The following is a 115,343-nucleotide window of genomic DNA, read 5'->3' on the forward strand; positions in this document are numbered from 1 at the left end:
CGGCCTGCGGCACGCCGCGCGCGCCGTAGCCGTGCTCCGGCGGGATCGAGAGCATCAGGCGCGAGCCGACGTTCTGGCCGACCATGCCCTTGTCCCAGCCCCCGATGACCGCGCCGACGCCGATCGGGAAGTCGATGGTGGTGCCGCGGTCGTAGGAGTTGTCGAAGACGTGGCCGCCCCAGGTCTGGCCCAGGTAGTTCACCACGATGGTGCGCCCGGACTCGACGACCGGACCGTTGCCCTCGGAGAGCACCTGGACCTGCAGGCCGGCGGGTGCGTCACCCTCGGGGAAGGTCAGCTCCGGCTTGTCGCCGAAGGCGCCGGAAGCGGTAGGAAGCGTGGTCACGAGGATTACCTCTCGGTCGGGAGGACGCCGGGCGTTCCCGGCGTCGGTACGCCTCCACCCTATGCGGCGGCGACGGCTGCCCGCGAAGCGACGGCGGCCTGGCGCAAGGCCTCCAGGGCGGCGACGACCGGCGGCGTGTGCGCGACGGCGTCCTGCACCACCGCGTGGATCGAGCGCACCGGCGTGGGCCGGACCACGGGTACGGCGACCGTGCCGGGCGGCAGCTGCACGGCACCCAGCTCCGGCAGCACCGTCATGCCGATCCCGGCGTCCACGAAGGCCAGCGCCGTCGGGTAGTCGTGCGCCTCGACGTGGAACGTGGGGCTGAACCCCGCGGCCGTGCACGCCTCCAGGAGGTTGCGGCGGCACCATCCGCGTGCGAAGTCGTTGTCCACCCAGGACTCGTCGGCGAGCTCGGCCAGCTCGATCTCGTCCCGGTCCGCGAACCGGTGCCCGCGCGGCAGCACCACGACGTAGGGGTCGTCGAGCAGGTGGTGCGCGGTGAAGCCGCTGCCCGGGTCGAACCCGCGCCGCGCCACGGCCACCTGGACGTCGGCCCGGTCCTCGGCCTGGTCGGGGATGTGCTCGGCGAGCTCCAGGTCGAGCCGGACACCGGGGAACTCCGTGGTGAGCACGCGCACCACGTCCGGCAGCCAGGCCGAGCCCACCGACGCGAAGTACGCGACCGACAGCGAACCGGTCCGGCCGGCGCGCAGGTCGGCGATCATCGACTCGGCCTCGCCGAGGCGTTCGAGCACGCCGTCGGCCTGCGCGGCCAGGGCGTGCCCCGCCGCGGTGGGCCGGATGCCGCGGCCGTGCCGGGCCAGCAGCTTCAGCCCGGTCTCGCGCTGGAGCGCCGAGACGTGCTGGCTGACGGCGGACGGCGTGTAGCCGAGGTTGGCGGCCGCCGCGCCGATCGAACCCGAGGCGACGACGGACCGGAAGACGCGGAGCCGGTGGACATCGAGCATGGCACCCACCATACAGCGCCACTGAATCCAGATGAAGGAAGAATCGCTGGTGCTTCACAGTGCTCCCGGGCGACGATCGGTCCATGACGCACACGACGGCCCCGGACGTCCCGGCCGAAACCCGCCAGACGCAGCCCGCCGGACCGGGCAGGGTTGCGGACGTGACCACCACCCTCGAGCCCGTGACCGGTGCCGCCGCACCGGCCACCCGCCGCTTCCTCGTGCCGGTGGCCGCGGCCGTGACCGTCGTGCTCTGGGGCTCGGCGTTCATCGGCATCCGCGCGGCGGGCTTCGACTACTCGCCGGGTGCCCTGACGCTCGGCCGCGTGCTCGTGGGCACCGCCGCCCTGACCGTCATGGCGGGCCTGGCGGGCAAGCTCCGGCTGCCGCGCGGGCGCACGCTGATCGGCGTCGTCGTCTGGGGCGTGCTCTGGTTCGGGCTCTACAACCTGGCGCTCAACGCCGCCGAGCGCACGCTCGACGCCGGGACCGCGTCCCTGCTGGTGGGCCTCGCCCCGATCCTCATCGCGGTGTTCGCGGGACTGGCCCTCGGCGAGGGCTTCCCCGCCCGGCTCCTGGCCGGCATCGGCATCGCCTTCGCGGGCGTCGCGGGCATCGCGCTCGCCACGTCCAGCGGGGCCTCGGACGGCGTCAGCGTCGCCCTGGGCCTCGCCGCCGCCCTCGTCTACGCGGGCAGCACCATCCTGCAGAAGCGCCTGCTCCCCCGCGTCGACTCCCTGACCATGACCTGGCTCGGCTGCCTCGCGGGCACCGTCGCCAGCCTGCCCTTCGCCCCCGTGCTGCTGGAGGAGCTCGCCGTGGCCCCGGCGTCGGCCACGCTGAGCGTGCTCTACCTGGGCGTCTTCCCCACCGCCGTTGCCTTCGCCACCTGGGGCTACGCCCTCACGCGGACGACGGCGGGCCGCCTGGCCGCCGCCACCTACGCCGCCGCGCCGCTCGCCGTGCTCATGTCGTGGGCGCTGCTGGGCGAGGTGCCGACACCGGTGGCGCTCGTCGGCGGCGCGCTGTGCCTGACCGGCGTGCTGGTGGCGACCCTGCGCCTGCGCTGACGCCTGTGGTGCACCGATTTACCACGTAGGATTGCGCTCGAGATGAGCGCCCGATGACCACACCGACGACACCCCGCAAGCCGCGCGGCAGCGGCCGCCCGACCATCAGCGACGTGGCGGCCCTCGCCGGGGTGTCGCCGGGCGCCGTGTCGAAGGTCTTCAACGGCACGGGCCGCATCTCGGAGGCCACGGCGGAGCGCATCCGCGAGGCGGCCCGCAAGCTGAGCTGGCGGCCGAACGCGGCGGCGATCGCGCTGCGCACGGCCCGCGCGCAGGCCATCGGCCTGGTGCTGAGCAGCGACACGAAGGTGCCGGGCGTCGGCGCCGGCAACATGGACTTCATCTCGGGCATCGAGTCGGTGCTCAGCCCCCGCGAGTACGGGCTGCTGCTGAACATCTTCATCTCGGGGCAGCACGACGAGAACCACTTCTACCGCACGCTCGCCGAGCGGCAGCGGATGGACGGGATCATCCTCACCAACTCGATGGTCGGGGACACGCGGCCGGAGCTGATGTCCCGGCTGGGGCTGCCGGCGGTGCTGGTGGGCGCGCCGTGGAAGCCGGGCGCCATCGAGTACGTCGACGCCGACCCGCCGGGAGCCGGCATCGCCGAGACCGTGGACCACCTGGTGGGCCTGGGCCACGAGCGCATCGCGTTCGTGAGCGGCCCGAAGGACTTCGTGCTGCCGGTACTGCGCCGCGAGGCCTTCGTGCAGCGGCTCGCCGACCACGGCCGGCAGCCGCACAGCGTGATCGCGGTCGAGTACTCCCCCGCCCGCGCCGCGGAGGAGACCACCGCGCTCCTGGCGGGCGCGAACCCGCCCACCGCGATCCTGTACGGCACCGACACCATGGCGATCGCCGGCATGCGCACCATCCAGGCCGCCGGGCTGCGCGTGCCCGACGACATCTCCGTGGTCGGCTTCGAGGGCCTCACGCTCGGCGAGTGGGTCGACCCGCCGCTGACCACCGTCCAGCGCTTCGCCTTCCAGCGCGGACGGGCGGCGGCCGCCAAGCTGCTGACCCTGCTGGGCGAGACGGTCGAGGAGCCGGTCCCCCTCGAACGCCCGGCCCTCGTGGTCCGCGGCTCGACGGCGCCCCCGCCCTGACGGTCACCAGGTGACGCGGACCGCCGCCAGCTCCTCCACCGGGGGCAGCCCGACCTCCAGGCGACGGCCCGCGACAGCGGGGGCCGCGGCGGCCCAGCCCGCTCCCGTGAGCACCCGCACCTCGACCGGACCGTCCGGCACCACACCGCCCGGCACCACACCGCCCGCGAGCGCCCCCACCCGGTCGAGGTCGAGCACCACCCGCACGTCGCCCAGGGGCGAGATCCTGCGGCGCTGGCCGCGCATCATCATCGGGTCGGTCAGGTTGGCGGCGAGCACCGTGAACGAGCGGTCGCCGGCCCAGGTCGCGACGTCGAGCACGCCCTCGCCGCGGACGGCGGCCGCGCCGTCGCCCAGCGTGTGCCGCACGGCGTTGCCCAGCAGGGTCAGGTGGTCGCCCTGGAGCGCCTGCCAGTACAGCTCGGCGACGTTGAAGCCGATCACGTCGACGCGTCCGGCGCCGAGCGGCGCGCTGAACACGGCGGGCTCGGTCGCCTCCGCGCGGGGGTAGACCTCCTCCATGGGCAGGTCGGGGTGGTCGGGCACGTAGCGCCAGGCCACCGCGGCGCCGTCGGGCAGCGGGCCGAACCGCACGAGGCGGGTGCCGCCGACGATGCGCCGCGCGTCCCCGAACCCGTCCTGGAGCGCGCCGCCGGGCTCGCGCTGCACGTAGTTGTTGCGCACCACGCCGGTGCGCCGGTCGGCGACCGCCACCCCGAGCAGCTCGGTGACGAGGGGGCCGCGCCCGGTGACGTCGGGCCCGCCACCCGTCAGCAGCACGGATCCTCCGGCCTCGGCGAACGCCCGCAGGGCCGCGGCGGCCTCGGGCGGGACCGAGGCGACCTCCGGTACGACGACGAGCCGCACCCCGGGCCGGGCCAGCGCCGTCAGCGACCCGGGACCCACGTACTCGAACGGCACGCCGAGCTCGACGAGCGCCTGGTAGACGCCGGACGCGGCGTCCCGCACGGGCCGCGCGGCGGTGTGCGCGTCGGCGTCCCACACGAGGGTCTCGGCCACGGGCCGCTCGTCCCCGCGGACGTCGGCCACCGCCCGGTGCAGGCCGAAGGCACGCTCGACGGCGGGGATCCAGCGCGGGTCGTGGATCCGGGCGGCGAACTTGGTGAACCAGGGGAACGCCCCGTGCACGAACCCGTCGACGATCCAGCCCGTGGTCTCGACGGCGGCGTTGACCGAGTCCTTCCACCGGAAGTCGTGCGACTCCGGCCCCACCGAGGTGATGAGGCCGACGGGCTTGCCGGGGTGGAGCGCGCGGACCCGCTTGGCGTCGCGCCCGGCGGCCCACAGGGCCTCGCCGTCGCCGCGGGCCTGGTGGTCCACGAGCAGGAACGGCACGGAGCGCGCGACGCGCGGCTCCAGGTCGGCCGCGGTGAACGATCCGAGGTTGGGCACGAAGCGCACGGCGGGCGCGACGTCCTGCACGGCGCGGTCCCAGTGGGCCACGAGCTCGCTGAGCCGGGACCGGCGCCACGCGCGCCAGGTCGTCCACGCCTCGCCGTCGGCGGGGTCGGCCGCCCGGGGCAGCGGACGCCCGGTCGCGGCCCGGTACTCGCGGGCGGTCGCCTCGGAGTATCCGGGGCCGTGCCCCTGCCAGCGGTTGGCGAACAGCGCGTCGACGTCGTAGTCCCGCGCGATCTCGCGCAGCACCTCCGTGGTGAGCTCCCAGCTGTACCCGCCGAACGCGTCGGTGAGGTAGATGCCCGGCATCGCCCAGTGCTCCTGCGGCTCACCGTCCTCGGTGCGGGCCACCCAGTCGGGGCGCTGGTCCACGACGTCCTGGTGCACGGCGTGCGGGTCCACCCGGGCCATGACGGCCATGCCGCGGGACCGGGCGAGGTCGACGACCTCACCGAGCAGGTCCCGGTCGCCCAGGTACACGCTGCGGTGGTGCAGTCCGACCTTGCTCGGGTAGTACGCCACGTAGCCGCCGGCGCTGATGCACACCGCGGTCGACGCCGTCCGCTCCATGACGTCGGCCCAGGCGTCCAGGTCGAAGTCGAGCGGGTCGTTCTCCACGAAGGTGAGCTGGGTCCAGCGGTGCTCGCCGTCCAGCCGGGTGCGGGTTGCCGTCATTTGATTCCCGTCGTCGCGATGCCCTTGATGATGTAGCGCTGAGCGAAGACGAAGAACAGGACGATCGGCACCAGGGAGACCAGCGACATCGCGAACATCGTGCCGATGCCGCTCGTCGTCTCGGTGTCGACCAGCGACTTCAGCGCCACCGGGACCGTGTACAGCTCGGTCCGGGTGAGGTACAGCAGCGGGCCGAAGTAGTCGTTCCACGTCCAGATGAAGGTGAAGATGGTGGTGGTGATGAGCGCGGGCTGCATCAGCGGCAGGATCACCGACCAGAAGATGCGGAAGGGTCCGGCGCCGTCGATCATCGCCGCCTGGTCCAGCTCGCGCGGCAGCGACCGGATGAACTGCACCATGAGAAAGATGAACACCGCGTCGGTGGCCAGGAACTTGGGCAGCAGCAGCGGGATGTAGGTGTTGATCCAGCCCAGCTCGGCGAACAGGATGTACTGCGGGATCACGAGCACGTGGAACGGCAGCATGATCGTCATGAGCGTCAGCGCCAGGTAGACCTTGTTCATCCGGAAGTTGAGCCGCGCCAGGGCGTAGGCCGTGAGCGAGCACGAGAACAGGTTGCCGAGCACCGACCCCACGCCGATCAGCAGCGAGTTGCCCAGGAACAGCGTGAACGGGGAGCCGAGCGCGTCCCAGCCGTCCACGTAGTTGTCGAGCGTGATGTCGGTGGGCACGATCCCGGTCTGCGACAGGATCAGGTTGCTCGGCTTGAACGAGCTCACGACCATCCACAGCAGCGGGTAGATCATGAGCAGCACGAACACGAGGAGCACCCCGTGCCGCACCAGCCGGCTCGCGGTCGAGGTACGAACAGTGGCTGCCATCATTCGTCTCCGTAGTAGACCCAGCGCCGCGACACGAGGAAGTTCGCGGCGGTGGCGGCGGCGATGACCAGGAGCAGCACCCACGCCATCGCGGACGCGTACCCCATGTCGAAGTTCACGAAGCCGCGCTGGTAGATGTAGAGGGTGTAGAAGAGCGTCGAGTCGAGCGGCCCGCCGCTGCCGCCGCTGACCACGTGGGCCTGCGTGAACGCCTGGAAGGCGCTGATCATCTGCAGGATCAGGTTGAGGAAGATGATGGGCGTGAGCAGCGGGATGGTGATCGACCAGAACCGGCGCAGCCGCCCGGCGCCGTCGATCATCGACGCCTCGTACAGCTCCTCCGGGATCTGCCGCAGCCCCGCCAGGAAGATCACCATCGGGGAGCCGAACGTCCAGACGTTGAGCACCACGAGGGTGGACAGCGCCAGCGACGGGTCCTGCAGCCACGAGCCCAGCTCCAGGCCGAACCAGCCAAGGACGTGGTTGACCAGCCCGTTCTCCCCGAAGATCTGCCGCCAGAGGATCGCGATGGCGACGCTGCCGCCCAGCAGCGACGGCAGGTAGAACGCGCTGCGGTACAGCGACAGCCCGCGCAGCCCCTTGTCGAGCACGACCGCGAGGAACAGCGCGAACCCGAGCTGCAGCGGCACCGACACCAGCACGTAGACGAGCGTCACGCGCACGGCGGCCCAGAACCGCTCGTCGCCCGCCATCCGCACGAAGTTGTCGAGGCCGATGAACTGCGGCGCGCTGAGCAGGTCGTAGTCGGTGAACGCGAGCACCGCCGACGCGACGAGCGGGCCGGCCGTCACGGCGACCATGCCGATCATCCACGGCAGCAGGAAGACGTGCGCCACCAGCCCCTGCCCCCGGCTCGGCCCGGCGGACCGGGTCGTGCGCGGGGGCGGCTTCCCCGGGCCGCCGGGCGCCTGGCGGCGCCCGGCGGTCTTCTGCGCGAGAGCCATCATGCGCCCGCGATCTCGCCCTCGACGGCCTCGACGAAGGCCGCCGCGGCGTCGGGCACCGACTTCTGCCCGAGCGTCACTTCCTCGAGCTCCCGGATCATGAGGTCGCGCCAGCTCCCGGACCCGGCCGGCGCCTCGTACCGCGGCCGCTGCTCCGTGCCGGCGATCTCGCGGGTGACGGTGATGACCTTCTGCTCGTCGGGCGACGCGTCGGGCTCGTACGCGTCCAGCAGGCTCGCGTTCGGCGGCGCCCCGGCGGACAGGCCGACCAGGCCGAGCAGCTCGGGCGAGTTGAGGTTGAAGCTCATGAGCGCCGCGGCCGACTCGACGCGGTCGTCCGGCACGCCGGAGTACATCGCGAACCGGCTGTAGTAGGTGAAGTGGTAGCCCGCCGCGGCGTCCTCGGCGGCGGGCACGTCACGCTGGTCGAACGTGTAGTCGGGGAAGGCCTGGGCGTCGTCGACGATGTGGTTGGAGTTGGCGAACGTGAGCAGCACCTTGTCGCCCACCTGCGCCCAGGACGGCTCGATGCCGTCCTGCTGGCTCACGGTCGTGGTCGCGCCGGCCAGCCGCAGCTTCTCCCACCAGTCGATCCAGGCGGCGACGCCGTCCACGCTCGCGCCCAGCCTGCCGTCCTCGGTCCACAGGTCCTCGCCGCGCTGGCGCAGGAACGACTCGAACGGCATGTCGTGGTACGGCCCGTAGGTGGTGCCGACCCGCCCGCTCCCGTTCTCCTTGGTGTAGTCGACGAGCAGCTCGGCGAGGCCGTCCCAGCTGAGCTGCTCGGGCAGCGTGACGCCGTCCTCCTCGAGGAACGTGGCGTTGTAGCGCACCACGGGGCTGAAGACCGACTTGGGCAGCGTGTTCAGCTCGCCGCCGAGCCGGAAGCTCTCGATCTGGTCGGCGCCGAACGCGCTCAGGTCGAGCCCGTCGATGCCCTCCAGGTCGCGGTACAGCCCGGCGTCGCGGTAGGTGAGCACCGCGGGCGACGGGATCCAGAAGACGTCGGGCACGTCGCGCGCCGCCATCTGGGTGGTCATGCGCTCCTGGTAGGCGTCGTAGTCGCCGAACTCCGGGGCCACCTTGATGTCGGGGTTCGCCGCGGTGAACGCGTCCAGCCCCTCCAGGTAGGCCCGCTGCCGGTCGGCGCCGCCCCACCAGGCGAACCGGACCGAGCCGTCGCGGCCGCCGGAGCCGGACGGCCCGCAGCCGGCGAGCGTCATGGCGGCGAGGGAGAGCGCCCCCACGCCGGTCCAGGTCAGGAACGACCGTCGAGTGAGATCTGCCATGGTGTCCTTCTTTCGGTACGTCGTTGTACAGGGGGTGCACGTGCGGTGGGGACCGCCTCAGGGCAGGCGGGCCACGTCGACGACGTTGCGCAGCGGCCGCCGCGCGAGCCATCGGTCGAGGTTGTCGAGGAAGATCGCCGTGCCGCGGTCGGCGGTCGACGGCGTCGTCGCCCCGTTGTGCGGGGTGACGATCGTGTTCGGGAGGTCCCAGAGGGGCGAGTCGGCGGGCAGCGGCTCGGTGGCGTGCGCGTCCAGCCCCGCCCCGGCGATCACGCCGTCGCGGACGGCAGTCACCAGGTCGGTCTCGCGCACGATGCCGCCGCGCGAGACGACCACGAGGTGGCCGTGCGGGCCGAGCGCGCGCAGCGTGTCCAGGTCGATCGCGCCGGTGGTCTGGTCGGTGAGCGGCGCGGCGACGACCAGGAAGTCGCTCACGGAGGCCAGCTCGTCCACGGCGTCCGGGGGCAGCATCCGGTCCACGGGGTCGTCGGGTCCCGCGGGCCGGCGGCGCAGCCCGACCACGCGCATGCCGAACGCCCGGGCCCGTACCGCGAGCTCACGGCCCACGTTCCCGTAGCCGTAGACGCCGACCGTGCGGCCGTGCAGCTCGTCGTGCGTGAACCGGTCCCAGCGGTGCTCGCGCTGCGCCTGCGCCCAGCGCGGCGCCCGCCGGCCCAGCATCATCATGAGCAGCAGCGCCTGCTCGGCCAGCGGGATCGCGCCGTTCCCGGCCGACGACGTTACGGTCACCGCGCCCGGTTCCGTGGCCCGACGGCGCAGCGCCGGGCCCACGTCGCCCTCCACGCCCGCTGCCCACGAGTGCACCCAGGCCAGGTGCGGCATGCGGGCGACCTCCTCGTCGGTGAGGCGCCCGGTGGCCACGGTCGCCGCGGCGAGCGCGCCGGCGTCGTCCGCCGGGGCGACGACGACGTCGGGGTGCGCCGCACGCACCGCCTCCACGACCCGGTCGGTCTGGCCGCCGCGGACCACGATCACGTCACCCACGTCGGCCTCCCTCGTCCTCGACCGTCCCGGTCACGCCGTCCTCGACCACCACGACCTCGAACCCGGTCACGGTAGCCAGCCGCACGAGCAGGTCGTCGCCGTCGTCCAGGACCGTGGCGGTGCCCGCGAGCGCCCGGGCCGCGCGCCCGGCCCGGCCGGCCACGCGCAACGTCACGTGGTGCACCGGGAGGGCGGGGCCGTAGCCGTTGCCGCGCTGCCCGGAGTGGTTGAGCAAATGCACGACGAGCCCGGCGGCGGAGCGGCCGACGACCACCTCGAGCTGTTCGGGGCCGTCCAGGGTGACGGCCGGCCGCCCGCCGTCCGCGAGGCGTTCGGCGACGAGGTCCACCGCGACGTCCCGCAGCGCCGTCAGGCGCGTGTCCCGGTAGGCGGTACCGACCACCCACGGGAGCTGGACGACGGTGCCGGCGCCGTGCGCGCGCACGCCACAGACGTGCTGGTCGCCGGGCACGTGGCCGTACGCCTTCTCGGGCGGCCCGTAGGGTGCGGCCTCGACGAGGCGGTACCGCGGCTCCGTGCCGTCGCGCCAGGTCAGCCGGTGGTGGCGCCCGTGCCGGGGCACGAGCCGCGTCCCCTCGACGTGGTCGGCGTCGTCGTCGAGCTGCAGGTAGCTGGACCTGAGCCCGGCCGGCTCGGCGTCCACGGTGGTCACCCGCTGCCCGGGGAACCAGTCGAGCACGGTGCCGTCGGGGCGCAGGCCGCTGCGCCCGGTGGCCACCAGCGAGCCACCGGCCCGGACGAACCGGTCGAGGGCCTCGGCGGCACCCGGGGGCAGCGACGGCAGGTCGGGCAGCAAGACCACGCGGAACCGGTCGGCCGCGAGGTCCGCGAGCGCGCCGGCCGGCACGACGTCGAACGGCACGTGCCGCTCGACCAGGGCGGTGAACAGGCCCCGGTGCTCCGGCACGCCGGTACCGAACCGGCCGTCGTCGTCGAGCGGGTCGGGGCGGACCAGGGCCACCTCGGCCGCCGGGGCGAGCCCGGTGTAGACGTCCCTGTGGTCCCGGTGGAACCGGGTGACGGCGGCCGCCGCGGCGAGGCCGTCGTAGGCGATCCCGCCGGTGGGTCCCATGATGTAGGTGGACGGGTTGGCCCCGCGCGAGACGGCCTGGGTGAGGTACTGGCCGAGCATCTCGGGCTGCTCGGCGGCGTACCGGTACGGCATGTCCCAGAAGGCGACGGCGTTGACGAGCACGGGCTTGCCGGGCCGCGCGGACCGCAGGGCGCTGACGGACTCGCCCGTGGCGTACGGCCACAGCGTGCGCCCGATCGCGTTGTTCGCCTCGTGGAAGAGCACGTCGGCGGCGGTGCCGAGGATGAGCCCGGCGTCGGGCCGGCGCGCGGCGATGTGGGCGCGCACCCGCGCGGTCAGCGCGTCGATGGTGGCGGCGGCGTAGCCGCGCCACTCGCGGTAGTGCTCGTCGCCGGCGCGCTCGGGCAGGCGGTCCAGCCCGGTGTGCTCGCGGAACCCCTCCTGGCAGGCGGCGCAGTGGCAGACGCCGTGCACCCGCCCGGCGTAGTCGACCTCGTTGAAGCCGAACCAGTTGAAGAAGAAGCCGTCGACCTCGTACCGGTCGAGCACCTCGTCGAGCACGTCGAAGATCCGGTGCTGGTAGTAGCCGGCCCGCGGGCAGACGCTGACCAGGCCCTCGAACTCCTGGCGTGCCCCGGTGGGTGAGACGTAGAGCCACTCCGGGTGGGCGTCCGCGATCGCGGGGGCCACCTTGGAGAAGTCCATCCGGGCCAGCAGCCGCACGCCGCGGCGGCCGGCCGCGGCGAGGGCGTCGCCGACCAGGTCGCCGCCCGGCCGCCCGGCGAGGTGCGGGTTGCGGGTCTGGAAGTCCAGGTCCGTGGGGTAGTGGGAGAGGATGCCGCCCACGTTGAGCAGCCAGACGCCCGCGCCGTGCTCCTGGACGGCGTCGAGCGTGCGCTCGACGTCGAGGCCCGCGTCGATCTCGCGCAGGTTGGTCTGGAAGACGCCGAACGGCTCGTCCCACCAGCCGGGGCGCGCCTGCTGCCCGGTGGTCACGGGCGTGGTGGTCAGGCTCATCGCGGTCCCCCGCTCTGCTCTGGTGCGGACCCCGAGCCGTTGAGCTCCCGCGCGAGCGCCACGAGCGCGGAGTGGTCGAGCCCGCCGTCGCCCCGCTGCACGAGCGCCTGGACGAGCGTGCCGACCATGCCGGTCACCGGGAGCACCGCGCCCCGCGCCCGGGCGGCGCCCTGGACGATGCCGAGGTCCTTGTGGTGCAGGTCGAGCCGGAAGCCGGGGGCGAAGTCGCCCGTCAGCACGGCGGCGGCCTTGCGGTCGATGACGGTGCTGCCGCCCAGGCCGCGCGCGATGACCGAGAGGGCGGTGGCGACGTCGGCGTCGTGCGCCTCCAGGAACACGACCGCCTCGGCGAGCGCCTGCAGGTGCGTGGCGACGACGAGCTGGTTGGCGGCCTTGACCACCTGGCCGCTGCCCGCGTCGCCGACCCGCACCACGGTGGTGCCCAGGGCGCCCAGCAGCTCCCGCCAGCGCTCGACGACGGCTTCGGGGCCGCCGACCATGACCGACAGCGTGCCTTCCCGGGCGCCGGCCTCACCGCCGGAGACGGGGGCGTCGAGCACGTCGTGGCCCGCGGCGGTGAACCGCTCGGCGACCTCCCGGGCGGCCCCCGGTTCGATGGTGCTCATGTCGATGTAGGCGGCGCCGGCGCCGAGGTGCTCCAGCACGCCGTCCGGGCCGAGCGCGACGGCCCGGACGTCGGGGGTGTCGGGCAGCATGGTGATCACGACGTCGGCGCCCCGCACCGCCTCGGCGAGCCCGCCGACGACGGGGACCCCCAGCTCCGCGGCCCGCTCCCGGCCCGCCGCCCCGCGGCTGAACGCCCGTACCTCGTGACCGGCGCGGACGAGGTTCGCGGCCATCGGCCGCCCCATCACGCCCAGCCCGACAAAGCCCACGACTGCCATCCGACCGAACCCCTTCGTTCGATGATCCATCGATTGATCACTGCAGCACTACCAGCGAATCAGCACTGGCATGACGAAGGGTATTTCGATATACCTGGCCCGGTCAATGCCGAGGATCGGAGTCCGTGATGCCGAAGTTCGCCGCCAACGTGTCCCTGCTGTTCAGCGACGTGCCGCTGCTCGACCGGTTCGCCGCCGCCCGCGCCGCCGGGTTCGAGGCGGTGGAGTGCTGGTGGCCGTTCGCCGGCCCCGACCCCGGCGCCGACCAGGTCACGGCCTTCGTGGCCGCCCTGGACGCCGCGGACGTGCGGCTCACCGGCCTCAACCTCTTCGCCGGGGACATGCCGGGCGGCGAGCGCGGCATCGTGTCCCACCCGGACCGGGCCGACGAGCTGCGCCGCAACCTCTCCGTGGTGCGCACGATCGTCCAGACCACGGGGTGCGACCGCGTCAACGCGCTGTACGGGCACCGCCTGCCGGGCGTCCCGGCACACGTGCAGGACGACGCGGCCGCGCACGCCCTGCGCCTGGCGGCGGACACGCTCGCGCCGGCGGGCGCCACGGTGCTGGTCGAACCGCTGACCCGCGGGGAGAACGGCGACTACCCGCTGCTCACGCTCGCCGACGCCCAGGCCGTGGCGGACCGGGCCGGCGCCGGGGTCGCCGTGCTCTTCGACGCCTACCACCTGCACAACAACGGCGCCGACGTGGTGGCCGACATCGCGCGGCACGGCGCCGACGTCGGCCACGTCCAGGTCGCCGACGCGCCCGGCCGCGGCGAGCCGGGGACGGGCACCATCGACTACCCGGCGTTCTTCCGGGCCCTGGACGCCTCCGGGTACACGGGCTGGGTCGGCTGCGAGTACCGCCCGTCGTCGCCGGACCACCTGGCCTGGCTCGCCGCCTGAACACACCTCGTCGAGTGCTGGGTATTCGCCCTCTCGAACCGGTTCGAGAGGGCGAGTACCCAGCACTCAACCGTCTGTGGCGGCCAGGGCGGCGGCCTTCGCCGTGAGGACCGCGCGCTCCCGCGTGCTGCGGCACAGCTCGGCCGCGCGCAGGTACTCGCCGCGGGCCTCCGCGGCCCGGCCGAGCCGGGCCAGCATCTCGCCGCGCACGCCCGGCAGCAGGTGCGACCCGGCGAGCTCGCCCCGGGCGACCAGGTCGTCCACGACCCGCAGCCCCAGCTCCGGCCCGCGGGCCATGGCCACGGCGACGGCCCGGTTCAGGTCCACCACGGGCGACGGCGCCACCCGGCCCAGCGCCTCGTAGAGCACCACGACGCGCTCCCAGTCCGTCTCCGGCACCGAGCGCGCCACCGCGTGGCACTCGGCGATCGCGGCCTGCAGCGCGTACGGCCCCATGCCCGCGGGGCCGACGGCGCGGCGCAGCGCCGCCCGGCCCCGCACGATCGCGGCTCGGTCCCAGCGGCGCCGGTCCTGGTCCTCGAGCAGGATCGGCTCCCCCGACGGACCCGTGCGGGCCGGGAACCGGGCGGCGGTCAGCTCCAGCAGCGCGAGCAGCCCGAACGTCTCCGGCTCGGGGGCGAGCCGGCTGAGCACACGCGCCAGGCGCACCGCCTCGCGCGCCAGGTCGTGCCGGATCCACTCGTCGCCCGACGTCGCCGACGAGCCCTCCGTGAAGATCACGTACAGCACGCCGCGCACCGACGAGAGCCGGGTGGCCCGGTCGGCGCCGCCCGGCACCTCGAACGGCACCTGCGCCGCGGCGATCGTCTTCTTGGCGCGCGTGATCCGCGCCTGGACCGTGGCGACCGGCACCAGGAAGGCGCGCGCGATCTCGTCGGTCGTCAGGCCGCCCACGACGCGCAGGGTGAGCGCGATGCGCGCCTCCCGGGACAGCACGGGGTGGCAGGCGACGAACATGAGGGCGAGCACGTCGTCGTCGATCCGGTCCGGTTCGAGCAACGCCGGTTCGGAACCCGGGTCACCTGCGAGAACACCCGGCCCGGACGCCGTCGGGCCGCCCGTGACGACCCCGCCCTCGGCGAGGCCGTGCGCGAGCGCCGCGTACCGCTCGTCGCGGCCGGCCCGGCGCCGGTAGGCGTCGATCGCCCGGCGCCTGGCCGTGGCGACGAGCCAGGCCGCCGGGTCGCGCGGCGTCCCGTCGCGCGGCCAGGCGACGAGGGCAGCGGCGAGCGCCTCCTGGGCCACGTCCTCGGCGAGCTCGAAGTCGCGGGTGTAGCGGGTCAGCGCGCCCACGATGCGCGCGGACTCGATGCGCCAGACGGCCTCCACGGCCCGCCGGGCGGCGTCGTCAGCGCTGGCCCGTGGACTCACGCCACTCCCGCTCCTTCTGGATGTACTCGTTGTCCTGCGGGAACTGGTCCATCTCGGTCACCTTGCGGATCTCCGCCTTGCTGCCCGGCCCCGTGAGCGGGGCGCGCTTCGCCCACTCGACCGCCTCCTCCTTCGAGGCGACCTCCAGGATCCAGAAGCCGTTGAACAGCTCCTTGGTCTCGCCGTACGGGCCGTCGGTGACCACGGGCGTCTCGGAGGAGTAGTCGACGACGACGGAGTCCGCCGCGTCCTCGAGCCCCTCGCCCGCCACCAGCACCCCGGCCTGGATCATCTCCTGGTTGAAGCGGCCCATCTCGTTGATGATCTTCTCGAAGTCCATCTCCTGGTAGGCCGTCACGGTCTCGTCGGTCGCGCGCATGATCAGCATGTACTTCGGCATGTTTCCGTCTCCTGGTCTCCTGTGCAGCGGTCCCTGGTCGGGACCCTCTCACTCACAGGTCGAACGGGAAACCGCACGATCGACACGAGCCGAAAACTCGTTCCGGGAATGCACATCGAGGGGCATCGCGCGTCACACCGGCACGGCTTGCCACACGCGCGGGGCGTGCGGAACCCTTGAGTCTCATGACGCTCGAATCGATTGAGTCGCCAGGGGCCGAGGCCGACGCCCCTGCGACAACCGGCACACCCGCTCGGCGCCGGAAGACGCCGAAGCCCGCGAACCCGGGCCCGGTCAGACACACGACGAGCGACAGCGCCTCCCCGCGCACGTGGGACGGCCGCAGCAAGTTCCCGCACATCGGCGAGTACGGGTTCCTGTCGGACTGCGAGACCAACGCGCTGATCGCGCCGTCGGGCAGCGTGGAGTGGATGTGCATCCCGCGCCCCGACTCGCCGAGCATCTTCGCCAAGATCCTGGACCGGGGAGCCGGCCACTTCCGCGTGGGTCCCCACGGCGTCAGCGTGCCCGTGGCACGTCGCTACCTGCCCGGCACGCTCATCCTCGAGACCACGTGGCAGACCCCGACGGGCTGGCTCGTGGTGCGGGACGCCATGCTGATGGGTCCGTGGCACGACCTCGAGTCGCGTTCGGGGACGCACCGCCGCACCCCGACCGACGACGACGCCGAGCACATCCTGATGCGCACCATCAAGTGCGTGTCGGGCACTGTGGACCTGGAGGTCGTCTGCGAGCCGCGCCCCGACTACGCGCGCCAGGACGTCGAGTGGCAGTACGAGAACAGCGGCTACTCCGCGGTGGTCGCGGACACGGGCGACTCCAACCCGGACCTGCACCTGCGCTCGAGCCTGCGGTTCGGGCTGGACGGCGGCAAGCGCGTGACCGCGCGCACCCGGATGACGGAGGGCGCCACGCACTTCGTCGCGATGTCCTGGGGCTCGCAGAGCGCGCCCACCACGTACGCGGGCGCGCTGGACGCGATGTGGCGCACGGAGCGGTTCTGGCGGGACTGGATCACGCAGGGCCAGTTCCCCGACCACCCGTGGCGGTCCTACCTGCAGCGCTCGGCGCTCACGCTCAAGGGCCTGACCTACTCCCCCACGGGCGCGCTCATCGCGGCCGCGACCACGTCGCTGCCGGAGACGCCCGGTGGCGAGCGCAACTGGGACTACCGCTACGCGTGGATACGCGACTCGACGTTCGCGCTGTGGGGCCTGTACACGCTCGGTCTGGAGCGCGAGGCGAACGACTTCTTCGCGTTCATCCAGGACGTGTGCCAGGACAACAAGCAGCTGCAGATCATGTACGGCGTGGGCGGCGAGGAGCGGCTGGAGGAGTTCGAGCTGCCGCACCTGTCCGGGTACGAGGGGGCGCAGCCCGTCCGCGTCGGCAACGCCGCCTACGACCAGAGCCAGCACGACGTCTGGGGTGCCGTGCTGGACTCCGTGTGGCTCCACGCCAAGTCGCGTGACCAGCTCCCGGAGTCGCTGTGGCCCATCCTCAAGCGGCAGGTCGAGGAGGCCATGAAGCACTGGCACAAGCCGGACCGGGGCATCTGGGAGGTGCGCGGCGAGCCGCAGCACTTCACCAGCTCCAAGCTCATGTGCTGGGTGGCCATGGACCGCGGCGCCAAGCTCGCGCGGATCTACGACGAGCTGGACTACGCCCAGGCGTGGCAGAAGGTCGCGGACGAGATCGCCGAGGACATCTGCACCAAGGGCGTGGACGAGCGCGGCGTCTTCACGCAGCGCTACGGCGACCCGGCCCTGGACGCGTCGCTGCTGCTCGTGCCGCTGCTGCGGTTCCTGCCGCCGGACGACGAGCGGGTGCGCAACACCGTGCTCGCCATCGCGGACGAGCTGACCGAGGACGGCCTCGTGCTGCGCTACCGCACGGACGAGACCGACGACGGCCTGCGCGGCGAGGAGGGGTCGTTCACCATCTGCTCGTTCTGGCTGGTGTCGGCCCTGGTCGAGATCGGCGAGGTCGAGCGGGCTCGCGCGCTGTGCGAGCGCCTGCTCGGCTACGCGTCCTCGCTCGACCTGTACGCGGAGGAGATCGAGCCGGGCAGCGGCAGGCACCTGGGCAACTTCCCGCAGGCGTTCACGCACCTCGCCCTCATCAACGCGGTCATGCACGTCATCAAGGCGGAGACGGGCGAGGCGGAGAAGGGCTACTTCGGAGCCCCCCGCCAGCCCTGACGCCACCCTCCCGCCCCGCTGAGTGCGGGACTTTCGCCCCTCTGGCACGCAGAAGAGGGCGAAGGTCCCGCACTCAGCGTCTGGGGGGTTGTAGGTTCTGGCTAATGGGCGTAGCTTTGTGGCTATGGACAGTTACCTGCAGCGGCCCGAGGGCCGCATCGCCTATTCCGACACCGGGTCCGGGCCCCTCGTGGTCGCCGTGCCCGGCATGGGGGTCCCGCGCTCCACGTACGACGACGTGGTCCCGGCGCTGGTCGCCGCCGGGCACCGCGTCGTCGTCGCCGACCTGCGCGGTCACGGGGACTCCGACACCACCTTCCGCACCCACGGCGACGACGCCACCGGCGCCGACCTCCTGGCGCTCGTCGAGCACCTCGACGCCGGTCCCGCCGTCATCATGGGGAACTCGATGGGCGCGTCCGCGGCGGCCTGGGCCGCGGCCGAGCGACCCGACCTGGTGCGCGGCCTGGTCCTGCTCAGCCCGCTGCTGCGCGACCCGGCGTCGCCCCTGATGCAACGCCTCATGCCGGTGCTCTTCCGCGTGCTCCTCGCGCGTCCCTGGGGCGCCGCGTTCTGGGCGTCGTACTACTCGTCCATCAGCAAGGGCCGCCGCTCCCCGCAGCACGCCGAGCACGTCGCCGCGATCCGCGACTCGATGCGCGAGCCCGGGCACCTGCGGTCCTTCCGGGACCTGGCGATCGCGCTCGACCACTCCGTCGTCGAGGAGCGGCTGCCGGCCGTGCAGGCACCGGCCCTCGTCGTGGTCGGCGCGCTCGACCCCGACTATCCCGACCCCGCCGCGGAGCTGGCCTGGATGACCGAGGCGATCGACGCCCGCGGCGTGCTGATCCCCGACGTCGGGCACTACCCGCAGCGCCAGGCGCCGGACGACGTGGTGCGCGAGGTGCTCGAGTTCCTCGCGGGGCTCCCGGCAGGCGCCGCGCCGGCCGCCGACGGCGGTCCCCGTGCCTAGGGCGGGGCTGTCGCACGACGCCGTGGTGCGCCTGGCGGTCGAGGTCGTGGACGAGGGCGGGGCGAGCGGGTTCGCCGACCTCACGCTCGCGAAGGTCGCGGCCAAGGCCGGGGTCGCCGCCCCGAGCCTCTACAAGCACGTGGGATCGCTCGCCGACCTGCGCCGCGACGTCGCCGTCCTCGCCGTCCGCGACCTGACCGCCGCGGGCACCGCCGCGACGGTGGGGCGCGCGGGGGCGGACGCCCTCCGCGCCCTGGCGGAGGCCTGGCGCCGGTACGCCGTCGAGCACCCCGGCCGGTACGCCGCCACGCAGATCGGCCCCGACCCGGACGACCCGGCGGACGCCGTCGCCCGGGAGGTGGCCGCGGAGAGCGTCCAGGTGGTCGTGTCGATGCTCCGCGGGTTCGGGCTGCCGGACGACCGGGTGATCGACGCCGTGCGCGCCGTCCGCTCCAGCGTGCACGGCTTCGTGCAGCTCGAGCTGGGCGGCGGGTTCCGGATGCGGGAGGACGTCGACCGCAGCTTCGGGGTGCTGCTCGACATGGTGGTCGCGGGGGTCGCCGCGCTGGCCGAGCCCGCCGCCGCCGGGAGCCCGCGATGAGCGTGACCCGCTGGACCTCCGCCGCCTTCGTCGCGGCCGGCCTGTCGTTCCTGATGTTCCCGCTGCTGCGGCCGTGGCCCGACGAGACCGTGCTCACCGCGGACCTCGCCACGGCGTTCGCCTCGGACCGCTGGGTCGTGGCCCACCTCGCCGGGATCCTGGGTCTGGGCCTGCTGGCACCGGCCCTCCTCGGCCTCCGCACCGTCCTCGCCCGGGACGCAGGTGCGCGCGGCGCACGTGCCGCGACCGGGGCCCTGGTCGCGGCCTGGGCCGGTGCCGGGTTCGCGGCCCTCTACTTCGGGGCCGAGATCTTCGGCCTGCACACCCTCGCGGAGTCGGCGCTGCGCGACGGCGACCTCGGCCCGCTCGCCGACGTCGAGGCGCTGCGCATGCAGCCGTGGGCGGTCGCCCTGTTCGCCGCCGGCCTGCTCCTGCTCGCGGCCGCGGGTGTACTCCTCGCGGTCGCGCTGTGGCAGGCGGGCCACGGCCGGCGGTGGGCGGGCGTCCCGCTCGCGCTGGGCCTGGTGCTGGTGCTCCCCCAGTTCTTCGGCGGGCCGGGCCTGCGGATCGCGCACGGTCTCCTCGTGGCGGCCGGGTGCGTCCTGGTGGCCGCCGTCGTGCACCGCGCCCGCCGTTAGGGTGTCCGGATGGCAGCTGTCAGGCAGGTTCAGATCACGTTCGACTGCGCGGACCCGTGGCGCGTCGCCCGGTTCTGGTGCGAGGTGCTCGGCTACGTGCTCCCGCCCGCACCCGAGGGTTTCAGTACGTGGGAGGAGTACGAGAGCTCCCTCCCGCCCGAGCGGAGAGGTGCCGACGGCGCAGCCGCCGTCGACCCCACCGGCGCCGGGCCCCGGCTCTACTTCCAGAAGGTGCCGGAGGGCAAGGTGGTCAAGAACCGGGTGCACGTCGACGTCCGGGCGGGCACCGGCCTCGTGGGCGCCGAGCGGGTCGCGGTGCTGGAGGCGGAGTGCGCCCGGCTGGTCGCCCTCGGCGGCACCCGGCTGTACCTGCAGGAGGCCGACGAGGAGAACGAGTCGTGCCTCACCATGCAGGACGTCGAGGGCAACGAGTTCTGCCTCGACTGAGCACCCGGTCGAACAGACCCGCGAACGACGAAGGCGTGAGCCCCCACCAGGGGACTCACGCCTTCGTCGTACCGGCCGGTCGTCACCGGCCGACCGAGATCAGTCGCTGCTCTGGAAGATCGCGATCAGACGGAGGAACTCCAGGTACAGCCAGATCAGCGTCACCAGCAGACCGAAGGCCGCCGCCCACGCCATCTTCGCGGGGGCTCCCGCCTCGACCCCGCGCTTGATCGAGTCGAAGTCGACGATCAGCGAGGCCGCGGCCAGGCCGACGGCGACCAGGCCGATGATGATGCCGAGCGTGCCACCACGCATGCCCCAGCCGCTCAGCACACCGGTCCACACCAGGACCAGGTTGATCAGCGAGAACGCCGCGTAGCCGACCATCGCGATGATCAGCCAGCGCGTGAACTTGGGGGTGACCCGCACCCTGCCCGACTTGAACAGGAAGAGCGCGGCAGCGAAGGTCGCGACGGTGGCGAGCGTCGCCTGGAGCACGATGCCGTTGAACTGCGCCTCGTAGAACCGGGAGATGCCGCCGAGGAACATGCCCTGGGCGACCGTGTACAGGATGATCAGCACGGGGCTCGGGTTGCGCTTGAACGCGTTGACCAGGCCCAGCACGAGGCCGGCGATCATGCCGAAGATCCACAGGCCCGGCGCCAGCGTCCACGTCGCCGCGCCCACCACGACCAGGAGGGCGAGCAGCCCGCCGGTCTTGATGATCACGTCGTCATAGGTGAGCCGCTTGGTGTCCGCCGTGGTGGCGGACGGCGACTGGTACATCGCGTCGAGCTGCGAGGCATCCATCGCCTGCTGCCCGGCCGCGCCGTACTGGCCGTACTGGCCGGGCTGCGGCGGGGTGCCGTATGCGGGAGTCTGGTTGGGAAAGGTGGCGGTGCCGCCACGGCGCGCACCGGGAGCACCGGTACGGCGGGGCTCACCGAAGACGTCGCTTCTCGAAAAGACGGGGTTGCTCATCTGCTCCTCCTGGTCTGTCTGACCATCCTAGGGAACGCTGCGCAGGCCTGAAGAGTTCCCAGGTCATACCTTCGGATGAAGAAGGTCCGTCACAGGGATGATCGAGGCCGGAAATGGGTGCGTCGGGCCACTCCGACTCCCTAGTCTCGTAGTGACCGGTCCTGTCGCAACCGACCGGCGTTCGCACGGCCCCCGCCGCCGTGCCAGATGGAAGGGCGAGTGATGATCGAGGCCACAGGCCTGACGAAGAGGTACGGCGCCAAGACCGCCGTCGACGGTGTCACCTTCACGGTGCAACCGGGGCAGGTGACCGGCTTCCTGGGCCCGAACGGCGCCGGCAAGTCGACCACCATGCGCATGATCGTGGGCCTCGACCGGCCCACCGCGGGCAAGGTGACGGTGAACGGCAAGCCGTACGCCGCGCACCGCCGTCCGCTCGCGGAGGTGGGCGCGCTGCTGGACGCGAAGGCCGTGCACACCGGCCGCACCGCGCGCAACCACCTGCTCGCGATGGCGGCGACGCACGGCATCCCGACCACGCGCGTCGACGAGGTGATCGAGCTCACGGGCCTGCGCCCCGTCGCGACCAAGCGCGTGGGCGGCTTCTCGCTCGGCATGGGGCAGCGCCTCGGCATCGCGGCCGCCCTGCTCGGCGACCCCCGCACGCTCATCCTCGACGAGCCGGTCAACGGCCTCGACCCCGAGGGCGTGCTCTGGGTGCGCAACATCGCGAAGTACCTGGCGTCCGAGGGCCGCACGGTCTTCCTGTCCAGCCACCTCATGAGCGAGGTCGCCCTCACGGCCGACCACGTGATCGTGATCGGCCGCGGCCGCATCCTCGCCGACGCCCCGGTCCAGGAGATCGTCGACGGCGCGGAGCGCAAGCTGGTCCGGGTCCGGTCGCCGCAGGCCACCGAGCTCGCCGAGCTGCTCACGGCGAACGACGCCCAGGTCGACGGCGTCGAACCGGGCCTGCTGGAGGTGCGCGGCAGCAGCGCGGCCGCCGTCGGCGAGCTCGCCGCGGCCTCGCGGATCGTGCTGCACGAGCTCACGCCCGTCGCGTCCACGCTCGAGGAGGCGTACATGTCCCTCACCGCGGACTCCGTGGAGTACCACTCCGAGGACATCGCTGCCTCCGGCACGGCGTCCGACCTCGAAGGGAGCAAGGCATGAGCGCGACGGCCACCGCCCCGGCCGGCGGAACGACGTCCGGCCCGTCGACGGGACACACGCAGGTGCGCAACGTGACGTTCGCGCGCGTGCTGCGCTCGGAGTGGATCAAGCTGTGGACGCTGCGGTCGACCTGGTGGACGCTCGCGTCCACCGTGGTGGTCATGATCGGCTTCGCGCTGCTGCTCGCGCTCGTGGTGCAGCTCGCGGGCGACGCGATGGAGGGCGCCTCGCCCGAGGACCAGGCCGCGATGGGCGGCGTCCTCGGCGGGACCACCGTCGTGGCCGCCGGCTACGAGATGGCTGCCCTCGTGGTCGCGGTGCTCGGCGCCCTCATGATCACCGGTGAGTACTCCACCGGCATGATCCGCTCCACGTTCGCCGCCGTGCCGGGCCGGCTTCCCGCGTTCTTCGGCAAGGCGCTGGTGCTGGTCCTGGTCACCGCCGTGCTCACCGCGGTCTCGCTGGCCCTGAGCTGGCTGGTGACCTACCCGATCCTGAACGCCAACGACGCCACGGTCGACTTCGGCGACGGCGACCAGGTGCGCTCGCTGTTCGGCACCGTGCTGTACGTGTCGCTGGTGGCGCTGTTCGCGCTCGGCCTCGGCACGCTGCTGCGGCACACCGCGGGCGCGATCTTCACGGTGGTCGCGATCTTCCTCGTGATCCCGACGATCTTCCAGATCGCCACGTTCGCCGCCGCCCAGCTCGAGTGGGTCGGTACGGTGAACAAGCTGCTCCCGAGCGTGGCGGGCGCGCAGATCACGCCCAACGCGGGCCAGTTCACGGACGTGCTCGACCCGTGGGTCGGCATCGCGGTGCTCGGCGGGTACACGGCGCTCGTGCTGATCGGCGCGGCGGCCCGGCTGAAGGCCCAGGACGCGTAGCGGGCCACTGCCGCGGAGAGGGGTGCTCCCGGAGCGATGTCGCGTTGAGTAGACACGGTCTACTCAACGTGACATCCCCGTGGGGCACCCCTCGTGCGTGCCGCCGGGTCTGCTGGTTCTAGTCGCGCGGGTTCCCAGTCGCGCGGGTTCTCAGTCGCGCGGGCTCTCAGTCGCGCGGGTCCAGCGGGTGCGGCCAGACCACCGGCTCCGGCTGCGGCCCGCGCGTCCGGCCTGGCGGCCGGCTGTCGGGCTCCCGGACCTCCGGCGGGGCCGGCCACTGCTCGGGCTGCCGCTGCCCGTGCTGGGGCTGCTCGTTCTGCCACTGCTCGTTGCGCCACTGCTCGGACTGGCGCTGCCCGTTCTGCCACTGCCCGTGCTGGGGCTGCTCAGGCTGGGGCTGCTCGGGCTGCCGCGGCGCGGACGCCGGCTCGGCCGGCCAGGCGTCCTGGCGGGGGGACTGGTCGTATCGCGCAGGGCGGTGTCGGCCCTGGTCCGGGTAGGCACCTGCCGGATAGCCGCCCTGGTCAAGGAATCCGCCTGGCTGTGGATAGGCGTTCGGCTGTGGATAAGCACTCGGCTGGGGACGTGCGCCGGGCTCCGGGAACGCCGGGGGCCGCCCGGCTCGCACGGGCGATCCCGGTGCCGGTGCCGAGCGCGCACGGACGGGCGGGGCCTGTGCCGGTGTGGGCATGCTGTGCCGTCCGGGGCCGCCTCCGGCACCGGCGTCGGCCGGAGCAGCGGCTCCCACGGGTGACGACACCGGCGTGCGCGGAGGCGGCCAAGGTGCCGGAGGCGCGGCGCCGTCCGGCCGCGCGGCCAGGCCCGGCTGGGCGACCGCGACGCCGCTCGCGCGGCGTTGCGCGGCGGCCTGCCGCCCCACCGTCTGGAATGCCCCCGTGGCGACGCTCGGGAACGCGCCGGTCAGCGGTCGGCGGGTGGTGCGGCCGGCGGCCTCGTCGGCCGCGCGGCGGCGCTCGGCCCGGCCCTCGAAGATCGTGTAGATCACCGGCACCACATACAGGGTGAGCAGCGTCGAGGAGACGAGCCCGCCGATCACGACCAGCGCCAGCGGCTGGGAGATGAACGCGCCGCCGCCCGTGACCCCCACCGCCATCGGGGTGAGCGCGAAGACCGTGGCGAGCGCGGTCATGACGATGGGGCGCAGGCGCTTGCGCGCGCCCTCCCGCACCGCCTCGTCCAGCCCCATGCCGTCCTGCCGGTACTGGTTGATGAGGTCGATGAGCACGATGGCGTTGGAGACGACGATGCCGACCAGCAGGAGCGTGCCGATGAGCGCGGGCACACCGAGCGGCGTCCCCGTGGCCACCAGGGCGATAAGGGCGCCGACCGCCGCGAACGGGACGGACACCAGCAGGATGAAGGGCTGGGCCAGGCTGCGGAACGCGGCGACCATGACGATGAACACCAGGGCGATCGCGGCCAGGAGCGCCAGACCGAGGTCGGCGAACGCCTCCGCCTGGTCGGCCGCGGCCCCACCCACCGTCACCGTGGCGCCGGCCGGCAGGTCGAAAGCGGCGATCTCGGCGTCGACGGCCTCGGTCACGGCGCCCAGGTCGTCGCCGGCCGGGGTCACGGACACCGTGGCGGACCGGTCGCCGTCGATGCGGCTGATCGAGGTCGGGGTCGTGGCCACCTGCACGGTGGCGACGTCCTTCAGACGCACGGGGCCGGTCGCCGTCGGCACGGGGATCTCGCCGATGCCCGCCATGGTGGTCGGCGCCTCGCCGGCCACGAGCGTGACCCCGACGGGCCCCTCGGCCGTGCGGAGCTCGCCCATGTCCTGCGCGCCGGCCATCGCCGCCGACGCGACGCCGGTCACCTGGGTCTCGGTGAGACCGTGCTCGGCCGCGACCTTGCGGTTCACCGTGACCTCGACGATCTCCTGCGCCGCGGACAGGTCGTTGCTCACCTCGACGACGCCGTCGAGCCCGCGCACCGCCTCCTGGAGCCCGGTGGTCGCCTCGCTCAGCGCCGCGTCGTCGCGCGCGCGGACGACGAGGTCGATCGAGGAGGTGCCCACCGAGTCGCCCGCCGACACCGACACCTCCGTGGCGGGCTTCTCGACCAGGTCCGCCACGGCCGCGCGGATGTCTGCGGCGGCGGCGGTGCCGTCCGCGGTGTCGTCGAGGGTGACGGCGAACGACGCCTTGAGGCCGGCGCTCGCACCGCCGAACGCCGCCATCGACATGTCGCCCCCGCCGCCGACGGTGGACTGCACGCTCTCGACGGCCGGCACCTCGGCCAGCGCCGCCTCGACCTTCTTCGCGGCCTCGTCCTGGCCCTGGAGCGATGTCCCGGGCGCGTAGTGCTGGGTGACCGTCACGGTGTCCTGCCCGCTGTCCCCGAGAAAGCTGGTCTCGATCCTCGGGGCGAGCGCCACGGTGCCGGCCAGGATGGCGACCGCCAGGCCGAGCGTCACGGCCGGGCGGGCGAGGGCACCGTCGAGCGTCGGCACGTAGACGCGCTGCCAGATCCCGCGACCTTCCTTCTCCTCCGCCGCCGCGCGGACGGACGCCGACGCGCGGGCCGACCGCTTCGGCGGGCGGATGAACCAGTACGCGAGCACCGGCACGATGGTGAGCGCCACGACCAGCGAGGCCAGCATCGCGATCGACACGGTCAGCGCGAACGGCCGGAAGAGCTCGCCCACCATGCCGCCCACGAAGGCGATGGGCAGGAAGACCGCGACGGTGCAGATCGTCGAGGCCGCGATGGCGCCGCCGACCTCCCGCACCGCGGTGAGCACGGCCTCGGTCCGGTCGGTGCCGTAGGACATGTGCCGCTTGATGTTCTCGATGACGACGATCGCGTCGTCGACCACGCGGCCGATCGAGATGGTGAGCGCGCCCAGCGTCAGGATGTTCAGCGTGTAGCCGCCCGCGTTCATCGCGATGAACGTCACCGCGAGCGACAGCGGGATCGAGATCGCCGACACGAGCGTGGACCGCACCGACATCAGAAACACGAGGATGACCAGGACGGCGAACAGCAGGCCGAGACCGCCCTCGGTAGCGAGCCCGTGGATCGAGTCCTCGACGAACGGCGCCTGGTCGAACACGACCGCCGTCGTCACGCCGCGCTCGGTGAGCGTGTCGGCGACCTCGGGCGCGGCGAGCGCACCCTCCACGGCGTGCGACACGTCGACGGTGTTGGCCTCCGGCGTCTTGGTGACGGCCAGGCCGAGCGACGGCGCGCCGTCCAGCCGGGAGTAGGACGTCGCCTCGACCGGCTTGAGCTCGACCGTCGCCACCTCGCCGACCAGCACCGGGGCAGCCGGCTCCGCCGGGCCGGTGCCGCCGCCCGGGACGACCGGGAGCTGCTTGAGCTGGTCCACCATGTCCACCGGCGTGCCGAGCTGGACGGACCAGGCCCGGCCGCCGTCGGTGATCTCGCCCGCGGGAACGACGACGCCGTTGTCCTGGAGCACGGTCGTCAGGTCCTGGGGCGTGAGCCCGGCCGTGCCGAGCCTGGCCGGGTCGGGCCGGACGCGGACCTCGGTCTCCTGCTGTCCGGTGACGGCGACCGCCCGGACCCCGTCGACGTCCTCCAGCGCCGGGACGACGACGTTCTCCACGGTGTCCGCGAGCGCGTTGGGGTTCTTGTCCCCCGCCACCGCCAGCTGCACCACCGGGACGTCGTCCACGGAGCCTGTCGTGACCTGGGGCGTGACGTCCTGCGGCAGCGTCGCCTGCGCGCCGGTGACGGCGGTCTGCAGGCGCTGGGTCGCGGCCTCCATGTCGGTGCCGTAGACGAACTCGACGGTGGTCAGGGAGACGCCCGTCGACGCCGTGGAGCGCACCGAGGCGACGTCGTCGACGGAGGCGATCGCCTCCTCGATCACGTCGGTGACCTGTTCCTCGACGACCTGGGGCGACGATCCCGGGTAGAGCGCGCTCACGATGCCCGTCGGGAGCTGCAACGACGGGATGAGCTCCTGCTTCAGTCCCGTCATGCTCAGCACGCCGAAGACCGCGATCGCGATGGTCACCAGCGCTACGACGGCTCGGTTCGCGAGGGACAGCCGGGCGAGACGGAACACGAGGACTCCACGGTGCGGACGAGGATCGGGCAGACGGAACGCCGCCGCCGTCGTGCCCGGGGCGGACCAACGGGGTGAAAACGACCGAAGTCCCCAGAGTAGGGCAGCGTCCCGCACCGGCGGCAAGCCCAGGCCCGGCCCCGACCGCGGAGCCGTCCACGGCTCACAGCTCGGACATGGCCTCCTCGGGCGTGTGCTCGGCCTGGCGGGCACGCCGGTTCCAGCGCTGCCAGAGCACACGCTCGCCGATGGGCCTGGCCATGACGTGCGCGGTGGTCAGGAAGACGAGCACGCCCACGAGCAGCACGGCGGACGCGACCCAGAACGGGGATGCCGCGCCGATGTGCTCGGCCAGCAGGCCCGCGACGACCGGCGCCGGTGCCGCGAAGCCCCACCGGACGAGGTTGAACGCCCCGGTCGTGACACGACGGTCGGGGTCGCCGAGCGCGAGCGACAGGTCGGTGAGGTTCGCGTTCGCGATACCCATGAAGACGCCGGCCACGATGGTGACCGCGACGGAGCCGACGGTGCCGACGCCGACAGCCAGCAGGGCGACGCACACGAGCACGCCCGCGACGGCCACCCCGAGCGTCTGCACGAACCCGATGGCGTGCGCGAGCCGGTGGCCGACCCCGAGGATGCCGAGCGCCACGCCGATGCCCCAGGCGGTGAACACCAGGCCGAGGGGCACGACGTCCAGGCCCAGGAACACGGGGACGTAGCCGAGCACGACGAAGAAGACGAAGTTGTAGGTGGCCGTGACCACCGCGAGCGCGAGGAACCCGGGCTTGCGGAACAGCCCGAAGACCTGGCCCAGCCGCAGCGGTGCCGGCTTCTGCTCCGGGTCCTTGAGGCGGGTCACGGACACGAACAGCGCGACCAGCATGAGGAGGCCACAGACGAAGAACGGGACGCGCCAGCTGATGTGTCCGAGCAGGCCGCCGATCAGCGGGCCGACGGCGAAGCCGAGCCCCACGCAGGTCTCGAACAGGCCGACCACCCACTCGCGGTCCCGCGCGAGCGCGACCAGGAGCACCATCGCGGTGGCGAAGAACATGGCGTTGCCGAGGCCCCACACGCCGCGCAGCACGGCGAGCTGGACGATGTCGCCGCTCAGGGCCGCCAGGACGGCGGCGATCGCGACCAGCGTGACGCCGGTGGCGAGGATCTTCTTGTAGCCGAACCGGCCCGTCGCCATGACGGCGGGGATCATACCGATGGCCATGACGGCGATGTAGGCCGTGAACAGGAGCTCGATCTCCCAGGTGGTGGCGCCGATCTCGGCGCCGATGACGGGAAGGATCGGGTCCACGACGGCGATGCCCGCGATCGCGAAGAACGCGGTCAGCGCCGTGGCGTAGATGGCCGTCCTGTTGGGTTCGTTGCGCGTGGTCGCCACGCGGCCTCCTCGTGCTCGGACTTATCTGTATCCCACAGATATCTACCTGTAGGCTACACCCATGTCGAGGACGACGAAAGGGGCCGCGGACGCGGAGCGGCCCGGCGACGACACGCTCTCCCGCGTCGAGCTGCAGCTCGCCCTCCTGCTCCGGCGGGCCGAACGCACCGGAGCGGTCCGAGCCGGCCACACACCGGCACTCGAACGGTCCGGCTACCTGCTGCTCCTCGTGCTCGGCACCGAGGGGCCGCTCGGCATCAACGCGCTGGCGGAGCGCCAGGGGCTCGACGCCTCCACCGTGACCCGGCAGGTGGTGAGCCTCGAGAAGGCCGGCTTCGCGCGACGCGGCCGAGACCCGCAGGACGGGCGGGCGGTGCGTGTGGAGGCCACGGCCGCGGGGCGCCGGCAGCTGGAGTACGAGCGTGTTCGACGCGCCGCGCTCTACGACCAGGTCCTGGCGGACTGGTCGCCGGTCGAGCGCGCCACGCTGGCGAGCCTGCTCGAGCGCCTCAACCAGGACCTCGACGCGTTCCGCCGGGAACCGGAGGGCCGATAAACCCAAAGAACACGTTGCAAAGAACTTCTTGCAAAGGACTGTTGGCATGCGTAGGGTGGGGCACATCGCCCCACCCGTCCGCACCGACGCCCGCACAGGAGAACCGCGATGACCACCTTCACGCCAGCCGTCCGCACCGCCGTCCCGCAGTCCGCGCGTCTCGCCCGTGCCATCGAGACGCCGTCGCGCACCCGCACCCAGCCCGCTCCGGCCCGCCCGGACGATCGGGACGCACGACGCCGCGAGTACGAGCGGGCCGAGCGCCTGCGGGCGCACGAGGAGCGCGTGCGCGACAACCTCGCCGCCCGTCACCCGCTCGCCCTGCGCTGACGGTCCGGGCCTGCCACCGCACAGGAGTGCCGCACATGGGTAACGTCGTGCCCATGGCGACAGCACGCAAGAACTCCCCCGGCCCGGCACAGGAGCCGGAGGGTGCCGCACGGGTGGGAGGGGCCGACCTCCGGGTGGCCCCCGGCACGACCGACGACGGCCGCCCGGGCGAGCTCGGCCCGGCCGCCCTGCGAGCGCTCGCCCACCCCCTCCGGATCCGCATCCTCGACCTGCTGCCGAGCCACGGTCCCCTCACGGCCAGCAAGCTCGGCGAGATCGTCGGCGAGTCCAGCGGCTCGACGAGCTACCACCTGCGGCAGCTCGCCAAGCACGGCCTGGTCCGTGAGGTCGAGGGCAAGGGGACGGCCCGTGAACGCTGGTGGGAGCGCACCCCGGGAGGCTTCAGCATCTCCAGCTCCGGCAAGGACTCCCCCGCGAGCCGCCAGACGGCCGAGGCCGTCAACGCCGAGTTCCTCCGGCTCCGCCACGAGCGGGTGATGGCCTTCCTGCGGGCCGCCCAGCAGACCGACGAGGAGAAGCTGGAGACGCTGCTCGGCGCCACCACGTTCGTCACGGCGAACAAGTGGGCCACGCCCGAGCAGATGGTGGCGCTCGTGCAGGCCTGGGACCGGTTCTCCGCCGAGCATCTCGAGCCGCTCAGCAGCCAGGCGGGCGAGCCCGGCACGCTGCCCGTCGAGGTCCACTTCGACGTGTTCCCCACGGTCGACCCCGAGGGCAACCCGCTCTGACGGTGCCGCGGTCTGCCGTCAGCAGATCTGCGACGGGCAGAGACCACTGTCCCGCGGATGCCCTCCGGACGATGGTGGAGGCATGACCGACACCACTCACGCCCAGCCCTTCGAGGAGCACCTCGCGGCGCGCCTGCTGCACCAGCGCATCGTGCTGATCGGCAGCGAGATCGACGACGCCGTCGCCCACCGCGTGACGTCCCAGCTGCTGCTCCTGGCCTCCGAGGACCCCGCGGCCGACATCAGCCTCTACCTCAACTCCCCCGGCGGACCGGTCGGCGCCGGCCTCGCCGTGTACGACACGCTGCGCCTCCTGCCCAACGCCGTCTCGACCGTCGCGGTCGGCTTCGCCGGGAGCACCGCGCAGCTCCTGCTCGCCGCCGGAACCCGGGGCAAGCGGTACGCGCTGCCGCACGCGCGGATCATGATGCACCAGCCGGCCGGCGGGGTCGGCGGCACCACGAGCGACGTCGTCGTCCAGGCCGAGCACGTCCGGCACGTCAAGGAGGTGGTGACCCGTCTGCAGGCCGAGCACACCGGTCAGTCTGTCGAGACGATCGCGGCCGACTCCGAGCGCGACCGCTGGTTCACCGCCGAGCAGGCGCTCGCCTACGGCATGATCGACCGGGTCGTCGACCGGGTGGACGATGTACGGCCCGGAGGGAAGCGGCGCGCCGGCCTCTGAGACCGGCGCGGCGGCACCGGTGCCGCCGCTTCGTCCCAGGCCGTGCCGGTCCGGCTCAGGCCGCCTGCAGCACGGCCCGACCGCGCCGGCCGACGGCGCCCGTGGAGCTGGCGCCCAGCGGGTGCCGGGACGCCGAGAACCCGGCCGAGCGCCGGGCCGCGGACGACAGGACACGGACCCGGCGGCCCTCCTCCTGCTCGGCGTACGCGATCGCGAGGTCGGCCCACGCCCGCTCGACGAGGTCGACGAGGCGCATCCCGAGCGACTCGCACACGGCCGCGAGCACCTCCGAGGAGGCCTCCTTGCGCCCGCGCTCGACCTCCGACAAGTAGGCCGTCGAGACCCGGGCCGCCGCGGCGACGTCGGCCAGCGTCCGGCGCTGCTCGCGTCTGGTGCGCCGCAGGATGGTGCCCACGAGGTCACGCAGCAGCGGTTCGCGCGCGTGCTCGAACGTCCCTGTCCTGGCCCCGGGCCCGCCCTCGTCGGTACCGAGTGCTGACGTACCCGCGATACCCGCAGCTCCCGCTGAGATCAGTGCCATGTGCCCACTCCCGCCGTCGGTACCCGTCACGCTACCCAAACCCACTGACACGGCGCGCCGTTCCGCCGTCTGCTGCTGGCGTAAAGCCACGGCGTCCGTGTCAGTGGCTCCTGGCACCATGGGACCACCGACCAGGGAAGGACAGTGGTGTTCGGATCCATCGAGGTGCGCGGTGCGCGCGAGAACAACCTGCAGGGCGTCTCCGTCGACATCCCCAAGCGGAAGCTCACGGTGTTCACCGGGGTCTCCGGGTCGGGCAAGAGCTCGCTCGTGTTCGGCACGGTCGCCGCCGAGTCGCGGCGCCTGATCGACGAGACCTACCCGGCGTTCCTGCAGGGCTTCATGCCGTCGCGGCCCCGGCCGGACGTCGACACGCTGTCGAACCTGTCCGCCGCGATCGTGGTGGACCAGGAACCCATGGGGGCCAACGCCCGGTCCACGGTGGGCACCGCCACCGACGCCTACACCATGCTGCGCGTCATCTGGTCACGGCTCGGCACGCCGCACATCGGCGGGTCGAACCTCTTCTCGTTCAACGACCCCCAGGGCATGTGCGCGCGGTGCGAGGGCCTCGGCCGGGTGTCGACCGTCGACGTCGAGGCCCTGGTGGACCGGAACCTGTCGCTCAACGAGGGCGCCATCACCTTCCCGAACTTCGGCGTCGGCACCTGGTACTGGAAGGTCTACGCCGACTCCGGGCTGTTCGACCCGGACAAGCCGCTCAAGGACTACACCGACACCGAGTGGCACGACCTGATGCACGGCCCGGAGCGCAAGATCGTCTCGAGCGGCATCAACGTCACCTACGAGTCGCTCGTCCCCAAGATCACCCGGCTGTACCTGGTCAAGGACGTCGAGTCGATGAAGGGGGCCATGCGCGCCGCGGTCGAGCGGCTCGCCACCTTCGAGGCGTGCCCGGCGTGCGGCGGCACCCGGCTCAACGACCGGGCCCGGTCGTCGCTGGTCCGGGGTCGGCACATCGGCGAGGCCGCGGCCATGCAGCTCACCGACCTGGCCGAGCTGGTGCGCAGGCTGGAGGACCCGCACGTGCAGCCGATCCTCGACGGCCTGAGCGACCTGCTCGCCACGTTCGAGCAGATCGGGCTGGGCTACCTGTCGCTCGACCGGGAGTCCTCGTCGCTGTCCGGCGGCGAGGCCCAGCGCACCAAGATGGTGCGGCACATGGGCTCCGCGCTGACGGACCTCACGTACGTGTTCGACGAGCCGACCATCGGCCTGCACCCGCACGACGTGCAGCAGATGAACGCCCTGCTCCAGCGCCTGCGGGACAAGGGCAACACGGTGCTCGTGGTCGAGCACAAGCCCGAGGTGATGGCGGCGGCCGACCACCTCGTCGACATGGGTCCGGGGGCGGGCACGCACGGCGGCACGGTGGTCTACGAGGGCGACCTGGAGGGTCTGCGCCGGTCCGGCACGGCCACGGGCAAGCACCTGGACCAGGCGGTCACGCTCAAGGACACCCCACGCACGCCCACCGGCAGGCTCCGGATCGAGCACGCCACCCTGCACAACCTGCAGGACGTGTCGGTCGACGTGCCGCTCGGGGTGCTCGTCGCGGTGACCGGCGTGGCCGGGTCGGGCAAGAGCTCGCTGATCCACGGCTGCCTGCCGCGCGACGGGGTGACGTTCGTGGACCAGTCCGCGATCCGCGGCTCGCGCCGTTCCAACCCCGCGACCTACACCGGCATCCTGGAGCCCGTGCGCAAGCAGTTCGCCCGCGCGAACGGGGTCAAGCCCGCGCTGTTCAGCGCGAACTCGGAGGGTGCGTGCCCGGAGTGCAAGGGCGTGGGCCTCATCTACACCGACCTGGCCTTCATGGCCGGCGTCGCGAGCGTGTGCGAGGCGTGCGAGGGCAGGCGGTTCACCGACGAGGTGCTCGGCTACACCCTCCGCGGCAGGAACATCGCCGAGGTGCTCGCCATGTCGGTCGAGGAGGCGCTCGGCTTCTTCACGGAGAAGTCGGTACTCCCGATGCTGACCCGGCTGTCGGACGTCGGGCTGCACTACATCTCCCTGGGACAGCACCTCAACACGCTGTCCGGCGGCGAGCGGCAGCGGCTCAAGCTGGCCATCGAGATGGGCGGCGACACCCCGGCCTTCGTGCTCGACGAGCCCACGGCCGGCCTGCACATGCAGGACGTCGACAACCTGGCCGGGCTGCTGGACCGCCTCGTCGACTCCGGCCGGTCGGTCATCGTGGTCGAGCACAACCTGTCGGTCGTGGCACGGGCCGACTGGGTGATCGACATGGGCCCGGGCGGCGGGCACGACGGCGGCCGCGTCGTCTTCGAGGGCACGCCGGCCGACCTCGCCCGGAACGAGGAGTCCCTGACCGGTCGGCACCTCGCGCAGCTGATCGCCTGAGCGGAAGGTGCCCCCACCCGGGTTCGAACCGGGACTGGGCCGGGTTTAAGCCGGCTGCCTCTGCCAGTTGGGCTATGGGGGCGCACCCCAGAGACTACCGAGCCCGCCGCCGCGGTAGACCTCTGCCGAGATAGAACCGTGGCGAAGTAGAACCGCAGCGAGATAGAACCGTAGCGAGGTAGAACCCGGGCGCGATGCCAGGTTCTACCTCGCTACGGTTCTACTTCGCTGCAGTTCTACTTCGCTGCAGTTCTACTTCGCCCGGGTTCTACCTCGGCGGCGCGGGGGTCAGGCCTTGGCGCCCGACTCGGCGCGCTCGGCGGACGACTCCGCCTTCTGCTCCACCTTCTCGCCGACCGGCTTCGGCGGCACGGAAGCGTTGCGGAACTCCTGGCGCGGGTCGTGCAGCGAGCCCAGCGACACCAGCTCGCGGCCCATGAGGAACTGCCCCATCCACCCGATCACGATGCGGACCTTGCGGTTGCCGGTCGGCATCGCCATCACGTGGTAGCCACGGTGCGCCAGCCAGGCCAGGAAGCCGCGGAGCTTGATGAAGCCGAACAGCTCGGCGACGCCCTTGTAGAGGCCCAGCGAGGCGACCACACCGAGGTTCTTGTGGTCGTAGTCGACCGCCGGCTTCTCCTTGTACAGCGCGACCATGTTGTCGGCCAGGCGCTTGGCCTCGCGGATCGCGTGCTGGGCGTTCGGCGGGCAGAACTTGCCGGGGTTGTTGACGTCGGGCACCGCGGCGCAGTCGCCGGCGGCCCAGGCGTCCGGGACGATCTCACCGGTCTCGGTGACGACCTGCAGCGTCGGGAGCACCGTGACGCGGCCCATCTTGTCGAACGGGAGGTCCGAGGCCTCCTTGATGACGGGGTTGGCCTTGACGCCCGCCGTCCAGACGATGGTCTCGGTGTCGAACTCGACGCCCGTCGAGGTGACGACGTGCCCGTCCACGCAGGACGACAGGAACGTGTTGAGGTGGAACTCGATGCCGCGCTTCTTCAGCTCGGCCAGGGCGTACTCGCCCATCGGCTCCGTGACCTCCGGCAGGATGCGGCCGGCGCCCTCGATCATGACGAAGCGCAGGTCGGACGGCTCGATCGTGTTGTACTGGCGCGTCGCGTAGCGCGCCATGTCCTCGATCTCGGCGAGCGCCTCGATACCCGCGAACCCACCGCCCACGAACGTGAACGTGAGCATGCGCTTGCGCAGGTCGGCGTCCCAGGTGGACGACGCGACGTCCAGCCGGTTGAGGACGTGGTTGCGGACCGCGATGGCCTCTTCGACGTTCTTGAAGCCGATGGCGTTCTCCGCGAGGCCCGGGATGGGCAGCGTGCGGGACACCGACCCGAGGCCCACGACCAGCTGGTCGTACGTGACCTCGTACTCCTCGCCCTCCTCGGGCTGGATCTTCACGGCCTTGCGCCCGTGCTCGATCGTGGTGACCTTGCCCTGCAGCACGTCGATGCCCTTGAGGGCCTTGCGGTGCGGGGCGACGACGTCGCGGGCGTCGATCGAGCCCGCACCCGCCTCGGGCAGGAACGGCGCGTACGTCATGTACGGACGCGGGTCGACGACGACGATCGCCGCCTCCCGCTTCTTCAGCTTCTTACGCAGGCGACGCGCCACGTAGAGGCCGACGGACCCGCCGCCGAGCACCACGATGCGCGGCACCTTCCGCGGGCGCGGCGTGCTCGTCGCGTCGGAGGCATGGCTGACCGAGGTCAGGTCGTTCTGAGGCATGATTCCCAGGGTACCGCGCGCAACGCATCCGTATGGACACGACAAAGAACGGCGTGTGCGTGATGCACAGCACGCCGTCGTCGCTGACGGAAGCCTTCGCGCTCCTCCGACCACCCCAACGGCCCACCTGCGCAGGGAGTTCCCGCCGCCGGCAGACCGTCCGGACTACCCTGCCATCGACAGCGCGATCCCGTCGAGGATGTCGCGTTCGCTCGTCACGACCGTCTCCAGGGAGCCGCCCGCCGCTGCGACGTCGGCCACCACGCGCCGGATCACCTCGGACCAGACGAGGGCGCCCGCCGCGATCACGTCGACCCGGCCCGGGTGCAGGAAGCCCATCGCGGTGCGCTCGGCGCGCGGCGCCGCGACCAGCGCGGCGCACGAGGCGAGCACCGTCTCGACCGGCAGCTCCGCCTGGTCCACCCGGTCGCGGCGGTACTCCGTCAGGCCCAGCGCGTGCGCGGTCACCGTCGTGATGGACCCGGCCAGCCCCACGAGCGTCGTCGTCTTCGCGAGCGGGACCACGCGGGCCGCGTCGTCCAGGTGGGCCCGCACGTCCGCGCGGGCCGCCTCGATCTCGGCCGACGACGGCGGATCGCTGCGCAGGTGCCGCTCCGTCATCCGCACCGAGCCCACGTCCATGGAGCAGCTCGCGTCCACCGACCCCGTGCCGAGCACCAGCTCCGTGGACCCTCCGCCCAGGTCGACCACGAGGTACGGGCCCCGGTGGGCGCCCACGACCGCGCCGGTGGCGCCACGGAACGAGAGCTGCGCCTCCTCGCCGCCGCTGATGACCTCGACCTCGGCGCCGAGCGCGGCCCGCACGCCGTCGAAGAACGCGTCCCGGTTCCGCGCGTCCCGCGTGGCCGACGTCGCCACGAAGCGCACCCGCTCCGCACCCGCCGCGTCGATCGCCGCCGCGTACCGGTGGGTCGCCGCGAGGGTGCGCTCCAGCGCCTCCGGCGCGAGCTCGCCCGTACGGTCGACGCCCTGGCCGAGCCGCACCACCTCCATGCGGCGGTCGACCTCGGTGAGGTTTCCGGCGGAGTCGACGTCCGCGACGAGCAGGCGGATCGAGTTGGTGCCGCAGTCGATCGCGGCCACGCGAGTGGAAGTCACGCGAGGATTCTCCCAGGCGCGCCCGGCACGCGAAGCCGGACGTGCCGGTTCGCGAGAAACCTCACTCCGCGGTGCCGGTCAGCAGGTGCAGCGGTCCGGACGCCACGTGTCACGGGCCAGCGCGAGCGCCTCGTCGCCGAGCGGGTTGACGCCCGGGCCCGCAGCGAGCGCGTGCGCGAACAGGACGTGCAGGCACTTCACGCGGGTGGGCATGCCGCCGGCGGAGATGCCGTCGATCTCCTCGACGTGGCCGATCGCCTCCCGCTCGGCCAGGTAGTGCTCGTGCGCCGCCCGGTAGGCCGCCGCGAGCTCCTCGTCGGACTCGAGCCGCGCCGTCATCTCCTTCATCACGCCGTTCGCCTCGAGCGTCGAGGCAGCGGCGACCGCGCCCGGGTGCGTCAGGTAGAAGACCGTCGGGAACGGGGTGCCGTCGGGCAGGCGGGGCGCGGTGCGCGCCACGGTCGGGCGACCGCAGACGCAGCGCGCCGCGATGCCGACCACGCCGCGCGGTTCCCGGCCGAGCTGCTCGGCCAGGACGCGCAGGTCGTCGTCGGACACGGTCTCGGTCACAGGGCTCACCGTCCCATTGTCCCTCAGGAACGTGTGCCTCAGGAATCGCCCCTCGGGACCCGGGTCGTCAGTCGCCGCCCGCGATGCGCACCGAGTCCCACACGCTCGTGTACCAGGGCGTGTCGGCATCCTCGGAGGCACCGGGCGACGGCTCGACGACGCCGGGCCCGGGCTCCTCCTCCTGCACCGAGTCGGTGTCCAGGGGGCGCCACACCTTGTCGCCGGGCATGACGAACAGGTACCGCGACCTGGCCTGCTCGATGATGTAGGACCGGTCGTCCCAGCGGGACAGCTCGGTCTCCAGCTCCGCCTTCTGCTGCTGCTGCTCGTTCAGCTCGGCCTGCAGCTCGCGCAGCTCGGCCTGCTGCGTGACGACGGCGCGCACCGTCGGCAGCAGCAGCACGACCGCGAGCAGCACCACCACCGACAGCACCATCGCGCGGACCGTCAGCACCTCCGGCAGCACGAAGCCGAAGCTGCCGCGCTTGCGGTCGGCGCGCGGCGGGCGGGTCGGGGGCGCACCGACGGCCGTCGCCGTCGACCGGCGACGCGGCTGAGCGGGCCGCTTGGCCCCGGTGCCCACCCCCGGGCGCGCGCTCCGGGCCGCCGGACGCGCGGCGGCACCCCGGGACGACGCGGCACGTGGCGCCGTGTCGCGCGGCGCGGACGCGCGGGACGTGGCAGCACGGGACGACGGCGTGCGGGAGGTCGATGCGCGGGACGTGGAGCCGCGCGGCGTCGAGTTGCGTGGCGTCGAGTTGCGTGGCGTCGAGGCGCGGGACGTGGAGCCGCCGGACGCCGTGCCCGATGCTGCCGCGCGGCGCCCCGCCGAGGGAGCGGCCGGCCGCCGGACCCCCGGCACCCCGGCGCCCGCACCAGCGGACTTCTTCGCGGAACCCGTGCCGCCGGTAGTCCTCGACGCGGCAGCCGTCGACCCAGCGCCCTTCGACCGGGCGCCCTTCGATCCTGCGGCGCGCGCCTCGCCCTTGGACCCGGCCTTCGACCCGGCCGACTTCGACGCCTTCGAACCAGCGGCCTTCGAACCGGTCGCACCGGCAGCCCGGGCCCCGGCGCCCTTCGACGCGGCACCTTTCGACGCGGCACCCTTCGACCCGGCACCCTGAGACCCGGCGCCCTGAGACCCAGCACCCTGAGACCCAGCACTCCGAGACCCGGCCCGCGACCCCGACGCCCCGGACTCCTTCTTCGGCGCACCCCTGCCCCGCGCCGCCGTCGACCCGGAACCCGCCGCCGCGCGGGACGCGCCCGTACCGCGCGCGTCGGACGCGGCGCGCGCGCCCGAGCCGCGCGCCGGACCCGAGGGGCGCTCGGGACGACGTGAGGAAGGCATGGGTCGATTGTGCCGATTCGCCGGGGCTTTGTACCGGCATTACCTCCGGCGCGCCGTGTGTCGGTCTGGTGGGACCCGCACGCCGTCAGACACGAACGCACGTGTCAGACGTCCAGGTCACCGGTGCGACCTGTGCGTCTGACACGTGCGGGGGTGTCTGCTGGGGCGTGGTCAGCCCTGGAAGCGCGGGAAGGCCGACCGGCCGGCGTACGTGCCGGCCTCGTCGAGGGCCTCCTCGATGCGGAGCAGCTGGTTGTACTTGTTGATGCGCTCGCCACGGGCGGGGGCACCGGTCTTGATCTGGCCGGCGTTGGTCGCCACGGACAGGTCCGCGATGGTGGTGTCCTCGGTCTCGCCGGAGCGGTGCGAGGTCATCGTGGTGAAGCCGTTGCGCTGGGCCAGCGTCACGGCGTCGAGCGTCTCGGTGAGCGTGCCGATCTGGTTGAGCTTGACCAGCAGCGAGTTCGCCGACTTCTCGGCGATGCCGCGGGCCAGGCGCTCGGGGTTGGTGACGAAGAGGTCGTCGCCCACGATCTGCACCTTGTCGCCGACCTTGCCCATGAGCGCGGACCAGGAGTCCCACTCGTCCTCGGACAGCGGGTCCTCGATGGAGACCAGCGGGTAGTCGGCCACGAGCTGCTCGTAGTACGCGATCATCTCGTCCGGCGTCTTCTTGCCGCCCTCGAACGCGTACACGCCGTCCGAGAAGAACTCGGTCGAGGCGACGTCCAGCGCGAGCGCGACGTCGGTGCCGGGCTTGAGGCCCGCGCGCTCGATCGCGACGAGGATCAGGTCCAGCGCCTCGCGGTTGCTGCCCAGGTTCGGGGCGAAGCCGCCCTCGTCGCCCAGGCCGGTGGCCAGGCCCTTCTCCTTCAGCACGGACTTGAGGGAGTGGTACACCTCGGTGCCGGTGCGCAGCGCCTCGCGGAACGTCGGGGCGCCGATCGGGGCGACCATGAACTCCTGGATGTCCACGTTCGAGTCGGCGTGGGACCCGCCGTTGAGGATGTTCATCATCGGCACGGGCAGCACGTGCGCGTTCGGACCGCCGACGTAGCGGAACAGGTCCAGGCCGGAGCTCTTGGCGGCGGCCTTCGCGACGGCGAGGGACACGCCCAGGATCGCGTTGGCGCCGAGCTTGCCCTTGTTCGGGGTGGCGTCCAGGTCCAGCAGCGCCTGGTCGATGATGCGCTGCTCCTCGGCGTCGTACCCGACGAGCTCGGGCGCGATCTCGTCGTTGACGGCCGCGACCGCCTTCTCGACGCCCTTGCCCAGGTAACGGCCCTTGTCGCCGTCACGGAGCTCGACGGCCTCGAACGCGCCGGTCGAGGCGCCGGACGGAACCGCCGCACGGGCGAAGGTGTCGTCGTCCAGGACGATCTCTACCTCCACGGTGGGGTTGCCGCGCGAGTCGAGGATCTCGCGCGCTCCAACGGCTTCGATGCTAGCCACGGGGACTCCTTCTCAGGATGTTGCTCGGAGGTTACGGCCCCAGCCTAGGACGTCCCACGGCGCGGCGCGGAACCGTCCACGGCCCGGCCCGGGCGCGTTCGCCGGGCGCACGGAGCGGCCGCTTCACAGCCTCGCCACAGGTCGACGACAGGGCCACCACAGGCGTGCCGCCTAGCGTCCGGACGGTCCGCGCGGGCTGTCCGGAGAGCCCGCGCGGGCACCAGCATCCCTCCCGACCCCAGGCAGGAGCCCATGTTCTTCACCTATCTGCGCAGAGAGCTGCGCAACCGGCGCAAGCAGACCGTCGTCGTCGCGATCGGCCTCGCGGTGGCGATCGCGCTGGTCATCGTCGTCAACGCCGTCTCGACCGGTGTCAAGGACGCACAGTCCGAGGTGCTCGAGTCCGTCTACGGCGTCGGCACCGACGTCACCGTCACGCAGCCGGCCGCAGGACCCGGCGGCGGACCGGGCGAGGGCGGCGGCCCCGGCCGGTTCGACTTCGGCGAGGACGACGGCGAGGCGTCCGCCGACGGCATGCGGAGCCTCACGCAGGACCGGCTCGACCCCGTCATGGGCTCCGCCACCTTCGACTCCTCCGCCCTGGACACCATCACCGACCTGGAGCACGTGTCCGGGGTGGCGGCGACGCTCGCCCTGCAGAACATGTCGTTCTCCGGGGAGCTGCCGGACTTCGAGGCCCTGCAGGAGGGCGGCCGGGTCACGCTCCGCGCGGGTCCCGACAGCTCGGGCGAGGCCTCGACCGGGGACTCGTCGTTCGAGATCGAGCAGCTCACGGTCACCGGGGTCGACCCGGGCGCGGCCGCCGTCGGCCCGCTCACCACCGCCGAGCTGGCCGACGGCCGGACGCTCGAGGCGGACGACGAGGACGTCGCCGTCCTGGACGCCACCTACGCCGAGCAGCAGGAGCTCGCCGTGGGCGACACGGTCACCGTCGGCGGCGAGGAGCTGGAGATCGTCGGCACCGTGACCTCCACGACCGGCGACGGCGTCGCCACCGCGGCGGACGCCTACGTCCCCCTGGCCACGGCGCAGCGCCTCGCCGACCTCGACGGCCAGGTCAGCGACGTCTACGTCCAGGTGGACTCCGCCGAGAACGTCGACGCCGTCGCGGGCGCGATCGAGGACGTGCTGCCCGACGCCTCCGTCAGCACCCAGGCCGACCTCGCCGAGAACGTCACGGGCACGCTGTCCACGGCGTCCGACCTCGTGGGCACGCTCGGCACCTGGCTCGGCGCCATCGTGCTCGCCGCGGCGTTCGGCCTCGCGATCCTGTTCACGGTCTCGGGCGTGAACCGCCGGACCCGCGAGCTGGGCACGCTCAAGGCCCTCGGCTGGAGCCGGGGCCGGGTGGTGGGCCAGGTCGCGGGCGAGTCCGTGGTGCAGGGGCTCGTGGGCGGCGTCGCGGGCGTCGCGCTCGGCGCCCTCGCCGTGTGGGCCGTCAACCTCGCCGGGATCACGCTGAGCGGGGGCGCTTCCGCGGGCGGGTTCGTGCTCGGCGGCCCCGGGGGCGGACCGCCGCCCGAGGGCGGCGCCGCGGTGCAGGACGCCGGCGCCGCGACCTTCGGCGCCGCCCGTCCCGTCGGCGTGGCCGACGCCGCGAACGACGCCGTGGACATCGTGCTCCAGGCGCCGGTCAGCCCGTGGATCGTGCTGGCGGCGGTCGGTCTGGCGGTGCTGGGCGGGCTGCTCGCGGGCGTGTTCGGCGGACGGCGTGCGGCCCGGCTCCGGCCGGTCGAGGCCCTCCGTTCCCTGGCGTGACCACCCCTGAGAGGCAGACATGTATCAGATCGACGACGTGACCAAGACCTACCAGCAGGGCCGCCGCGTGGTGCGCGCGCTGCGCGGCGTGTCCCTGACCATCGGCGCGGGCGAGCTGGTGGCCGTGCAGGGCCCCACCGGCGGCGGCAAGTCCACGCTGCTGCAGATGCTGGGCGGGCTGGACCGCCCCACCTCCGGCACCGTCACGCTCGACGGCGCCGACCTGGCCGGCATGACCGACGCGCAGCTCACCGCGGCGCGCGCCGGGACCATCGGCTTCGTGTTCCAGACCTTCAACCTGATCCCGACGCTGACCGCGCTGGAGAACGTCGAGACGGCGCTCGTGCCGGCGAAGGTGGCCCGGCAGACCCGGACCTCACGGGCGCAGGCGGCGCTGGACGCCGTGGGACTGGGCGACCGGGGCGACCACCTGCCCGGGGAGCTGTCGGGCGGGCAGCAGCAGCGCGTCGCCATCGCACGCGCCCTGGTCAAGAACCCGAAGGTGCTGCTGGCCGACGAGCCCACGGGCAACCTGGACGAGGAGACGCGCGACGAGATCGTGGACCTCATCGAGGGGCTGTGGAAGGACCAGGGGCTGACGATCGTCCTGGTCACGCACGACTCGGTGGTCGCCCGCCGCGCCCCGCGCCGGCTCCGCATCGCCAAGGGCACCCTGAAGGAGCTCCCCTCCCCCTGACGCGCTCCGCCGCGACCGTCGAGGTCGGTCCGTCGTGGCGAGGTCGGCACAGGCCTGTGCCGACCTCGCCACGAGGGACCGACCTCGACGCGCGGGGGCTGGGGCCCAGGGTGGGGGCAGGTCTCGACCTGGACGTGCGTGCTCGGTAGCCTGGGCGCACGTTCGCCGTGGCACCGTCGCCCCGCGCGTTCGCCCCCGAAGAGAGACACACGCGCAAGGGAGCGCAGCATGCGTCATCGAAATCGTTTCACATCCCGTCCGTCCCGAAATCGTTTCATGCAGCCGGGCGTCGCCGCGCTGGCCGTCGCGACCCTCCTGGCGGCACCGCTCCTGGCGGCCCCGTCCGCGGCGGCCGCCGACGGCGACGTCGTCCCCGGCGGCGCGGTCGACCCCGTGCCGACCCCGGTGTACGCCGCGCAGGGCAGCGGCGACGTCGCGGCCCTGACCTTCGACGACGGCCCGAACCCCGGCACCACCCCGGCCCTGCTCGACTTCCTCGCCGAGCACGACCTCACGGCCGTCTTCTGCGTGATCGGCCAGAACATCGAGGCCGACGGCGGCGCCGAGATCCTGCGCCGGATCGTCGACGACGGCCACGTGCTGTGCAACCACTCGACGTCGTACGCCGACATGGGGTCCTGGACCGCGGAGCAGGTGCGCGCCGACCTGGTCGAGAACCTGGGCATCATCCGCGACGCCCTCGGCGACCCCGGGTACCCGGTGCCGTTCTGGCGCGCGCCGAACGGCTCGTGGGGCATGACCCCGCAGGTGGCCGTCGAGCTGGGCATGCAGCCGCTGGCCGTGCGGAACACCATCGCGGACTGGGAGACGCAGGACGTGCCCACGCTCACGGCCAACCTGCGCGCCGCGATGGTGCCGGGCGAGCTCGTCCTGGCCCACGACGGCGGCGGCGACCGCGCGGGCACGCTCGCCGCCGTGCGGACGGTGGTCACCGAGCGGCTGGCCGCGGGCTGGCAGTTCACGCTGCCGGTCGGCACGCCCGCGCCGTCGACGGGCGCGGTGATCAGCACCGACTTCGAGGACGGCACGCTCGGCGGGTGGGTCCCGCGGTACGGCTCCGGATCCTCGGGCTTCAGCCTGGCGGTCACGGACGCCGACGCGCACGAGAGCACGTACTCGGCCGCGCTCACCGGCCGGGAGACGACCGGCGACGGTATCGGGCGCGACGTCACCGGGGTGCTGCGGGCGGGCGTCACGTACGACGTCTCGGCGTGGATCCGGTTCCCCGCGGGGCAGACGCCCGGCGACGTCTGGCTGAGCCTGGCCAGCACGGTGGGCGACGCGCAGACGTTCTCGACGCTCGCGCAGTTCACGGGCCTGACGAGCACCGGCTGGACCCGGGTCCAGGGCTCGTTCACCATGCCGGAGCACGACAGCGCCCTGCTCTACCTGGAGACCGCCTACAACGGCGGCAACACGAGCGACCTGCTCGTCGACGACGTCGTCGTGTCCGAGCCGGAGCCGCCGCTGATCGAGGACCTGCCCCCGCTGCGGGACACCGTCGACTTCCCCGTGGGCGTCGCGATCGACAGCCGGGAGACCACGGGTGCGGCTGCTCAGCTGCTCGACCGGCACTTCGGCCGGATCACGCCCGAGAACCACATGAAGCCCGAGGCCTGGTACGACGAGGACCGCACTTTGCGCCGGCACCCCGAGGCCACGGCGCTCATGGACTTCGCGCAGGAGAACGACCTCGGCGTCTACGGCCACGTGCTCGTCTGGCACAGCCAGACGCCCGAGTGGTTCTTCCAGGACGACGCCGGCGAGCCGCTGACCGCCGACGAGGCGAGCCGGACGGTGCTCCGCGAGCGCCTGCGCGACCACGTCTTCGGCGTCGCGGAGAACCTGGCCGCGGACTACGGCCCGTTCGGCTCGGACACCAACCCGCTGGTGGCGTTCGACGTGGTCAACGAGGTGGTGTCCGACGGCGGGGAGAACCCGGACGGCCTGCGCCGCAGCGAGTGGTTCCGGATCCTGGGCGAGGAGTTCATCGACCTCGCGTTCGCGTACGCGGACGAGGCGTTCAACGAGACGTACGCGGCACCCGGCAGCGCGCGTCCGGTGACCCTGTTCATCAACGACTACAACACCGAGCAGGGCGGCAAGCAGGACCGGTACCGCGCGCTCGTGGAGCGCCTGCTGGAGCGTGGCGTGCCGGTGGACGGCGTGGGGCACCAGTTCCACGTGTCGCTCGCGATGCCGGTCAACGCGCTGGAGGGCGCGCTGGAGCGGTTCGCGGACCTGCCGGTGACGCAGGCGGTCACGGAGCTCGACGTCACGACGGGCACGCCGGTGACGCAGGCGCGGCTGATCGACCAGGGGTACTACTACCGGGACGCGTTCGAGGTGTTCCGCGCGCACGCCGAGGACCTGTTCAGCGTGACGGTGTGGGGTCTGACCGACGGGCGGTCGTGGCGGGTGGACAGCGGCGCACCGCTGCTGTTCGACGACCGGTTCCAGGCCAAGCCCGCCTACTTCGGCGCGGCGGGCGCGGAGCTGCCGGCGCGGCTGCGCACGGCGAACGTGTTCGCGGGTGATGTGCCGCTGGACGGCCCGGCGACGTCGTCGCCCGTCTGGGACCGCCTGCCGCTGCACGCCTTCGCGGCGCCGGACGGCGGCGAGGCCGGTTTCCAGCTCCGCTGGGCGCCGGACCACCTCACGGCGTACGTCACGGTGGACGACGCCGCGGCGGGCGCGGGCGACGGCGTGACGCTGGCGCTCGACGACGCGGAGCTCACCGTCGACCGCGCCGGGGGTGCCGAGGGCGCGCTGGTGACCGAGCGGGAGGGCGGCTACGACGTCGTCGCGCACCTGCCGGCCACGCTCGAGCAGGGCGCGACCGCGGACCTGGACGTCCGCGTGACGAGCGGCGGCGAGACCACGGGGTGGAACTCACCGGGCGCGCTGGGCACGCTGACGCTGGTCGAGGAGCTGTCGTACGTCGAGGTCGCGCAGGCCGGCGAGGCTCCCGTGGTCGACGGCGCGGTGGACGACGTCTGGGAGACCGCGGGTCCGGCCGTGACGACCGAGAAGGAGGTCGAGGGCTCGGGCGGCGCTGTCGCCACGGTGCGCACGCTGTGGGCGGACGACACGCTGTACGTGCTGGCCGACGTCGCCGACCCGGTGGTCGACGTGTCCGGCTCCGACCCGTGGATCCAGGACTCCCTGGAGGTGTACGTGGACGGCGGCAACGCGAAGAACGGCGGCTACCGCGCCGACGACACGCAGATCCGGGTCTCGGCGCAGAACGCGGTGTCGTTCGGCACGGGCGACGAGGCGGCGCAGCGCGCCCGCGTGACGAGCGCCGCCACGCCGACGGACGGCGGGTACCGGGTCGAGCTGGCGGTGGACCTGCTGGAGTACGGCGGGCAGGGCACGTTCCACGGCCTGGACTTCCAGGTCAACGACGCCACCGACGGCGCGCGCACCGCGGTGCGCAACTGGGCCGACCCGACGGGCGCGGGCTACCAGTCGACGGCGCGCTGGGGCGTGGGGCAGCTCGTGGGCCCGACGGCGCCGCCGGTGCCGGCGTGGTCCGCGAGCACGGTCTACACCGCGGGTGACCAGGTGAGTCACGCCGGCGCGGTGTTCAGCGCGATGTGGTGGACGCGCGGCCAGGTGCCCGGCGCCTCGCCGTGGGGTCCCTGGGCCGAGGTGGGCGCGCCGCAGGTCTGCGCGGCGGGCACGTACCCGGCGTGGACGGCGTCGGCGGTGTACGAGGGCGGCGAGACCGTGGTGCACGAGGGCCGGCGGTGGACCGCGCAGTGGTACAGCCGCAACCAGGAGCCCTCGGGCGCGCCGTGGGGTCCGTGGCGGGACCTCGGCGTCTGCTGACGTGACGCCCCGGGTCTCCTTCCGTGCGCCGTTGCACGGAAGGAGACCGGGGCAATCGTTACAGACGGTTAACACGATTTTCCAGGCGCCCCTGCGTTCGTGGCGATATGGTCCACATCTCCCCGCCCTGAACCGGGGGAGACGACCTGGGAGGCAATCAGTGAGGCAGAGCCGCATCGCTACCTTCGCCGCGGGGGCGGCCGTGGTGGCCGTGACCGTGGCCGGGTGCAGCCCGAGCGACACCGACGACGACGCCGGTCCGGTCACCCTGGAGACCTGGATCAGCCAGGACATGGAGACGCTGTTCCCCGGTGACGCCGGGTCCTACGACCCCATCAGCGTGCTGGACGTGGTCTACGACGGCCTGGTCCGGTACGACCCGGAGACCACCGAGCCGTACAACTACGTGGCCGAGTCCATCGAGCCCAACGACGACAACACGGTCTGGACCATCACGATCAAGCCGGACCTCACCTTCCAGAACGGTGAACCCGTCGACGCCGAGGCGTTCGCCCGCTCCTGGAACTACACGGCCGACGGCGACAACGGCCTGTACAGCAACTACTTCTTCAGCATCATCGAGGGCTACGACGAGATGCAGCCCGAGACCGACGACGACGGCAACATCACCACGCCGGGCGCCGCCGACGAGCTCTCCGGGGTGGAGGTCACCGACGACCTGACCCTCGAGGTCACGCTCAGCTCGCCGTTCGCCGGGTTCGCCACGATGCTCGGCTACACCGGCTTCTTCCCCATCGCCCAGGAGTGCCTGGACGACGTCGAGACGTGCTCGAAGCAGCCCATCGGCAACGGCCCCTTCCAGGTGACCGAGTGGCAGCAGAGCCAGGAGCTGACCGCCGAGAAGTGGGCCGACTACCCGCTCGAGGAGACGCCGGGCTACGACGCCATCCACTGGACCGAGTACGCGACCGGCGAGACGGCCGGGTGGGCGGACTTCAAGGCCGGCGACCTCGACCTGTCCTTCCCGCCGACGGCGGAGGTCGAGTCCGCGAAGAACGACCCCGACCTCTCCCAGCGCTACGTGGAGGCGCCGGGCGCGGCCCTGACCTACCTCGGCTTCTCGTTCTACACGGACGGCCCGTGGCAGGACATCGAGTTCCGCAAGGCGATCTCGATGGCGATCGACCGCGAGGGCATCATCTCGTCCCTCGGCAGCGGTCAGGCCACGCCCGCGGACTCGTGGGTGGTCCCGGGCGGTGTGCCCGGCGGCGAGGCCGGCACGTGCGAGTGGTGCACGTACGACCCCGAGGCGGCCAAGGCGGCGCTGGAGAAGGCGGGCGGCTGGCCCGAGGGCGAGAAGCTGCAGATCAGCCTGGGCGACGACGAGGCCGAGGTGGAGTACTTCACCGCCATCGGCAACTCCATCGAGGAGGTGCTCGGCATCCCCTACGAGCTCAACGTCGACCCGGACTACTTCACCACGCGCGCCGAGCACGGCTACGACGGCGTGTTCCGCAACAACTGGTTCCCGGACTACCCCCTGAACGAGAACTACCTCAGCTTCTACGCCGCGGGTTCCGAGCAGGACAGCCAGTTCGGCTGGTACAGCAAGGAGTTCGAGGACAAGCTCGACGAGGCGGCCGCCGCCCCGTCGCTCGACGAGTCGGTGGCGCTCTACCAGGAGGCCGAGGCCATCCTCGCCGAGGAGTTCCCGACCATCCCGTTCCGCTGGAGCTTCAGCGCGACGTACTACAGCGAGCGCCTGACCAACGTGGTCCTCAACCCGTTCTCGGGCGCGCCGATCCTGCGCGCCGTCGAGGTCGCGGCGTAGCACGAACCACCGCCGCCGGGCCCGTCGCACTGCGACGGGCCCGGCGGGTCCCCATACCCCCCGGAAGGACCCCATGGGGCGCTACATCCTCCGCCGTGCCGTCCAGGCGGTCGGCACGCTGCTGCTCGTGATGCTCCTGCTGCACCTGCTCACGACGGTGGCCATCCAGCTCAACGGCAACCCGGCCCAGGCCTTCTTCGGCGACAAGGTCGCCACCGCCGCGCAGATCGCCGCCGTCGAGGAGCGCTTCGGCCTCGACGACCCCTGCTACGACCAGGTGGGCAACCCCTGCCTCGGGCCGTTCGTCGAACGCCTCGGCCAGTACGCCCAGGGCGACTTCGGCACCAACCTGCGCGGCCGCGAGGTCTCCGACATCGTCGCCACGGCGGCACCGAACACGCTCCGCCTGTTCTGCGTCGTCCTGGTGACGTGGCTGGCCCTCGGCATGCTGCTCGGGTCCCTCGCGGCCCGCCGGCGCGGCTCCGCGGGCGACCACGGCATCCGGCTCACGTCCGTGCTCATCGACGCGTTCCCGGTCTTCGTGCTGCTCATCGTCTACCGGTACGTGGTGGCCGTGCCCCTGCACGGCTGGGCCGAGCGCACCTTCGGCGAGGACAGCTGGCCGCCGTACTGGTTCAAGCCGTCCTTCGACGCCGACCACCCGTGGGCCACCGTGCTCGTCCCCGGCATCCTGCTCGGCCTGGCCGGCTCGGCGGCGTTCATCCGCCTGGTCCGGGCCAGCCAGCTCGAGTCCTACCAGGGCGACCACGTGCGCACCGCGCGGTCGAAGGGCCTGGGCGAGCGGCACGTCGTCGTGCACCACGTGGTGCGCAACTCGTCCGTGCCCGTGGTGACCGCGGTCGGCCTGACGTTCGCCGAGGCCCTCGGCGGCGCGGTCATCACCGAGGGCCTGATGAACATCTACGGCATGGGCGGCGTCCTGTGGGAGGCCGTCCGCAACGACGACGTCGGCCTGGTGCTGGGCGTCGTGACCCTGCTGGCCGCGGTGACCGTCGTGGTGATGATCCTCGTCGACATCGCCTACGCCCTGCTCGACCCGAGGATCCGTTATGAGTGACGCAGTGAACGCCGCCCCCACCGCCCCGCGGGTCTCGGCGTCGAACCCGCTCGCCGAGGCCTGGCGCACGCTGCGCCGTCGGCCGGACACCGTGATCGCGGCCGCCGTGCTGCTGTTCTTCGCCGTCATGGCGGCCTTCCCCGGGCTGTTCACGAGCACCAGCCCGCGCACGTGCCCCATCCGGGAGGCGCGGACGACGCCCCAGGGCTGGGGCGGCGACCACCCGCTGGGCACCGACGCGCTCGGGTGCGACGTCCTGGCCACGCTCGTGCACGGGGTGCGGCCGTCGCTGCTGCTCGCCGTCGTGGTGGTCGGCGTCTCGCTGCTGATCGGCGTGACGCTCGGCCTGCTCGCCGGCTTCTACCTCGGCTGGGTCGACTACCTCGTGTCCCGCACCGTCGAGGTGTTCCTCGTGATCCCGCTGCTGCTGGCCGCGCTGCTGGTGCTCTCTCTGTTCAAGGGCGTCGACCTCGGCGCGGGCACGTTCAACGTGATCCTGCTGCCCGCAGTGGTGCTCATCCTGTTCGGCTGGATGCCGTACGCCCGCTACGTGCGGGCCAGCACGCTGGAGGCGAAGAACCTGGACTACGTCACGGCCGCACGCTCGCTGGGCGCGTCCGACCTGCGCGTCATGGTGCGGCACGTGCTGCCGAACGCCATCGGCACGGTGACCGCGCTGCTGCCCACCTCCGTGGCGGGCGTGATCAGCGCCGAGGCCGTGCTGTCCTTCCTCGGCATCGGCGTGCGGCCGCCCGCCACGAGCTGGGGCATCCAGATCGAGCAGGGCTCGCAGTGGGTGCTCGGCGGCGCGCCGCACATCCTGCTCGCGCCCCTGGCGTGCCTGGTCGCGACGGTGCTGGCGCTCGTGGTGCTCGGCGACGCGCTGCGCGACGCCCTCGACCCCCGGCTGGCCGCATGAGCGCCGCGAGCCGCATGCGGAGCGCAGCAGAGGGTGAGGGCCGAGGAACGAGGCACTCGCCCGGCGCGGAGCGCAGCGAAGGCGAGCCGAAGGCACAGCCGCTCCTGGAGGTCACCGACCTCGTGGTCGAGTTCCGCACGTCGGACGGCGTCGTTCGCGCCGTCGACGGCCTGTCCTACCGGGTCGAGGCCGGGCGCACGCTCGCGATCGTCGGCGAGTCCGGCTCCGGCAAGTCGGTGTCGTCGCTCGCCGTGATGGGTCTGCTGCCGCCGACGGCGCGTGTGACCCGGGGCAGTGCCCAGCTGGCCGGCACCGACCTGCTCGCCCTGCGGCCCCGGCAGCACCGCGCGTACCGCGGCGAGCGCGTGGCCATGGTGTTCCAGGACGCGCTGGCGGCGCTCAACCCCGTGCACACCGTGGGCTACCAGCTCACGGAGGCGCTGCGCGCGCGGCGGGGCCTCTCCCGGGCCGACGCCCGCACCCGCGCGATCGAGCTGCTCGACCTCGTCAAGGTGCCGAACGCGAAGGCCCGCGTGAAGGAGTACCCGCACCAGTTCTCGGGTGGCATGCGGCAGCGCGTCATGATCGCCTCCGCGCTGGCCATGGACCCCGAGGTGCTGATCGCCGACGAGCCCACCACGGCCCTCGACGTCACCGTGCAGGCGCAGGTGCTCCACCTGCTCGCCGAGATCCAGGCGGAGCGGCGGATGGGCCTCGTGCTCATCACGCACGACCTCGGCGTCGTGGCCGGTGTGGCCGACGACGTGACGGTCATGTACGCCGGCAGCGCGGTCGAGCAGGCGCCCGTAGGGCCGATCTACGCGGCACCGGCCCACCCGTACACGCGGGCGCTGCTGCGCTCGATCCCGTCGACAGCCGGAGCCGACCGTGGCACACGGCGGCGCCTGCCCGTGATCCCTGGGCGCCCGCCCAGCCCCGCCGCCCGGCCGTCGGGCTGCCCGTTCCACCCGCGCTGCGACGTGGCGCAGGACCTCTGCCGCACCGCGGTGCCGCCGCTGACCAGCCCGGCCCCGGCCCGCCTCTCGGCGTGCCACTTCGCGGCCGACGTCCTCGCGAACCGCCCGCCACGCGCCGCCGAACGTAGGGATGATCGGCCCCAGGCGGCCGAGACGCCGACGACTCCTCCGTTCGACGAGCAGGTTCCCGGAGGTGACCATGAGTGACGCGGTGCTGCAGGTGCGGGAGCTCGTCAAGCACTACCCCGTACGGCGCGGGCTGCTGCGGCGGTCCGTCGCGGCGGTGAAGGCCGTGGACGGCGTCTCGCTCACCCTCGAGCGCGGCCGCACCCTCGGGCTGGTCGGCGAGTCGGGGTCGGGCAAGTCGACGCTGGCCCGCGTGCTCGTCGGCATCGAGACACCCACGAGCGGGCAGGTGCTCGTCGACGGCGAGGACGTCAGCACGCTGTCCCGTGCGGGCCGCAAGCAGCTGCGGCGCGACGTGCAGATGGTGTTCCAGGACCCGTACACGTCGCTGAACCCGCGCATGTCCGTGGGCGAGATCGTGGGCGAGCCGTTCGCGATCCACGGCATCGACCCCGCGGGCGGACGCCGTGCGGCGGTGGGCGAGCTGCTGGAGCTCGTCGGCCTGGACCCCGACCACACGAGCCGGTACCCGCACCAGTTCTCGGGCGGTCAGCGGCAGCGGATCGGCATCGCCCGGGCGCTGGCGCTGCGCCCCAAGGTGCTGGTCTGCGACGAGCCCGTCTCGGCGCTCGACGTGTCCGTGCAGGGCCAGGTCATCAACCTGCTGGAGGACCTCCAGGAGGAGCTGGGCCTGTCGTACCTGTTCGTGGCGCACGACCTCGGCGTGGTGCGCCACATCGCGCACGACGTCGCCGTCATGTACCTCGGCCGGATCGTCGAGCAGGGGCCGGAGCAGCCCGTCTACGACACCGCGCGGCACCCGTACACGCAGGCGCTGCTGTCCGCGGTACCCGTGCCCGACCCCGCGGTGCGGGCGACGGCGGGCGCCGCGGCACAGCCGGGCGGCCTCGTGCTGGAGGGCGACCCGCCCTCCCCCGTCGACCCGCCGTCCGGCTGCCCGTTCCACACGCGCTGCTGGCTCGCGCCGACGCTGCCGGAGGCCCGGTCCGACGCCCCCGGGTCGCGCCCGGTGCCCACCGTCTGCGCGACCGAGACGCCCGCGCTCGTGCCGCACGGCGACGCGGCGACCCACGTCGCGGCGTGCCACTTCGCGCGTGAGCTCGCCGCGCCGGGGGTCGAGTCATGACGCGCGTCCTGGTGGTGCTCAACTCCCCGACGAGCTCGATGGGCCGGCTGGAGCAGCTGCTCCCGGAGGAGGGCCTCGACCCCGTGCTGACGCCCGCGGCCGAGCTGCCCGGGACGCTCGACGGGTTCGCGGGCGTGGTGCTGCTCGGCGGCGGCTTCATGCCGGACGACGACGCCGCGCACCCGTTCCTCGCGCACGAGCGGCGGCTGACCACGCAGGCCCTGGACGACGGCGTGCCGCTGCTCGGGCTCTGCCTCGGCGGCCAGCTCCTGGCGCACGTGACGGGCGGCGGCGTGACGGCCCGCTCGGGCGAGACCGAGCGCGGCATGTGCGCCCTCACGGTGCTGCCCGCCGCGGCAGGCGACCCGGTGTTCGGCGCTGTGGCCCGGCCGGGCAGCCCCTTGTGGATGATCGAGAACCACGAGGACTCGGTGACCGCGCTGCCGCCGTCGGCCACGCTGCTGGTCTCGAGCGACGCCTGCCGAGTCCAGGCGTTCCGCGTGGGCGAGGCGGCCTGGGGCCTGCAGTTCCACCCCGAGGCGCGCCCGGAGCGCGTGGCGACCTGGGACGAGGCCGCGCTGTCGGAGCAGGGCATCGACCGGGCGGCGCTGGCCGCCGCCGCGATGGAGCACGCGGCCGAGAACGAGGCGCAGTCGCGCGCGCTCGTGGGCGGCTGGGCGGACGTGGTCCGCGAGGCCGCGGGCTGACCTCCCGGACGAGCCGACATCCCGGACAAGGAGAGCGACATGGTGTCCACAGGCACGCACAGCGACGGCATCCCGGTGGTGGCGTACCGGGTGGCCCGGGCGTCGGGCGAGGTGCTCGCCGCCCGGCAGGACGACCTCGACTTCTACGCGGCCTCGACGGTGAAGCTCGCGGTGCTGGCCGCGGCGGCCCGCGCGCTCGACGCCGGGGCGGCACGGATCGACGAGACCCTGCTCGCCACGCGCACCTTCACGTCGCAGGTCCCGGGCGCGGGCGAGTACACGATCGAGCCCGACGACGTCGACACCGGCCTGCCCCCCGACGGCACCCCGATGCCGCTGGCCGACGTCGTCGACCGGATGGTCACCGTCTCCTCGAACGAGGCGACCAACATGGTGGCCGAGCGGGTCGGCCTCGCCGCGGTCAACCAGGTGCTCGCGGACGCCGGGGCCGCCCGCTCGACGTTCGGCCGCAAGTACTCCGACCTGGCGGCGGAGCAGGCCGGGGCGTCGCACCGCACCACGGCGGCCGACCTCTGCCGGCTCATGTCGGCCGTGGTGACCGGCCGCCTCGCGAGCCCCGAGCGCACGGCGTGGATGTGCGAGCTGCTGGGCCGGCAGACCGACCGGCAGCTCACGGCCGGGCTGCCCGCCGGCGTCCCCTTCGGGTCCAAGTCGGGCTGGGTGGACGGCATCCGGCACGACGTCGCCTTCGTGGGCGAGCCCGGCCCGGACGCCCTGGTGGTCGCGGTGTGCACCCGCGGCTACGACGAGCCGGCGGCGGAGGAGACCTTGAGAGCGCTGGGCGCTCTGGCGGTCGCGCTGGCCTGACCGCGGCCACCGCCGTCCGCTCTTCGACCCCCTCCTCTCCTTCGAGACCGAGCTTGCTTCGCTTTCAAGCCCACCACAGCGAAGCAACCTCGGTCTCGAAGCGGATCGGGCTGGGGTCCGACCCGCACCCGGGGGTTGCCTCTTTCGCCCGTTTCCTATTGAATGCGACTGCAATAGCCGCGAGCCACAGGGGGCGTGCGACGTGATGACCGACACCGCAAGGACGCGGGACGACGGACCGGCACAGGTCGAGCGCCGGCAGACGCTGCTCAACCAGGGCTACCACCTCGTCCGGTCGGGAGTGCTGGCCCCGGGCCCGCGCGTGCACCGGGACCTGGGCGCCATCTGGCAGCTGCTCACCTGGGGGCCTTCGATCGCGGGCGGCTACCGCGCCAGCACGGTCCGCGCGCCCGAGCAGACCGCGTTCGTCGACGAGCAGCGCAGCGCGACCTTCCGCGAGCTCGACGAGCGCACCGACCGTCTGGCCAACGCCCTGCGCGACCTCGGCGTCGGCCCGCGCACGCCCGTCGCGCTGCTGTGCCGCAACCACGGCGGCCTCGTCGAGTCCATGGTGGCGCTGGCCAAGCTCGGGGCGACCACGCTGCTGCTCAACTCGGGCCTGTCGCCGGCGCAGGTGTCGGCGGTCGTCGCGGAGCAGCGGCCCGCCCTGCTGCTCGCCGACCAGGAGTTCCTGGACCGCTGCCCGGACCTGCCCGAGGACCTGGAGGTCCGCAGCACCTGGGCCGACGACGGCGCCTCCGGCCTGGCCGGGCTCGTCGCCGCGGGCACCGCCGCACGGGTGCCCGTCCCGGACCGGCCCGGCCGCACCGTCGTCATGACGTCGGGGACCACGAGCACCCCCAAGGGCGCCCGCCGCCCGCACCCGCACGGCCTGAGCGAGGCGGCCTCGCTGCTGTCGGTCATCCCGCTGCGCACCGGCGACCGGATGATGATCACCACGCCGATCTTCCACACCTGGGGGCTGGCCGCGCTGCAGCTGGGCATGGCGTTGCACGCCGAGCTCGTGCTGCCCCGCCGGTTCGACCCCGAGGAGACGCTCCGCACCATCGCCGAGCAGCGCGTGACCGCGCTGGTCGCGGTGCCGGTCATGCTGCAGCGCATCCTCGACCTGCCCGCGCACGTCAAGGCCCGGCACGACACGTCGTCGCTCCGCGTGGTCGCCTACTCCGGCTCGGCCATGCCTGCCGACCAGGTGACCCGGTTCCTCGACGAGTTCGGCCCGGTGCTGTACGGCCTGTACGGCTCCACCGAGGCCTCGTGGGCCTCCATCTCCACGCCCGCGGACCTGGCCGCCGAGCCGACGACGGCGGGCCGCCCGCCCCTGGGCACCCGCATCGGCATCCTGGACGACGACGGCCGGCCCGTGCCGCGCGGCGCCGTCGGCCAGATCTGCGTGGGCAACGGCATGCTGTTCGAGGGGTACACCAACGGCACGGGCAAGCCGATGTTCGGCGACCTCATGGCCACCGGCGACCGTGGCCGGCTCGACGCCGAGGGCCGCCTCTTCGTGCTGGGCCGCGCCGACGACATGATCGTCTCGGGCGGCGAGAACGTCTTCCCCCGCCCGGTCGAGGACGCGATCGCGGCGCTGCCCGAGGTCGCCGACGTGGCGGTGCTCGGCGTGCCCGACGAGCGGTTCGGCCACCGGTTCGCGGCGTACGTGGTGCTGCACGCCGGCGCGGCCCTGACCGCCGAGGCCCTGGTCGACCGGCTCCGGGGCACCCTCCCGCGCTTCTCGCTGCCCCGCGACGTGCACTTCCTCGACGTCCTGCCCCGCAACCCGACGGGCAAGGTGGTCCGCCGCGAGCTCCCGGGCGCCGACGGCCCCTGACGCGACCCCGCCGGGCCCCCGGCCCACCCCGCCCGGATCACCTTCGAGACCGAGGTTTCTTCGCTGTGCGGGCCTCCAGAGGCAAGCAACCTCGGTCTCGAAGGTGATGGACGGCCGGCGTCAGCCCAGGAGGTCGCGGATCGTCCACAGGCCCAGCGCGACCTCCGTGAAGCTCGTGCTCAGCGGCGACAGGCCCACGCGCAGGCCCTGCGGCGGGCGGAAGTCCGGGATCACGCCCCGTTCCCACGCCTGCGCGACGACCCGCCGGAAGTCCGGGTGGTCCAGCATGACGTGACTCCCCCGGCGCTCCGGGTCGCGGGGCGAGGCCACGCGGACTCCCGGCAGGTACTCGTCCGCGACGTCCATGGCGAACCCGGTCAGGGCCAGCGACTTGGCGCGCACCGCCGGCATGCCCGCCTGCTCGATCAGCGCGAGCATGTCGCGCATCGGCAGCATCCCGACCACGGGCGGCGTGCCGCTGACGAGCTGCCGGATCCCCGGCGCCGGCTCGTACCCGGGGCCCATCGCGAACGGGTCGGCGGACCCCATCCAGCCCTGGACCGGCTGGCGCACCTCGTGCTGCAGGCCGGCGGCCAGGTAGGCGAACGCGGGCGAGCCCGGCCCGCCGTTGAGGTACTTGTAGGTGCAGCCGACGGCGATGTCCACGCCGTCGGCGTCCAGGCTCAGCGGTACCGAGCCCGCCGAGTGGCACAGGTCCCAGAGCACGAGCGCCCCGGCGTCGTGCGCGATCCGGGTGATCGCGGGCAGGTCGGCCACGTAGCCGGACTTGTACGCGATGTGGCTGAGCAGCACGAGCGCGGTGTCCGGGCCGACGGCGGCCGCGACCTCCTGCGGCGTGACGCCCGCCTCGGGGTCGGGCGTGATCCAGCGCAGCTCCATGCCGCGCTCGGCCGCGATGCCCTCCAGGACGAAGCGGTCCGTGGGGAAGTTCTCGGTGTCGGCCACGATCACGCCCCGGCCCGGACGCGCTGCGACGGCGGCGCGGGCCAGCTTGTACAGCAGCACGGTCGTCGAGTCGGCGACGACGGTCTGCCCCGGCGCGGCGCCCAGGACCACGCGGCCAAGGGCGTCGCCGAGCTCGGTGGGCGCGTCCATCCAGCCCTCGTCCCACGAGCGGATCAGGCGCGCGGCCCACGGTCCGTCCACGAACGACGCCAGCCGGTCGCGGCTGGCGGCCAGCGGCCGGCCCAGCGAGTTGCCGTCGAGGTAGGCGATCAGCCCCTCGCTCGGGGCGAAGAGGTCGCGGTGGTGCGCCAGCGGGTCGGCGGCGTCGAGGGCCGCGGCGCGGTCGCGCAGTGCGGCGGGCAGGTTCGCGAGAAGGTCGGCCTGGTGGGCCTGCGGGGCGGTGTCGGTCACGAGAGCTCCTGGTCGTTCGGGTCGGGCCGAGCGTACGTGCTGCCCGCACGGTGCCGTCAGGACCCTTGACGCCCCGGGAGCCCGTCAGTAATGTCCGAGCCATCCGCACGCAAGAACTCGACAAGAGCCTGCGCGATTATCTACAACCGCACAGCAAGTAGCCCACGCACCTGGTGACGACACCCGTCGACGACGACGGGAGATCGGGGACGACGATGTTCCGCTCCGCTGCACCACACCGCGCGCACGCCCGCGTGCGCAGACCCGGACGTGCACCCGCACTCCTGTCCGTGCTCACCGCGACCGCCCTGACGGCGGCGGCCCTCGTGCCGGTGACCGCCGCCGCCGCGCCCGTCGTCCTCTCCGCGGGTGCCGCCGCGGCGGCGAGCAGCAGCAACGCGCCCTACCTGGCCGACAACCTGACCGACGGCAACCAGGCCACGTACTGGGAGTCGACCAACAACAGCCTGCCGCAGTGGGCCCAGGTCGACCTCGGCGCGGGTGCCACCGTCGAGGAGGTCGTGCTCAAGCTGCCCGCGGGGTGGGAGGCGCGCACGCAGACGCTCTCGATCCAGGCCGGAGCCGACGGGTCGTCCTTCACCACGCTGGCCGCGAGCGCCCAGCGTCGGTTCGACCCGGCGTCGGGCAACACGGTGACGATCGACGTGCCGGACACCGCAGCCCGGTACGTGCGGGTCGCGGTGACGGCGAACACGGGCTGGCCGGCCGGTCAGCTGTCCGAGCTGGAGGTGCGCGGCACGCGCGCGGGGCCCGGTCCCGAGGGGCCGGTCGAGGGCACCGACCTCGCGGCGGGTCGGCCGGCCGCGGCGTCGTCGACGGAGTGGACGTACGTCGCGGCCAACGCGACCGACGGCGACACGGCGACCTACTGGGAGGGTGCCGGTGGGCAGTACCCGAGCACGCTGGCGGTGACGCTGGAGTCGGCGGCCGAGCTGAGCGGCGTGGTCGTGAAGGTGCCCCCCGCCGCGGCGTGGGGTCCGCGCACGCAGACCTTCGAGGTGCAGGGCCGCACGGGGTCGGGGGACGCGTGGACGACGCTGGCGCCGTCGGCCGGGCACGCCTTCTCCCCCGCGACGGGCAACACGGTGACGGTGCCGGTCTCGGGCACCGCGCGCGAGGTGCGCCTGCGATTCACGGCGAACACGGGGTCGGGCAACGGCCAGGTCGCCGAGCTGCAGGTGTTCGGCCAGGCCGCACCGAACCCGAACCTCACGGTCACGGGCGTGAGCGCGGACCCTGCGTCCCCCACGGAGTCGGACGACGTCACCCTGTCGGCGACGGTGAAGAACATCGGCACGCGGGCGTCGGCGGCGACGGACGTGTCGTTCACGCTCGACGGCGACGAGGTGGGCACGGGCCAGGTGGGCGCGCTCGCCGCGGGCGCCGAGGCGACGGTGACGGCGGACGTCGGCTCGCGGGCCGCCGGCTCGTACGAGCTCGGCGCGGTCGTGGACGCGTCGGGCGGCGTGGCCGAGCAGTCGGAGGCGGACAACGGCTACACGCGGCCGGAGCCGCTGGTGGTCACGGAGGTCGCGAGCTCCGACCTGGTGCCGACCGTGACGTGGACCCCGACCACCCCGGCCGCGGGCGAGACCGTCACCTTCTCGGCGAACATCGCCAACCGGGGCACGCTCGCCACGTCGTCGGGCTCGCACGACCTGACCGTGGTGCTCCGGAGCAGTTCCGGCGCCGTAGTGCGCACCCTGACGGGCTCCGTCTCCGGCGTCATCGCAGCGGGCGGCACCAGCCAGAGCGTGAACCTGGGCACCTGGACCGCGGCCGACGGCTCCTTCGACGTCACCGTGACGGCGGCGGCCGACCCGACGGAGGTCGCGGCCAAGCGCGCCAACAACGAGGCGACCCGGTCCCTGTTCATCGGCCGCGGGGCGAACATGCCGTTCGACACCTACGAGGCGGAGGACGGCGTCGCGGGCGGCGGGGCGACCGCCGTCGGGCCGAACCGCGTGGTGGGCGACCTGGCGGGCGAGGCCTCCGGACGCCGGGCGGTCACGCTCGGCCAGACCGGCTCGTACGTGGAGTGGACCACGCGCGCCGCCACGAACTCGCTGGTGGTGCGGTTCTCCATGCCGGACGCCGCGGGCGGCGGCGGCACCAGCGGCTCGCTGGGCGTCTACGTCGACGGGCAGTTCGTCAAGAACATCGACCTGACCTCGCGGTACGCCTGGCTGTACGGCAATGAGGCGAGCCCGGGCAACCAGCCCGGCCAGGGCGCCCCGCGGCACATCTACGACGAGGCGAACGCGCTGCTCGGGCGGAACGTCCCGGCCGGGTCGACGATCCGCCTGCAGAAGACGGCGAGCAACCCGGGGCCGTACACGGTCGACTTCGTCGACCTGGAGCAGGTGAGCGCGCAGGCCAACCCGGACCCGGCGCGGTACATCCAGCCCGCGGGCTTCACGCACCAGGACGTGCAGAACGCGCTGGACCGGTTCCGGATGGACACGACCGGCACCCTCGCGGGCGTGTACCTGCCGGCGGGCGACTACCAGACCTCGAACAAGTTCCAGGTCTACGGCAAGGCCGTCGAGGTCGTGGGCGCCGGGCCGTGGTTCACGCGGTTCCACGCGCCGGCCGGCCAGGAGAACACCGACATCGGGTTCCGCGCGGAGTCCAGCGCCAACGGCTCGACGTTCCGCGGGTTCGCGTACTTCGGCAACTACACCTCGCGGATCGACGGCCCGGGCAAGGTGTTCGACTTCGCGAACGTCTCGGACATGACGATCGACGACATCTGGGTCGAGCACATGATCTGCATGTTCTGGGCGGCCAACATGGACGGGTCCGAGATCAAGAACTCGCGGATCCGGAACACGTTCGCCGACGCCCTGAACATGACCAACGGCAGCGCGAACAACCACGTGCACAACAACCAGGCACGCGGCACGGGCGACGACTCGTTCGCGCTGTTCGCGGCCACCGACGCCGGGGGCAGCGGCCAGCGGGGCAACGTGTTCGAGAACCTGACCTCCACGAACACCTGGCGGGCCGCCGGCCTGGCGGTCTACGGCGGGCAGGACAACACGTTCCGCAACATCTACATCGCCGACACGCTCGTGTACTCGGGCGTGACGATCAGCTCGCTGGACTTCGGGTACCCGATGGAAGGTTTCGGCCCGGCGCCGACCACCTTCGAGGGCATCTCCGTGGTGCGCTCCGGCGGGCACTTCTGGGGCGCGCAGGTGTTCCCGGCGGTGTGGCTGTTCTCGGCGTCGGAGGCGTTCCGGGCCATCCGGGTGAACGACCTCGACATCGTGGACCCGACGTACTCCGGGATCATGTTCCAGACCCAGTACGAGAACGGCGGTCCGGTGAACCCGATCCAGGACACGGTGTTCACCGACGTCTCGATCACGGGCGCCCAGCGCAGCGGTGACGAGTACGACGCGCGGTCGGGCTACGGCATCTGGGCCAACCCGATGCCGGAGGCGGGGCAGGGTCCGGCGGTCGGCTCGGCGACCTTCAACAACCTGACCCTGAGCAACAACTACCGCGACATCGTGAACGACACGACGACGTTCACGATCACCCGCAACTGACCCACCCCCCACCCCGCCGAGATAGAACCCTGGCGAAGTAGAACTGTGGCGAAGTAGAACTGTGGCGAAGTAGAACGCAGGCTCGCGTTCTACTTCGCTGCGGTTCTACTTCGCTGCGGTTCTACTTCGGCGGGATGTGCGGAGCCAGACGATCAGGTCCGCCGCCGTCTCCGGCACCGGCAGCGTCGCCGTCAGCGCCGGGGCGGACGGCGGGCCGAGCACCGTGCGCAGCAGCGGCTCCCCCGTGAGCCCCACCTCTCCGAGCAGCTCGATCTCGCGCTCATTCACCCCGACCGGCGTCGGACCGTTACCCATGTCCGTGCCGTAGACGAGCGTGCCGCCCGCCGCGGCGAAGCGCCGGGCGTTGTCGAGCGCCCGCTCCAGCGCCACCGGTCGGCCCGGCCCGTCGTGGATCGCCAGGGTCGAGATCCAGGTCATGTGGACCGCCCGCGCGATGACCTCGTCGGGCAGCGTCTCGGTCCACGGCACGTGCACCAGAACGTCCGCCCCTGCGTCGATCGCGCGGGTCACCTGCCCGGGTCCCTCTGCGTGCACGAGGACCGGCAGCCCGGCCGCGTGAGCCACCGAGGCCAGAGCCCGCAGCACGTCGTCCGGCAGCAGGGCCATTCCCGCGTGCAGGGCGACCTTGACCGCGAAGCCGCCCGCCGCGACGACGTCCGCCACCGCGGCCGCGGCGTCCTGCGGCGAGGTGACGGGCCGCACCGCGGCGTCCGGCGCCCACGACCGCCCGCTCGGGTAGCCGCCCGGCGCGGTGTGGAACGGCCCGGCGTACCGCACCCGTACGCCCGACGGCGGCGTGGTCGCCCAGGCGCGCACCTCGCCCGGGTCCCAGCCCAGGTCGTGCACCTCGACGACGGGACCGTCCGCCAGTCGTGCGGCGTCGACGAGACCCAGGTGCACGTGGCGGTCGACGACGCCGGGCAGCGTCACCGGGGCGGGATCACGCACCGAGCGGGCCGTCGATCTCGGTGCGCACCGCGATGAGCTCCGGGAAGAACGTCAGGTCCAGCGCGCGCTTGAGGAAGCCGACGCCGCTGGAGCCGCCCGTGCCCGTCTTGAAGCCGATGGTGCGCTGCACGGTGCGCAGGTGGCGGAAGCGCCAGAGCTGGAACGCGTCCTCGATGTCGACCAGGTCCTCGCACGCCTCGTAGAGCTCCCAGTGAGCGTGGGGGTCCTCGTAGATCGTCTTGAAGACGACGGTCAGCTCCGGGTGCTCGGTCCAGGCCTGCGTGACGTCGCGGTCTAGGATCTCGGCCGGAACCTTGTGCCCGCGCCGGGCCAGCAGGCGCAGGAACGCGTCGTACACGGTGGGCTCGTCCAGGAGCTGGGCGAGCTGCGCGTGCACCTCGGGCTTGTCCCGGAAGACCTGCAGCATCCCGGCGTTCTTGTTGCCGAGCAGGAACTCGACGGCGCGGTACTGGTGCGACTGGAAGCCCGAGGACTGACCCAGCGAGCCGCGGAACTCCGCGTACTCGCTCGGGGTGAGCGTGGCCAGCACCGACCACTGCTCCGTGATCGTGCGCTGGATGTGCTTCACGCGGGCCAGGCCCTTCAGGGCGCGGGACAGGTCGTCGGCGTCGAGGAACCGTCGCACGGCGCGCAGCTCGTGCACGACCAGCTTGAGCCAGAGCTCGGTGGTCTGGTGCTGGATGATGAAGAGCAGCTCGTCGTGGTGGGGCGGGTCGCTCATCGGATGCTGGGCCGACAGGAGCTCGTCCAGGCCCAGGTAGGAGCCGTAGTCCATCTCGTCGCGGAAGTCCGTGCGGATGGAGGCCTCGATGGGTCGGGTGTTGCCGCTCATCTCCCGAGCGTATCTCCGCCCTCAGGCCGCCTGGGCCTCGTCGCGGTTCGGGTTCTCGAAGGCCTCCGCCATCAGCGCGATCTCCTCGTCCGGGAGCGACATGTCGCGCGCGATGCGGACCCAGCCCGACGTCGCCGTCGCCACCTCGGCGAGCACCCGGCGGGCGTCGTCCTGCCGCAGCCCGTACGAGTCAGCCGTGGCCAGCAGCACCCGCACGTCGCGGTCGATGCGGGACCCACCAGGGCGCAGCGGCGTGGACTCCGCGACGGCGAACGGGTTCGGGTTCACGTCGAACAGCGGCGACAGCGACCAGCCGTCCGGCCGGCGCAGGAACCCGTGGTTCTTCATGTGGTCGTCCACGTTCCGTACGAGCAGCGTGAACGCCACACGGCGGAACAGGTCGTGCCCGTCCGTGGCCGGCCGGCCCGAGTGGTCCGCCAGCGTCTCGGCGAGGGTCCGGTAGTCGATGACCTCGAAGAACGCCTTCTGCGTGAGGCTGTCGGCGGACAGGAAGCCGATGCGGCCGCCGTCCGGCCGCCGGTCGAACCGGCGGGTCAACAGGATGGACCGCGCTGGGCCCATGCGGTGCAGCCGCGCCACCGGCACCTCGATGCCGGCGTCGGAGGCCAGCCGCAGCGTCAGGTACTCCCACGCCTGCACGTCCCACCGGTCGCCGCTCTCGGGCAGCTTGGCCATCCACAGGTCGCCCTTGTCGTCCTTCACGGTCACCTTGGGCCGGGCGCCACCCATGGAGGTCCCGGCCGCGACCAGCAGCCGCACGTCGTGATCCGTCTCCCGGTGCTGCGCGACGGCGTCCGCGGCGTCCGTCAGCGCCGGCAGGGCCACCAGGTCGGGGACCTCAGCACGCGGCGGTCCCATGAAGGTCTTGCCCCCGTCCAGGGAGAAGCGCAGCGCGCCCAGGCGGGTCTCGTCCTGCACGCCGAGCAGGAAGTCCACCTCGGTGAGGGTCATGAACCCGCGGCCCTCCGCGCGCGCGGCGCGCCGCTCGGCGTTGAACAGGAGGGTGCGGCCCCACTGGTCCGGCTGGCAGTCGGCGAGGACGCCGAACAGCGGCCGGTCGCTGCCCGACGGGATGTTCCCAGGGCTGAGCGGCAGCTCGGGGCACAGGGCGTAGGCGCGCGGGTCGCGCAGGTACGCGGCGTCGTAGCGGAAGGTGCATCCCACCAGGGCTCCGCCCCGGTTGAGGTGCATGTCGAGGTCACCGGCGCGAACCTGGCCCCCGCCGGGTAGTTCGACCTCGACATGTATCGACAACGCGGCTCACTTCCTCAGCTCGGAACTCTTACCCGCTGCGGCAAGGCACGTTCCGCGTGGAACCTGCCCATCTCGGTCGTCAGCGGGTCGCTCGCGCCGACGACGGCGTCCGCCATGCCGAGCACTCGCAACACGGCAAACGTGTTCTCGAGGCTGACGGTTCCGGTGCCGGTCTCGATGGCGCGCAGCGTGGTGCGCGTGATGCCCGCGCGGTCGGCGACGAGCTGGGCCGTGAGGCCGTGAATCTTGCGCCAGGCGCGGACGTGGTCGCCGAGCGAGGCGAGGTCGCGCTGGGTACGGAGGGACGTTCTGGCCATGACTGCTCCTTTCGGTTACCAGGCTAGCCGACGCACCGCGTAATGGTCACTAGGGTGACCGTTATTCGTCGCCCGGCTCAGAGGAACCCTGCCACCGACAGCAGAACGGGCCGCCCCCACGGTGTGGGACGGCCCGTGTGCGTGACGTTCAGCGGGGGTTACTGCGGCACCTGGTTGTTGATCGTGGCCGTCTCCAGGGCGCCGGCCGAGAGGTCGTGCTCCTCCAGAATCTCGGCGTAGGTGCCGTCGTCGATCAGGCTCTGCAGTGCAGCCTGGTAGGCCCGCACCAGCTCGACGTCGCCCTTGAGGAACACGAAGCCCAGCGGCGACGGGTTGATGACCTCGGTGTTCGCCACCTCGAAGACGTCGCCGGAGCCGACCTGCCTCGCGTTGTAGGCACCCGTCGACCATTGGGTGAGCTCGGCGTCTGCCTTGCCTGCCTGGACCTGCGCGAGCGCGTCGGCGTCGGTGCCGAACTCAAGCACCTGCACCGGCTGAGCCCGGCACTCGGCTCCGTTCAGCGCAGCGAGCGCCTCCTGCTGGGTCGAGCCCGTCAGCACCGCTACGGGCCGACCGCACAGGTCCTTGAGTGTCTTGATCCCCTCAGGATTCCCAGCCGGGACCATGATGGCGTCGCTGTCGTTGTAGTAATCCACGAAGTCGTAGTCGATCTGCCGCTCGGCCGTATCTGACATGGCGGCAGCAATCGCATCGACGTTGCTCGCGTACAGCTCTCCCAGTAGCGACTTGAACGGCATGTCGCTGAACGTGTACTTCAGGCCCAACCGGTCCGAGGCGGCGTCGAACAGGTCGATCTCGAACCCGACGATGCGGCCGGCCTCGTTCGTGTACTCGAAGGGCGGGTAGCCCGACTCCGTACCGACCGTGATGCGCGTCGACTCCGCCCGCAGCTCACCGGGAAGCAGGGCGCGCAGGTCGTCGTGCACCTCGACCTCCTGCCCGTTGCCCTCCGCCGCTTGCGGCGATTCGAGCGAGCAGCCGGTCATCAGGGCTCCGAGCGCGGTTGCTGCCGCTACTGAGCCGATGACCGCACGCATGCAGTGTCCGAGAGCCATGCGGGGGTCCTCCACACAAAAAAAGACATGATGAGCGAGTTACGCGGGTGGAGCCTATACGGTCCTGGCGAGTTGCTGTGAATCCGAGTTTCACCTACGCCCACGGTGGGGGACGCGGTGAGGGTGGGCGCGTGACAAGGCGCTGGTGCCGACCATAGCCGCAGCCCCACATCCGCCAGAATCACCGCATCGATGAGGCCCCCACTCCAGCACCTCCACACCGTGCACCTGCAGTCTCCGTCTGGTCCTCAGCATCGAGACTAGCCATCGAAGTCTGAATCCTGCCCAGGCTGACGCAGCAACGACTACTCCAGAAGAGGAGATCGTTGCAGTCCGCATGTTCGCGGAGGTCCCGACAGTCGCTCGGTCCTCCGTGTTCGCGAGCGGCGGCGACGCCCACACCCGACAGAACGTGTAGCCGATCGTCGAGACGACGACCGGTGCACGAGTCGACACACAGGGCGCGCCTGACCACGTAAGCGGGTCCGGCACAGAGCGCGTCGCAGATATTCACGGAGGACGGTCGACACACCGCAACGGGCGGAGATCAGCACGTCAGGCGCCGGCGCCTCCGGCCCGCATGCAGTCCACCTCGCCGATGCCGGTTATCGGGTGCCCGAGGCGCCAACGCAGCGCGGGGCAGAGGCCGCACCACGACGGACTCTGGACGCGGAACGAGCTGTCCGCGACGGTTGCTCTGGCCACGTGACCACTAGGCCCTTCAGATCCCGGCTCTGAAGATTCTGGCCATGGCTGCAGCGGCGCGTTCCGACGAGATCAAGCGCTACTCGCTCGCAAGAACTTCCGGTCTGACCAGTACAGATATCACCTGTCCCGATTTAAAGGTAGAAACGTCACATAAATCGAATGTTCACGAAACATGAGATCGGACGCTGGAGCAGTCGTTGCGACGACATGAACGGCGCGGAGACACCACCTCTACCATTGGGTGAGCGGAATTACCCCGTCCACCCTCTGAAAAACGACTACGGCGGCGCCAAGACCCGAATAGGGATACCTGGCGCCGCCACGGAGAGACAGCGATCAAGCTCAGTCGAAGTAGCCCGAGCTGCCGCAACCGACACGGCCACCACCGCCGGGGTCCTCGCTCCACCTCACATGCATTGTGCTACGCGTTGTCGGACCGTACTCACCGTCCTGACTAAGACCATGGTAGGCCTGGACTTTCTTGAGAGCATTCAATGTGTCGTCACCGAAGAAGCCATCGATGCTAAAAGTGCCGCTCCACGAGATCCAGTCCCTATCGATATAGCACAACTTAATGTGCCTCTGCAGTGCAGAAACGGCCGGATTTGAATAGCTCCGGTCATAAGCCAGCCAGCACGTGGTGGTCGTTCCGCGGGCCGGCATCCGGTAGTACGCACCGTCGGTGTACACCTCGCGCATGGCGTTGCACTTCTCGTAGGCAGCAGGGGCTACTGTCGCCGATGCGTTTGGCACTGCGACCGCGACCATGCCAAACATAACAGCGAAAGCGAAAAAGAACGCCCCCAGCGCTGACTTCAGTGAACGAGCTCTAACTGTAGATTCCACAGACCCACCCCAGAATCACCATGCCGACTTTTTGTCGATCCGGACCGCAAGCTTTTCCCCCGTGGAGCGGTGGGTCAATATATCCGCCCTGGCGGAAATATGACGCATATTGCGGATGTCAGATATCCGCCAGGGTGATTTCTGAGGTTGGGTATTGACTCGCAGGCGCACCGGGTCACCGAACCCCGGTACCCACCTTCGCCGCAGCCCCCACGTCCGCCAGAATCACGGCGTCGATGAGGCTCCGCGCCCACTCCAGCACCTCCGTGCCGCGCAGCGGCCGTCCGCCGATCCGCGCCGTGGTCGGGAACGGCACCAGCACTGCCCGGATCCCGGGCTTGAGGATGGTCCCCGGGTAGAGCCGCTTGAGCCGAAGCTGTGCCGACTCCGGCAGGTTCACCGGCGCGAACCGGACGAACTTGCCCTGCGCCGTGACGTCCGTGAGCCCGGCCTTGCGCACGTGGTTGCGGAAGTCGGCGACGTGGAACAGCGCCCCCGCCACGTCGGGCAGGGCGCCGTACCGGTCGGTGAGCTCGGCGCGCACCTCGTCGAGCGCCGCCGGGTCCTGCGCGGTCGCGATCTTCTTGTACGCCTCGAGCCGCAGCCGCTCGGTGGCGATGTACGTCTCGGGCAGGTGCGCGTCGACGGGCAGCTCGATGGTGACCTCGGGCGCCTCCTCCTCGGCGTCCCCGCGGAACGCGGAGACCGCCTCGCCCACCATGCGCACGTAGAGGTCGAAGCCGACGCCGGCGATGTGTCCGGACTGCTCGCCGCCGAGCAGGTTGCCCGCGCCGCGGATCTCGAGGTCCTTCATCGCGATCTGCATGCCCGCGCCGAGGTCGGTGTGGGCGGCCATGGTGGCGAGCCGGTCGTGCGCCGTCTCGGTGAGGGGCTTCTCCGGCGGGTACAGGAAGTACGCGTACGCGCGCTCCCGGCCGCGCCCCACGCGCCCGCGGAGCTGGTGCAGCTGCGACAGGCCGAGCATGTCGGAGCGCTCCAGGATCAGGGTGTTGGCGTTGGAGATGTCCAGGCCGGTCTCGATGATCGTGGTGCAGACCAGCACGTCCAGCTCCTTCTCCCAGAAGGCGCGGATGACCTGGTCGAGCTGGTGCTCGCTCATCTTGCCGTGGGCCACGCCGATGCGGGCCTCGGGGACCAGCTCGTTGAGCCGGGCCGCGGCGCGCTCGATGGTCTCCACCTTGTTGTGCACGTAGAAGACCTGACCCTCGCGCAGCAGCTCGCGGCGCAGCGCGGCGGCGATCTGCTTCTCCTCGTAGGCGCCCACGTAGGTGAGCACGGGGTGCCGCTCCTCGGGGGGCGTGGCCAGCGTCGACATCTCGCGGATGCCGGTCACGGCCATCTCGAGCGTGCGCGGGATCGGCGTCGCGGACATCGCGAGCACGTCCACGTTGGTGCGCAGCTGCTTGAGCGTCTCCTTGTGCTCGACGCCGAACCGCTGCTCCTCGTCGATGACCACGAGCCCGAGGTCCTTGAACGCGACCGAGCCGGTGATGAGGCGGTGGGTGCCGATCACGATGTCGACGCTGCCGTCCTTCAGACCCTTGAGCGTCTCCTCGGACTCCTTGGCGGTCTGGAACCGGCTCAGCGCCCGGACGGTCACGGGGAACCCGGTGTACCGCTCGGAGAACGTCTCGTAGTGCTGCTGCACGAGCAGCGTCGTCGGCACCAGGACGGCGACCTGCTTGCCGTCCTGCACCGCCTTGAACGCGGCCCGGATGGCGATCTCCGTCTTGCCGTAGCCGACGTCGCCGCAGACCAGCCGGTCCATCGGCACCGGCTTCTCCATGTCGGCCTTGACCTCGTCGATCGTCGCGAGCTGGTCGGGCGTCTCGACGTACGCGAACGCGTCCTCCAGCTCGCGCTGCCACGGCGTGTCCGGGCCGTAGGCGTGCCCCTGGGTGGCCATGCGCGCGCTGTAGAGCCGGATCAGCTCGCTCGCGATCTCGCGGACGTGCTTGCGCGCCTTCGCCTTGGTGTTCTTCCAGTCGGCGCCGCCCATCTTGGACAGCGACGGCGACTCGCCGCCCGTGTACTTGGTGACCTGGTCGAGCTGGTCGGTGGGCACGAACAGCCGGTCACCCGGCTGGCCGCGCTTGCTGCTCGCGTACTCGATCACGAGGTACTCGCGCGTCGCCCGGTTGCCCCCGGTGCCCATGGTGCGCTGCGCCATCTCGACGAACCGGCCGACGCCGTGCTGCTCGTGCACCACGAAGTCCCCGGCCTTGAGCTGCAGCGGGTCGACGACGTTGCGCCGCCGGCTCGGCATCCGGCGCATGTCGCGCGTGCCCGAGCCGGCGCGCCCGGTGAGGTCCTGCTCGGAGAAGACGGCGAGCTGCAGCTCCGGCGCGACGAAACCCTTGCCGACGCCGCCCGCCAGCACGTGCACGATGCCGGGCTCCGGCTCGCTCTCCAGCGACACCGTCAGCCGCGCCGCGGTGCCCGCCGCCGAGAGCTGCTCGGTCATGCGCTTGGCGGGTCCGTGCCCCTCCGTGGTCAGCACGAGCCGCCAGCCGGCGACCTGCAGCCCGTGCACGTCGTCGAGCGCCCGCGCGAGGTCACCCCGGTACGACTCGACGTCGCGCGCGCTCACCACGAACGTCTCCGTGGCCGCCCCGGCGACGTCGGAGTCCGCGTCGGTGAGCTCCGTGTCCTGCGTGAACGACGAGAGGGTCCACCAGCCCAGGGCCCGGCGGGCCGCGATCTCGCGCACCTCGGCGAAGGTCTCGAAGGACGCCGCGGACAGGTCGATCGGAGCGGACCCGCCCGCGACGGCGCCGGTCCAGGCCGCGGCGAGGAACTCCTCGGTGGTCGCCACGAGGTCGTGCGCACGACGACGCACGCGCTCGGGCTCGTCCACCACCAGCAGGGCGTCGTCCGGCACGAGCTCCAGGACGGGGACCATCCGGTCCACCAGCACGGGCGCGAGCGACTCCATGCCCTCGACGGCGACACCCGCGGCGAGCTTGTCGAGCATCTCCACGGCGCCGGGCAGGCTCTCGACGAGGTCCGCCGCGCGCTGCCGGACGGCGTCGTCCAGGAGGATCTCCCGGCACGGCGGCGCCCACACGCCGTGCTCCGCGATCTCGAGGCTGCGCTGGTCGGCCACGGCGAACCAGCGGATCTCGGTGACCTCGTCGCCCCAGAACTCGCACCGCAGGGGGTGGTCCTCCGTGGGCGGGAAGACGTCGAGGATGCCGCCGCGCACCGCGAACTCGCCGCGCCGCTCCACCATGTCCACGCGCGTGTACGCGGCAGCGGTCAGGCGTTCGGCGACGTCGGTCAGGTCGGCGGTGGAGCCCGTGGCGAGCTGCACCGGCTCCAGCTCCCCCAGCCCCTCGACGACCGGCTGGAGCAGGGCGCGCACCGGCATCACCAGGATCCGGATCGCACCCGCCTGCCCGTGCCCCTCCTCGGGGTGCGCCAGCCGCCGGAACACGGCCAGCCGCCGCGCCACGGTGTCGGCGCGCGGGCTCAGCCGCTCGTGCGGCAGGGTCTCCCAGGAGGGCAGCACCGCGACGTCGTCGGCGTGCTCCTCGGGCAGGTAGCCCCGCAGGCTCGCCGCCAGGTCGTCCGCCTCGCGGCCGGTCGCCGTGACCACCACGAGCGGCCGCTGCTCGGCGGCCGCCACCAGCAGCGGCGGGCGGGCCCCGGCCGGGCCCACCACGTCCACGAAGCCACGCGCGCGGACGCGCTCGACAGCGGCGGACGCGCCGGGGTCGCGCAGGAGGGTGGGCAGGAGGCCGGTGAGGTTCATGGGATCTGTCCTTCGATGGCGCACGACGACGGGCCCACCACGGGCACGACCCGGGTAAGGGTCATGAGTGAGGGGCTGCGTCCAGGCTACTCCGGGCCACCGACACAGGCCGCTCGCCGTCCGGTCCGCGCACCCGGATGTCAGACCCGGCACGTACGATGACCGGCGATGTTCACCCCCTCCGGATCCCCGCGCCACGCCGGTGCGCCGGGCCCGGGGCGCGACGCCGCCGTCGGGCAGCCCGCCCCTGCCCGTCTCGCCTGGCCCGATGCCGCACGCGGCCTCGCCATCGGCCTCGTCGTGCTCTACCACGCCACCAACTGGACGTGGCAGACCGGGTACGAGGTCGGGGTGCTGCGTGAGATCAACGAGACGCTGCGCAGCCTGCGCATGCCCCTGTTCTTCACGGTGGCCGGCATGTTCGCCGGCAAGTGGGTCGCGGCGCCGTGGTCGCGCCTGGCGCGCGGCAAGCTGCTGTTCTTCGCGTGGGTGTTCGTGCTGTGGGAGCCGATCTCGCTGGTGGTCCGGCTGCTCACGGGCTACTACCAGGTGGCCGACGCCGACTGGGGCACCCTGGGCCACGACCTCGCGTGGTCGCTGCTCGTGCCCCGCTCCGAGCTCTGGTTCCTCTGGACGCTGGCGGTGTTCTTCGTGATCGCCCGCGTCCTGCGCCGGGTCCCCGTGGTCGCCCAGCTCCTGCTGGCCGCGGCCGTGGGCGCGTGGGCGCTGGCCGGCTGGGAGCCCGAGAGCATCGCGTGGCGCGGCACCGCGCAGTTCGCGCTGTTCTTCCTGGCCGGGTTGCACCTGCGCCCCCTGCTCGAACGGTTCGCGGCGCGGATCACCTGGTACTGGGCCGCCGCCGCGGTCGCGGTCTGGCTCGCGATCCAGGTCGTCGTGCGCCAGACCGGCGTGGCCGACGTGCCCGGGTTCTACCTGCTCGCGAACGTCGCGGGCGTGCCGGCCGGCGTCGCCGTGAGCGTGCTGCTCTCCCGGGTGCCGGGCGCGCTGGGCCTGCGCTGGCTCGGCGCGCGCACGCTGCCGGTGTTCGTCACCCACACCTCGGTGGTGCTCGCGCTGCTGTCGGTCCTGTGGCGCAACGCGATCTGGATACCGGCGCCGCAGTCGCAGTGGCTGCCGGTGGCGCTCTGGGCGGCGGCGGTCGGCGTCGGCCTGCTGCTCGGCGAGCTCGCCCCGCGCCTCGGCGCCCGCTGGCTGTTCGCACCGCCCCGCCGCCTCGCAGGCCGCTGACCGCCCGGCGCGGGGCTCCCCCGCCCGGCCCGAGCCTCGCCGACTCCCCCCGCCGGCCCTCCGCCGACTGCCGCCCGCCGCTACTCCCCTTCGAGACCGAGGTTGCTTCGCTTTGACGGGCCCCAAAGCGAAGCAACCTCGGTCTCGAAGAGGAGGGGGAGGGAGAGAGAAGAGAGGAGGGAGGGAAGGACGGGCGGCGGCCGGCCCAGGGCGGGCCAGAAGCCACCAGGGCGACATCTACCCCGTGGGCGATATTTCCTGTTACTGTCTTTCCCTCAGCAACGGCGACGGAGCCGGGGCGAGCGCCTGCGGGAGGTCTCGTGCGACGCATCAGACGGACGGCCCTGCTCCTCACCGTGCTGACCGCCGTCGGCCTCGGCGCGACGGCGGCGATCACGCCGGCAGCAGCCAGCGGCACCGACGCAGAGGTCGCCGTCACCGGCACCCCCTTCACCGACACCCGGCCCGACGGCACCGTGTACGGCCTCGTCGACGCGCACAGCCACCTGTTCATGCAGGACGGCATGGGTGGCGCCGCCGTCTGCGGCAAGGTCTTCTCGCCGCACGGCATCGAGACGGCGCTGCGCGACTGCCCGTCGCACGAGCCCCACGGCCTGGGCGCCCTGCTGGAGAACCTGACGCGGGACGGCTCGCCGATCGGCACGCACGACACGACCGGCTGGCCCACCTTTGCTGACTGGCCGGCCCACGACTCCCTCACGCACCAGCAGATGTACTACCGCTGGGTCGAGCGGGCGTGGCGGGGCGGGCAGCGCGTGCTGGTCAACGACCTGGTCACCAACGGCCTGCTCTGCTCGATCAACCCGGGCACCTACCAGAGCTGCGACGAGATGACCGCGATCCGCCTCCAGGCGCAGGACACCTACGACCTGCAGGCCTTCGTCGACGAGCAGCACGGCGGGCCGGGCCGGGGCTGGTTCCGGATCGTCACCACCAGCGAGCAGGCGCGGCAGGTGATCGAGGAGGGCAAGCTCGCCGTCGTGCTGGGCGTGGAGACGTCGGAGCCGTTCGGCTGCAAGCAGACCCTGCGCATCCCCGGCTGCACGCGGGCCGACATCGACGCGGGCCTCGACGAGCTCTACGACCTGGGCGTGCGGTCCATGTACCTGTGCCACAAGTTCGACAACGCGCTGTGCGGCGTGCGGTTCGACGAGGGGTCGCTCGGCACGGTCATCAACGCGGGCCAGTTCCTCTCGACGGGCACCTGGTGGGACGCGCGCTCCTGCCCCGCCGACCGGCCGCACGACAACAACCCGGGCAACGGCGAGCTCCCGCCGGAGCTCGAGGACGACCTGCCGCCCGTGCTGCCGCTCTACCCGCCGGGCACGCTGTGCAACACGCGTGGCCTGAGCAGCCTGGGCGAGTACGCCGTGCGCGGCATGATCGAGCGCACCATGATGATCGAGATCGACCACATGAGCGCGAAGGCCGCGGGCCGCACGCTCGAGATCCTGGAGGACGAGGACTACGCCGGCGTGCTGTCGACGCACTCCTGGATGGACGAGTCCTACCTCGACCGGCTCTACGCGCTCGGCGGCTTCGCCACGATCTACGGGCACGCCGCCCACGAGTTCGTCGCCGAGTACGAGCGGACGGCGCCCGTGCGCGAGCGGTACGGCGCGGGGATCGGCTTCGGCTTCGACATGAACGGCTTCGGCGGCACCCCGCCGCCGCGGGCCGACGGCGCCGCGGGAGTCACCTACCCGTTCCGCTCGTTCGACGGCGGCTCGCTGCTCGACCGGCAGACGACGGGCGAGCGCACCTGGGACGTCAACGTCGACGGCGTGGCGCACTACGGACTGGTGCCGGACTACGTGGAGGACCTGCGCCTCGTGGGCGGCCAGGGGCTGATCGACGACCTGTCCCGCGGTCCGGAGAGCTACCTGCGCACCTGGGCGGCCACGGAGGCGCACCGGTAGCCAGGGCTCCGGCGGCGGGTGAACTCGGCAGTTCACCCGCTTCCGGGCAGGTCGGTGCCGACGGCGTCGGCCTAGCCTGAACGACATGTCAGGGCTTGTCCGCGCCGTTCCGGGAGACGCCGGACAACCGATCCGCACCGCCCCGGAGGCCACCCCGCAGACCCCCGAGCCGCGGCCGCCCCGGCGGCCGGACGCCGCACGCCGCCGCGCGGGCCGGGTGCCCTCCACCGTCGTGACGCTCGGCGTGGTGAGCTTCCTGACCGACGTCTCGTCGGAGGCCGTCACCGCGATCCTGCCGCTGTACGTCACCGCGGCGCTGGGCCTGTCCGTGGTCGCCTACGGCGTGGTCGACGGGCTCGTGCAGGGCGCCGGCGCGCTGGTCCGGGTGGCGGGCGGCTGGGTGTCCGACCGCACCGACCGGCCGAAGTGGGTGGCCGCCGTCGGGTACGGCCTGTCCGCTCTGACGCGCGTCGGCCTGCTGTTCGCCACGGGTCTGCCCGCGATCGCGAGCCTGGTCGTCACGGACCGCGTGGGCAAGGGCGTGCGGACGGCGCCCCGTGACGCCCTCATCGCCGCGGCCGCGAACCCGCGCAACCTCGGGCGGTCCTTCGGGGTGCACCGCGCGCTGGACACGGCCGGCGCGGCGCTCGGCCCGCTCCTCGCGTTCGCGGTGCTGTGGGCCATCCCCGACGGGTGGACCACGATCTTCGTCATCTCCCTCGGTGCGGCCGTGCTCGGCGTGGGCGCACTGGTGCTGCTCGTCCCGGACCTGCGGCCCCGGCAGGCCGCGTGGCTGCGCGCGCACCGCACCCGCCAGGACCGCGGGCTGCCGAAGTGCAAGGGATGCACGTGCGACGCCCCCGGCGCCGCCGCCCTGACGGCCGGCGGCCGGCCGTTCTCGTGGAGCTTCCTGCGCGGCGGCGCGACCGTGCGGCTGCTGCTGGTCGCGGGCGTCCTCGGGCTCCTGACCGTGGGCGACGGCTTCGTCTACCTCGCCCTCCAGGACCGCGACGGGTTCGCCACGCAGTGGTTCCCCCTGCTGTACGTGGGCACCAACGCCGTGTACATGCTGCTCGCCGCGCCCGCCGGCCGCCTCGCCGACCGGCTCGGCCGCGCCCGGGTGCTGGTGTGGGGCCACGCCCTGCTGGCCGGCGCCTACGTCTGCGCGGCCGCGCCGTTCTCGGGCGCGGCCACCACCGTCACCGCCCTCGTGCTGCTCGGTGCTTTCTACGCGACCACCGACGGCGTGCTCTCTGCCCTGACCAGCGCCCTCGTGCCGACGGCGGTGCGCGGTACGGCGATCGGGACGGCCCAGACGGTCACGGCCGTGGCGCGCATGGCGGCCTCCGCCGGGTTCGGCGTGCTCTGGTACGCGACCGGGCGCGTGGACGCGCTCTGGATCGCGGCGGGCGCCCTGCTGGTCGCGGTGCCGGTCTGCGCGTACCTCGTGCGCGGCGGCCGCCTGGAGCCGGCGGCCCCGGCCGAGGAGACGACGGCGTGAGCGCCGACGACGCCCCCGCCCGCCTCGGCGACGACCGGGCCCAGAGGTCCGTCGTCCGCCGGAGGGCCGCGTTCGCGGTGCTGACCCTCGTGGTGCTGGCCGGGACGGTCTGGTACGGCGTGTCCGAGCTCCAGCGCGCCCGCGCCGAGCAGTCCGCGCCGAGCCAGGTCGACGTGGCCGACGGGATCCTGGACGCCCCGCACGTCCTGTTCCGCAGCACGGCGCCGGGCGACCTCTACGGTCACGCGGCCGCCGTCGCGCTCGACGACCTGTCCGGCCCGCGCGAGGTCACGTCCGTCGTCTGCGACCGGGTGTCCTCCGACGGCACGACGACGGTCTGCCTGCGCACCGACCGCGGCGTCGTCACCACCTACGAGGCCGAGGTGCTCGACGCCGCCTGGCGCACGACCGCCACGTGGCCGCTGCCCGGCATCCCCAGCCGGGCGCGCCTCTCGCCGGACGGCCTGGTAGCCACCACAGCCTTCGTGACCGGCCACTCCTACTCCCAGACGGGCTTCTCCACGGAGACGACGGTGCACCGCGTGGACGGCACCGACGTGTCCGGCAACCTGGAGGACTTCACGCTGCTGGCCGACGGCGAGCGCGTGGCTCCCGTCGACCGGAACGTGTGGGGCGTGACCTTCGTGGACGCCCGCCACTTCTACGCCACGGTGCAGTCCCGCTCGCTGGGCCACACGTGGCTCGTGCGCGGCGACCTCGAGGAGCGCACGCTCGTCACGGTGCTCGACGGCGTGGAGTGCCCCTCCCTGTCGCCCGACGGCACCCGGCTCGCGTTCAAGCACGACGCCGCGCCGGCCGGCTCGGCGACCGCCCACTGGACCCCGGCCGTGCTGGACCTGGCCTCCCTGGAGGTCACGGTGCTGGACGCCGAGGAGCGCAACGTCGACGACCAGATCACATGGCTGGACGACGCGACGCTGCTGTACGGGCTGGCCCGCGACGACGAGCCGGAGACCACCGACGTGTGGTCCCTGCCCGCCGACGGCACGGCCCCGCCCGAGGTCGCGATCCCGCAGGCCTGGTCCCCGAGCGTGGTGAGGTGAGGAACATGTCCCGTCCCCGGACGACACGACGCCGCGCGGCGGCACCGCTGCTGGCCGCCGCGCTCCTGCTGGGCCCGGCCCTGACCGCGTGCACCGCGGACGACCCGGCCCAGGCCGGGAGCACCGCTCCGGGCGGCGAGTCCGCCGGCACGACGGACGACGGAGACGCCGCCGCCGGCTCCGCGGGCAACGACACCCCGGGCAGCAGCGGCACGGGTGACAGCAGCGCGGGTGACCCCGGCACGGCCGACGGCGGGAGCGACACCCGCCCGGGCGGCGACGACACCGGCGCCGACGACGACACCGGCACGGCCGACGGCAGCGGCGGCCAGACCGGCGGCGACGGCAGCGAGGTGGTCCCGGCCGGTCCCGGGCGGGCGCCGAAGGGCGGCCTGGGCAGGGTGGAGATCCCCGCGGCGGGCCACCTGGACCGCGACCAGCCGACCGGCACCGCGGAGGGCCTCGTCGCGGGCTTCCCCGGCGACGTCGTGCTGGTCCCGGAGGACGCCACGGTGACGTCCAGCTCGGTGACCCGGTCGGAGCGCCGCTACCAGGTGACGCTCGAGGCCTCGGTGGACGGCGCGTGCGACCCGGCGGTGCTGGACCAGCGCTCCTGGTACACGACGGGCGGCTTCACGGAGACCGACGCCGCGTCGGGCCCGGACCGCACCACCGTCGAGCTCACACGCGCCGACGGCACGGTCCGCCTGGACGCCGCCGAGGCGCGGTCGGGCTGCACCCTGATCCTCCTGGCCGCCCTCACGCCCCGCTGAGCCGGGCTGACCGGCCCGGCCTCAGCGGGCCGGCCCGGTCAGCCCAGCGGGTCAGTCCGTGAAGACGGGCTCCACCCAGTACCCGGTGCTGTCCCACGAGTACTGCGGGAAGCCCCCGCCGTAGGCGTAGCGGCCGGCGTCCACCGGCGTGGTCAGCGGGCCCAGGGTGCGCGGCTGCGCGAAGTAGCCGGCGCCCGCGGCGTAGCCGCCGTGGGGCGCCAGGTACGACACCACGTACGTGGACCCCGCGGTGACGTCCACCGGGGTAGGCAGCGGCACGGTCTGCCAGCCCTCGCTCCCGCCCGCGGGGGCGTCGGCAGTGGCCAGCGGGGCTCCGGCGTCCGACCACAGCGTCACGGTGTGTGCGCCCGTGTTCGCGGGCCCGCGGTAGAACCGCACGGCGCCGATCTCGCCGTCCCGGGTCACGGAGAAGCGGGTGCCGAGCTCGACGGCGGCGCCGTCGTCGGCCGAGGCCACCGGGGGCACGTCGCCGCCGAAGATCAGGCAGGGGCAGTCCCCGGACGCCGTCCGCGTCGTGAACGACCAGGTGGTCGGCGCCACGGCGCCGCCGTCGACGCCGCTGCCCGTGAACCGGGCGGTGTACGTGGTGCCGGGCTGGAGGGCGGCGGTCGGGTTCAGCGTCGCGGTCGCGCCGCTGACGCTCAGGCTGCCGGGCACGGCCTGGTTGCCGGGTCCGGTCAGCGTGAGCGTCGCGCCGGCCGCGAGCGGCTGGGACACGGTGACCGACACGTTCGTGTCCGTGGCCACGTCGGCGCCGCCGGAGGCGGGCGTCCGCGAGACGACGACGGGCGCCGCCGGAGCGGGCTCGAACTGCACGTCGACGAGGTAGCTGGTGGAGGTCGTGGTCGTGGGGCGTCCCGAGCCGTACACGTACACGCCCGCGTTCTGCGGCGTGGCGAGGTCGCCGACGGTGGCGGGCGCCCCGAGCACGCCGAGGGTGGCCGGGTAGTGGCCGGACGGCGCCCGGTAGCCCACGGTGTACTCGCGCCCGGCGACGACGTCCACGGGGCTGTCGAAGGTGATGTCCTGCCAGCCCTGCGGCACCGGGTCGGTCACGGTCGTCTGGGCGAGCACCTGGCCCTCGGGACCCCACAGGGTGGCCAGGAACGGCCCCTGGATCTGCGTCGACTTCCAGAGCTGCATGCCTGTCACCTCGCCGTCGACCCGCGGCGAGAACCGCATGCCCAGCACGACGGCGTCCGGGTCGGGCGCGGCGGCGAGGTCCGGCACCACCGTGTCGGCGTAGATGCCGCAGGGGCACGTGGCCGACGGCGGGCGCACGGTGCGGAAGCTCCACGTGCCGCCGTCGGTCAGGGGCGTGCCCTCCGCCGACTGCGCGGTGACCACGGCGGTGTGCTCGGCGAACCCGGCCCACGGCGCCGAGGGCGTGAACGTCGCGGTCCGGCTGGGCGCGTCGTAGGACACGGTGCCCGGGACGCTGTTGCCCGCCCCGTCGGTCACCGCGAACTGCACGCTCGAGGCGACGGCGTTCTTGGAGAACGTGATGCGCAGCGGGGTGTCCAGGGCCACGCTGACCTCCCCGGGCACGGGGGCGTGCGCCGTGGCGACCAGGGGCGAGTCGTCGGTGAAGGTGAACACGGGGTCCACGTAGTAGGCGGCGTTGTCCCACGACTGGGTGGGCACGGTGCCGGCCGTGCCGTAGACGCCCGCGGGGGCGGCGGCGAACCCGCCGGGCACCGTGAGCGGCCCGGCGTCGCGGCCGAGGGACTGGAAGGCCCACGGCGTCGTCGTGTAGCCGCCGTTCGGCGCCGTGTACGACACCACGTAGGCCTCGCCCTCGACGACGGGCACGGGGGTGGTGAACGCCGCCTCCTGCCAGCCCGTGGCGGACTCGCCGGTGAACTCCACGCGGGCGAGCTGCGCGCCGGACGCGCTCCACAGCGTGCCGTGGTGCACCCCGGTGTTGGCCGCGGTCTTGTGGAAGCGGACGCCGCTCACGTAGCCGTCGGCCGCCGCGACGAACCGCAGGCCCAGCTCCACGGCCGAGGAGTCGCCCGAGGGCTTGCCGCCCGGGGTGTCGCCGTACACGGTGCACGGGCAGGTCACCTGCACGCCCCGCGACGCCGCGGGCCCGATGTTGGCGCTGTCGTCGACCGCCCGTGCCCGCAGCTGCACCGGGCCGGACCCGTACACCCGCCCGGTGTACTGCCAGCTCGACCGGCCCTCGGCGGGGTGCCACGTCGCGCCGCCGTCGAGCGAGACCTCCACGCCCGCGACGCGGCCCCCGGCGTCGGTGGCCGTGCCGCTCACGGTGACCGCCGCCCCGCCCCGGTACGACTGCTGGGCCGGGGGGCTCTGGATCGTCGTGGTCGGGCCGGTGGTGTCGGTGGTGCGCGTGGCCGGGGTGATCCCGGCGGCGAGACTGCCGGGCTGGACGCCCATGTCCGCGAAGAGGTTGACGGTCGCCTGCCGCATCCGGTCGTCGGCGGGTGCGCCGTTGCCGTCGTGCTTCTGGTCCAGGCCCCACGCCCACTGCACCGTGCCGGCGGAGAACACCAGCGCACCGCTGGGCGCCTTGTACAGCGTGATCGTGTGGGTCGTGGAGCCGGGGGCCACCTCGTTGCCGAAGTCCTGGAGGTACTCGGGCACGTCGCCCACCGTCTTCGACATGCGGATCAGGCCCTCGGGCCGGAACCCGTTGTCGACGTCCTCGTTCGACTCGTACCCCACGGTGTGGTCCGCCAGCACCGCGGACGAGCCGGCGGGCAGCGCGTCCAGGCCGGTGTGCCGCCAGAAGCGCAGGTCGCCCTCCTCGGCCGGGACCGTGAGCGGCAGGTCCGAGTAGTTGACCATGTAGAGCGTGCCGATGGTGCCGTTCTCGGGGTCGTTCGCGCCGGCCGCCTCGCCCGCGTACCGGGGGTCGCGCCAGGTTCCGGTCCACTCGCTGGAGGGGTCGATCTTGGTGCGGCTCCAGGTCTCCTTGTAGGAGACGAGGGTGCGGTAGGCGGTCGCCGGGCCGGCCACCGACGGCTCCCAGCGGGTGCGCCAGTACATCTCGTTCCCGGCGAAGAAGGCCAGGTGCACGCCCGCGTCCCGGGCCTGCTCGACGGCGGCCCGCTGCGGGCCGGACCAGTACTCGTCGTGCCCCACGGACAGGAAGACGTCGTGGTCGAGCAGGCGTGCTCCGTCCCGGTGGGTGTCGGCGCCCGCGATGTAGGTGACGTCGTAGCCGTTCTGCTCCAGGAAGCGCACCATCGCGTACTCGGCGCTGAAGTAGAAGTCACGGCCGTTGGCCAGCCCGCGGGTCGCGAAGGGCCGGTTGTAGCTCAGCTTGTAGGCGCGCTCGTTGGCGCCGCCGGAGTAGAAGCTGGAGCCGCCGTAGGTGTTGTACGCCTGCCACGTGGTGTCGGCGGTCTGGAAGACCATGTCGGAGGTGGAGCCGTCGTCGCGCACGACGAACGTGATGTGGCTCTGCCCGCCCGTGTCCTGCCGGGTCAGCAGCGCCACGTACACGCCGGAGACCGCGTTCGCCGGCACGTTCCAGGTGGCCGACACGGCCCAGCTCCCGCAGTCGACCAGCTCGACGGGCTCGGCCCACGCGCACTCGGGCTGGTGCTGCGGCAGCGACGCGCTCGGGGTGACGGAGTCGATGCGGCGCGCCCCGAGCCCGCCGTACCAGCCGGTGCGGAAGATGTCGACGGTGTAGGCGCGGGCGTCCGTGTCGATCTTGAACGCGAGGCTGTCGCCCGCGTCCACGCTCATCTGCGTGGCGAAACCCTGGATGCTGGGGTCGCCGGCGCCCTCGATGTCCCAGACCAGCGGCGACGTGCCCGGCTTCGAGTTCTCGCACACGATCGGGTTGCCCCCGGGGGCGCACGGGTCGGTGTCGGCGCTGGCGGTCGGGACCGCCGCGAGCAGGCCGGACGACAGGGAGAGCGCGGCCACGGCGAGGAGCGCCGGCAGGCGCAGGCCACGGCGGGACCGGAATGACGGGAGTGCGAGGGTAGTGCCCACGTCGCCACCCTAGGAGCGTGGTGGCCGCGACGACGGTGTGAACGGGGATGATCACCCCCGGTTCACCCGTCTGCATGCACCTGCGCGGTCAGGCGCGTGCGGTGTGGTACTTGCCCTGCGCGGTCAGCAGCCCCTCGGTGACGAGCAGCTCGACGGCGTCGGCGGCGTCGTCCACCAGGATGGGCAGGTCCTTGCGCTCCGTGCCGGAGAAGTCGCGCAGCACGTAGTCGGCGGTGTCCATGCGGCCCGGCGGGCGGCCGACGCCCACCCGCACGCGGTGGTAGTCCTTGGTGCCGAGCGCCTTGGTGGTGTCGCGCAGCCCGTTGTGCCCGCCCTCGCCGCCGCCGATCTTGAGCTTGATCGTGTCGAAGGGGATGTCCACCTCGTCGTGCACCATGACCACCTGCTCGGCGGGCACGTCGTAGTACTGCGCGAGCGCGCTGACGGGGCCGCCGGAGGTGTTCATGTACGTGGTCGGCTTGGCCAGCACGACGCGCGGTCCGGGGGCGCCCCCGGGCAGGACGCCGAGCCGCGTCTCCGCGACGACGGCCTGGGCGCGCGCGTGCCGCGAGAACCGCGCACCGGTGCGCTCGGCGAGCAGGTCCAGCACCATCTGACCCACGTTGTGCCGGTTGCCGGCGTACTTCGGTCCGGGGTTCCCGAGGCCGACGACGAGCCAGGGCCGGTCACTCATGTCAGGTTCCTTTCACGGCGGGGTGACGGACGTGCGACGGCGGGGCCGCCCGGAGACGAGCCGGGCCGAGGCAGGACCCGCGCCGCGCACGATCATCTCGCGCGCGGACCCGCGGGTTCTCCCTCGGCCCGTACGTCCCGGCTCAGGGCCGGGGCAGCCTCTGCCCGACGGAAGGGGCTCAGCCCTCCGCGGGGGCCTCGGCGGCGGACTCGGCGGAGTCGGCCGACTCCTCGTCCGCGCTGGCCTCGCCACGCGGCTCGGTGATCAGGACCACGACGGCCTTCGGGTCGGTCAGCAGCGTGGCGCCGGCCGGGAGGGTGACCTCCTCGGCGTGCACCTGCGCGCCGGCCTCGAGGCCCTCGATGGAGACGTCGACCGACTCGGGCAGGTGCGTCGCCTCGGCCTCGACCGACAGCGTCTGCTCCTCGACCAGGTGGATGGTGCCCGGGGCCGACTCGCCCACGATGTTCACGGTCACGTCGACGGTGATCTTCTCGCCGGCACGGACGACCTGCAGGTCGATGTGCTCGATGACGTTGCGGACCGGGTCGCGCTGGACGTCCTTGGCGACGGCGAGCTGGCCCTTGCCGTCGAGCTCGATCGACAGCAGCACGTTGGTCTGGCGCAGCGCGAGCATCGACTCGTGGCCGGGCAGCGTCACGTGCACGGGGTCCGTGCCGTGCCCGTACAGGACAGCGGGGATCTTGTTGTCGCGGCGGATGCGGCGGGCCGCACCCTTGCCGAACTCGGTGCGGGGCTCGGCGGCGAGCTTGATCTCGGCCATGGGAACTCACTCCTGAAAGGTCTTGTGTGCAACTCGAAGATGGCGGCTGCGTCGGCGCGGGACACGTGACGGGCACGGAGCAGGCACGGAGCGGACACGCGAGGCGGAGTGCTGTGGACTCCACCAGGGGCCGCCGACGGCCGCCCAGTCGATCACGGACGCCGGCCGAGTGCTCGCGGGATCAGGTCCCGTCGCGGCCGTCAGGCGTCCCTCGCCGAGGCAACCTGACTACTGTACCCGCTCGTCGGCCCGGTCCGCACCGACGGGCGGTGTGACGCCGATCGTGGGCTGGGTACGGCGCGGCCGGTAGACCACCTGGACGTGGAACACGAACCGCAGCAGGAACGCCACGATGAGCGTGATCGCCTGCACCAGGACGGGCCACATGCCCGTGTGCTCGACCAGCCACCACAGCACGGGCAGGCGGATCACCGCCTCGGTGCCGTTGAACGCGAACGAGTGCGCGAACCGCGACCAGACGCTGCGACCCTCGTTGCGCAGGTCGCGGAAGACAAACCGCTCCTGCAGCAGGAAGTTGGTGACGATGGTGACGACGGCGGAGATCACGGCCCCGGCCACGTAGTGCATGCCGACGCCGGTGAGCGCCCACAGGATGAGCACGTTGAGCACCGCGCCGAAGCCGCCGATGATCGCGAACCGCGACATCCGGCCGAACCGCAGGGCGGCGAGCTGCTCCAGGTAGCGCAGCCCGGTCCGGAGCGTCGCCTTGGAGTGCCCGGCGTACCGCTCGCCGAAGACGAAGGGCTCCTCGCCCACGGCGAGGCGGTTGCGGGCCAGGATCTCCAGCAGGATCTTGAACCCGCGCGGGTGCAGCGCGTCGAGGTCCAGCCGCTCCACCCGGGCCGCGAAGAACCCCGTGAGCGGGTCGGTCACGTTGCGCAGGCGCGTGGGGAACATCGAGCGCGCCAGCAGCGCCGACGCGATCGAGACGCCGTGCCGCCACCAGCCGTCCAGGCCGCCCGCGTCGCCGTCGCCGGTGTACCGGGAGGCCACCACGAGGTCGAGGCCCGACTCGCGCCCGCGCGTGACGAGGGCCGGCACGAGCTCCGGCGGGTGCTGCAGGTCGCCGTCCATGACGACCGCCCACTCGCTGGTCACGGTGCGCAGGCCGGCCACGACCGCCCCGCTCAGCCCGCCCTGCGGCTGCTCCCGGTGCAGCAGCCGGACGGGGACGGGCGCCGTGGCCGCGACCTCGCGGATGCGCTCGGGGGTGTCGTCGGTGGAGTCGTCGACGAAGAGGATCTCCACCAGGTCGGGCGCCCCCACGGGGGCCGGGCCGCCCTCGGGTCCGGACGGGACGGCGGAGGAGCGACCGTCGTCGGGCAGCACGCCGAAGGCGGCGCACAGCCGCTCGGTGAGCGCGCGGACGTTCGGCCCCTCGTTGAACGTCGGGACCACGACGGTGACGGTCACTGACCCTCCCCCTGAGATGCTCAAGACACGGTCCCCTGTCGACCACGCCTCAGTCAAGTGCCCGCCCGCCGGTCCGGCTCAGGAGTTGCCGTCGAACAGCGAGGTCACCGAGCCGTCCGAGTGCACCTCGTTGATCGCCGACGCCAGCAGCGGAGCGATGGAGAGTACCTTGAGCGACTCGAACCGGCGGTCCTCCGGGATGGGCAGCGTGTCGGTGACGACCACCTCGCGCGCCCCGCACTCGGTGAGCCGCTGCCGGGCCGGGCCGGACAGCACGCCGTGCGTGGCCGCCACGGTGACCGACTTGGCGCCGGCCGCCATGATGACCTTCACCGCCTCGGCGATGGTGCCGCCGGTGTCGATCAGGTCGTCCACCAGCACGCAGTCCTTGCCCTGCACGTCACCCACCACGCGGTTGGCGACCGACTGGTTGGGGCGCGTGACGTCGCGCGTCTTGTGCACGAACGCGAGCGGGCCGCCGCCCAGCTTCGACGCCCAGATCTCGGCGACGCGGATGCGGCCGGCGTCGGGCGACACGACCGTGACGTTGTCGACGTCCACGCGGCTGCGCACGTAGTCCACGAGGATCGGCATGGCCCACAGGTGGTCCACGGGGCCGTCGAAGAAGCCCTGGATCTGCGCGGTGTGCAGGTCCACGCTCATCAGGCGGTCCGCGCCGGCCGTCTTGAACAGGTCGGCGATCAGGCGGGCCGAGATCGGCTCGCGGCCCCGGCTCTTCTTGTCCTGCCGGGCGTAGCCGAAGAACGGCGCCACCACGGTGACGGAGTGCGCGGAGGCGCGCTTGGCGGCGTCGACCATGAGCAGCTGCTCCATGATCCACTGGTTGACCGGCATCGTGTGCGACTGCAGGAGGAACAGGTCCATGCCGCGCACGGACTCGCTGAACCGCACGTAGGTCTCGCTGTTGGCGAAGTCGTACGCGGACACGCCGAGGAGGTCGATGCCCAGCTCCTTCGCGACGTTCTTCGCCAGCTCGGGGTGCGCCCGTCCGGACGCGAGGACGAGCGGGTGACGGTTCGGGCCGGGTGTGCTGGACATCAGTGGGTATTTCCTTCCGTGTCGGCCCCTCCTGCAGGGACCTGGTCGGCCTCGGCCTGTGCGGCCGCGGCCCGCGGGGCAGGGGCCCCGGCTGCATTCTGCTGCGCGAGCTGACGCTGCGCCTGGTCGCCGAGACCCGACGACGCGCCGAGAGCACCGGCCGCGGCGTCCGCCGCCGCCGTCCCGGGCCGACGACGGGCGACCCAGCCCTCGATGTTGCGCTGCTGCCCCGCGGTGACGCCGAGGGCGCCCGCGGGCACGTCCCGGCGGATCACCGACCCGGCGGCGGTGTACGCGCCGTCGCCCACGGACACGGGCGCGACGAACATGTTGTCCGCGCCGGTGCGGGCGTGCGAGCCGATCACCGTGCGGTGCTTGTGCACGCCGTCGTAGTTGACGGTCACGGACGCGGCGCCGATGTTGCTGTGCTCGCCGATCGTCGCGTCGCCCACGTAGGAGAGGTGCGGCACCTTGCTGCCGTCACCGATCTCCGCGTTCTTCGTCTCGACGAAGGTGCCGATCTTGCCCTTGCGGCCGAGGCGGGTGCCGGGCCGCAGGTAGGCGAACGGGCCCACCGACGCGCCCTCGCCGATCACCGCGAGGGACCCGTGCGTGCGGATCACGGTGGCGCCCGCGCCCACCTCGACGTCGGTCAGCGTGGTGTCCGGGCCGATGGTGGCGCCCGACGCGACGACCGTGGTGCCCTGGAGCTGCGTGTTGGGCAGCAGCGTGACGTCGGGGGCGAGCTCGACGTCGACGTCGATCCACGTGGTGGCCGGGTCCTGGACCGTGACGCCGGCGCGCTGCCACTCCTCGACGACGCGCCGGTTCATCTCGCGCGCCAGCACGGACAGGGCCACGCGGTCGTTGACGCCCTCGACCAGCATCGGGTCGTCCGCGAGCAGCGCCCGCACGTGCAGGCCCTCGTTGCGCGCGAAGGCGATCACGTCGGTCAGGTAGACCTCGCCCTGCGCGTTCTTGCTGCCCAGGCCGCCGAGGCCCCGGCGCAGCGTCGCGGCGTCGAACACGTAGACCGACGAGTTGATCTCGCGGATCTCGAGCTGGTCCGCCGAGGCGTCCTTGTGCTCCACGATCTCCAGCACGTCGCCCGTGTCCTTCTCCCGGACGATGCGGCCGTAGCCCGTGGCGTCGTCGACCTCGGTGGTGAGCACCGTGACGGCGTTGCCGTCGGCGTGGTGCGCCGACAGGAGCTGACCGAGCGTCGCACCGTCCAGCAGGGGCACGTCTCCCGCGACGACCACGACGGCGCCGTCGAGGCCCTCGCCCACGAGCTCGCCGTCCGCGAGGCCGGCTGCGGCCGACGCCGCCTGCGCCTTGGCGTCGAGCGCCGCCAGGGCGCACTGCACGGCGCGACCGGTGCCCGGGATCTGGTCCTGGTCGACCAGGATCGCGGCGGGGTCGAGCCGCGCGACGGCGGCGGCGACCTGCTCGCGCTCGTGCCGCACCACCACGGCGACCTGACCCGGCTCGAGCTCACGCGCCGCCGTCAGCGCGTGCCCCACCATCGGCTTGCCGCCGAGCGGATGCAGGACCTTCGGCAACGCGGACTTCATGCGGGTGCCCTGGCCGGCGGCGAGGACGATGACTGCTGCCGGCTGAGGTGTGTCGGTCACGGGTGCTCCGATCGGTGGGTGCGTCAGATCCGGACGGCTCCGCCCCCAGGATTCGAACCTGGACCAAAGGCACCAAAAACCTCTGTGCTGCCGATTACACCAAGGCGGACCGGGCGCGCGCGAGGCCCGTCGTGCCCCGGGGCAGCCGTGTGCCACCGTCGCACGTCCGTGAACAGTCTGCCAGGTCCGCGGGGATGCCCCGTGCCGTACCACGGGATCACCACCGAACCCGCCACGTGCCGTCAGGCACAATGAACTCCATGGCCGCCGACAACCGACGCACCCCCCGACCTCGCATGACGGCCAGTCAGCGCCGCGAGCAGCTGCTCACCGTCAGCCGCGGGCTGTTCGCCGAGAAGGGGTTCGAGGGCACGAGCGTCGAGGAGATCGCGGCGCGCGCCGAGGTGTCCAAGCCGGTCGTGTACGAGCACTTCGGCGGCAAGGAGGGCATCTACGCCGTGGTGGTGGACCGCGAGGTCCAGGCGCTCACGACGGCGCTGACGGGCGCGCTCGGCTCGGGCGGCCATCCCAAGGTGCTGCTGGAGCGCACGGCGCTCGCCCTCCTCGACTACATCGAGTCGTCCGAGGACGGTTTCCGCATCCTCGTCCGGGACTCGCCCGTGGCGCAGGCCACCGGCACCTTCTCGAGCCTCATCGGCGACGTCGCCACCCAGGTCGAGGCGATCCTCGAACCGCAGTTCCGGTCGAACGGGCTGGAGACGAAGGCCGCGCCCCTGTACGCGCAGATGCTCGTGGGCATGATCGCGCTCACCGGCCAGTACTGGCTCGACGCGCGCAGCCCCGGCAAGACCGAGGTGGCCGCCCACCTCGTGAATCTCGCCTGGAACGGCCTGCACAACATGGAGAAGAAGCCGGCACTGACCCGGCTCTCGCGCTGACGCCGCCTCAATAAACCGGCGAAATGTCTGCCGACTAGTGTTTTGACCCGGCCGTGCACCCATTCCTGCGCTCGCGCAGCAAAGTCTGCGCACGCGCAAAAGAACGAACGCCTCCCCCGGAATTACCGGGGGAGGCGTTCGTTCAGCTGGGGATGAAGCTGCGCCGCGATCGACCGCGACGAATAACGTCTTACCTGCTCAGATGCCCAGCAGGTCGCGGATCTGCGCCAGCGTGATCCCGAGGGAGTCGAGCAGGGTCGCGAGAATGTCAACGACGGTCATGGTGCTTTTCCTTCCAGAAAACGGGACTCACAGGATGATCACCTGCGAGCGGAACAGTGTTCGCGTTCCATACGCTAAGCACGCGAGACGGACTCTGCAACGGGAATTGGATATTCGGCTTTAATGAGCACCCACTTTCACCCTGTGATAGTGGGGTGAAAAATGGCACACTCTCCACCGCAAACCGGGCACGGTTCTCACCTGCGCGGCTAGGCTCGCGGGCGTGACCTCACCCGAGCACCTCACGACCGTCCGTGCCGGCTACGACGCCAAGGCGCAGGCCTACACCGACTTCGCCACCGAGGCGTTCGCCGCGAAGCCCCTCGTCCACACGATGATCCGGACGTTCGCCGAGCTCGTCGGGCAGACGGGCGGCGGCCTCGTGGCGGACGTCGGCTGCGGGCCCGGGCACGTGACCCGGTACCTGCGGGAGCACGGCGTCGACGCGTTCGGCGTCGACCTGTCCCCCGAGCTCCTGGCGATCGCCCGGGCGAGCAACCCCGGCGTGCGGTTCGAGCTCGGGGACATGGGCGCGCTCGACGTGCCGTCCGGCAGCCTCGCCGGCGTCGTGGCGAACTACTCGCTCCTGCACACCCCGCCCGAGGTGCTGCCCGGCGTCCTCGCGGAGCTGACTCGCACGCTGGCCCCCGGCGGGCACCTCCTGGCCGGCTTCCCGGCGCTGGACGACGCCGGGACGCACGACGCCGGGACGCACGCCGGAGGCAGGACCGCCGTGAACGCCGCGACCTTCGACCACACCGTGACGCGGGCCTGGCGGTTCTCGGTGGACGACGTCGCGGACCTGCTCGCGCGGGACGGCGCGGTCGAGGTGGCACGCCTGGTGATCGCCGCGACCGAGGACGTGGTGCGCGGCTTCCCGCAGGCGCACCTGCTGGTCCGCAGGACCGCCTGAGGTCACCACGCCCCGAGCAGCAGCTCCTCGACCTCGTCGGCCACGACCGGGCGCGGGTTCGGGTACGGGGCGGCGGCGACGCGCTCGGCCACCTCGCGCAGCGCCGTACGGGGCAGGCCGAGCGCACCCAGCGTCGTCGGCCCCGCGTGGCGGGCGGCGAGCGCCGCGACGGCGGCCACCGGGTCGCCGCCGGCCACGCGGGTCAGGCGGGCTGCGGCGTCGGGTGCCGCGGGCAGGTCGTACCGCAGCACGTGCGCCAGGAGCAGGGCGTGGAGCTCGGCGTGCGGCAGTCCGTAGGTGCCGCCGAGGGCGTGGGCGAGCTGGTGGTGCAGGCCCATCCGGGCCTGGGCCAGGCACGCGCCCGCCAGCCAGGCCGCCTCCTGGAGCCGGGCCCGCGCGCCGACGTCGGACAGGTCGTCGAGGACCAGGGGCAGCGCGGTCAGGACGCCGTCGGCCGCCTCGACCGCGTACGCGCGGGTGGCGGCGCTCGCCTGCTCGTCCCAGAGCGCCTCGACGGCGTGCGCCAGCGCGTTGAGCGCGGAGGTCAGCGTGAGGCCGTGGGGCATGGACAGCGTGAGCTCCGGGTCGTAGACGACGGTGCCGGGCGCGAGGGCGGGGTCGCGCCGCGTCGTCTTGACGCCGTGCTCGGTCTCCCCGAGCACGGGCGTGGCCTCCGAGCCGGCGTAGGTGGTGGGCACGGCGACCTGGGGCATGCCGGTACGGATCGCGAGCGCCTTGGCGAGGCCGATCGCCGAACCGCCGCCGATCGCGACGAGCGCGTCCGCGCGCGCCTCGCGGGCCGCCTCGAGCGCCCGCGCGGTGACCTCGACGGGGGTGTGCTGGACGGGCCGGCCGAAGGTCGCGGCGTGCCGCTCCCCCAGGGCCTGCGTCAGCTCGCGTGCCGCTGCGGCCGACGACGGCGCGGCCACCACCAGCACGCGCCGCGCCCCGAGCCGGTCGAGCTCGTCGGGCACGAGCGCCAGCGCCCCCGCCCCCTGCACCACGCGCCCGGCATATACCTCGTGCACCCTGACCTGACGTCCCATGACGGGAAGCCTAGGCGGGGGATCTCCTTCGAGGACCACCACCGGCCGGTCGGTCGAGATTCTTGATGTCGAGACATCCGGTAGCCTCTCGCCATGGAGCACTCCGGTCCTGCCGACGAGGTCGACCGCATCGTCGCCGCGTGGCAGCACGTGCGCCCCGACCTGGAGCTCGAGCCGCTGACGGTGTTCAGCCGCGTGTCCCGCCTGGCCCGGCACCTCGACCTCGCCCGCCGTACGGCGTTCGCGCGGCACAGCCTGGAGACCTGGGAGTTCGACGTGCTGTCGGCGCTGCGCCGCGCGGGCGAGCCCTACCGGCTCTCGCCGGGCACCCTGGTCACGCAGACGCTGGTCACGAGCGGCACCATGACCAACCGGATCGACCGGCTGGAGTCGCGCGGCTTCGTCCAGCGGCACCGCTCGCCGGACGACCGCCGCGGTGTGCTCGTCGAGCTCACGGACCAGGGGCTGGCCCGCGTCGACGCGGCGATGAGCGACCTGCTCGACGTCGAGGCGAAGGTGCTCACGGCCCTGTCGCCGGCGGAGCGTCCGCAGCTGGCCGCGCTGCTGCGGGCGGTCACTGCCCAGTTCGACGAGTGACCCGGCGCCCGGCCGTGCTCGGGAACGGGAACAGGGACGGCGCGCTCAGCGGCTCCGGCTGACCACGACCTTCTCGCGCCCGAGCTGGTCGGGCAGGAAGAACAGGTCGTCCGCGCCCGCGACGTACAGCGGCAGCTCGCCCATCCTGGCGGGCAGGCCGTCGGCGTCGGTGACCGTGAGCTCGACGTGGTCGGCGCTCGTGGGCACGTACTTCCACGTGCCCTCGATCTCGGAGGGCACGGTGCGGGCGTCGCCGGGCGCGTCGTCGAGTGCGTCGTCGAGCACGTCGTGCGGCACGCCCACGGCGGTGAACGTGCGGTCGGCGCCGAGGGCGACGACGGTGCCCGCACCGTCGGCCGCGTAGGAGCCCACGAACTGGGGCTCGGAGTAGTCGAGCTTGCCGATGTCGAGCCCGCATCCCGCAAGCAGCCCGGGGAGCACCAGCACTGCGGCGAGCACCCCCGCCCCCCGGCGGACCTGTCGCTGGTTCATTCGAGACCTCAGTTGTTCCGGACGTGCTGACCGGTCGCCCAATCTAACGGGAACGGCGTGATCCCTCCTGGGCAGGCGGTGGACGCCGACGGCGGCCGGGCGGCGCCGTCGCGCACAATGGCAGGACCATGAGCACTGTCCGCGCGGCGGCCGGGGGCTCCGCGCTGCTCGCGGCGGTCCTCGTCTTCGCCCTGAACCTGCGCACCCCGATCACGTCCCTCCCACCGGTGATGGCCGACGTCGCGGCGGGGCTCGGCCTCGACCAGTCCCTGGCCGGGCTGCTCGTCGGCATCCCGGCGCTCTGCTTCAGCGTGGTGGCGCCGGCGGCGTCGGCCCTGATCGGCCGGGTGGGCCCGTACGCGGCCGTGACCGTGGCGCTCGTGGGTGTGATCGCGGGCACGCTGGTGCGGTCGGTCGGTTCGGGGACGGCGGGCGTGGTCGCGGCCTTCGCCGGCACGGTGGTGCTCGGCGCGGCGATCACGGTGGGCAACGTGGTCGTCCCGGTGATCATCGCGCGCGACTTCCCCGCCCGGACGGCGTCGGCCACGGGACTCTACTCGTCCGTGATGAACGTCGGGTCGGTGTTCGCGACCTCGTTCACGGCGCCGCTCGCGGCCCTGCTGGGCTGGCAGGGCGCGATCGCCTCGTGGTCGGTCGTCGCGGCGGTGGCGCTGGTGGTCTGGCTGGTCACCACACGGCGCCTGCCGAGCCGCCCGCGTCCCGCCGGCACCCCGGCGGACCGCCCGGCGCCACGGCCCGGCGACACCTGGGCCGGTGTGCTGCGCCGGCCGGTCACCTGGGTGCTGTCCGTCGCCTTCGCGGGGCAGTCGTTCTCCTACTACGCGGTCACGGGCTGGCTGCCCGAGCTGCTGCGCGACCTGCTGGACGTGCCCGCGACCACGGCGGGCAACGCGGCCGCGCCGTTCCAGGGGCTCGCCATCGCGGGGAGCGTGCTGGTCCCGCTCGTGCTGGCCGCCCGCGTGCCGATGCGCGCCGTCGCGGCCACGACGGGGCTGCTGTGGGTGGCGCTGCCGGCCGGCCTGCTGCTGGCGCCGGAGTGGTGGCTGCTGTGGGTGAGCCTGTCCGGGATCGCGCAGGGCGGGAACTTCGTCGTGATCTTCACCGTCGTGGCGCAGCGCTGCCGCACCGTGGCCCAGACCCGGCGCACCGTGGCCGCGGTGCAGGCCTTCGGCTACGCCGTGGCCGCCACCGCGCCGTCCGTGATCGGCGCGGTCCACGGCCTGTCGGGCGGTTGGACGGCGGCGCTCCTGGTGATGCTCGCGTCCACGCTGACCCTCGGGGTGGCGGAGCTGGTCGCGACGCGCCGGCCGAGGCCCACCCGCGGGTAACAGGAACTTTTCCATACGCGTTGAAACTTGGCAGGATCATTGCCTACCTTGCCGCTATGACGACATCTCTTGAGCCCACCGCAGTGCTCCCCACCCTTCGTGAGCACCTCCTGGTCGACGGTTTCGACCTCGTCCTCGACCTCACCCGGTCGCACGGCTCCACGCTCGTCGACGCGCGGGACGGCCGCGAGTGGCTCGACCTGTTCACCTTCTTCGCCTCGTCCCCGCTCGGCATGAACCACCCGGCGCTGGCCGACGACGCGGCGTTCCGCGAGGAGCTCGCCACGGCCGCGATCAACAAGCCGTCCAACTCCGACATCTACACGGTCGAGATGGCACGCTTCGCCGACACCTTCGCGCGCGTGCTCGGCGACCCCGCACTGCCGCACCTGTTCTTCATCGACGGCGGCGCGCTCGCCGTCGAGAACGCGCTCAAGGTGGCCTTCGACTGGAAGTCGCGGCACAACGAGGCGAACGGCCGCTCGCCGGAGCTGGGCACCCGGATCATGCACCTGGAGCACGCGTTCCACGGCCGCTCCGGATACACGATGTCGCTCACGAACACCGAGCCGGGCAAGGTCGCCCGGTTCCCGAAGTTCGACTGGCCCCGCATCCCGTCCCCGTACCTGGCCGAGGGCAAGGACATGGACGCGGCCGAGGCGGAGGCGCTGGCCGCCGCCCGCGCGGCGTTCGAGGCCGCGCCGCACGACATCGCGGCGTTCATCATGGAGCCGATCCAGGGCGAGGGCGGCGACCACCACTTCCGCCCCTCGTTCCTGCAGGGCATGCAGACGCTGTGCCGCGAGTTCGACGCGCTGTTCATCCTCGACGAGGTGCAGACGGGTGCGGGGATCACCGGCACGGCGTGGGCCTACCAGCAGCTCGACGTCACGCCCGACGTCGTCGCCTTCGGCAAGAAGACCCAGGTCTGCGGCGTCATGGCGGGCGGCCGTGTCGACGAGGTGCCGGACAACGTGTTCGCCGTCTCCTCGCGCATCAACTCCACGTGGGGCGGCAACCTCACCGACATGGTGCGCTCGCGCCGCATCCTGGAGACCTACGAGGCCGAGGGCCTGCTGGACCGGTCCCGTGCACTGGGCAAGCAGCTCAAGGACGCCCTGGGCGAGCTGGCCGCGCGGCACGAGGGCGTGACCGACGTGCGCGGCCGCGGCCTGATGTGCGCGCTGACCCTGCCCTCGCGCGAGGTGCGCGACCGCGTCCTGGCCGCGCTCACCGAGCGGGGCGTGCTGCTGCTGGGCTGCGGCGAGCGGTCGGTCCGGTTCCGCCCGGCCCTGACCGTCACGGCGGAGGCCCTGGAGGCCGGCGTCCGGGCCCTCGACGAGGCCCTCACGGCCACCCTCTGAACCTGTCAGACGTACAGGGCACCCCAGCGTCCTGTACGTCTGACACCTTATTCGTCCTCGGCGGCGACGCTGTCGGCGATGCGGACCAGCTCGGCGACCGTCGGCCCCGCGCTCCCCGTGGGCGTGCGGCCGACGGTCGCGAGCAGCAGGTACGAGCCGACGTCGTCCGTCCACTCCACGCGCACCGGGCCGTACCCGTTGTTGTCCACCCGGGTGACCCGCGCGTCGCCGCCCGACTCGGCCAGCTTCTGCCACTCGACGGTCACGGTGTCGCCGGACAGCTCGTCCGACAGCTCCGTGGAGTCCGGGTAGGCCACGTAGAGGATGGCGGACGCCGGGTGGTACGCGCCCGCGCGGACGTCGTCGGCGGGCCAGCCGGGACCGGGGCCGCCGCGGAAGGTCTCGGCGTTCACCTCGCCGTCCAGCGGGTAGGTGATCCACGTGCCCAGGTGGTCCTCCGCCGTGGTGCGGCCGATGCCGGCCGAGATGTCGGCGGGGCACTCGGCCACGGCGCGCCGGACGTCGTCGGGCACCCAGTGCGGCTGCCGCAGGCCCTCCGCGCACGTGCCGACCGTGAGGTCGGTGGCGTCGGCGGGCGCCACGACGGGCTCCTCCTCCCCGGACCCGAGCACGAGCGTGACCACCACGATGATGATCGCGCCGAGCAGCGTCACCGCCCCGCCGAGCAGCCACTCGGGGCGGATGCGTGGCTCGTCGATCGTGGTGACCACGTCAGCCCCCGCACTCGATCTCGGTCACGGCGTCCCGCGACAGGGCGATCACCGTGTCCGACGCGACCGGGCTGAGCGCCACGCCCGGCGGCACGACCGAGCCCCAGTCGCAGTCGTTCTCGGCGAAGTACGCCTCCCGTGCGCCGCCGTCGGGCGCCCAGTACCGGACACGGTGGTCCGGACCCTGGCACTCGAACTCCGGGTCGCACACGGAGACCACGAGCGCACGCATGGTGACCCAGGTGCTCTCGTCGACGCAGCCCGTGACCGGCAGGCCGTTGTAGGCCTGGAAGGCCTCGGTGGCCACCTCCGACTGCGCGTCCCACGACCCGTCGACGGGCTGGAGCCCCGTGCCCGCCCACAGCACGTTCTGGGCCGCGACGACCGCCCCGCCGCTGGTCGCACCGCACTCCCCGACCGGGTCGTTGGAGACCCACATCGCGCTGGAGTGCATCGCCTGCACCACGGCGGCGACCAGCAGCGCGGCGACGACCGTGCCGCCGCCCGCCTGCAGCCAGGTCCGGGTGCTGGGCATGTCCTCGACGCTCCTTCGTCCGCGTGCCCGTGGTCGGGCCGCGATCGCGAGCGTAACAATCCGCCCTTAGTAGACGGAAGCGACGCACCGGACATCTACGGCGGCGGGCGCGGGCCGCGGAAGTTTCACGAGGGTGAATTCAGCAGGTGACGAGGCACCGCACCGGGGTAGTGTCGGGCGCATGCTGCGGCCCCTGATCGGCCCGCCTCGCCTGCGGCCGGGCGACACGGTGGCCGTCGTGGCGCCGTCGGGCCCGGTGCCCGCCGAACGGCTGGACGCCGGCGTGCGCCGGCTGCGGGACTGGGACCTCGAGGTGCAGGTGATGCCGCACGTGCGGGACACGCACCCGGTGCACAGCTACCTCGCGGGCTCGGACGCCGCCCGCGCGGCCGACTTCCAGGAGGCGTGGCTCGACCCCGACGTCCGCGCGGTCTTCGTGGCGCGCGGCGGGTACGGCGCCAGCCGGATGATCGACCTGACGGACTGGGACGCGCTCGCCGCCACGGACCCCAAGGTGCTCGTCGGGTACAGCGACTGCACGGTGCTGCACCAGGCCGTGGCCCAGCACCTGGGCGTGGTGTCGCTGCACGGGCCCATGCCGGGCACCACGTCGTTCCTCGACTCCCTCGTCGCCCGCGAGCACCTGCGCCGCACCCTGTTCGAGCCGGAGGTGACGCAGGCCATCACCGGGCCGGGTGCCCACACCCTGGTGGGTGGCACGGCCCGCGGGGTCACGACGGGCGGGTGCGTCTCGCTGCTGGCGACGTCCGTCGGCGTGGGGAGCCCGGCGCCGTCGGCCGCGGGCGGCATCGTGCTGCTGGAGGACGTCGACGAGCAGGCCTACCGCATCGACTCGTTCCTCACCCACCTGCTGCGCACGGGCTGGTTCGACGGCGCCGTCGGCGTCGTGCTCGGCTCGTGGCAGGACTGCGGCGCGGTCGAGCCCGTGGTGCTCGACCTGCTCGGACCGCTCGGCATCCCGGTGCTGGGCGAGCTCGGGTTCGGCCACGGTCCCGACCCGCTCACGGTGCCGCTCGGCGTCGAGGCCCGGCTCGACGCCGACGCCGGCACGCTGACCCTGGGCGAGCCGGCGCTCGGCCTGCGCTGAGCCGGGCTACCGTCCGGCGTCCGGCTCGGACGTCTGGCCCTCGAAGTAGGTCTGCAGCACCACCGTCGTGCGGGTCGACACCTTGGCCGTGCGCCGGATCCGCCCGAGCAGCTCCTCCAGCGCGCGCGGCGACGCGACGCGCACGGTCAGCAGGTAGTTCGCGTTGCCGGCCACCGAGTAGCAGGACTCGATGCCGGGCATGCCCCGCAGGCGGTCCGGGGCGTCGTCCTCCTGCGCCTGGTCCAGGGGGGTGATCTCGACGAACGCCGACAGCGGCAGCCCGACCGCCTCCGGGTTCACCACGGCCCGGTAGCCGGTGATCACGCCGCGGGCCTCCAGCTTGCGCACCCGCACCTGCACGGCGGACAGCGACAGGCCCGAGATCTCGGACAGCACCGCCAGGGTGGTGCGCCCGTCGTTGCGCAGCGCGTCCACGAGCGCGCGGTCGATCCCGTCGAGCGGTGTCACGTCGTTCTCGGTCATCCCGCCACCTCCGCCGCTTCGAGCCAGGCCGCCTCGAGCTCGTCGCGCTCGTCCGCGAGGTCGCGAAGCTCCGCGTCGAGCCGCGCGACGGCCTGGTAGTCCGTGGCCTGCTGCGCGATCGACTCGTGCAGCTCGGCCTCCTTCTCGGCAATCTTCGCAAGACGGCGCTCGATACGGGAGACCTCCTTCTTCGCGGCGCGGATGTCGCGCTGCGAGACGTCGGGCCCGGCCGTCCCGGGGCCACCGCCCGTGGCGCCGTCCGAGGCGGCCGCGCCCGCCGGCGCGCCCGCGTGCGTGGCAGACCGAGCCTCCGCCCGCAGCCGCAGGTACTCCTCGACGCCCCCGGGGAGGTCCCGGATCGTGCCGTCGCCGAGCAGCGCGACCTGCCGGTCCGCGACCCGCTCCAGGAGGTACCGGTCGTGCGAGACGACGATCAGCGTGCCCGGCCAGCCGTCCAGCAGGTCCTCGACGGCGGCGAGCGTGTCGGTGTCGAGGTCGTTGGTGGGCTCGTCGAGCAGCAGCACGTTCGGCTCGGCGACCAGCAGCCGCATGAGCTGGAGCCGGCGCCGCTCGCCGCCGGACAGGTCGCGCACGGGCGTGTAGGCGCGCTCGCGCGTGAAGCCGAGCTTCTCGGTGAGCTGCGCCGCCGTGAGCTCCTTGCCGTCGACGACGATCCGGCCCTTCTCCTGCTCGATCACCTCCACGGCCGTGAGCCGCCCGAGCTCGTCCAGCTCCGTGACGTCCTGCGACAGCTCCCGCACATGGATGGTCTTGCCCCGCTTGACGCGGCCGGAGTCCGGCTCCCGCCGCCCCGCGAGCAGCGCGAGCAGCGTGGTCTTGCCCGCGCCGTTCACGCCGACGACGCCGTACCGGTCGCCCGGGCCCAGCCGCCACGTGACGTCGTCGAACAGGACCTTGGCGCCGGGCGCGTCCGGGCCGGGCACCGCCACGCTCACCGACTCCAGGTCCAGCACTTCCTTGCCGAGCCGGCGGGTCGCGGTGCGCGCCAGCTCCATGGTGTCGCGCGGCGGCGGCTCGTCGGCGATGAGCGCGGACGCCGCGTCCAGCCGGAACTTGGGCTTGGAGGTGCGGGCCGGGGCCCCGCGGCGCAACCAGGCCAGCTCCTTGCGCAGCAGGTTGTCACGCTTCTCCGCCGCCGTGGCGGCCTGCCGCGCGCGCTCGGCCCGGGCCAGCACGTAGGCCGCGTAGCCGCCCTCGTAGCCGTCCACCGCGCCGGTCCCGTCGCCGCGCACCTCCCACATGCGCGAGCAGACCTCGTCGAGGAACCACCGGTCATGCGTCACGACGACGAGCGCGCCGTTCGCGCCCGGCCGCCCGTACCGCTCGCGCAGGTGCGCGGCCAGCCACGCCACGCCCTCGACGTCGAGGTGGTTGGTGGGCTCGTCGAGCAGCAGCACGTCCGGGTCGCGCACCAGGAGGGCCGCGAGCGCCACGCGGCGGCGCTGCCCGCCGGAGAGCTTGGCGACCGGCGCGTCCCAGGCGAGGTCGGCCAGCAGGCCCTCCTGCACCTCGCGGACGCGGGAGTCGGACGCCCACGTGTGCGTCGCGGCGTCGCCGTGCACGACGTCGAGGACGGTCGCGTCGGCGGCGAGGTCGTCACGCTGGTCGAGCATCCCGAGGGTGGAGCCGCCCACCCGGGTGACGCGTCCGCCGTCGGGCGGCACGGTGGCCGCCAGGATGCGCAGGAGGGTCGACTTGCCTGCCCCGTTGGGGCCGACGACGCCGACCCGGTCGCCGTCGTCGAGGCCGAGCGAGACGCCGGCCAGGAGGGTGCGGGTGCCGATGGTCAGCGCTATGCCGTCCGCGCCGAGGAGATGTGCCACCAGTCAAGGGTAGTCGCGCGCTAGGCTCACCCCGGCCGACGGCGGTCGCACCCGGCGCACGCCGCCCGCCGGCCCGCGGAACGACGATGCGAGGAGCACAGACGTGGCCCAGTTCGACATGCCGCTGCCCGACCTGGAGCGGTACGCCCCCGAGATCGAGGAGCCGGACGACTTCGACGACTTCTGGGCCGGGACGCTGGCGGAGGCCAGGACGTTCGACGCCGCGCCCGCGGTGGAGCGGGTCGACACGGGCCTGACCCAGGTGCTGGTCGACGACGTGACCTTCCCCGGCTTCGGCGGCCACCCGGTCAAGGCGTGGCTGACCCGCCCGGCACACGCGGACGGCGACCTGCCCGTGGTGGTGGAGTACCTGGGCTACGGCGGTGGGCGCGGCCTGCCGTACGACCACCTGCAGTGGGCGGCCGCGGGCTACGCGCACCTCGTGATGGACACGCGCGGCCAGGGTTCGGGCTGGGGTGCGGGCGGCGGGACGCCGGACCCGGTGGGCTCGGGTCCCGCGTCTCCCGGCTTCATGACGCGCGGCGTCCTCGACCCGCACGAGCACTACTACCGCCGGGTGTTCACCGACGGCGTGCGCGCGGTGGACGCCGTCCGCGCGATCGCGGGGCTGGACCCGGAGCGGGTCGCGGTGACGGGCGGGAGCCAGGGCGGCGGCATCACGATCGCGGTGGCGGGCCTGGTGCCCGACGTCGTGGCGGCGATGCCGGACGTGCCGTTCCTGTGCCACTACCGCCGCGCGGTGTCGATCACGGACGCCATGCCGTACGGCGAGATCACGAAGTATTTGTCGGTGCACCGCGGTCCCGAGGTCGAGGCGCAGGTGTGGCGCACGTTCTCGTACCTGGACGGCGTCTCGTTCGCGCGCCGCGCCCGCACGCCCGGCCTGTTCTCGACGGCCCTCATGGACGCGACCTGCCCGCCCTCGACCGTGTACGCGGCGTACAACGGGTGGGCCGCCGGGCAGGCGGACGTGGCCCGCGAGATCGACGTCTACCCGTACAACATGCACGAGGGCGGCGGCGACTACCGCTTCCCCCGGAAGCTGGAGTGGCTGGGCGCGACGCTCTGACCGCCCCGGCGGGCGGGCGTGTCACAGCCGGGCGGTAGGCTCCCCACCGCACGACCCATCCCCGGAGGTGTTCCCGTGCCCGACTTCGACCTGCCGCTCGTCGCGGTGACGCCGGCTGGCCCGCCCGCCACCGACGAGCCCGCGAACTTCGACCTGTTCTGGTCACGGACGCTCGCGGAGCACCGTGACATCGAGGTGGCCCCTGAGCTGACCGCCGCGTCGGCCCGGTCCCGGGGCCTCGTGGCCGAGGCGGTGACCTTCGCCGGGTTCGGCGGGCGACCGGTGACCGGGCGCCTGCTCACGCCGGCCGACGCCGCCGGCCCGCTGCCGGGTGTCGTCGAGCTGCGGCCCGCGGGCCGGGACGCCGGGCGCGACCTGGAGTGGCTCGCCCCGGGCGGGTTCGTGCACCTCGTGGTCGAGCTGCCGGGCGACGACCTCGACGATCCCTACAACCGTGGTGTCTTCACGGATGCCGTGCGCGCGGTGCAGGCCCTGCGCACCGTGACGAGCGTGGATCCCTCCCGCGTCGCGGTGCTCGGCACCGGCCCGGTGGCCGCGGCCGCCGTGGCCGCGGCGGGGCTCCTGCCGGACCTCGCGTGCGCCATGGTGGAGGGCGACGTCCCCGCGGCGCACAAGGACTCCCTGGTGGCGTTCGCCCGGCGCGCGAGCACGCCCCTCCAGCTCACGCAGGGCGCGGGCGCGCAGGTGCTGCTGGAGGAGTGGGGCTTCAACGCGGCGCTCGCCCTGGCCGCGATGACCGGCACGGTCAAGCGGGTGGTCGAGTGTGTGCTCACCGAGGACGACGACGTGCCGGGCCGCCGCGCCCGCTGGATCACGGCGCACACGCACCTCGCGAACGTCTTCGTGCCGCAGGTCGCGTACTGAGGCCCTAGCTCCGCGCCACCGACGTGACCACCTGCGTGCCCGGGGCCGGCCCGGTCGCGCACCAGATCTGGTCGACGACGTCGGCCGCCGTCCACGCCGCGCCCAGCGCCAGGGCGTGCTGCCGGGACCGGCCGAGGGCGGCGACGGTGGGGCCGGACCCGGAGACGACGACGCCCAGGGCGCCCGCCTCCGTGGCCACCTCCAGCACCTCGGCGAGCTCCGGGCGCAGGTCGAGTGCGGGCCGCTCGAGGTCGTTGTGCAGGGCCTTGCCGAGCGCGACCGGGTCCCCGGCGCGCAGCGCGTGCATGAGCTCGGTGTCGTCGGCGGGCGCGACCGCGGGCGTCGACGGGCCGGCCAGCTCGTCGAACCGGCGGAACACGCTGGGCGTCGACAGCCCCGTGCGCTGCGTGCCGAAGCACCAGTGGAACTCCCCGCGCGTCATCGCCGGGGTCAGCAGGTCGCCCCGGCCGGTTCCGACGGCGGTGTGCCCGAGCAGCGAGAACGGCACGTCCGCACCGAGCTCGGCGGCCATCTCGACCAGCTCGGCACGTGGCACACCGGCCTCCCACAGCGCGTCGCAGGCCACGAGCGCGGCCGCCGCGTCCGCGGAGCCCCCGGCCATGCCGCCCGCCACCGGGACACCCTTGGTGACGTGCAGCGCGACGTCGGCCGCCAGGCCCGTGCGGTCGGCCAGCAGCGCGGCGGCCCGCCACGCGAGGTTGGTCTCGTCGGTCGGCACGGCCTCGGCCTGCGGGCCCGAGACCGTCAGCGAGATGCCGGCGCCGGCCGGAACCTGGGTGGCCGTGACCTCCTCGAAGAGGGACACGGCCTGGAAGATGGTCGCCAGCGGGTGGTAGCCGTCGGCACCGACGGGCCCGACGCGCAGCGCCAGGTTGACCTTTCCGGGCGCGCGCACCCGGACGGACGGCTCAGGGGCCGCGCTCAGCCGCGCGCTCACTCGCCCGCCTCCCCCGCCGCGCCGGGCAGGTGCTCGGCGATGCGGGCGAACTGCTCCACGGTCAGGGTCTCGCCGCGCGCTCCCGGGTCCACACCCGCGGCGCGCAGGGCGGTCTCGGCCGCGGCGCCCGAGCCGAACAGCGCGGACAGGGCGGCGCGCAGGGTCTTGCGCCGCTGCGCGAAGGCAGCGTCGACGACGGTGAACACCGCCTCGCGCGGCGCCGTGGTCTCGGGTGGCTCCCGCCGCTCGAGCTGCACCAGCGCGGAGTCGACGTTGGGCGCGGGCCAGAAGACGCTGCGCCCGATGGTGCCGGCCCGGCGCGCCGACGCGTACCAGGCGGCCTTCACCGAGGGGACGCCGTAGATCTTGCTGCCCGGGGCGGCCGCGATCCGGTCGGCCACCTCGGCCTGGACCATGACGAGCACACGCTCCAGGGAGCCGAACCGCTGCAGCATGGTCAGCAGCACGGGGACGGCCACGTTGTAGGGGAGGTTCGCCACGAGCGCCGTCGGCGGGTCGCCGGGCAGGGCCGTGACGTCCATCGCGTCGGAGAGCACGGCCTCGAAGTCGGACTCGGGGAACCGCGCCCGCACGGTCGCGGCGATCTGGCCGGCGAGCACCGGGTCGATCTCGATGGCCACGACCGACGCGCCGGCCTCCACGAGGCCGAGGGTCAGGGACCCCAGCCCCGGGCCGACCTCGACGACCCGCTCCCCCGGCCTGAGGCCGGCGGTGCGCACGATCTTGCGGACCGTCCCGCCGTCGTGCAGGAAGTTCTGGCCCAGCGTCTTGGTGGGCCGCACGCCCAAGCGCCCTGCCAGGTCGCGGATCTCCGCGGGACCGAGCAGGGCGCCTGAGGTTTCGTTCATGCAGGGGAGCCTAACTGACAGGGGTCAGTACCAGCCCACCGACTCCGAGTGACCCCACGCACCGCACGGCGTGCCGTAACGGTCCGCGATGTAGCCCAGGCCCCACTCGATCTGCGTGGCCGGGTTGGTGGCCCAGTCGGAGCCCGCCGAGCCCATCTTGGAGCCCGGCAGCGCCTGCGGGATGCCGTAGGCACCGGACGACGGGTTGGCCGCCTGGTAGTTCCAGCCGGACTCCCGCTCCCAGAGGAGCTCGAGGCAGGTCCACTCCGAGCCGGTCCACCCACGGGCGGCGGCCATCTGCTGGCCGATCTCCTTGACGGAGCCCGCCGGCGCCGGGGCGCTGGTGGTGGCAGCGGTCGTCGTCGGCTCGGCGGAGGTCTCCTCCACCACGACCGGACGCTCCTTGGTGCCGTCGACGACGACCCGGTCGACCGGCTTCTTCGTCACCTTGTCGGAGATCTCCTTGCGGTGGACGACCTCGCCGTCGATCGTGCGCACCTGGACGACCCGGGTGCGCACACCCTTCTCGCCCTCGGTCCGCACCACGTCGGCCAGGTCCTCGTAGCGGTCGCCGTCCTTGACGGTCTTCGTCGAGAAGTCCAGGTCGATGCGCTGGGTCACGCGCTTGGTCTCGACACGCTGCACCTGGACGGCGACGTCCGCGCCGGCCTTGTCGGCCGCGGTCGCGTCCTTGCCGCGGATGACCTTGTCCTCCGCGAGCGACGCCACGGGGGCGATGCTGACCAGGTCGTCCTTGTCGAGCTCGATCTCGAGCCCGTCCAGCACGCTGTCGACGCTCTCGGAGTGGTCCTCGACCACGCGGGTCCTGCCGTCGGCCACGACCGCGACCGGGCCGTCGTCGTTCAGGCGCAGGGGCAGCGACGCGCGGTCGCCGGAGCGGGAGGCCACGAGGGCGACGTCGCCGCCACGCTCGGCCAGGGTGCTCAGGGCCTCGCTCGCGTCGGTGACGGTGACCCAGACGTCTCGCTGGTCCTTGCCGTCGGTCATGGTGACCTGGCGGCCGTAGCGGACCACGATCTCGTCGCCGTCGGAGAGGGTGGCGTCGACGCCCGGGGCGACGAGGTCCCGCTCGCCCAGGCGGATGCCCTGCGACTCCAGCATGCCCTGGACGGAGCCGGAGTAGGTGGTGAGGGTCTGGGTGGTGCCGTCGACGTCGAGGGTGACGGTCTTGCGTGCCTCGGCGAAGGCGACCGAGCCGGAGGCGACGATCGCGACGGCGGAGAGGCCGGCCACGAGCGGCCAGCGACGGCGGTTCTTCTGGGGGGTGGTCCGGGTGGCTGCTGCCTCGGACGGTGAGTCGATGCTGGGGATGGAGCCAGAACTCAGCTGCTCAGAACGGGGGTTCACTCGTGTCCAGTCGTCGGACGTCCCGGGCACGGGCGGCGAGACGGGCACCCGCACGCGCGGGAGTCCTACCACGATCCGGCCTGGGGGCCAGGCGGCTCGTACGAGCCGTCGCGGTCTCGACCGGCCGATCCGGCGGTCTGACACCGTCCGCGAGGGTCCGCATCGGGTGCCGCCCCTGCCGCCGCGGAGGTGCTGTGCGGTACACCACAAGGCACCCCCACGCCAGCGAGGACAACCGAACGTAACTGATTTGTTATCGCTCGGACAAATATCTCGGGGAATTGACACTGTGGTCTCGGTCACTCGTCTTGGACGCTCGTCCATGTCATTCGGCGGCCTTCCGGAGAGTCTTTCGAGGTCAGGACAGACCCAGGGCGGACGAGCACGCGGGCCACTGGCCCCATCCCGACCGCTCCTGGAGAGCCTGGGCGCGCATCGTCTGCTCGGCGGCCGACGCCTCCGACGGCAGACCCGACCCGCCCATCGCCTCCCAGGTCTCCTGCGAGAACTGGTAGAGCCCGTAGTACCCGTTGCCCGTGTTCGTGGCGGGGTTCCCGCCCGACTCGCACTCGGCCAGGCTCGACCAGACGCCGCCCGCGGGCGCGGAGAGGCTCTGGGCCTGCGTCTCGCCGTCAGGGTCCGCGTCGTCGCCCTCGTCGCCGCCCTTGTCGTCGCCCTTGCCGTCACCCTTGCCGGCGTCCTTCTCGGCGCCCTTCTCGGTGTCCTTCTGGGTGCTCTTCTCCGTGTCCTTCTGGGTGCTCTTCTCCGTGCTCTTCTCCGTCGCCTTGTCCTTGGGCTCGGGCTTCGGCTTCGGCCGGGGCTTGCTGCCGTACATGATCAGCTTGTCGACGGGCTGCTTCGAGACCCAGGAGTTCAGCTTCTCCTTCGCCACGACCTCGCCGTCGATCCGGGTGACGTCCCACGACGTCACCCGCTCGCCCGGCGCTCCCGACCGGGCCAGGTACGGGGCCAGGTCCACGTAGTGGTCGGGGTCGGAGGCCGTCACCGTCTCGAACGGGATCTCGCTCACCGTCTCCTCGATCGAGGCCTGCACCGTGCGCACGACGACGGTCAGCACCGGCTCCGTCGCGCCCTCCGGCTGCCGGTGCCCGACGCTGATCCGGTCGTCGCCGTCCACCCGGACGTCGTGCGCGGCCAGGAGCCGGTCGAGCGTGACCGCGCCCTCGGCCACCTCCCGCGTCTCGCCGCCGGCCACCAGCGTCACCGGGCCGTCCGTGTCGAGCGGCAGGGGCAGCGTCGCCGTGCCGCCGGCCCGGGTGGGCAGGAGCACGACGTCGTCCCCCTGCGCGGAGAGCGTCGCGAGCGCCTGGTCGGCATCGAGCGCGGCCACCCAGGCGGTCCGGCGCTCGCCGTCGGCCCGCAGCGTCAGGCGGTGCCCCGACCGGACCACGACCGTGTCGCCCTCGCGCAGCGTGGCGTCGAGGCCGGGCGTGACCTCGTCGTGGACCCCGACCTCGACACCCTCGCCGGCCAGCAGGTCGGCGACGTCGCCCTCGAAGGTCTCGACGGTGGTCGTCTCGCCGTCCACGTCGACCGTGACCGTCTTGTGCGCCGCGGCGTACGTGGCAGCCGCGCCCGCCCCGGCGAGGGCGACGGCCGCGACCGTGACGAACGCCGCGGTCCGGTGCCGGCGCGGGGCCGCCTCGGGCGGCGGGGGCGGGGGCGGGGGTGGTTCCGCGACGTACCCGAAGCCGTCCGCGGGCTCGTCGCCGGGCGCCACGACCGGCAGCGGGCCGGACGGGTGGCCGGGCGGGAGCTGGTCCATGACCTCGGACACCGCGGTCTCGGCCTCGGCCGCCGTGTCAGGGATCAGCTCGGGCGCCAGGTACGGCGCGGCGAACATGGCCGCGGGGAAGACCTCGTCCGCGCGCGGTGGCGGGCCGAAGAGCTCGGTGATGCCGACGTCGCCGTCGGCCTCAGGGTCGATGTAGGAGTCGCTGGGGCTGCCCTGAGCCGGATGCGGAGATGTCACGCGGGTCCAGTCCTCGAGCGGTCCGGGCACGGAGACCGGAGCGACGCGACTCGCACGCGCCTCCCGCGCTGGGACGCGGGGCCCGGCCGGCCGATCCGGCGGTCTCCCAGACCGTAACCCCACCGTTACCAGATGCAAGCCAACCGGCGATTAGACACGCGTGAATGGCCGGGAGCATCCCGCATTACCCCAAATTTCCGTGGGCGAGAACGGGGGTCAGTACCAACCGATGTCCACGGAGTGGGCCCAGGCGGCACACGGCGTGCCGTACCGGCCGGAGATGTAGCCCAGCCCCCACTCGATCTGCGTGGCCGGGTTGGTCAGCCAGTCGCTGCCCACGGAGGCCATCTTGGAACCCGGGTTGGCCTGCGCGATGCCGTACGCCTCGCTGCTCGGGTTGTCCGCGTTCCAGCGCCAGCCGCTCTCCTTCTGCCAGAGCTGGTCCAGGCAGGCGAACTCGTCCGCGCCCCAGCCGCGCTCCGCGGCCATCGCCTGGCCCAGGGCCCGGGCCGAGCCCGGGTCCACCGGGGCGGTGGCGACGTCCATGGTGCCGACCGCGACCACCTCGTTCACCGGCTTGCGCGTGACCTTCCGCTCCACCACGGTGCGCTCGACGACGGCTCCGCCGACCGTCTTCACCGCGTAGGTGACCTCGGCCTCGCCCGGCACGCCCGCGGTACGGATCGACTCGTAGCCCTTGGGCAGGCTCGGGTCCTCGACCGTCTCGGTCTCGAACGGCAGCACCTCGGTCACGGTGCGCGACGACGACGCGTCGCGGCTCACCATCACGACCATGCCGTCCACCGCGGCGGCGTCGAGCGGCACGGACGTGACGTCGCCGTCGGCCAGCGAGATGCCCGCCTCCTGGAACACACCGCGTACCGTCGACTGCGTCGTGTGGAACTCCAGCACGGAGCCGTCCACCGCGATGTTGAGCTTCTTGACGGTCGAGAAACGCACCGGGTCGCGGTCGAGCCGCGCCGTGCGGGAGGCGGTGGCGAGGGCGCCGTCGCCGCGGGGGCCGAGCGACGCGAGGAACTCGCCGACCGTGCCCGCGGTGGTGCGGACCGTGATGACCTGGCCGTCGAGCTCGAAGGTGACCGGCCGGCTGGTACGGACCACCACCGTGCCGCCCGCCTCGAGCGTCTCCTGCGGGGCGGGCTGCACGACGTCGTCGGCGCCCAGGTCGATGTTCTGCGAGGCGAGCGCCTCCACGACCGTGCCGCCGTACACGCCCACCGTGCGCACGGTGCCGTTGTAGTCGATGGTCACGGTGCTCGCGTTCGCGACGTAGACGCCGCTCACCGCCAGCAGCGTGCCCACGACGGCGCCACGCACCATCCACCGGGCCGGCGTGCTCGCGAGCCACGGCCGTGCGTACCTCACCACGAGCACCAGACCGTAACGGAACGAACCGCACGGGAGAAGAGATTCGAACAGGAAATGAAATGCCGCATTTCTGGGGTCAGAGAGCCGTTCTCGCCACACTCACCACGTGCCGTAGACCCGTTCCGACGTCGCGGCGAGGTCCGCGCACAGGACCGCCAGGTCCTCGTCCAGGTGGGCGGCCATGGCACGCACCGTGTGCGCGACGGCGAACGGTGCGTTGGGTCGGCCCCGGAACGGGTGCGGCGTCAGGTACGGGGCGTCCGTCTCTACGAGCAGCAGCGCGCGCGGCGCCACGCTCAGTGCCGCACGGAGGTGGTCGTTCGCCTTGAACGTGACCGGCCCGGCGAAGGACAGGTACCAGCCGTGCTCCGCGCAGACGCGGGCCATCTCGGCGTCGCCGCTGTAGCAGTGGAAGACGGTGCGCTCGGGCGCGCCGTCGGCGAGCAGGACCTCGATGACCTGGGCGTGCGCGTCCCGGTCGTGGATCTGCAGGGCCAGGCCGAGCTCCTTGGCCAGGGCGATGTGCGCACGGAAGGCGTCCCGCTGCGCCTGCTCGCCGCGCGGCCCGGTGCGGAACAGGTCCATGCCGGTCTCACCGATCGCGCGGACCCGGTCGTTGCCCTTGGCGAGCCCCGCGATCTCCGCGATCGCGTCGTCCAGGCCGACGGCGTGGTGCTCCTGCACCTCGGGCACGAGCCCGTCCGGCCCCACCTCGTCGATCCCGGCGTGCAGCGTCGCCTCGTTCGGGTGGATGGCCACGGCCCCCACCACCCCGCTGAGTGCTGGGTATCCGCCCTTTTCTGTGTGCCAGGAGGGCGAAAGTCCAGCACTCAACACGGAGGGCTGGGTCAGGAGGTCTACCGTCCAGCGGGCCGACGGGAGGTCGCAGCCCACCTGGACCACCCGGTCCACGCCCGCGGCGGCCGCCCGGGCGAGGTGGTCGGCCACCGACGGCGGCCAGGCCAGGCCGGCCGGCTCGCCGTCGGGCGCCTCGTCCGGGAGCACCGACGCGATGTGGTCGAGGTGGGTGTGGTTGTCCACGACCGGGACGGGCAGCGGCTCCGGGTCGGCCGGGAACCCCCGCTCGCGCGTACGCCTCGCCATCCGGTCAGTCCACCGGCCCGGCGCCGAACCGCTCGCGGTAGCCCTCCAGGTCCTCGTCGCTGATCTTCGCGAACAGCACGGGAGGCACGGTGAAGGCGGTCCCGGCGGGCACGGCGTCGAGGGACGTCGCCTCCTCGGGCGTGACCCACGTGGCGGCGTCGCCGTCGAGCGCGAACACGCCGCGCAGCGTCGCCGCGCTGTGCGGGATGAACGGCTCGGAGACCACGGCGTAGAGCCGGATCAGGTTCATGGCCGTGCGCAGCGTGACGGCCGCGGCGTCCTGGTCGGTCTTGACCTGCTTCCAGGGCTCCTTCTCGACCAGGTACGCGTTGCCCGCGGACCACAGCGCCCGCAGGGCGCCCGCCGCCTTGCGGTACTGGAGGGCCTCCATGTGCTCCTCGAGCTCGGCGAGCAGCCGCGCCACCTCGGCCCCCAGGCGCGCCTCGGCGTCGCCCGGCTCACCGCCCGCGGGCACCGTCTCGCCGAACCGCTTGGCCGAGAACGTCAGCACCCGGTTCACGAAGTTGCCGAGCGTGTCTGCCAGGTCCTTGTTCACCGACCCGGCGAACTGCTCCCACGTGAACGACGAGTCGTCCGACTCCGGGGCGTTCGCGATCAGGTAGTAGCGCCAGTAGTCGGCCGGCAGGATCTCCAGGGCCGCGTCCGTGAAGACGCCGCGCTGCTGGGACGTCGAGAACTTGCCGCCGTAGTAGTTGAGCCAGCTGAAGCCCTTGACGAAGTCGACCATCTTCCACGGCTCGCGGACGCCGAGCTGCGTGGCCGGGAACATCACCGTGTGGAACGGGACGTTGTCCTTGGCCATGAACTGCGTGTACCGCACGTCGGCGGCCTCGTACCACCAGGACCTCCAGTCCCGGGCCTCGCCCGCGGGGGCCGCGTCGGCCCACTCCTTGGTGGCACCGATGTACTCGATCGGCGCGTCGAACCAGACGTAGAAGACCTTGCCCTCTGCGGCCAGCTCGGGCCACGTGTCGGCCGGGACCGGCACGCCCCACTCGAGATCGCGCGTGATCGCCCGGTCGTGCAGACCCTCGGCGAGCCACTTGCGCGCGATCGACGTCGACAGGAGCGGCCACTCCTTGCTGTTCTCGTCGATCCACGCCTCGACCTCGCCCTGCAGCTTCGACTGCAGCAGGAACAGGTGCGTGGTCTCGCGCACCTCGAGGTCGGTCGAGCCGCTGATCGCCGAGCGGGGGTCGATCAAGTCGGTCGGGTCCAGCACACGCGTGCAGTTCTCGCACTGGTCGCCGCGCGCCTTGTCGTAGCCGCAGTGGGGGCACGTGCCCTCGACGTAGCGGTCCGGCAGGAAGCGCCCGTCGACCGGCGAGTACACCTGCCGGATGGCGCGCTCCTCGATGAAGCCGTTCTCGTGCAGACGGCGGGCGAAGTGCTGCGTGATCTCGGCGTTCTGCTGCGACGAGCTGCGGCCGAAGTAGTCGAACGTGAGCCCGAAACCGTCGTAGATCGACTTCTGGGTCTCGTGCGCCTGCGCGCAGAACTCCGCGACCGGCTGGCCGGCCTGGGCCGCGGCGAGCTCCGCCGGCGTGCCGTGCTCGTCGGTGGCGCAGATGTACAGCACGTCGTGGCCGCGCTGCCGCAGATAGCGGGAGTACACGTCGGCCGGGAGCATCGACCCGACCATGTTCCCCAGGTGCTTGATGCCGTTGATGTACGGAAGCGCACTGGTGACAAGGTGGCGAGCCATCGGGGGATGCTCCATTTCTGCGGGACGAGAAGCTGTCGTCCAATCCTAGGGCCACGGGTCGAGGGCGATACCCCGGGGCGTGTGGTGCCGCCGTGGGCTCACGCGAGGGCGGGATCGATCTCGTCGGCCCAGGCGAGGAAGCGCTCGATGATCTCGCGGCGCCAGGCGGGGCCGACCTCGTATGCATCGAACGCCTCGGTGCCCAGCACCTCGGCCCGGGTGAACCTTCCCGAAACCACGACGGCGTCGATGTCGATGAAGTCGCGGGTCTCGCCGCGCGACCACAGGGCGCTCATCTTCCCGGCCACGGCGTCACGGACGTCGAGCACCGGCCCGATCTCGAACCGGGCCGGCGCGAACTCGCGGTAGTTCACGCCCACTGGATCGAACTCGTCTCCCGCGTCGCGTCGTCGGTCACGCTGAAGTCCGCGAAGGTGCGTCCGATCAGGTTGTCGTGGACGGTCAGTCCCTCCGCGAGGAAGGTCGCGCGCAGCTTTGCCACGGACGTCTCGAACAGGCTCGGTGAGGAGACGTTCGTGAACAGGTCGACGTCGGCCGACGGCCGGTCACCGATCCCGTTGACCGCGATCGCGTACCCGCCGGCCAGCACGAAGCCGTAGCCCTCCAGCGCCTCGAGTCCGATCCGGGCCAGGCGCTCGTGGAACGGCAGCATCAGGCGGCCCGTGGGCCGCGGGCACGCGCCGCAAGCGTCGGGAACTTCTGCTCCCAGATCGACCGGCACCTCACCGGGAGGTTCAGGCGTGGCCAGAGTCTCAGCAAGGTGGCCCGATCCAGGTTCCTCGTCTGGTCCGCGATGGAGCCGGAGCGAACCACCCGGGCGTACAGGTTCTCCAGGCGGTCACGATCACCCAGCTCGTACTCGGGGTCGAGGCTCGTGTCGATGTGGGGCCCCACCCGGACCACGCCCGACGTCGGCCCCCGCAGGTCGTCGAGGGACCCGGGGGTGTCGTACGGGATGTGGTCGGCGTAGACGTAGCCGCGCGGCACCGTGCGGTGCTCGTCGGGTACCGCGGACATCCTGCTCACCCCTCCCTGGTTCGTACGAGCTGACCTGATCCGTCGCACCGAGCCTACGACCCGGCCCGGACACCTCCACCAGGCTATCCACAGTTCTAGAGAGATGCCAGGAACCGGCCGTGCGCGACGTGGCAGAGTGGGACGCATGAGCCTGACCGAGTCCGAGTCCGTCCGCCGTGCGCTCGTCGTCGTCGACGTCCAGCCCACGTTCTGCGAGGGCGGGGAGCTGCCCACCGAGGGGGCGAACGAGATCGCCCACCGTGTCGCCGCGTATGCCGCAGCGCACCGCGACCGCTACACGACGGTGCTCACCACGCAGGACTGGCACATCGACCCGGGCGAGCACTTCAGCGACCACCCGGACTTCGTCGACTCCTGGCCGCCGCACGGCGTCGCGGGCTCCGCGAACGCGGAGCTGCACCCCGCGCTGGCCGACCTGCGGCCCGACGCCCGGCTCAAGAAGGGCCAGTACTCGCACGGCTACTCGGGCTTCGAGGGCGCGGACGAGCACGGCCGCGGCCTGGAGACGATCCTCGCCGAGGCGGGCGTGACCGACGTCGACGTCGTGGGCCTCGTCGAGTCGCACTGCGTGAAGCACACCGCGCTGGACGCGCGCCGCGCCGGCCTGCACGCCCGTGTGCTGACCGACCTGACCGTCCCGGTGTCCCCCGAGCTGGGCGCAGCCGCCGAGCAGGAGCTCATGGCCGCGGGCGTCGAGCTCCGCGACTCGGCGGCGCTCTGATCCTGCGCTCGGGCCCTGACAGCCGGCACGAGTTCGGTCGCCTGCCCTCCCCCGCCACGTGACTTCGGTCGCCTGTGCTCCACTGCACCCTGGGTTCGGTCGGTTGCCCTCCTCCGCACCCCGACTTCGGTCACCCGCCCTCCAGTGCAACCTGAGTTCGGTCACCTGCTTTGAGATCGGTCCATCGAACGACCGATCTCGATGCAACCGACCGAACCCACGTCAGGACATGGGCAACCGACCGAACTCAGGGTGCAGTGGAGGGCAGGTGACCGAACCCACAGCGGGACGAGCGCAACCGAGCAACCCCACGGCAGGAAACGAGCAGCCGACCGAACCCGCCAGGCCGGCCACCGAGGGCTAGATCCAGCTCGGCAGCAGCATGAGGCGCTGCCAGTACTCGTACGGCACGGGCATCGCCGTCCAGATGGGGTAGTAGAGCGCGCTCACGCCCACGACCAGCACCACCAGCACGGCCGCCAGCCACACCACGATGCGCCGGTCCGCGCTCCGGCGCGGCGTCCGTTCGAGCCCCACGGCCAGCAGGTGCACCAGCGTCAGGATCACGAACGGCGTGAACACGATCGAGTAGAACGTGAAGATGGTGCGGTCCGCGAGCGGCCAGGAGTACAGGAACCACGGCAGCCAGCCGGCGGCGATGCCGGTGAGCGCCGCGGCGCCACGCCAGTCGCGGTACCGCAGGGAGAGCACGAGCACCACGGGGATCGCGGCCGCACCCAGCCACCACAGCAGCGGGTTGCCCAGCGACGTCACCGCGGTGGCGCAGTCGCCGACCGTGTCCGCGGGGCACGGCCCCTGCCCGGGGGCGTACTTGTCCCAGTAGAACGACGTCGGACGCCACTGGATGATCCAGCCCAGCGGGTGGGACGCGTAGTTGTGCTCCGAGTCGAGGCCGTTGTGGAAGTCCCACATCATGTGGTGGTACTCCAGCAGGGACCGGCCGGCCTCCCAGGCGCCCTGCGCCCAGCCCCATCCGGGCCACCATCCCGGCGGCGCGGCGCCGTTCACCTCGGCCCAGTTGCGCAGGTACGACATCGGGTGCGCGAACCACGCCGACCACGACGCGACGTAGACGAGCACCACGGTGGGCAGCATGACCAGGGCGGCCGGGACGGCGTCGACCACGAGCGCGTCCTCCCACCAGCGCTCGATGCCTGCCGCACGCCGGGCCGTCAGGTCCCAGACGACCGTGAGCAGGCCGAAGGCCGCGACGAAGTACAGTCCGGACCACTTGACGCCGCAGGACAGGCCGAGCGACACCGCCGCCGCGAACCGCCACCAGCGCCAGCCCAGCCGCGGCCCGTACTTCCCCACCGCGCCGCCCGCCTCGACGATCTGCGCCACGCGGTCCGCGAGCCGGCGCCGGGCCCACTCCCGGTCCAGCACCAGGCAGCCGAACCCGACGAGCACCCAGAACATGAGGAACTGGTCCAGCAGGCCGGTGCGCGAGTGCACGATCGCTTCGCCGTCGACCGCGAGCAGGAGACCGGCGACCAGCCCGAGCGCGGTCGAGGCGAACAGGCGCCGCGCGATGCGCACCAGCAGGAACACCGCGAGCACGCCGATCACCGCACTGGCGATGCGCCACGCCACCGGGTCCTGGGCGCCGCCCATCAGGCGCATGCCCAGCGCGATCATCCACTTGCCGACCGGCGGGTGCACCACGTACTCGGCCTCGTCGGCGTCGTACGAGCTCACGTCGCCGGCCTCGAACGCCGGGTTGGGGTCGTCCGGCCACGCGGCCTCGAAGCCCAGGCTGGCCAGCGACCAGCCCTCCTTGACGTAGTACGTCTCGTCGAAGACCAGCTTGCCGGGCCGGCCCAGCTCCCACAGGCGGGCCGCCGCCGCGACCGCCGTCACGAGCAGCGCGCCGAACATGGCCCAGAACCGGTCGGACGCCGTCCGCCCCAGCGCCAGGCGCCGCTCACCGAGCAGGTCGCGCAGGAGCCGGTCCCGCACGGGCGGCTCGGGCTCCGGATGCGCGACGGCAGGAACCGCCCCGGTGCTCACCGCCGCACGGCGCATGTGCGCGCCGAACGTCCCGGGCAGAGCCTGCCGTGCTGCGGCATGACGTGCTCCGGTGGCTTCAGGCTGAGACACCGGGCCAGCATAGAGCGTGGGACCCTGTGCTTCATGACCGACTCGTCCCCGGCTCCCGGGCCCGCGCCCGAGGCCGGCTCCCTCGTCCTGGCCGCCACCCCGATCGGCAACCCCGAGGACGCCTCGCCCCGCCTGGTGCGCCTGCTGTCCGACGCCGACGTCGTCGCCGCCGAGGACACCCGCCGCCTGCACGGGCTGGCCGGGCGCCTCGGCGTCCAGGTGCGCGGCCGGGTCACCAGCTATCACGAGCACAACGAGACGGCCCGCGCGGACGAGCTGCTCGACGTCGTCGCGGGCGGCGGCACCGTGGTGGTCGTGACGGACGCGGGCATGCCGTCGGTGTCGGACCCGGGCTACCGCATCGTGGAGCGCGCGATCGAGCGCGGCCTGCGCGTCACCGCCGCGCCGGGCCCGAGCGCGGTGCTCACGGCGCTGGCGCTCTCCGGCCTGCCCACCGACCGGTTCACGTTCGAGGGCTTCCTGCCGCGCAAGGCCGGCGACCGCGCCCGGACCCTCGCCGCCGTGGCCGCCGAGCCGCGCACCATGGTGTTCTTCGAGGCGCCGCACCGCATCGCGGAGACCCTGGGCGCGATGGCGGAGGCGTTCGGCGCGGACCGGCCGGCCGCCGTCGCGCGCGAGCTGACCAAGACCTACGAGGAGGTACTGCGCGGCACGCTCGCCGACCTCGCGGCGCGCGCCGGCGACGAGCAGCTCCGGGGCGAGATCTGCGTCGTCGTCGGCGGGGCGCCCGCGACGGGCGCGACGGTGGCGGACGTCGTCGACGAGGTGCTGGCCCGCGTCGCCGGCGGCGAGCGCCTCAAGGCCGCGGTCGCCGAGGTGGCCGAGGCCGCGGGCGTGCCGAAGCGCGACCTCTACGCGGCGGCCCTGGCGGCCCGCCCCGCGACCTGACCTGCGCGGGTCACCAGTCGATCTGCGGTGTCGGGTGGTAGCTGGCGCCGTCGCGCCGCCAGGCGGCCGCCTCGACCGCGACGCGGCCGCGGAACGACTCCCAGTCCTTGGCGTCCGCGCGCGACCAGGCGATCTCCGCGACCGCCGCGAGCCGGGGCAGCAGCATGGAGAACAGGTCGGCCCGGCTCACCAGCGTCTCGGTCCACACCGCGGCCGACACACCCTCGACCGCCGCCTCGGGCAGGCCCTCGATCAGCGTCGCGGGGTCCCAGTCGTAGGAGTCGCGCAGCTCGACGAACGCGGCCCACTGCTGGCCCAGCGGGTGCTCGGGCGTGTACTTCATGTCGAGGTACGCCTTGTCGGCCGGGGACATCACGAACCGCGCGCCGGCCTCCGCCGCGCGCAGGAAGGGCGCCGGGTCCGGCCGGGTGTCCCAGTACTGCAGCACCGTCCCCGGCTCCACGAGCACCGGGCCCTCGTCCGCCGCCGGCTCGGGCACCCCGGGCGCCCCGTCCGCCAGCGCCGCGACCGCGGCCTGGTCGCCGTGCGCCGAGCCGCCGGCCTCCTGCCACGCCACGGGGACCTTGCCCGCCCCCGTGATGATCTCCTGGCACAGCACCA

The 115,343-nt window shown here is 72.9% G+C and carries 95 protein-coding genes and 2 tRNA genes (2 of these 97 cut by a window edge); 43 read left to right on the forward strand and 54 right to left on the reverse strand.

Going from position 1 to position 115,343, the window contains the following annotated elements; all coding sequences use genetic code 11:
• Together APR03_RS09085 and APR03_RS09090 are read right to left on the reverse strand one after the other, a co-directional pair.
• Positions 1-346 carry the 5' portion of an FKBP-type peptidyl-prolyl cis-trans isomerase gene (locus APR03_RS09085; RefSeq protein WP_253834909.1) on the reverse strand. The gene continues 56 nt to the left of window position 1, outside the view, so the window shows 346 of its 402 coding nt (coding positions 1-346); its start codon is at positions 344-346; its stop codon lies off the left edge, out of view.
• A 59-nt stretch (positions 347-405) separates the two neighbouring features.
• On the reverse strand, positions 406-1,317 hold the full coding sequence (locus APR03_RS09090) for a LysR family transcriptional regulator (protein WP_253834911.1): 912 nt from the start codon (positions 1,315-1,317) through the stop codon (positions 406-408).
• An 83-nt stretch (positions 1,318-1,400) separates the two neighbouring features.
• On the opposite strand from APR03_RS09090, the gene APR03_RS09095 reads away from it, so the two are divergent.
• Together APR03_RS09095 and APR03_RS09100 are read left to right on the forward strand one after the other, a co-directional pair.
• On the forward strand, positions 1,401-2,387 hold the full coding sequence (locus APR03_RS09095; RefSeq protein ID WP_253834913.1) for a DMT family transporter: 987 nt from the start codon (positions 1,401-1,403) through the stop codon (positions 2,385-2,387).
• A 53-nt stretch (positions 2,388-2,440) separates the two neighbouring features.
• Positions 2,441-3,496, forward strand: coding sequence for a LacI family DNA-binding transcriptional regulator (locus APR03_RS09100; RefSeq protein WP_253834915.1), 1,056 nt, complete (start codon positions 2,441-2,443; stop codon positions 3,494-3,496).
• Between the two features lie 3 nt (positions 3,497-3,499).
• Here the strand turns inward: APR03_RS09100 and APR03_RS09105 are convergent, their stop codons facing one another.
• Genes APR03_RS09105 through APR03_RS09135 form a run of 7 tightly spaced genes read right to left on the reverse strand, consistent with a single transcriptional unit; the run spans position 3,500 to position 12,667 of the window.
• The gene (locus APR03_RS09105) at positions 3,500-5,590 is read right to left on the reverse strand and encodes a family 10 glycosylhydrolase (RefSeq protein ID WP_253834917.1); all 2,091 of its coding nucleotides are present in this window, start codon (positions 5,588-5,590) and stop codon (positions 3,500-3,502) included.
• On the reverse strand, positions 5,587-6,432 hold the full coding sequence (locus tag APR03_RS09110; protein WP_253834919.1) for a carbohydrate ABC transporter permease: 846 nt from the start codon (positions 6,430-6,432) through the stop codon (positions 5,587-5,589). The genes APR03_RS09105 and APR03_RS09110 overlap by 4 nt, the downstream gene beginning before the upstream one ends.
• Entirely contained in the window at positions 6,432-7,400 is a 969-nt protein-coding gene (locus tag APR03_RS09115) for a carbohydrate ABC transporter permease (RefSeq protein ID WP_253834920.1), read from the reverse strand. The genes APR03_RS09110 and APR03_RS09115 overlap by 1 nt, the downstream gene beginning before the upstream one ends.
• Positions 7,397-8,686: an ABC transporter substrate-binding protein gene (locus APR03_RS09120; RefSeq protein ID WP_253834922.1), complete on the reverse strand. Its 1,290-nt coding sequence runs from the start codon at positions 8,684-8,686 to the stop codon at positions 7,397-7,399. Before APR03_RS09120 ends, APR03_RS09115 begins: the two co-directional genes overlap by 4 nt.
• 57 nt (positions 8,687-8,743) lie before the next feature.
• Positions 8,744-9,691: a D-2-hydroxyacid dehydrogenase gene (locus APR03_RS09125; RefSeq protein ID WP_253834924.1), complete on the reverse strand. Its 948-nt coding sequence runs from the start codon at positions 9,689-9,691 to the stop codon at positions 8,744-8,746.
• Positions 9,684-11,762: an alpha-amylase family protein gene (locus tag APR03_RS09130; protein ID WP_253834926.1), complete on the reverse strand. Its 2,079-nt coding sequence runs from the start codon at positions 11,760-11,762 to the stop codon at positions 9,684-9,686. Before APR03_RS09130 ends, APR03_RS09125 begins: the two co-directional genes overlap by 8 nt.
• Positions 11,759-12,667 carry an NAD(P)-dependent oxidoreductase gene (locus APR03_RS09135; protein WP_253834928.1) on the reverse strand — a complete coding sequence of 303 codons (909 nt, stop codon included), beginning with the start codon at positions 12,665-12,667 and terminating at the stop codon, positions 11,759-11,761. Before APR03_RS09135 ends, APR03_RS09130 begins: the two co-directional genes overlap by 4 nt.
• Before the next feature lie 128 nt (positions 12,668-12,795).
• Between APR03_RS09135 and APR03_RS09140 the strand changes: the two genes are divergently transcribed.
• On the forward strand, positions 12,796-13,575 hold the full coding sequence (locus tag APR03_RS09140) for a hydroxypyruvate isomerase family protein (RefSeq protein ID WP_253835429.1): 780 nt from the start codon (positions 12,796-12,798) through the stop codon (positions 13,573-13,575).
• Positions 13,576-13,641: 66 nt separating this feature from the next.
• On the opposite strand, the gene APR03_RS09145 is transcribed toward APR03_RS09140, so the two are convergent.
• Entirely contained in the window at positions 13,642-14,967 is a 1,326-nt protein-coding gene (locus APR03_RS09145) for an RNA polymerase sigma factor (RefSeq protein ID WP_253834930.1), read from the reverse strand.
• Complete coding sequence (locus tag APR03_RS09150) at positions 14,945-15,367, reverse strand: YciI family protein (RefSeq protein WP_253834932.1); 423 nt, start codon at positions 15,365-15,367, stop codon at positions 14,945-14,947. Before APR03_RS09150 ends, APR03_RS09145 begins: the two co-directional genes overlap by 23 nt.
• Before the next feature lie 185 nt (positions 15,368-15,552).
• Between APR03_RS09150 and APR03_RS09155 the strand changes: the two genes are divergently transcribed.
• The 5 genes from APR03_RS09155 to APR03_RS09175 all read left to right on the forward strand — a co-directional run bounded on the left by APR03_RS09155 (position 15,553) and on the right by APR03_RS09175 (position 20,248).
• Positions 15,553-17,589: a glycoside hydrolase family 15 protein gene (locus APR03_RS09155; RefSeq protein WP_253834934.1), complete on the forward strand. Its 2,037-nt coding sequence runs from the start codon at positions 15,553-15,555 to the stop codon at positions 17,587-17,589.
• Positions 17,590-17,713: 124 nt separating this feature from the next.
• Positions 17,714-18,562: an alpha/beta fold hydrolase gene (locus tag APR03_RS09160; protein WP_253834936.1), complete on the forward strand. Its 849-nt coding sequence runs from the start codon at positions 17,714-17,716 to the stop codon at positions 18,560-18,562.
• Positions 18,555-19,163 (forward strand): TetR/AcrR family transcriptional regulator, encoded by a 609-nt coding sequence (locus APR03_RS09165; RefSeq protein ID WP_253834937.1) that lies wholly within the window; start codon positions 18,555-18,557, stop codon positions 19,161-19,163. The genes APR03_RS09160 and APR03_RS09165 overlap by 8 nt, the downstream gene beginning before the upstream one ends.
• On the forward strand, positions 19,160-19,801 hold the full coding sequence (locus tag APR03_RS09170; protein ID WP_253834939.1) for a hypothetical protein: 642 nt from the start codon (positions 19,160-19,162) through the stop codon (positions 19,799-19,801). The genes APR03_RS09165 and APR03_RS09170 overlap by 4 nt, the downstream gene beginning before the upstream one ends.
• Before the next feature lie 9 nt (positions 19,802-19,810).
• Entirely contained in the window at positions 19,811-20,248 is a 438-nt protein-coding gene (locus APR03_RS09175; protein ID WP_253834941.1) for a VOC family protein, read from the forward strand.
• Between the two features lie 99 nt (positions 20,249-20,347).
• Here APR03_RS09175 and APR03_RS09180 read toward each other — a convergent pair whose 3' ends face one another.
• Complete coding sequence (locus APR03_RS09180) at positions 20,348-21,229, reverse strand: Bax inhibitor-1/YccA family protein (RefSeq protein ID WP_253834943.1); 882 nt, start codon at positions 21,227-21,229, stop codon at positions 20,348-20,350.
• A 222-nt stretch (positions 21,230-21,451) separates the two neighbouring features.
• On the opposite strand from APR03_RS09180, the gene APR03_RS09185 reads away from it, so the two are divergent.
• Positions 21,452-22,402 (forward strand): ABC transporter ATP-binding protein, encoded by a 951-nt coding sequence (locus APR03_RS09185; RefSeq protein WP_253834945.1) that lies wholly within the window; start codon positions 21,452-21,454, stop codon positions 22,400-22,402.
• Complete coding sequence (locus APR03_RS09190) at positions 22,399-23,286, forward strand: ABC transporter permease (protein WP_253834947.1); 888 nt, start codon at positions 22,399-22,401, stop codon at positions 23,284-23,286. Before APR03_RS09185 ends, APR03_RS09190 begins: the two co-directional genes overlap by 4 nt.
• Before the next feature lie 166 nt (positions 23,287-23,452).
• Here the strand turns inward: APR03_RS09190 and APR03_RS09195 are convergent, their stop codons facing one another.
• Both APR03_RS09195 and APR03_RS09200 read right to left on the reverse strand, forming a co-directional pair.
• On the reverse strand, positions 23,453-27,346 hold the full coding sequence (locus APR03_RS09195) for an efflux RND transporter permease subunit (protein WP_253834948.1): 3,894 nt from the start codon (positions 27,344-27,346) through the stop codon (positions 23,453-23,455).
• A gap of 163 nt (positions 27,347-27,509) precedes the next feature.
• Complete coding sequence (locus tag APR03_RS09200) at positions 27,510-28,745, reverse strand: MFS transporter (protein ID WP_253834949.1); 1,236 nt, start codon at positions 28,743-28,745, stop codon at positions 27,510-27,512.
• Positions 28,746-28,806: 61 nt separating this feature from the next.
• Here APR03_RS09200 and APR03_RS09205 point away from each other — a divergent pair, with 61 nt between their 5' ends.
• The 4 genes from APR03_RS09205 to APR03_RS09220 all read left to right on the forward strand — a co-directional run bounded on the left by APR03_RS09205 (position 28,807) and on the right by APR03_RS09220 (position 31,065).
• A complete protein-coding gene (locus APR03_RS09205; RefSeq protein ID WP_253834950.1) occupies positions 28,807-29,301 on the forward strand; it encodes a MarR family winged helix-turn-helix transcriptional regulator in 495 nt (164 codons plus the stop codon).
• A gap of 108 nt (positions 29,302-29,409) precedes the next feature.
• Complete coding sequence (locus APR03_RS09210; RefSeq protein ID WP_253834951.1) at positions 29,410-29,631, forward strand: hypothetical protein; 222 nt, start codon at positions 29,410-29,412, stop codon at positions 29,629-29,631.
• Positions 29,632-29,684: 53 nt separating this feature from the next.
• Positions 29,685-30,380: an ArsR/SmtB family transcription factor gene (locus APR03_RS09215; protein ID WP_253834952.1), complete on the forward strand. Its 696-nt coding sequence runs from the start codon at positions 29,685-29,687 to the stop codon at positions 30,378-30,380.
• 82 nt (positions 30,381-30,462) lie between these two features.
• Entirely contained in the window at positions 30,463-31,065 is a 603-nt protein-coding gene (locus APR03_RS09220; protein ID WP_253834953.1) for an ATP-dependent Clp protease proteolytic subunit, read from the forward strand.
• Between the two features lie 55 nt (positions 31,066-31,120).
• Here APR03_RS09220 and APR03_RS09225 read toward each other — a convergent pair whose 3' ends face one another.
• Positions 31,121-31,606: a helix-turn-helix domain-containing protein gene (locus tag APR03_RS09225; protein WP_253834955.1), complete on the reverse strand. Its 486-nt coding sequence runs from the start codon at positions 31,604-31,606 to the stop codon at positions 31,121-31,123.
• Between the two features lie 144 nt (positions 31,607-31,750).
• On the opposite strand from APR03_RS09225, the gene APR03_RS09230 reads away from it, so the two are divergent.
• Positions 31,751-33,991, forward strand: a complete 2,241-nt coding sequence (locus APR03_RS09230) for an excinuclease ABC subunit UvrA (protein WP_253834957.1) — start codon at positions 31,751-31,753, stop codon at positions 33,989-33,991.
• 8 nt (positions 33,992-33,999) lie between these two features.
• Here APR03_RS09230 and APR03_RS09235 read toward each other — a convergent pair.
• The 5 genes from APR03_RS09235 to APR03_RS09255 all read right to left on the reverse strand — a co-directional run bounded on the left by APR03_RS09235 (position 34,000) and on the right by APR03_RS09255 (position 38,009).
• Positions 34,000-34,073 (reverse strand) — tRNA-Leu (locus APR03_RS09235).
• A gap of 206 nt (positions 34,074-34,279) precedes the next feature.
• A complete protein-coding gene (locus tag APR03_RS09240) occupies positions 34,280-35,737 on the reverse strand; it encodes an NAD(P)/FAD-dependent oxidoreductase (RefSeq protein ID WP_253834958.1) in 1,458 nt (485 codons plus the stop codon).
• A gap of 165 nt (positions 35,738-35,902) precedes the next feature.
• Positions 35,903-36,856 carry a Ppx/GppA phosphatase family protein gene (locus tag APR03_RS09245; RefSeq protein WP_253834959.1) on the reverse strand — a complete coding sequence of 318 codons (954 nt, stop codon included), beginning with the start codon at positions 36,854-36,856 and terminating at the stop codon, positions 35,903-35,905.
• A 78-nt stretch (positions 36,857-36,934) separates the two neighbouring features.
• Positions 36,935-37,435: a DUF501 domain-containing protein gene (locus APR03_RS09250; protein WP_253834962.1), complete on the reverse strand. Its 501-nt coding sequence runs from the start codon at positions 37,433-37,435 to the stop codon at positions 36,935-36,937.
• Positions 37,436-37,493: 58 nt separating this feature from the next.
• On the reverse strand, positions 37,494-38,009 hold the full coding sequence (locus APR03_RS09255; protein WP_253834964.1) for an FtsB family cell division protein: 516 nt from the start codon (positions 38,007-38,009) through the stop codon (positions 37,494-37,496).
• On the opposite strand from APR03_RS09255, the gene APR03_RS09260 reads away from it, so the two are divergent.
• Entirely contained in the window at positions 38,002-38,550 is a 549-nt protein-coding gene (locus APR03_RS09260) for a hypothetical protein (RefSeq protein WP_253834966.1), read from the forward strand. The two genes, APR03_RS09255 and APR03_RS09260, sit on opposite strands and share 8 nt — an antisense overlap.
• 398 nt (positions 38,551-38,948) lie before the next feature.
• Here the strand turns inward: APR03_RS09260 and eno are convergent, their stop codons facing one another.
• Positions 38,949-40,229 (reverse strand): phosphopyruvate hydratase, encoded by a 1,281-nt coding sequence (eno, locus tag APR03_RS09265; protein ID WP_253834968.1) that lies wholly within the window; start codon positions 40,227-40,229, stop codon positions 38,949-38,951.
• 252 nt (positions 40,230-40,481) lie between these two features.
• Between eno and APR03_RS09270 the strand changes: the two genes are divergently transcribed.
• The 11 genes from APR03_RS09270 (at position 40,482) to APR03_RS09320 (ending at position 55,986) form a co-directional block, all read left to right on the forward strand.
• Positions 40,482-42,008: an ABC transporter permease gene (locus APR03_RS09270; RefSeq protein WP_253834970.1), complete on the forward strand. Its 1,527-nt coding sequence runs from the start codon at positions 40,482-40,484 to the stop codon at positions 42,006-42,008.
• A gap of 19 nt (positions 42,009-42,027) precedes the next feature.
• Positions 42,028-42,705: an ABC transporter ATP-binding protein gene (locus tag APR03_RS09275; protein ID WP_253834977.1), complete on the forward strand. Its 678-nt coding sequence runs from the start codon at positions 42,028-42,030 to the stop codon at positions 42,703-42,705.
• Between the two features lie 276 nt (positions 42,706-42,981).
• Positions 42,982-46,560: an endo-1,4-beta-xylanase gene (locus APR03_RS09280; protein WP_253834979.1), complete on the forward strand. Its 3,579-nt coding sequence runs from the start codon at positions 42,982-42,984 to the stop codon at positions 46,558-46,560.
• Positions 46,561-46,720: 160 nt separating this feature from the next.
• Complete coding sequence (locus APR03_RS09285; protein ID WP_253834981.1) at positions 46,721-48,352, forward strand: peptide ABC transporter substrate-binding protein; 1,632 nt, start codon at positions 46,721-46,723, stop codon at positions 48,350-48,352.
• A gap of 73 nt (positions 48,353-48,425) precedes the next feature.
• Positions 48,426-49,430 (forward strand): ABC transporter permease, encoded by a 1,005-nt coding sequence (locus tag APR03_RS09290; RefSeq protein ID WP_253834984.1) that lies wholly within the window; start codon positions 48,426-48,428, stop codon positions 49,428-49,430.
• Positions 49,423-50,349 (forward strand): ABC transporter permease, encoded by a 927-nt coding sequence (locus APR03_RS09295; protein WP_253834986.1) that lies wholly within the window; start codon positions 49,423-49,425, stop codon positions 50,347-50,349. Before APR03_RS09290 ends, APR03_RS09295 begins: the two co-directional genes overlap by 8 nt.
• Positions 50,346-51,533 carry an ABC transporter ATP-binding protein gene (locus APR03_RS09300; RefSeq protein ID WP_253834988.1) on the forward strand — a complete coding sequence of 396 codons (1,188 nt, stop codon included), beginning with the start codon at positions 50,346-50,348 and terminating at the stop codon, positions 51,531-51,533. Before APR03_RS09295 ends, APR03_RS09300 begins: the two co-directional genes overlap by 4 nt.
• Positions 51,526-52,599, forward strand: a complete 1,074-nt coding sequence (locus APR03_RS09305; RefSeq protein WP_253834990.1) for an ABC transporter ATP-binding protein — start codon at positions 51,526-51,528, stop codon at positions 52,597-52,599. Before APR03_RS09300 ends, APR03_RS09305 begins: the two co-directional genes overlap by 8 nt.
• Entirely contained in the window at positions 52,596-53,306 is a 711-nt protein-coding gene (locus APR03_RS09310; RefSeq protein ID WP_253834992.1) for a type 1 glutamine amidotransferase, read from the forward strand. Before APR03_RS09305 ends, APR03_RS09310 begins: the two co-directional genes overlap by 4 nt.
• Positions 53,307-53,345: 39 nt before the next feature.
• The gene (locus APR03_RS09315; RefSeq protein WP_253834994.1) at positions 53,346-54,134 is read left to right on the forward strand and encodes a serine hydrolase; all 789 of its coding nucleotides are present in this window, start codon (positions 53,346-53,348) and stop codon (positions 54,132-54,134) included.
• A gap of 205 nt (positions 54,135-54,339) precedes the next feature.
• Positions 54,340-55,986, forward strand: coding sequence for an AMP-binding protein (locus tag APR03_RS09320; protein WP_253835003.1), 1,647 nt, complete (start codon positions 54,340-54,342; stop codon positions 55,984-55,986).
• Positions 55,987-56,106: 120 nt separating this feature from the next.
• On the opposite strand, the gene APR03_RS09325 is transcribed toward APR03_RS09320, so the two are convergent.
• Positions 56,107-57,363: a kynureninase gene (locus APR03_RS09325; RefSeq protein WP_372494817.1), complete on the reverse strand. Its 1,257-nt coding sequence runs from the start codon at positions 57,361-57,363 to the stop codon at positions 56,107-56,109.
• 290 nt (positions 57,364-57,653) lie between these two features.
• On the opposite strand from APR03_RS09325, the gene APR03_RS09330 reads away from it, so the two are divergent.
• Complete coding sequence (locus APR03_RS09330) at positions 57,654-60,941, forward strand: discoidin domain-containing protein (protein ID WP_253835005.1); 3,288 nt, start codon at positions 57,654-57,656, stop codon at positions 60,939-60,941.
• A gap of 105 nt (positions 60,942-61,046) precedes the next feature.
• Here the strand turns inward: APR03_RS09330 and APR03_RS09335 are convergent, their stop codons facing one another.
• The 7 genes from APR03_RS09335 to mfd form a co-directional block, all read right to left on the reverse strand.
• A complete protein-coding gene (locus APR03_RS09335) occupies positions 61,047-61,910 on the reverse strand; it encodes an amidohydrolase family protein (protein WP_253835007.1) in 864 nt (287 codons plus the stop codon).
• Entirely contained in the window at positions 61,903-62,763 is an 861-nt protein-coding gene (kynA, locus tag APR03_RS09340) for a tryptophan 2,3-dioxygenase (RefSeq protein WP_253835009.1), read from the reverse strand. The genes APR03_RS09335 and kynA overlap by 8 nt, the downstream gene beginning before the upstream one ends.
• A 21-nt stretch (positions 62,764-62,784) precedes the next feature.
• Positions 62,785-63,975, reverse strand: coding sequence for a type II toxin-antitoxin system HipA family toxin (locus APR03_RS09345; protein ID WP_253835011.1), 1,191 nt, complete (start codon positions 63,973-63,975; stop codon positions 62,785-62,787).
• A gap of 77 nt (positions 63,976-64,052) precedes the next feature.
• On the reverse strand, positions 64,053-64,355 hold the full coding sequence (locus tag APR03_RS09350) for a helix-turn-helix transcriptional regulator (RefSeq protein WP_253835013.1): 303 nt from the start codon (positions 64,353-64,355) through the stop codon (positions 64,053-64,055).
• A 158-nt stretch (positions 64,356-64,513) separates the two neighbouring features.
• Positions 64,514-65,446 carry an ABC transporter substrate-binding protein gene (locus APR03_RS09355; RefSeq protein ID WP_253835015.1) on the reverse strand — a complete coding sequence of 311 codons (933 nt, stop codon included), beginning with the start codon at positions 65,444-65,446 and terminating at the stop codon, positions 64,514-64,516.
• Positions 65,447-66,481: 1,035 nt separating this feature from the next.
• Positions 66,482-66,916, reverse strand: coding sequence for a peptidoglycan-binding domain-containing protein (locus APR03_RS25435; RefSeq protein ID WP_372494826.1), 435 nt, complete (start codon positions 66,914-66,916; stop codon positions 66,482-66,484).
• Positions 66,917-67,160: 244 nt separating this feature from the next.
• The gene (gene mfd / locus APR03_RS09360) at positions 67,161-70,760 is read right to left on the reverse strand and encodes a transcription-repair coupling factor (RefSeq protein WP_253835017.1); all 3,600 of its coding nucleotides are present in this window, start codon (positions 70,758-70,760) and stop codon (positions 67,161-67,163) included.
• 168 nt (positions 70,761-70,928) lie between these two features.
• Between mfd and APR03_RS09365 the strand changes: the two genes are divergently transcribed.
• From APR03_RS09365 to APR03_RS09385, 5 genes are all read left to right on the forward strand, one after another.
• The gene (locus APR03_RS09365; RefSeq protein WP_253835019.1) at positions 70,929-72,008 is read left to right on the forward strand and encodes an acyltransferase family protein; all 1,080 of its coding nucleotides are present in this window, start codon (positions 70,929-70,931) and stop codon (positions 72,006-72,008) included.
• A gap of 320 nt (positions 72,009-72,328) precedes the next feature.
• Complete coding sequence (locus tag APR03_RS09370; RefSeq protein ID WP_253835021.1) at positions 72,329-73,948, forward strand: amidohydrolase family protein; 1,620 nt, start codon at positions 72,329-72,331, stop codon at positions 73,946-73,948.
• A gap of 85 nt (positions 73,949-74,033) precedes the next feature.
• Positions 74,034-75,449, forward strand: coding sequence for an MFS transporter (locus tag APR03_RS09375; protein ID WP_253835023.1), 1,416 nt, complete (start codon positions 74,034-74,036; stop codon positions 75,447-75,449).
• Positions 75,446-76,513 (forward strand): hypothetical protein, encoded by a 1,068-nt coding sequence (locus APR03_RS09380; RefSeq protein WP_253835025.1) that lies wholly within the window; start codon positions 75,446-75,448, stop codon positions 76,511-76,513. Before APR03_RS09375 ends, APR03_RS09380 begins: the two co-directional genes overlap by 4 nt.
• Before the next feature lie 5 nt (positions 76,514-76,518).
• Complete coding sequence (locus APR03_RS09385; RefSeq protein ID WP_253835027.1) at positions 76,519-77,286, forward strand: hypothetical protein; 768 nt, start codon at positions 76,519-76,521, stop codon at positions 77,284-77,286.
• 51 nt (positions 77,287-77,337) lie between these two features.
• On the opposite strand, the gene APR03_RS25200 is transcribed toward APR03_RS09385, so the two are convergent.
• From APR03_RS25200 to APR03_RS09430, 7 genes are all read right to left on the reverse strand, one after another.
• Entirely contained in the window at positions 77,338-81,282 is a 3,945-nt protein-coding gene (locus tag APR03_RS25200) for a DUF4082 domain-containing protein (protein WP_308216471.1), read from the reverse strand.
• 88 nt (positions 81,283-81,370) lie between these two features.
• Positions 81,371-81,976 carry an aminoacyl-tRNA hydrolase gene (pth, locus tag APR03_RS09405; RefSeq protein WP_253835029.1) on the reverse strand — a complete coding sequence of 202 codons (606 nt, stop codon included), beginning with the start codon at positions 81,974-81,976 and terminating at the stop codon, positions 81,371-81,373.
• A 178-nt stretch (positions 81,977-82,154) separates the two neighbouring features.
• Complete coding sequence (locus tag APR03_RS09410; RefSeq protein WP_253835031.1) at positions 82,155-82,760, reverse strand: 50S ribosomal protein L25/general stress protein Ctc; 606 nt, start codon at positions 82,758-82,760, stop codon at positions 82,155-82,157.
• 228 nt (positions 82,761-82,988) lie between these two features.
• Entirely contained in the window at positions 82,989-84,194 is a 1,206-nt protein-coding gene (locus APR03_RS09415; protein ID WP_253835033.1) for a glycosyltransferase, read from the reverse strand.
• Positions 84,195-84,272: 78 nt separating this feature from the next.
• Positions 84,273-85,253 (reverse strand): ribose-phosphate diphosphokinase, encoded by a 981-nt coding sequence (locus tag APR03_RS09420; RefSeq protein WP_253835034.1) that lies wholly within the window; start codon positions 85,251-85,253, stop codon positions 84,273-84,275.
• Positions 85,253-86,887, reverse strand: coding sequence for a bifunctional UDP-N-acetylglucosamine diphosphorylase/glucosamine-1-phosphate N-acetyltransferase GlmU (gene glmU, locus APR03_RS09425; protein ID WP_308216472.1), 1,635 nt, complete (start codon positions 86,885-86,887; stop codon positions 85,253-85,255). Before glmU ends, APR03_RS09420 begins: the two co-directional genes overlap by 1 nt.
• A 37-nt stretch (positions 86,888-86,924) precedes the next feature.
• Positions 86,925-86,996, reverse strand: a tRNA-Gln gene (locus APR03_RS09430).
• A gap of 187 nt (positions 86,997-87,183) precedes the next feature.
• On the opposite strand from APR03_RS09430, the gene APR03_RS09435 reads away from it, so the two are divergent.
• Positions 87,184-87,786 (forward strand): TetR/AcrR family transcriptional regulator, encoded by a 603-nt coding sequence (locus APR03_RS09435; RefSeq protein WP_253835444.1) that lies wholly within the window; start codon positions 87,184-87,186, stop codon positions 87,784-87,786.
• Between the two features lie 505 nt (positions 87,787-88,291).
• Positions 88,292-88,981 carry a class I SAM-dependent methyltransferase gene (locus APR03_RS09440; RefSeq protein WP_253835036.1) on the forward strand — a complete coding sequence of 230 codons (690 nt, stop codon included), beginning with the start codon at positions 88,292-88,294 and terminating at the stop codon, positions 88,979-88,981.
• A 2-nt stretch (positions 88,982-88,983) separates the two neighbouring features.
• Here APR03_RS09440 and APR03_RS09445 read toward each other — a convergent pair whose 3' ends face one another.
• On the reverse strand, positions 88,984-90,027 hold the full coding sequence (locus APR03_RS09445; RefSeq protein ID WP_253835038.1) for an iron-containing alcohol dehydrogenase: 1,044 nt from the start codon (positions 90,025-90,027) through the stop codon (positions 88,984-88,986).
• Positions 90,028-90,120: 93 nt separating this feature from the next.
• On the opposite strand from APR03_RS09445, the gene APR03_RS09450 reads away from it, so the two are divergent.
• The gene (locus APR03_RS09450) at positions 90,121-90,624 is read left to right on the forward strand and encodes a MarR family winged helix-turn-helix transcriptional regulator (RefSeq protein ID WP_253835040.1); all 504 of its coding nucleotides are present in this window, start codon (positions 90,121-90,123) and stop codon (positions 90,622-90,624) included.
• A gap of 45 nt (positions 90,625-90,669) precedes the next feature.
• On the opposite strand, the gene APR03_RS09455 is transcribed toward APR03_RS09450, so the two are convergent.
• Complete coding sequence (locus tag APR03_RS09455; RefSeq protein ID WP_253835042.1) at positions 90,670-91,116, reverse strand: hypothetical protein; 447 nt, start codon at positions 91,114-91,116, stop codon at positions 90,670-90,672.
• A gap of 128 nt (positions 91,117-91,244) precedes the next feature.
• Here APR03_RS09455 and APR03_RS09460 point away from each other — a divergent pair, with 128 nt between their 5' ends.
• Positions 91,245-92,465, forward strand: coding sequence for an MFS transporter (locus APR03_RS09460; protein ID WP_253835044.1), 1,221 nt, complete (start codon positions 91,245-91,247; stop codon positions 92,463-92,465).
• A 56-nt stretch (positions 92,466-92,521) separates the two neighbouring features.
• Positions 92,522-93,829, forward strand: coding sequence for an L-lysine 6-transaminase (gene lat, locus APR03_RS09465; RefSeq protein ID WP_253835047.1), 1,308 nt, complete (start codon positions 92,522-92,524; stop codon positions 93,827-93,829).
• Between the two features lie 47 nt (positions 93,830-93,876).
• On the opposite strand, the gene APR03_RS09470 is transcribed toward lat, so the two are convergent.
• Together APR03_RS09470 and APR03_RS09475 are read right to left on the reverse strand one after the other, a co-directional pair.
• On the reverse strand, positions 93,877-94,560 hold the full coding sequence (locus APR03_RS09470; RefSeq protein WP_253835049.1) for a hypothetical protein: 684 nt from the start codon (positions 94,558-94,560) through the stop codon (positions 93,877-93,879).
• Position 94,561: 1 nt separating this feature from the next.
• Positions 94,562-95,095, reverse strand: a complete 534-nt coding sequence (locus APR03_RS09475; RefSeq protein ID WP_253835050.1) for a peptidoglycan-binding domain-containing protein — start codon at positions 95,093-95,095, stop codon at positions 94,562-94,564.
• 181 nt (positions 95,096-95,276) lie between these two features.
• On the opposite strand from APR03_RS09475, the gene APR03_RS09480 reads away from it, so the two are divergent.
• The gene (locus tag APR03_RS09480) at positions 95,277-96,203 is read left to right on the forward strand and encodes a S66 peptidase family protein (RefSeq protein WP_253835052.1); all 927 of its coding nucleotides are present in this window, start codon (positions 95,277-95,279) and stop codon (positions 96,201-96,203) included.
• Positions 96,204-96,209: 6 nt separating this feature from the next.
• On the opposite strand, the gene APR03_RS09485 is transcribed toward APR03_RS09480, so the two are convergent.
• On the reverse strand, positions 96,210-96,686 hold the full coding sequence (locus APR03_RS09485) for an Lrp/AsnC family transcriptional regulator (protein ID WP_253835054.1): 477 nt from the start codon (positions 96,684-96,686) through the stop codon (positions 96,210-96,212).
• Positions 96,683-98,530 carry an ABC-F family ATP-binding cassette domain-containing protein gene (locus tag APR03_RS09490; RefSeq protein ID WP_253835056.1) on the reverse strand — a complete coding sequence of 616 codons (1,848 nt, stop codon included), beginning with the start codon at positions 98,528-98,530 and terminating at the stop codon, positions 96,683-96,685. Before APR03_RS09490 ends, APR03_RS09485 begins: the two co-directional genes overlap by 4 nt.
• Positions 98,531-98,633: 103 nt before the next feature.
• On the opposite strand from APR03_RS09490, the gene APR03_RS09495 reads away from it, so the two are divergent.
• Together APR03_RS09495 and APR03_RS09500 are read left to right on the forward strand one after the other, a co-directional pair.
• Positions 98,634-99,620: an acetylxylan esterase gene (locus APR03_RS09495; RefSeq protein WP_253835057.1), complete on the forward strand. Its 987-nt coding sequence runs from the start codon at positions 98,634-98,636 to the stop codon at positions 99,618-99,620.
• A gap of 75 nt (positions 99,621-99,695) precedes the next feature.
• Entirely contained in the window at positions 99,696-100,505 is an 810-nt protein-coding gene (locus APR03_RS09500; protein ID WP_253835058.1) for an acetylxylan esterase, read from the forward strand.
• Positions 100,506-100,509: 4 nt separating this feature from the next.
• Here APR03_RS09500 and APR03_RS09505 read toward each other — a convergent pair whose 3' ends face one another.
• The 10 genes from APR03_RS09505 to APR03_RS09550 form a co-directional block, all read right to left on the reverse strand.
• Positions 100,510-101,463, reverse strand: coding sequence for a 4-(cytidine 5'-diphospho)-2-C-methyl-D-erythritol kinase (locus APR03_RS09505; protein WP_253835059.1), 954 nt, complete (start codon positions 101,461-101,463; stop codon positions 100,510-100,512).
• Positions 101,460-102,332, reverse strand: a complete 873-nt coding sequence (gene rsmA / locus APR03_RS09510) for a 16S rRNA (adenine(1518)-N(6)/adenine(1519)-N(6))-dimethyltransferase RsmA (RefSeq protein WP_253835060.1) — start codon at positions 102,330-102,332, stop codon at positions 101,460-101,462. Before rsmA ends, APR03_RS09505 begins: the two co-directional genes overlap by 4 nt.
• A 24-nt stretch (positions 102,333-102,356) precedes the next feature.
• A complete protein-coding gene (locus APR03_RS09515; RefSeq protein ID WP_308216473.1) occupies positions 102,357-103,586 on the reverse strand; it encodes a resuscitation-promoting factor in 1,230 nt (409 codons plus the stop codon).
• Between the two features lie 472 nt (positions 103,587-104,058).
• Positions 104,059-105,693: a resuscitation-promoting factor gene (locus tag APR03_RS09520; protein WP_253835061.1), complete on the reverse strand. Its 1,635-nt coding sequence runs from the start codon at positions 105,691-105,693 to the stop codon at positions 104,059-104,061.
• 216 nt (positions 105,694-105,909) lie between these two features.
• Positions 105,910-107,079, reverse strand: a complete 1,170-nt coding sequence (locus tag APR03_RS09525; protein ID WP_253835063.1) for a resuscitation-promoting factor — start codon at positions 107,077-107,079, stop codon at positions 105,910-105,912.
• A gap of 102 nt (positions 107,080-107,181) precedes the next feature.
• Complete coding sequence (locus APR03_RS09530) at positions 107,182-108,186, reverse strand: TatD family hydrolase (RefSeq protein ID WP_253835065.1); 1,005 nt, start codon at positions 108,184-108,186, stop codon at positions 107,182-107,184.
• Between the two features lie 4 nt (positions 108,187-108,190).
• Complete coding sequence (metG, locus tag APR03_RS09535) at positions 108,191-109,912, reverse strand: methionine--tRNA ligase (protein WP_253835072.1); 1,722 nt, start codon at positions 109,910-109,912, stop codon at positions 108,191-108,193.
• A 98-nt stretch (positions 109,913-110,010) separates the two neighbouring features.
• Positions 110,011-110,286 (reverse strand): hypothetical protein, encoded by a 276-nt coding sequence (locus tag APR03_RS09540; RefSeq protein ID WP_253835074.1) that lies wholly within the window; start codon positions 110,284-110,286, stop codon positions 110,011-110,013.
• Positions 110,283-110,585, reverse strand: coding sequence for a hypothetical protein (locus APR03_RS09545; protein WP_253835076.1), 303 nt, complete (start codon positions 110,583-110,585; stop codon positions 110,283-110,285). Before APR03_RS09545 ends, APR03_RS09540 begins: the two co-directional genes overlap by 4 nt.
• The gene (locus tag APR03_RS09550) at positions 110,585-110,950 is read right to left on the reverse strand and encodes a hypothetical protein (protein ID WP_253835078.1); all 366 of its coding nucleotides are present in this window, start codon (positions 110,948-110,950) and stop codon (positions 110,585-110,587) included. Before APR03_RS09550 ends, APR03_RS09545 begins: the two co-directional genes overlap by 1 nt.
• Positions 110,951-111,095: 145 nt before the next feature.
• On the opposite strand from APR03_RS09550, the gene APR03_RS09555 reads away from it, so the two are divergent.
• The gene (locus APR03_RS09555; protein WP_253835080.1) at positions 111,096-111,692 is read left to right on the forward strand and encodes an isochorismatase family protein; all 597 of its coding nucleotides are present in this window, start codon (positions 111,096-111,098) and stop codon (positions 111,690-111,692) included.
• A gap of 360 nt (positions 111,693-112,052) precedes the next feature.
• On the opposite strand, the gene APR03_RS09560 is transcribed toward APR03_RS09555, so the two are convergent.
• Entirely contained in the window at positions 112,053-113,813 is a 1,761-nt protein-coding gene (locus APR03_RS09560; RefSeq protein ID WP_253835084.1) for a dolichyl-phosphate-mannose--protein mannosyltransferase, read from the reverse strand.
• 33 nt (positions 113,814-113,846) lie between these two features.
• Here APR03_RS09560 and rsmI point away from each other — a divergent pair, with 33 nt between their 5' ends.
• Entirely contained in the window at positions 113,847-114,722 is an 876-nt protein-coding gene (gene rsmI / locus APR03_RS09565; RefSeq protein WP_253835086.1) for a 16S rRNA (cytidine(1402)-2'-O)-methyltransferase, read from the forward strand.
• Between the two features lie 10 nt (positions 114,723-114,732).
• On the opposite strand, the gene APR03_RS25205 is transcribed toward rsmI, so the two are convergent.
• Positions 114,733-115,343 carry the 3' portion of a beta-N-acetylhexosaminidase gene (locus APR03_RS25205; RefSeq protein WP_253835088.1) on the reverse strand. It continues 940 nt past the right edge of the window, so only the last 611 of its 1,551 coding nucleotides appear in the window; the start codon falls outside the window, past its right edge; it ends in the stop codon at positions 114,733-114,735.

It is taken from the genome of Promicromonospora thailandica, assembly GCF_024171955.1.
GTDB lineage: Bacteria > Actinomycetota > Actinomycetes > Actinomycetales > Cellulomonadaceae > Promicromonospora > Promicromonospora thailandica.

Coding starts and splice junctions, on each gene's coding strand:
- APR03_RS09090 (WP_253834911.1), bottom strand. CDS start 1,317: ATGCTCGATGTCCACCGGCTCCGCGTCTTCCGGTCCGTCGTCGCCTCG.
- APR03_RS09095 (WP_253834913.1), top strand. CDS start 1,401: ATGACGCACACGACGGCCCCGGACGTCCCGGCCGAAACCCGCCAGACG.
- APR03_RS09100 (WP_253834915.1), top strand. CDS start 2,441: ATGACCACACCGACGACACCCCGCAAGCCGCGCGGCAGCGGCCGCCCG.
- APR03_RS09105 (WP_253834917.1), bottom strand. CDS start 5,590: ATGACGGCAACCCGCACCCGGCTGGACGGCGAGCACCGCTGGACCCAG.
- APR03_RS09110 (WP_253834919.1), bottom strand. CDS start 6,432: ATGGCAGCCACTGTTCGTACCTCGACCGCGAGCCGGCTGGTGCGGCAC.
- APR03_RS09115 (WP_253834920.1), bottom strand. CDS start 7,400: ATGATGGCTCTCGCGCAGAAGACCGCCGGGCGCCGCCAGGCGCCCGGC.
- APR03_RS09120 (WP_253834922.1), bottom strand. CDS start 8,686: ATGGCAGATCTCACTCGACGGTCGTTCCTGACCTGGACCGGCGTGGGG.
- APR03_RS09130 (WP_253834926.1), bottom strand. CDS start 11,762: ATGAGCCTGACCACCACGCCCGTGACCACCGGGCAGCAGGCGCGCCCC.
- APR03_RS09135 (WP_253834928.1), bottom strand. CDS start 12,667: ATGGCAGTCGTGGGCTTTGTCGGGCTGGGCGTGATGGGGCGGCCGATG.
- APR03_RS09140 (WP_253835429.1), top strand. CDS start 12,796: ATGCCGAAGTTCGCCGCCAACGTGTCCCTGCTGTTCAGCGACGTGCCG.
- APR03_RS09150 (WP_253834932.1), bottom strand. CDS start 15,367: ATGCCGAAGTACATGCTGATCATGCGCGCGACCGACGAGACCGTGACG.
- APR03_RS09155 (WP_253834934.1), top strand. CDS start 15,553: ATGACGCTCGAATCGATTGAGTCGCCAGGGGCCGAGGCCGACGCCCCT.
- APR03_RS09160 (WP_253834936.1), top strand. CDS start 17,714: ATGGACAGTTACCTGCAGCGGCCCGAGGGCCGCATCGCCTATTCCGAC.
- APR03_RS09170 (WP_253834939.1), top strand. CDS start 19,160: ATGAGCGTGACCCGCTGGACCTCCGCCGCCTTCGTCGCGGCCGGCCTG.
- APR03_RS09175 (WP_253834941.1), top strand. CDS start 19,811: ATGGCAGCTGTCAGGCAGGTTCAGATCACGTTCGACTGCGCGGACCCG.
- APR03_RS09180 (WP_253834943.1), bottom strand. CDS start 21,229: ATGAGCAACCCCGTCTTTTCGAGAAGCGACGTCTTCGGTGAGCCCCGC.
- APR03_RS09185 (WP_253834945.1), top strand. CDS start 21,452: ATGATCGAGGCCACAGGCCTGACGAAGAGGTACGGCGCCAAGACCGCC.
- APR03_RS09190 (WP_253834947.1), top strand. CDS start 22,399: ATGAGCGCGACGGCCACCGCCCCGGCCGGCGGAACGACGTCCGGCCCG.
- APR03_RS09205 (WP_253834950.1), top strand. CDS start 28,807: ATGTCGAGGACGACGAAAGGGGCCGCGGACGCGGAGCGGCCCGGCGAC.
- APR03_RS09210 (WP_253834951.1), top strand. CDS start 29,410: ATGACCACCTTCACGCCAGCCGTCCGCACCGCCGTCCCGCAGTCCGCG.
- APR03_RS09215 (WP_253834952.1), top strand. CDS start 29,685: ATGGCGACAGCACGCAAGAACTCCCCCGGCCCGGCACAGGAGCCGGAG.
- APR03_RS09220 (WP_253834953.1), top strand. CDS start 30,463: ATGACCGACACCACTCACGCCCAGCCCTTCGAGGAGCACCTCGCGGCG.
- APR03_RS09225 (WP_253834955.1), bottom strand. CDS start 31,606: ATGGCACTGATCTCAGCGGGAGCTGCGGGTATCGCGGGTACGTCAGCA.
- APR03_RS09240 (WP_253834958.1), bottom strand. CDS start 35,737: ATGCCTCAGAACGACCTGACCTCGGTCAGCCATGCCTCCGACGCGACG.
- APR03_RS09270 (WP_253834970.1), top strand. CDS start 40,482: ATGTTCTTCACCTATCTGCGCAGAGAGCTGCGCAACCGGCGCAAGCAG.
- APR03_RS09275 (WP_253834977.1), top strand. CDS start 42,028: ATGTATCAGATCGACGACGTGACCAAGACCTACCAGCAGGGCCGCCGC.
- APR03_RS09280 (WP_253834979.1), top strand. CDS start 42,982: ATGCAGCCGGGCGTCGCCGCGCTGGCCGTCGCGACCCTCCTGGCGGCA.
- APR03_RS09290 (WP_253834984.1), top strand. CDS start 48,426: ATGGGGCGCTACATCCTCCGCCGTGCCGTCCAGGCGGTCGGCACGCTG.
- APR03_RS09295 (WP_253834986.1), top strand. CDS start 49,423: ATGAGTGACGCAGTGAACGCCGCCCCCACCGCCCCGCGGGTCTCGGCG.
- APR03_RS09300 (WP_253834988.1), top strand. CDS start 50,346: ATGAGCGCCGCGAGCCGCATGCGGAGCGCAGCAGAGGGTGAGGGCCGA.
- APR03_RS09305 (WP_253834990.1), top strand. CDS start 51,526: ATGAGTGACGCGGTGCTGCAGGTGCGGGAGCTCGTCAAGCACTACCCC.
- APR03_RS09310 (WP_253834992.1), top strand. CDS start 52,596: ATGACGCGCGTCCTGGTGGTGCTCAACTCCCCGACGAGCTCGATGGGC.
- APR03_RS09315 (WP_253834994.1), top strand. CDS start 53,346: ATGGTGTCCACAGGCACGCACAGCGACGGCATCCCGGTGGTGGCGTAC.
- APR03_RS09320 (WP_253835003.1), top strand. CDS start 54,340: ATGACCGACACCGCAAGGACGCGGGACGACGGACCGGCACAGGTCGAG.
- kynA (WP_253835009.1), bottom strand. CDS start 62,763: ATGAGCGGCAACACCCGACCCATCGAGGCCTCCATCCGCACGGACTTC.
- APR03_RS09345 (WP_253835011.1), bottom strand. CDS start 63,975: ATGCACCTCAACCGGGGCGGAGCCCTGGTGGGATGCACCTTCCGCTAC.
- APR03_RS09350 (WP_253835013.1), bottom strand. CDS start 64,355: ATGGCCAGAACGTCCCTCCGTACCCAGCGCGACCTCGCCTCGCTCGGC.
- APR03_RS25435 (WP_372494826.1), bottom strand. CDS start 66,916: ATGTTTGGCATGGTCGCGGTCGCAGTGCCAAACGCATCGGCGACAGTA.
- mfd (WP_253835017.1), bottom strand. CDS start 70,760: ATGAACCTCACCGGCCTCCTGCCCACCCTCCTGCGCGACCCCGGCGCG.
- APR03_RS09365 (WP_253835019.1), top strand. CDS start 70,929: ATGTTCACCCCCTCCGGATCCCCGCGCCACGCCGGTGCGCCGGGCCCG.
- APR03_RS09375 (WP_253835023.1), top strand. CDS start 74,034: ATGTCAGGGCTTGTCCGCGCCGTTCCGGGAGACGCCGGACAACCGATC.
- APR03_RS09385 (WP_253835027.1), top strand. CDS start 76,519: ATGTCCCGTCCCCGGACGACACGACGCCGCGCGGCGGCACCGCTGCTG.
- pth (WP_253835029.1), bottom strand. CDS start 81,976: ATGAGTGACCGGCCCTGGCTCGTCGTCGGCCTCGGGAACCCCGGACCG.
- APR03_RS09410 (WP_253835031.1), bottom strand. CDS start 82,760: ATGGCCGAGATCAAGCTCGCCGCCGAGCCCCGCACCGAGTTCGGCAAG.
- APR03_RS09420 (WP_253835034.1), bottom strand. CDS start 85,253: ATGTCCAGCACACCCGGCCCGAACCGTCACCCGCTCGTCCTCGCGTCC.
- APR03_RS09435 (WP_253835444.1), top strand. CDS start 87,184: ATGACGGCCAGTCAGCGCCGCGAGCAGCTGCTCACCGTCAGCCGCGGG.
- APR03_RS09445 (WP_253835038.1), bottom strand. CDS start 90,027: ATGGGACGTCAGGTCAGGGTGCACGAGGTATATGCCGGGCGCGTGGTG.
- APR03_RS09450 (WP_253835040.1), top strand. CDS start 90,121: ATGGAGCACTCCGGTCCTGCCGACGAGGTCGACCGCATCGTCGCCGCG.
- APR03_RS09455 (WP_253835042.1), bottom strand. CDS start 91,116: ATGAACCAGCGACAGGTCCGCCGGGGGGCGGGGGTGCTCGCCGCAGTG.
- APR03_RS09460 (WP_253835044.1), top strand. CDS start 91,245: ATGAGCACTGTCCGCGCGGCGGCCGGGGGCTCCGCGCTGCTCGCGGCG.
- lat (WP_253835047.1), top strand. CDS start 92,522: ATGACGACATCTCTTGAGCCCACCGCAGTGCTCCCCACCCTTCGTGAG.
- APR03_RS09475 (WP_253835050.1), bottom strand. CDS start 95,095: ATGCCCAGCACCCGGACCTGGCTGCAGGCGGGCGGCGGCACGGTCGTC.
- APR03_RS09480 (WP_253835052.1), top strand. CDS start 95,277: ATGCTGCGGCCCCTGATCGGCCCGCCTCGCCTGCGGCCGGGCGACACG.
- APR03_RS09485 (WP_253835054.1), bottom strand. CDS start 96,686: ATGACCGAGAACGACGTGACACCGCTCGACGGGATCGACCGCGCGCTC.
- rsmA (WP_253835060.1), bottom strand. CDS start 102,332: ATGAACGAAACCTCAGGCGCCCTGCTCGGTCCCGCGGAGATCCGCGAC.
- APR03_RS09530 (WP_253835065.1), bottom strand. CDS start 108,186: ATGGCGAGGCGTACGCGCGAGCGGGGGTTCCCGGCCGACCCGGAGCCG.
- metG (WP_253835072.1), bottom strand. CDS start 109,912: ATGGCTCGCCACCTTGTCACCAGTGCGCTTCCGTACATCAACGGCATC.
- APR03_RS09545 (WP_253835076.1), bottom strand. CDS start 110,585: ATGCTGCCGTTCCACGAGCGCCTGGCCCGGATCGGACTCGAGGCGCTG.
- APR03_RS09550 (WP_253835078.1), bottom strand. CDS start 110,950: ATGTCCGCGGTACCCGACGAGCACCGCACGGTGCCGCGCGGCTACGTC.
- APR03_RS09555 (WP_253835080.1), top strand. CDS start 111,096: ATGAGCCTGACCGAGTCCGAGTCCGTCCGCCGTGCGCTCGTCGTCGTC.
- rsmI (WP_253835086.1), top strand. CDS start 113,847: ATGACCGACTCGTCCCCGGCTCCCGGGCCCGCGCCCGAGGCCGGCTCC.